We start from the raw sequence: 112,865 nt of genomic DNA, 5'->3' as shown, positions 1-112,865 counted from the left end.
GTCTGATCATGGGCGAGCCACAGCAGGCCGACCATGATCCGGCAGGCTTGCCGCAGCGGTCCGGCAGCCGTCAGCGCGTCCCAGCATCGGCGGTATTCCGTGCGAGGGAAGAGCGCGTCGCGATAGGTCAGGTTGGCGAAGGCCTGAGGCTTGGCCCGCAAGCTGTGGATGACGTGATGGTAGCTAACGACATAGCCATGGCCGCCACGCCCACCGGCAGGCGGGCGCCCGCGCGGTAGGGTTTCGAGGGGTGTGCCGCCGAGGAACAGCTCCAGGCGATCATCGAAGATGCGTAGCTTCAGCTCGTAGCCGATCAGGCGAGAGTGAACGGTGTAGAACACCTTTCGGAACACGAAGCCGCCCGACGAGGTCACCCGCACGCGTGCCTCATCGTAATCACAGCTACGGCGCGCCGGAAGCGGCTGCAGATGTGGCCGTTCGACCCTCAGGCGGTCCCGATGCCGTGCATTGTGGCGCGCGACGACCTGGGCAACGAAGTGTCGCCAGTCGTTCAACTCACCGAAGTCATGACTGCCACGCAGCAGCAGGGCCTGCTCCAAGCGGGTCTTGAGATGTCCGTGCCGGCTCTCGATAGACCCGTTTTCGTGTGCAATGCCGCGATTGTTCCGGGTCGCTTCCATGCCGTAGTCGGCACACAGCGCGTCATAGCGTGTGCGCAGGTCCTCTCGGGCATCCCGATCGAGATTGGCGAAGGCGGCCGACAAGCTGTCCGTCCGATGTTCGCGCGGGGCGCCGCCGAGAAGCCATAGGGCGTTCTGCAATCCGCCAGCCAAGGCGGTGTAGCTCTCGCCGCCGAGCACCACCTCGGCATGCTCCCAGCCCGAGTGAACCAGGGTGAAGTGATAGATCCGATGCGCCAAGGGCACTCCGGCAATCGTGACGCCGAGCGCGCGCGCGTCGAAGAAGTCGGACATGCCCTCCCGTCCCGGCGGGTGTGACTGGCGGAAGATCACTTCCCTGTCCGGCCCGTGTTCGGCGCGCCAAAGCCGCATCCGGCGCTCCAAGGTGCGGCGCGCAGAGCTCAGGTCCCGGTCCGGATGACGGTACTGCATCTCTTCGAGCACCGCGATCGGCCGAAGGCCCGGTGTCGCTTCGATCAGCGGAACGATCTCTTCGTTCCACAGGCCGGCCAAAGGGTCGGGTTTGCCGCCTCCGTGTCGGCGCTCACGTCGTTTCTGAGATGGAGGGCGGGGGTCACGTTCGATCCGGGCTCCGGTGCTGACGCTGAAGCCGGCTTTGGCAGCCGCAATCTTTTGCGTGTGATGCTGTCGAAGGGTCATGTAATCCTCGTGTTGTCGGTCGGTGATGAAACGGCCGGGCATCCGATCCTCTTCTTGGTCGTCGAAGATCGGACCACCCTGACCGCCGTCACCGCCAACCGCACGGGGTAAACCCGCGCGAGATTTTGGGGGAAGCTACATCCGGGCTACGCCCGGCTTCCGCTTCCCCCAAAATCACCACCTGCAATGTCGCGCTGTTTCACCAGCGGTGTCGCTGCACAGGCGCGCGAGAAGCAAAGGCCCCATGACAGCCGCATCTCACAATTAAGGGCAAAAATTTTCGCCAAACGCGCCCCGTCTCAGATTAAAGGGCAACGTGACAGGATTGGTGTCGCTTTGGGGTCAGTCCAAGGAAGGCACCTATATCGGATGTCCGGCTGAACCGGCCCGGATCATCGACCAGGGCAATGAAACTGAGCGCATTCACCGGCCCGACGCCCGGAATGGTCATCAAACGGCGCGCGACGGGGTGCGCCTTGGCTTTTCTCTTCACGGCTTTGTCGAGATCATCAGCCGCCTGACACAGGGTCGAATGGGCCGCGATGAAGCCATCGGCGATCGCACGCAAAACCGGATCGGTCTCACCTGCCTCGGCTAGTTGGTCCCGGAAGGCCTGCCTTTGCCGTCCCTGGCCCATGCCAGTCATGCGGATGCCGAAGGTCTTCAGGACACCTCGGATGTGACCTTCGAGGTCTTTGCGTAGGCGGATCAGCCGCTCGCGCGCCCCGACCAAGGAGCGCAACCGGTCGGCCTCTTCGCTCCGGATATGCACCGGAGTGAACCAGCCGGTGCGGGCGAGCTGCGCCAGTCCTTCCGCGTCCGCCGCATCGGATTTGTTCAGCCGCGCCGACAGGCTCTTGTGCGCTTTGCGAGCATCGATGCATGTGGTGGGAAGGCCAAGCCTCGTCATCCCGCGCTGCAGCCAGATAGAAAGCATCCCGCTCTCATGCACGATCCGGTGTGGCGTGAACGATCGGTTGCGAAACCAACCTGCAACGCCTTCCGGGTCCGCAGGACACGTCCCGCGCGCGATGGTCTTGCCATCATGATCGACAACGCAGATCGAAATTTCTTTCAGTGACACATCCAAACCAGCATAATGTTCCATAGGTCGTTCTCCTCACGGCTTATATCCATGAGGCCAACATACCGGACCTCGTTCGCCACTAGAGAGCGACCGCCGCAATCACACCATGTCGTTTTTGGCCGACCGCCCGACTCCACCCTGGATCAGTCACTTAACCAGGACAAAAACCCCCGGCAAAACCTTTGCGGTTTTGGCAGGTTTTTGTCACCTGGCCGTCACCGCCTGCCTAACCTCCCCAACCTTGAAAGCTGTGCCAGCATTCGGGCTCCCGTGCCGGTCCCGTCGCCGGGGGGAGCAGCGGTTGGCCCTCCCGCAGTATTGGGTCGGCTTGGCAACGCTTGGACACCTAAGAATTGGCGCGCGCGCAGGGCTGCGTATTCCGCCCCCGTCGCGCCCCCAATAGCGTAGCGGTTGTAGACCTGCTGGCTACCTGCAAGCCCTCTGGCAAAGGCATAGCTGCCGCCGAAGCCGGCCGAGAGCGCTGGCATCATGATGTTTCCAGAAATCGCCCGAACGAGAAAGGGCGTTACAATGATGAACCCCTTCGCCATCAGCACCATCATAAAGAACGGAATAAGCGCGCCGATGTTGGAGGCTCCTTCCGGATCGCCCAGCTCAGCAAGTAGCGCGCGAGAGACACCTGTGATCGTCGCGAACACGCCGGCAACGACAATCGGGTACATCGCAAAGGAGATCAGCGCCGAAAGCCAGCGCGCGAAATAGTCCTTGGTGACCTCGAACAGGGTCAAGAAGATCATCACTGGCGCTATGCCAATTAGCAGAGCGATCATGAGCCGGGACGCCACAACAATGAACGCCGCCAACCCGCCAAGAATCGAGAGCAGCAGAACCCCAAGAGTGTCAAGCAAGGCACCGGCCATCCAGTTCAGCTCGGACCCCGCAGCATTCAGATAGTCGCCGAGCGCTGCAATCAGTTCGTCAAATTCCTCTGCAAAGGTACCGGACGGGCCAGGTGATCCGCCGCCGACAGAAGCCACAAGGGCCCCGGCAATGCTGTCGATTCCGTTCAGTATTGCTGAGGCAAGCGCATTGAACTGGACCCAGTTGGCCGCGAAGACCCCTATCAGTCCGACCTTCACGGCCAGCCAAAAGGCAGTTCGGCCGTCCATGGCGCGATACTGGTAGATCATGTTGATGAAAACCAGAATGACAACCAGAGTTGTGCCCAGAACCAGCAACGTGCCGACCGTTGCTGCGACCGCACCAAACTGAGTTTCGGCGGCGGTATCTAGATACCCTTCGGCCGTTTCCACGAAGTAGGTGACGACACTCATGGATTGCTACCAGTTGCCAACTGCTTCGCAGATTGGCATGGCGGCGCGCCGCAGTTCATTTGCCTGCCGTCGGTATTCGGACGTCGCTTCGACAACGTCCCAGTATTTAGATGAAGCATAGCGCTTGGTGTAGAAGCGTACAGCGTCCTCCCAAGTTGGATACCGTGTGGGACAGTCGCAGTTTTGCGAGTCTACGACGCGCTCCATGCTTTGAGCCCGATATATCTGTTGGATCAAAAGGCGCTTATAGGATTCGCGCACATTGATGTTCTGCATCCATTCCGGCTCGGGTGGTTGGTCTGGGCAAACATTTGGGTGGTTGTCGAGCGTCGGGATCAGGTTCCGCTCCGCTACGCCAGCAGTTGTGCCAAAGATCAAGAGCAGGCCAGCGACTGCAATAGTCTGTGTCATTCCGATGCCGCCTTCATTGTACCAGTCTCACGCTTCAAGAAAGTGGTGTAGCCGTAGGCTCAGGACTTCGGTAACGGGGGCGTCCCAGTCAAGCGGTTTTGCGCACAACAATTGACCCGCCGTAGAGGTTACTTTGATATACTTGGTGCCGGTCCTGGCTTCCTTCGCGGCCTATAGCTGAGATCCTTGGGGAACATGCTTCGGTTCGTGGTCAGCGCGATGGCTGCCAACATGATGCTGGTTCGATGTAATTCCGATGTGCCCATCTCATAGGCGTGCTTGGCAAAAACCAGCGACAGTCCTGACCACGGCATCATCGGAACCACGTCCCTGCGGGACCTCAAAGGCCTGCGATCAGGCAGGCAACGGGTGGGGTGTCATCCTGTTAGGCAGGGTTTGGCGCCGCATCTGATTGGAAGGTTGTGCCATCGACCCAAATCCGATGCAGTATGACAGCGATGCGGCGTGCGAGGGCGACCATCGCAACTTTGCGTCCGCGCCGCTGCACGAGTTGGGCTCCCCACGTTCTCAGCCAAGTCGATCGGCCACGGTTCATCATGACAGTTGCAGCCTGGCACAACGCCCTTCTCAGATTGACATCGCCAGCTTTGGTTATACCACCCGACACGTCCCGTTCACCGGACTGGTTGCGTGAAGGCGTCAAACCAACCCAGGGTCCGACCCTTTTCGAAGACCGAAAGCGGGCCGGATCATCGACCGCAGCACGAAATGTCAGTGCTACGACGACACCGATTCCTGGCATCGACATAAGGCGTTGGCAAACCGGATCATCCCAGGCCAACCGCCGCACGCACTTTTCGAGATCGGCCAGTTCCTGTCGTAGGGACGCTCGGGCCCGCAGCATCGGTTCAGTCGCGGCTTCCAGCATCGGATTGCCATCTGCCAATTCCCGAATGCGTGTCTCGAACTTGCCGCGGGAGATCGCACCGACCTTGAGGCCAAAGTTCCGCAGCAATCCGCGCACCGACATTTCCAGAGCGATCATGTTCTGCTGGATAGCCTTTCGAGCGCCGAGAACTGCCCGGGTTTCCTGAGCAGAGACGGATTTACAGTGAACCGGGCGGAACCAGCCGAGATGAAGAAGGCGTGCAATCCCTTCTGCATCGCGGCGATCCGTCTTGATCGGCATCGCCTTCAACGCTCCTTTCACCTGGCGCGTTTCCATGAGCACCGCTTCCAGTCCAGCTTCGGTCAGCCCTCTGTGCAGCCATTGCGACAGTGGCCCGGCCTCCAGGCCAATCGCTGCGATACTGCCGTCAAGTTCGTCCAACCAATGCGCCAAAGCTTCCGGTTCACTTTCAGTCTCCGCCTCTTTGACGATCTGGCCATGCTCGCTGACCACACAAACTGCGGTCTTCGCCAACGACACATCCAATCCAATAAATAGCTTCATCCCGTCATCCTCCATCTGGGTTCAATACGGGAATGGCGACAGCGCGGTGCTGATCTGACAAGTGGCAACGGTCGTGCGTGACGCAGGCCCCGTTACAGCATCTCATAGCCAGAAGATGACGATAGCGGCGAGAGCGATGGCAGAGAGGAAGACCTTCGGGCATCGGTCGTAGCGCGTGGCAACGCGCCGCCAGTCCTTGAGCCTGCCGAACATGATCTCGATGCGGTTTCGGCGTTTGTAGCGGCGCTTGTCGTATTTGACGGTTGTGTTTCGCTGTTTCCGACCGGGGAAGCAGGCACGTATCCCCTTGTCCTTCAAAGCTTCCCGGAACCAGTCGGCATCGTAGCCGCGATCTCCGAGTTGCCAGTCGACGTCCGGCAGACTGTCACAAAGCGCTCGCGCACCGATGTAGTCGCTGACCTGTCCAGCCGTGACGAAAAGGTTGAGCGGACGTCCCTGGCTGTCGCAGATGGCATGAAGTTTCGTATTCATGCCGCCTTTAGTCCGCCCGATCAGGCGACCGCGCCCCCCTTTTTGACGCCCAGACTGGACGCCGTTCGGTGGGCCTTCAGATATGTGGCGTCGATCATCACGGTCTTCTTCTCGCCGTGCTCGGCAGCCAGCCCCGCCATCATCTTCGCGAAGATCCCCCTGTCGCTCCAGCGTTTCCACCGGTTGTAGAGCGTCTTATGGGGGCCATAGTCTTTCGGCGCATCTCGCCAACGCAACCCATTGCGATTGATGAAGATAATCCCGCTCAAGACGCGCCGGTCATCGACACGGGGTTTGCCATGGGACTTCGGGAAATAGGGTTCCAGACGCGCCATCTGCGCATCGCTCAGCCAGAAGAGATCAGACATATCACCGCTCAGTTTTCTCGCGGTGAATCATGCCCTTCCGCTGAGATCAATGGGTCCTGAGCCTAAAACGTGACAAGCCCAAGCTCCGATTGGATGTCTGGCGGAAAAACAGGCAAATCGGACAGTCTCACGCATACCGCAAGATGATACGCAGCCTTCCAAATCTTGTAAGCTCTCCGCAGAGGGAATTCCTGAATTGGTAAGGATGAATGGCCCCGAAACGAGATCACGCGTTTCCAGTCATCATTCACCAAATCACGATACTCGACATTCAAATGAACGGATGTGTGTTCATAGAGGTGGCGAATTGCGCGCGGGGGAAGTGTGGCAGCAAGGCGCAGGTCGGGCTTCCACGCTTCTTCCTCGTCCGTCAGGGGCTCGCGCAAGCTCTTCAACGCGATCGCCTGCATCCGTGCAGAATGGCACACATCGACGATCACATGTCTCCGTGACCATCCCTTTCGCAAGCTGGGTGCGTCTAGATCCACGTCGGATAACTCATTTAGTTTTCGGGCAAAGAACGCTGAACCACGCCTTGCGAGTAAAAGGTATTCGCCCGGAGCATCAGGGGCGTCGTATCGGGCACCTGCACCTTGGCGTGCTTTCAGGGCCTCAAGGCCGCTCTTATCTGATGCTCCAGGCGTCATTGCATCAATCCTCACCCATGGTCCGCATGAAGTGCAGCCGCTCCATTATCGGCGCATCCGAGAAGCGGAAGAGATCGAACTGGGTTTCGGCCTGCAGCGACCATTTGGCCCAGCTTGGTGCGACGAACATATCGCCTTTTTCAAGCTTATGCGTCTCGCCGTTCAACACAACTGCGCCAGCGCCTTCGAACACCTGAAGCACGGTTGAGCCGACATCCTGTCGCGGTGCCGTTTCTACACCGGCGCGCAACCGGTGGAATTCACAGCGGATCGTCGGCATCACGTCGCCTCCGGTCGTGGGGTTCACATAGCGGATCGCCGCGTGGCCCTGAGCAACAGTTGCGGGTTGTCCTTCATCTTCCAGAAGAAGCTGTTCGGTCAGGGCCCGATCCGTGAATTCCCACCGATATGCGCCAATCGGTGAGGACACGGTGTTCTGAAGCTGCGACAACGGGCGCAGGCCCGAATGGCACCAGAGCCGCTCTCCACGCGAATAATTCGGCGTTGCATTATCGGTGACACGCTCGGAGCCGAATTCGAAGAAACCCACATCCATTTGCTGACTGAACGGGATGTCCAGCCCGTCAATCCAAGCCATCGGTTCGGTCGCGACATTGTGGTGGCCGTGAAAGTTCCAGCCCGGCGTGAGCAGTAGGTCGCCGCGCGACATGCGCACCGGATCGCCGTTCACCACGGTCCAGACGCCCTCGCCCTCGACTACGAAACGGAAGGCGTTCTGCGAGTGCCGGTGTTCCGGAGCATTTTCACCGGGGCACAGGTACTGAATGGCGCACCACAGGGTCGGGCTAATATAGGCATTGCCACCTAGTCCGGGGTTGGCGAGCCCGATGGCCCGACGTTCGCCACCACGACCGACCGGGACAAGTTCGCCGGATGTCTTGGCAAGCGGCAGCAGTTTGGCCCATTTCCAGACATGAGGCACCGCTTTTGGTTTGGGATGCATCGGCATCAGGTCGCCAAGCTGGGTCCAGAGGGGGATCAGGTTTTCATCCTCAAACCCCTTATAAAGAGCACGCAATTCCGGGGTGTCCTCGGGTTGCATACCGTGTTCGACATTGCTGTGGTCGAGTTGTTCGTTCATCATGATTGCCTCCTCTAGCAATGGAAATCGGATATTCAGGCCGCATCCGGTTGTCTTGGGGGCGCGGCCTGCGCAACATCGGGTAGTTGTTCCAGTTCGGACTGGATGCGGGCAATCGTCGGCCATTGCTTGGTGCCGATATCGAACCTCTTGTTATTCCAAACCTGCGCATACAAGCAAACGTCCGCCAGTGTTGGCGTATCGCCGTGACAATATTTGCCCGTTTGATCGCTTGCGTTGAGAGCGGCTTCCAACGAGTCAAAGGTCGTGATCACCCAATGTGTGAACCACTCTTTCTGCGCGGGCTCGTCTGCCCGGAACTGGTCGCGAAGCCGAAACAACACGCGCAGATTGTTCAACGGGTGGATCTCGCGCGCGATCATGTAGGACAGGGCTCGAACACGCGCACGCCCATTTGCGTCGCGTGGAAGAAGCGACGGTTCGGGGTGGTTTTCCTCGAGCCACTCAATGATTGCCAGCGATTGAATCAGGAATTGCCCATCAGCAGTCTCAAGGGTAGGCACAAGCCCTTGCGGGTTCATCGCCAGATACTCGGCTGTGCGGGTTTCACCATCGCGCAAGACATATTGAACATAGTCGTAGTCCAGCCCTTTGAGGTTCAGGGCTGCACGCAGACGCGTCGAGGTGGACGAGCGAAAGAAGTTATGAAGTTTCAGTGTCATAACTCGTACCTCTTCAGCTCTCACGCGGCCCGATCTTGGTCTCAATCGCGCCCAGCCCGTCAACGGAAACTACACAGACGTCGCCGACCTGAAGCTGACCAACACCAGCAGGCGTACCCGTCATGATCAAATCACCCGGCGCCAGCGTCATCGAGTGGGACAGGATCGAAATGATTTCTGGAACCGACCAGATAAGATCAGCAAGATCGGCGCTCTGTTTGACGTCGCCATTGACCGTCAACTGAATCGTGCCGGTATCCGGATGTCCGATTTTTGCAGCCGGATATATTGGGCCGATCACGGCTGAACGATCGAAAGCCTTGCCAAAATCCCATGGACGGCCCTGTTCGCGCGCCTTCAGCTGCAAGTCACGCCTTGTCAGGTCGTTGCCGACGGCGTAGCCCCAGACATGGTCCAGACTGCGATCTTCCGTGATGTTCGTTCCGCCAGTTCCAATCACCACGACAAGTTCAGCTTCGTAGTGGAAGTTCTCGGTCTCGGGCGGATAAGCCACAGTTTCTCCGCTTTCTACCACGGCATCGGCCGGTTTGGTGAAGAAGAACGGGGGATCGCGGTCCGGATCCTTGCCCATTTCACGCGCGTGTTCGGCATAGTTGCGCCCAACACAGAAAATGCGGCGCACAGGCACCCGTTCGTCGGAACCCTGGATCGCGACGGAGGCTTGTGGCGCGGGGGGGAATACGTAGTTCATGATCTTTCCTAGGTGTTAGTGGATTTCAGTGAAACCTTTGCCCTGTCCGGGATTGCGCTCCAGACCAGAATGGCGACGGAACAAGCCAACGTGATGGTCTGTCCTGTTGTTGGCAGGACGGAAAATGCAGAGCATTGATGATCGCGAGAAGCCCTGCGAATACACGCAAAGGCATGGCTATTGGGCGCGAGACGTGGCCGATAGAAGATATTCACGATACCAAAGTCGAGCTCGCCCGAATTGACCAACGGTATCAAGGCCGTTTCGCCGGAGTTCGGCTGCGAAACTGCCCCGACATCCATTTTCTCATTCAAATCGCTGGCGATAGACGACCCGGTTGAGTATCCAAGCGTACCTTGAGGCATGATGGCTAGTCCAATGGTATCTGCCTGGGCAGACGCGGACAGCCCAACAGCCAATGTAGCAGCCCCCAACATTTGCAACATTTTCATGATATTTTCCTACCGCGTCTTCAGTATCGTTATGGAACGCGGTGTAGTTCCACGCTTTGGACAGGCAGCATGGACGCAAATCCCCAGTCGGCAGCCATCATCGAGGTTTCCTTCCACCCACATGTTCAACTGCTGCACTTAACTGATTGGATTACACGCCATCCAATATCATCTCGCTTAGCTAGGGTGAAGAAAATGTTATAACCATCGGATAACCAGAAACTACGGAAGCCTTAGGCTCAGGACTTCGGTAACGGGGGCGTCCCAGTCAAGCGGTTTTGCGCACAACAATTGACCCGCCGTAGAGGTTACTTTGATATACTTGGTGCCGGTCCTGGCTTCCTTCGCGGCCTATAGCTGAGATCCTTGGGGAACATGCTTCGGTTCGTGGTCAGCGCGATGGCTGCCAACATGATGCTGGTTCGATGTAATTCCGATGTGCCCATCTCATAGGCGTGCTTGGCAAAAACCAGCGACAGTCCTGACCACGGCATCATCGGAACCACGTCCCTGCGGGACCTCAAAGGCCTGCGATCAGGCAGGCAACGGGTGGGGTGTCATCCTGTTAGGCAGGGTTTGGCGCCGCATCTGATTGGAAGGTTGTGCCATCGACCCAAATCCGATGCAGTATGACAGCGATGCGGCGTGCGAGGGCGACCATCGCAACTTTGCGTCCGCGCCGCTGCACGAGTTGGGCTCCCCACGTTCTCAGCCAAGTCGATCGGCCACGGTTCATCATGACAGTTGCAGCCTGGCACAACGCCCTTCTCAGATTGACATCGCCAGCTTTGGTTATACCACCCGACACGTCCCGTTCACCGGACTGGTTGCGTGAAGGCGTCAAACCAACCCAGGGTCCGACCCTTTTCGAAGACCGAAAGCGGGCCGGATCATCGACCGCAGCACGAAATGTCAGTGCTACGACGACACCGATTCCTGGCATCGACATAAGGCGTTGGCAAACCGGATCATCCCAGGCCAACCGCCGCACGCACTTTTCGAGATCGGCCAGTTCCTGTCGTAGGGACGCTCGGGCCCGCAGCATCGGTTCAGTCGCGGCTTCCAGCATCGGATTGCCATCTGCCAATTCCCGAATGCGTGTCTCGAACTTGCCGCGGGAGATCGCACCGACCTTGAGGCCAAAGTTCCGCAGCAATCCGCGCACCGACATTTCCAGAGCGATCATGTTCTGCTGGATAGCCTTTCGAGCGCCGAGAACTGCCCGGGTTTCCTGAGCAGAGACGGATTTACAGTGAACCGGGCGGAACCAGCCGAGATGAAGAAGGCGTGCAATCCCTTCTGCATCGCGGCGATCCGTCTTGATCGGCATCGCCTTCAACGCTCCTTTCACCTGGCGCGTTTCCATGAGCACCGCTTCCAGTCCAGCTTCGGTCAGCCCTCTGTGCAGCCATTGCGACAGTGGCCCGGCCTCCAGGCCAATCGCTGCGATACTGCCGTCAAGTTCGTCCAACCAATGCGCCAAAGCTTCCGGTTCACTTTCAGTCTCCGCCTCTTTGACGATCTGGCCATGCTCGCTGACCACACAAACTGCGGTCTTCGCCAACGACACATCCAATCCAATAAATAGCTTCATCCCGTCATCCTCCATCTGGGTTCAATACGGGAATGGCGACAGCGCGGTGCTGATCTGACAAGTGGCAACGGTCGTGCGTGACGCAGGCCCCGTTACAGCATCTCATAGCCAGAAGATGACGATAGCGGCGAGAGCGATGGCAGAGAGGAAGACCTTCGGGCATCGGTCGTAGCGCGTGGCAACGCGCCGCCAGTCCTTGAGCCTGCCGAACATGATCTCGATGCGGTTTCGGCGTTTGTAGCGGCGCTTGTCGTATTTGACGGTTGTGTTTCGCTGTTTCCGACCGGGGATGCAGGCATGTATCCCCTTGTCCTTCAAAGCTTCCCGGAACCAGTCGGCATCGTAGCCGCGATCTCCGAGTAGCCAGTCGACGTCCGGCAGACTGTCACAAAGCGCTCGCGCACCGATGTAGTCGCTGACCTGTCCAGCCGTGACGAAAAGGTTGAGCGGACGTCCCTGGCTGTCGCAGATGGCATGAAGTTTCGTATTCATGCCGCCTTTAGTCCGCCCGATCAGGCGACCGCGCCCCCCTTTTTGACGCCCAGACTGGACGCCGTTCGGTGGGCCTTCAGATATGTGGCGTCGATCATCACGGTCTTCTTCTCGCCGTGCTCGGCAGCCAGCCCCGCCATCATCTTCGCGAAGATCCCCCTGTCGCTCCAGCGTTTCCACCGGTTGTAGAGCGTCTTATGGGGGCCATAGTCTTTCGGCGCATCTCGCCAACGCAACCCATTGCGATTGATGAAGATAATCCCGCTCAAGACGCGCCGGTCGTCGACACGGGGCTTGCCATGGGACTTCGGGAAATAGGGTTCCAGACGCGCCATCTGCGCATCGCTCAGCCAGAAGAGATCAGACATATCACCGCTCAGTTTTCGCGCGGTGAATCATGCCCTTCCGCTGAGATCAATGGGTCCTGAGCCTAATCACGTACCTAAAATATTCTCTTTAGGTAGGATGAAGAAAAAAGAATTTCTTTCAGGGGGGCGATTACGCCATAAGCGCTGGAAAATAGGGGATGGGAAGCGACAAGATGATCTATGCGGACGGGAATCATTTTATCGGTGGCGAATGGGTAAGAGATGCCCCCAACGGCCATGAAGAAAGCCGATGCCCAGCTTCGGGGCAGGTGCTAGGACGCGCGCCGCGTGGCTCAACCACGCTTGCGAACCGCGCAATCGAGGCTGCCCGCGATGTGTTTGAAACCAGTGCTTGGACCAGCTCGCCCCGGGAGCGAGCAACGGCGCTGCTGGAATTTGCTGACCGGATGGAGGCGCGCAAAGACGATATGGCAGAACTTCTCTGCCGTGAAAGCGGCAAGATCCTGCCGCAAGCACAGGGCGAGATTGCGGCCAGCATCGGGGAGGCCCGATATTACGCGGGCGTGGCCCGCAACCTGTTCGGTCGCACATTCGAGAGCGGCACTGGAAAGCTTTCGCTCATGACCCGCGAGCCGTCGGGGGTCGTGTCCGTGATCGTGCCGTGGAACGCGCCTGTAACGTTGCTGGTCCGGTCGGTGGCGCCAGCGCTGGCCGCCGGATGCACGATCGTTATCAAGCCAGCCCCGCAAACCCCGCTGATTAATGCTATGGTCATGCAGTGTTTTGCCGAAACACAAACCCTGCCCGGCGGGGTCGTGAACTCAGTCAACGAAAACGGGATCGAAGTTGGCAGCATCTTTTCGACGCATGACGAGATCGACGTGATTTCCTTCACCGGCTCGTCCCAGACTGGATCGGTCATCATGGCCAATGCCGCCCGCTCGATCAAACACGTGTCGCTGGAGCTAGGCGGCAAGGCACCCGCGATCATCTTTGCTGATGCCGATTTGGACAGTGCCATCGCCGAAATCACCCGATCGTCGCTTGTTCTGAATGGCCAGATGTGCACCGCGGTAAGCCGTATTCTGGTGGACGACGGCATCTATGACGACGTCAAGACGCGGCTGGCGAACGCCTTTGAGCAGGCCCGGATCGGCGACCCCATGGAACCCGGCGTCGTACTGGGGCCGCTGATCGACGCAGCATCTCATCAGCGCGTGCTCGCGGTGATCGAGCGTGCGACGCAGGATGCCGACAACGTCGTCCTCAAGGGGGAGGCCCCGAAAGGCGCGCTTGAAGACGGGTTTTTCGTCACCCCGTCGATCTTCGAGGTGCAGGATACAAAGAACTGGCTCATCCAAGATGAACTGTTTGCCCCGATTGTGACGCTTGAACGGTTTTCGGACGAGACGGACGCGATCAAGCGGGCAAACGCAACGCGGTTCGGGCTGGCGTCAAGCGTCTACACCCACGATCTGAACCGCTCGATACGGGTAAGTCGAAAGCTGAAATTCGGCACCGTCTGGCTAAACTGCCACAACCGCCTGATGGCCGAGGTTGAAACCGGCGGCTACCGCACCAGCGGCATCGGTCGTCTGCATGGCGTCGAGGCCATGAACGATTTCATGGAGACCAAGCACATCTACCTTGAGGTCGGCGCATAATGGCCCTGATCCAGTATATTTCGAGGATTCAGTTTGATTTTGGCGCGGTTTCGTTGCTGGCGGAGGAAATCGCTCGGCTGGGGCTGAAGCGCCCGCTGTTGGTGACCGACAAAGGGGTTGCGGCAGCCGGTATCCTGGACCGGGTGCTGGACGCCGCCAAGCCGAGCCAGCCGGTTGTCTACAAAGGTACGACCGAGAATCCCACGGAACAGAGCCTTCTTGCCTGTCTAGACCTTTGGGCTGAACAGGGCTGTGACGGTTTGATCGCCCTTGGCGGCGGGTCACCTATTGATTTGTCCAAAGCGGTGGCCTTGCTGGCCAGCCATGGCGGTAATCTGGCGGACTACAACGTTAAGACTGGCGGGTCCGAGAAGATCGGCAAGGTGGCCCCGCAGATTGCCATCCCTACGGCGGCAGGCACCGGGGCCGAGATCGGCCGCGCCTGCGTGATGTCCTTATTGGATGGGTCCAAGATGGTGGCCGTCAATTTGAACATGGTGGCCGATACGATCATTTGCGACCCGGAACTGACACTGACCTTGCCCGCCTCGCTGACTGCCGCGACGGGAATCGACGCCTTCAGTCACGGGGTTGAGGCGGCGATGAGCACCATGGTCAATCCCCCGGCCGAGGCGATTGCGTTGGATTGCGTGGCACGCGCGGCCAAATGGTTGCCGGTTGCAGTTCAGGACGGCCAGAACCGGCAGGCCCGGTGGGAGATGATGATGGCCGCGCTGGAAGGGGGCATGTGCCTTCAGAAAGGGCTGGGCGGTGCCCATGCTATGGGTACGCCACTAGGCGAGCTGCACCTGCATCACGGTCGCCTGATCGGCGTATTGCTGCCGCATATCGTGCGCTTCAACGCCGAGGTGGCACAGGCCGCGCAGGCACGGATCCGTACCGCCGCCGCAGTGCCAGACGAGATGGCGCTTGAGGACTGGATAACCGATTTCACCCGGTCGCTTGGTCTGCCAACGACGCTGGGCGAGATGGGGGTACCGACCGACATCCTGCCCCAGATCGCGACAAGAGCCGAGGCTGATCACCTGACGCTGACCAATCCGCGAAAACCAATCATGGCCGACTATCTGAAAATGCTGCAATCCGCTATGTGAACCGAGCGATTTGATCCATGATCTCGGAGCGTCGAGGTTGGCAGCGCTTTGTGCTGAAACCCCGAGACACCTTTACCAACATCCTAGGGAGGATACGATGAACTTTGCCAAGAAAACTGGTCTTTATGCGTCTGCCGTGGCGTTCGCCATGGGTCTGAGCATGCCGCTTGCTGCCGCAGAACTGACGCTGGCGCATTACCTGCCACCGAACCACGAATTGCAGGTAGGCGCGGCCGAGCCACTTGCGCAAGAGCTGGCCAAGGCCACTAACGGGGCCGTCACGATCAAAATTTACCCCTCGGGCGAGCTGGGCGCAGGCCCGACGCAGCAATACACCCGCGCGCTTGAAGGCATCGCCGACATCACCATCGGCCTGACCGGCAGTGATGCCGTTCCTATGCCGCGTTCGCTTATGCTGGAAATGCCCGGCTTGTTCGACACGCCGCGAGAGGCGGTCGATGTCATCTGGGACAACATGGATGCCTTTGCCGAGGACTTCAAACGCACCCAGCTTCTGGCGCTGTTCCCCAACAGCCCGGCAGCGCTTGTCATGACGCGCCCAGTACGTAGCCCCGAAGATCTGGCTGGTTTGAATATCCGGACCTCTTCGGCGATTGGCGCCGCGATGGTCGGCGCCTGGGGCGCAAACGCGGTCACGATGCCAGCGAACGATCTTTATAACGCGATGCAAACCGGGGTGGTTGACGGCGCGTTGATCGGCATCGACGGCGTCAACGCCTTCCGGCTGCACGAAGTGGCGACCAATGTTGTCACCAACCTGCCCTCGAACGTGACGATGTTCTTTGTCACGATGAACCGCGAAAGCTATGCTGCTCTTTCGGAAGACGAACGTGCAAAGCTCATGGCGGTGGCGGGCCGGGAGCTGAGCATGAAGGGTGCGGACGCCTTTGTTGCTTCCGGAGACGAGGCCAAGGCGAACATCCTCGCTACCGAGGGCTCTTCGCTCGACGTTTTGACCGATGACGAACGCGCGGCGTTTTCGGCCCGGTTGGACGGGTTGGCCGACAAGATCATCGCTGACCTGAGCGCAAGCAGCAAAGTCGACCTGATGGACGTGTACCAGCAGATTAACAAGTAAACCTGTCAGACCCCACGCCCCCCTTTGCCAGAGAGGGGATTTATATACTTCTTTGCTAGGAACAAGAGATGCCAAATTCCGTTCCGCAGTCCGTCTTGTCGTTCATCGACAGGCTTGGCCAACTATTCGCCTGGCTTTCAGGCGCACTGATCCTTGTTCTTGTCTTAGTGTCGGCAGCAAATGTCATAACCCGTTACTTCTTTGGGATCACGGTTTTCGGCCTGTTCGATATTCTTCAGATCGGTGTAGGTATCGTCATCTTCCTGGCCCTTCCGTTGTGCACCTGGAAGGACGAGCACGTATCGGTGGATGTCGTCTATGAATTCGCGCCACGCTGGCTGCGCTATCTGATGCTGGCCGTATCGGACATCGTGGCGATCTGTGTGCTGGCCGCTATCGGCTGGCGCGCGACGACAATGGCCGGAACTGCGCTTGAATTCGGAGACAGCACGGCGCTGTTGTCGATTTCCTATGTGCCCATCTGGGTGGTCATCACGATCACAAGCTATTTCAGCGCCGCACTGTGCGTGGTGCGTTTGGCCATGTTGCCGTTTCGGCAAAGAATCTGAACCTGGAGAATACTATGCCTTTTGACCCTCTCACTATCGGTTTCATGGGGATCGGCCTCCTGTTCTTTCTTCTAGCGCTGCGCGTTCCGGTCGGGTTCGCGATGATCGGTATCGGATTGCTGGGCATCACCATCCTGCAGAATGAACGGGCCGCCCTGGCCACGTTGTCATCCGAGACGTTCGAGCTGGCGACAAAAATGGAACTGATCATCATTCCCTTCTTCGTGCTGATGGGAAATCTGGCAGGCATCAGTGGCCTAAGCCGAAACCTGTACGATGCCGCACATGCCTGGACCGGACATCGCAAGGGTGGTCTGGCGTCGGCCACCATCATCGGCTGCGCGGGCTTTGCGTCGCTTTCCGGGTCTTCGGTGGCATCGGCCATCACCATGGGGCAAGTTGCCCTGCCCGAGATGAAACGTTTCAAATACGATGACCGCCTGTCCTCGGGTGCTGTTGCCGCCGGGGGGACGCTGGGTATCCTGATCCCTCCGTCTACGGGGCTGGTGCTGTATTCCCTCATGACAGAACAATCCATCGGCCAGCTTTTCGTCGCGGGTTTCCTGCCCGGGCTGTTGTTGGCGGCGTTTTTTGTTCTGACCATCATGTTGCTCACCCATCTGAAACCCGAACTCGGGCCCGCCGGGGAGCGCCTGTCGTACTCTGAGCGGGTTCACCAGACACGCGGGGCGCTACCCTTCATCCTGATCATCGCGGCGACGATCGGCGGAATCTACAGCGGGGTCTTTACCCCGATGGAAGCCTCGGCCGTCGGCGCAACGGGGACGCTGATCATCGCGCTGTTGCGCCGATCGCTGAACTGGAGGAGATTTGCCGGCATCATGCGCAACACGGGCACAACCACGGTCATGTGCTATTTCATCATCATCGGCGCAAATGTGCTGAACCCGTTCCTGGCGCGGGCCGGGGTGACGCATTGGGTATCGGAAAGCATTCTAGGGTTGGGCTTGGGGCCGACCATGACCGTGGTTGTGATCATGGCGGCCTTCGCAGTCATGGGCACCTTCCTGGAAGGGTTCGCCATGCTCGTACTGATGGTGCCGGTTTTCTTTCCGGTCGTGACCGCGCTTGGCATCGACCCAATCCTGTTCGGTATCCTCGTCGTGATTACCCTGGAAATGGGCCTGATCACACCGCCTGTCGGCATCAATGTATTCCTGGTGAAAGCGCTGTTGCCCAACGTGCCGTCGGCGCGGATCTTTGTTGGGGTGGCGCCCTTCCTGCTGGCCATGCTGGTGTCGCTGACGCTGTTGCTGATCTTTCCCCAGATTACACTATTGTTGCCCTCGACAATGTACAGGTGATCCGCATGACGACAGAAGACCAGCGACCTTCGTTCCCCGAGTTTGATTTATACGGAAATCAACACGGCAACGTGGGTGCCGGCTTTCTGCATATCGAGGACATCGCGCATCGCAGTGCGGCCCATGATTTCGTCATTCGGCCGCATGTTCACCGCGATCTATATCAGTTCATCCTTGTCGAGAGGGGTTTGAAGAAATCCACCCAGGACGAAGCGTGCTATCAAGAGCTTGAACATGCACTGATCTTTACGCCGCCGGGGGTCGTCCATTCGTTCGAGGTCGACCGGAACCCAAGCGGGTACGTAGTGACCTGTTCCGAAAATATTGTTGCCAGATTCATGGCCGAAGGTAGAGAGACACGACCCTTTGATGCCCTTGGCGGCGGGCATGTGACGTTCCTTGCATCGGGGTCGATCGACTGGGCAACCGTCTGGAACCTGATGAAACTGGCCTATCGGGAACAACAGGGAAATGCCTGCTTGAAATACGAACTGATGCACGCGGCCACGACCATCGTCCTGATCGCCGCAATGCGCCGCGCCCTTGAACGGTCGCTGACATCCCCTGGCCTCGCCCCGAACCCGGTAATCTTCAACAAACTGCTTGTAGAAATCGAACGCCGCTTTCGCACCGAACATCGCGTGGACGCCTATGCCGAGATGCTGGGGGTTTCGACAGTCAAGCTCAACCGGGTCTGCAAAGCGTACAAGGCACGAAGCGTCAAGCAACTGATCTTGGAAAGGGTCATTCGCGAGGCCAAGCGCCTGTTGATCTATACGCAAAAGCCTGTTTCGGAACTGGCATACGAGCTTGGGTTTCAGGATCACGCCTATTTTTCAAGGGCCTTCAAGGCCCATACAGGGCTTGCGCCGAAAGAATTCCGTGAGACCAGCCAGAACACTGCAAGAAGTTAAAAAAGTACCAGAATGATAGTGGATTTCCCCATTCTGCGGAGGTCTCGAACTTGGATATACATGCCTAAATCTTAAAGAAAGAGGACATCTACGTGCCATTGTTCGACATCTACAGCCCGGAATTCGACTCCAACCCGTATCCGGTTTATGCAACTCTCAGGAACGAGCATCCGTGCTATTGGCACAGCGGCGTGAAGAAATGGTTCCTCACCCGCCACGCCGATGTTTCGGCCGCTGCGGCCAACTGGAAAGTATTCTCGTCCTCGCAGGGCAATCTGGTTGACGAGTTCGCCAGTCGCGCCGGAAATACCCTGGGTACGATGGACCCCCCGCGCCACGACCGACTGCGCGCATTGGTTCAGATGGCGTTCACGCGCAAGCACCTGTCGGCACTGGAACCATTCGTGCGTGAACAGGTGCGTGAGATCATTGGCCGTCAGGCCGAAGCCCGCAGTTTTGAATTTGTTTCTCAGGTATCGACCCAGATCACCGTCAGCGCCCTGTCCAGGCTTCTGGGCATTGATCACGACGACCCCAATGAGCTTCGGGAAAAGGCGCTGCTGATGGTGCAGACCGACCCCGTTCTCCGCACCAAAGCGCCGATTCATCTGGAGGCAATGGACTGGATGAAGGCGCTGGCCGTACGTCACATCGCGGCCCGGCGCGCCCAACCCCAAGAGGATGTCATCACATCGCTCATTCAGGCCGAGATCGACGGCGAAGGCCTGACCGAGGATGAGCTGATTCTGACGATTTCCACGGTCATCATGGCAGGTGTGGAATCGTTGTCAGGGTTTCTGACGATGGTGGCGCTCAATCTTGCCGACCATTCCCAGGTCCGGCGCTCAGTTGCGGCTGACCCAAGTCTGATACCGGCCTTCATCGACGAGGTTCTGCGATATAATACCAATGCGCAGCGGTTCAAACGAGTGGCGATGCAGGACATCGAACTGCATGGGCAAACAATCAAGAAGGGCGATGAAGTCGTGCTTTGCTTTGGAGCGGCAAATCGGGATGAACGCAAGTTCGAAAACCCGGATTCCTTTGACCTTGACCGACCAGAGCGGGGCCACTTGGGATTCGGCGGAGGCGTTCACATGTGCCTAGGGGTGGTTCTTGCCAGAATGGTGACCAAACTGTTCCTTGAGGAACTTTTAAAAATCATGCCCGAATTCAGCCGCAACGACGACACGCTCGATTGGCTACCCTCAACAAACTTCCGCGCCCCACTTAAACTTGTGTTGACGCGTGAAGGAACGGCTTGGCAAGGAATTGAAAAAGTCGGGAGCGACGCCTGATGGTCAACATCGTCTTCATTGCTCTTGATGGTGAGAAACACGAGGTATCCGCAACGCCGGGGGCTTCGGTCATGCAGGCCGCGATGGGTGCCTCTGTCGATGGCATCCTGGCGGAATGTGGCGGAGCGGGGGCCTGCGCGACCTGTCGGTGCGGCGTCGTATCTGCGCCAGACGGATCCATCGAGGCGCCAACGGATATGGAGCTTGAAATGCTTGAATTTGTTGCCGAAGACCTGTCCAATAACGATCGCCTGACTTGCCAGCTGACGGTGACCCCTTCACTGGAAGGCGCTGTGTTTCAGGTCCGGGATAACGACGTCTGACGGCTTTGTCAGGTTGTTGACGCGCGACCATACCTATGGGTGACTTCCTGTAATCAGGCGGTCAGTTCTGCGGCATAGCCTGCCCAGAGGCCGAGCGCATCGGACCTCGCATGGCGATAGGATCTGGCGGACAGGCGGTGGCGTTCGGGGCGGAACAAGTTGGCGGGGATTGCCAACTTGACGGCAGCAGCATGTGACGGCCGCCAAGGGTGTTTGTGTCAGGCGGTCATTTCGAGCACATAGTCGTGCCACAGGTCGAAGGCATCGGATCTTGAGTGGCGGTACGAGGCGGTGAAGAGGCGATAGCGGCGGGGTCTGAAAATTGTGTTGATCTGATCGTGAGAAGCGAGGAACCTCTGCGCTTGCCGGACCGACTTGAACCGGCCCATGACCTTCTCTCGCTTTCGGGTTGGTCGGTGTGACCCCTCGATGCGGTTATTGAGGCCTTTGTGCGCCCCGATGATCAGCTTCAGGCGTAAGGGTCGGGAGTGTCCTGATGGTGTCGGCATGTCGCTCTACACGAAGCGGCTCGAGGCGGGGAAGTTCATCTGGCCGTCCAGCGGGAGCGGCGAAGCGGTGCAGATCTCGGCGGCCCAGCTCGGCTATCTTCTGGAGGGAATAGACTGGCGCAATCCGCGCTGGACGCAACGCCCGACAAAAGCCGGATAGGCCGCCGCTAAGCCCTTATTTTGTTGGGTGTATGCGTGCCCGCGTGGTAAGCTCTGGTCATGCCAGATACCGCCTGCGAGATCGCCAGACTGCGCGCCGCGCTTGCCGCTTCGGAGGCCCGCGCCGAGGCTGCCGAGAGCGAGCTGGCGAAGACCCGGGCGGTGGTCTCGACCTCGGAAGCGATGATCAAGCATCTGAAGCTGGAGATCGCCAAACTCAGGCGCGAGCACTATGGCCACAGCTCGGAACGCCGAGCCCGGCTGATCGACCAGATGGAGCTGCAGCTCGAAGAGCTCGAGGCGGCCGCCACCGAAGACGAGATTGAAGCGCTGAACGTGGCGAAGACCTCGGCCGTCGCCGGCTTCGAACGCCGCCGCCCGACGCGCAAGCCTTTCCCTGACCATCTACCGCGCGAGCGCATGGTCATCGAAGCGCCCACCACCTGCTCCTGCTGCGGGTCTGACCGCATCGTGAAGAGGGGCGAAGACATCACCGAGACGCTCGAGGTCATCCCCCGGCAGTGGAAGGTCATCCAGACCGTCCGCGAGAAGTTCACCTGCAGGATCTGCGAGAAGATCAGTCAGTCCCCCGCCCCATTCCATCCGACGCCGCGGGGATGGGCTGGGCCGAACCTGCTGGCGATGGTTCTGTTCGAGAAGTTCGGGCAGCACCAACCGCTCAACCGCCAAGCCGAGCGCTACGCCAAGGAGGGCGTCGATCTCAGCCTCTCGACGCTGGCTGATCAGGTCGGGGCCTGTGCTGCCGCGCTTGAGCCGATCCATGGCCTGATCCGGACCCATGTTCTGGCGGCCGAGCGCCTGCACGGCGACGACACCACGGTCCCCCTCTTGGAGAAGGGAGGGACGCAGACAGCGCGGCTCTGGACCTATGTCAGAGATAACCGACCCTTTGCTGGCGGGGCGCCGCCAGCCGCGCTGTTCTACTTCTCGCGCGACAGGGAAATGGCCCATCCGAACCGGCATCTTGCAGGGTGGCAGGGCGTTCTCCAGGCCGACGCCTATGGCGGCTACAACGACCTCTACCGTGGTGGGCGTGAACCGGGTCCCGTGCTGAGCGCTCTCTGCTGGAGCCATGCTCGACGGAAGTTCTTCGAGCTTGCGGACATCAAGGAGAATGCCCGCCAGAAGAAGCCCGCGCACGACATATCGCCTGTCGCGCTGGAAGCCTTGAAGAAGATCGATGCCATCTTTGACATCGAGCGCCAGATCAACGGCCTGGACGTCGCCAGCCGGCTCGAGGCCCGGCACCGGCTGGTCCGCCCACTGGTCGAGGGCCTGCACGACTGGATGCAGACCGAGCAGGGCACCATGTCGAAGCACAACCCCGTCGCCAAGGCGATCGCCTACATGTTCAAGAGGACCGTTGGGACGCCTTCACGCTCTTCCTGAACGACGGGCGGATCTGCCTGACCAACAATGCAGCCGAGCGCGCACTTCGCGGGATTGCACTGGGAAGAAGGTCCTGGCTCTTCGCGGGCTCCGAGCGCGGCGGCGACAGAGCAGCCTTCATGTACTCCTTGATCGTCACGGCAAAGATGAACGACATCGACCCGCAAGCATGGCTTGCTGACGTCCTCGCCCGGCTCCCCGGCACAACGGCATCACGCGTGCCGGACCTTCTGCCCTGGAATTGGCAGCCACAGAGCGCCGGCGCGCGGCATGACCACGGTCTATGCCGGATGCTTACGCTGACGGTTACACCGCGTTCGGCAAGAAGATCCTCGACGTCCGCAGTGCTGAGCGCGAAGCGATGATAGGCCCACACCGCGTAGGCCACGACTTCACGAGGAAAACGATAGCCTTTCAGGCGCGGCATCTCAGCTGGTATCATCATGCCAAAACGCTAGACGCCCCCAGGGGCTTCAGCAAGTTGGCAATGCCCCTTCAGCAGGCGGCGCAGATCGTACCCAACTGCCTTGAGGTCGAGCCTGTCGATCGGCGCAGGGCCCGACAGCAATTTCCGGGCCGCTATGTGATCTCCGGGCGCGTTGATCGTTTCAACGGCAACAAGCCTGCCCCCGACAAAACAGGACACCACCCTGCCCCCGCCGTCGCGTTCAAGCACCTCAGTACTGTCCGTCCCGGTGGAAAGCCCCGCGATCTGGAGTTTTAGATCCCCCTGATCGCTCCAAAACCACGGCAGAGCGACATAGGATTGTGGGCGCCCACATAGGCGTCGTGCGATGGCGCGCCCCTGGTCGTTCGCGGCCTGCACCGATTCCAGCCGGGTCCGTGCACCCCGGGTCGGTTCGGGGAAGCAGCAGCAATCGCCAAGCGCCGAGATGTCAGGATCGGAGGTCAGGAATTGCCCGTCAACGTCTATCCCGTTCGACACGCTCAGGCCCGCATCCGATGCCAGTTCGGTATTGGGTTTCACCCCTGCCGCGACGAGTACCAGATCGGCTCGGAGCGTCGTGCCTTCGGACAACCCAAGCCCCGTCGCGTGATCCGGCCCCAGAACCGCAGAGGCGCGGCTGTCGCACAGGATGCGCGTGCCGTTGCCTTCGTGGCTGGCTGCCACAAGATCCGAGGTTTCCTGCGTGACCGCACGCGCCATAATCCGGGGCATTGCTTCGACGATCGTCACTGCGATCCCGCGCTTCGTGGCCATCGCAGCGAATTCCAGCCCGATAAAGCCACCGCCAATCACCGCCACGTTGTGCGCGGCGTCAAGCCGTTCGCGGATGTCGGTTGCATCGCGCAGGCTGCGCAGGGACACAACGCCCTCAGAATCAAGATTTTCGATCGGCGGCGGGGCGTTGCGTGCCCCGGTGGCCAAAACGAGGTGATCGTAAGCGAACTGGCGGCCATCCACGGCCTGCACATGGCGCCCGGCCCGGTCAATCGACGCGACACGCACGTTCCGCACTAGCTTGATGTTGGATTTCAGGTAGAAACCTTCGGGCTTGATTGCGATGCGCGCCGTGTCGCCGTCAGCGATGAACCCCTTGGACAGCGGGGGGCGCATATAGGGCAGATCGGGTTCATCTCCGAGAATCGTGATGCTCCCGTCAAACCCCTCTTGCCGCAGGGAATGCGCCACGTTCACCCCAGCCTGCCCGGCCCCAACGATGAGAACCTTCATGATCAGATCTGACTCCGGGCAGGTGCACGACCATGCGGCTCTTCCGAACGCAGCGGCACGGAAAGCGCATCGTAGTTGTAAAGCCATTTTGCCCGATCTGCAGCCGGCTGCTTGTCTGCAAAGGCGTCGCGGAACGCCTGGTGCGTTTGGTGCTGATAAAGCTGCGCGTGTTCGGTGCTTTCCCGTACAATGCGGGCGGTGCGGTCGATGCGCGCCTGTTCATACAGCTTCAGGGCTTCGGCAATATCGCGGTCTTCGTCAAGGGCGCGCACCAGAACGGCGCCGTCCTCGATTGCCATCACGGCCCCTTGCGCCATGTAGGGAATGGTCGGGTGGCAGGAATCGCCCAGCAGGGTGACGCGGCTGGTGCTCCAGAACGGGAGACGCGGGCGAATATTCAGCGCCCAGCAATAGCAAGCATCCCGGTCCATCGCATCCAGCATGGTTTGCACCTGGGGATGGAAGCCTTCGTAGTCGGCCTTGAGGTCTTCCCACGGTGCCTTGATCGCCCAACCCACCTCGGTCCAGTCGGGTTTGCTCACGCAGCCGACGAAGTTGAGGTATTTGCCGCCATGCACCCAGTAGACCACCATATGACGGTGCGGTCCCATCCAGTTGACAAAGACTGGCGGCATGAAGTCCTTGGGAAGTTTTTCGACGGGGATCAGGCCCCGCCATGCCACCTGGCCAGTAAACTGCGGTTGCTGCGGCCCGTGCATCTGCTGGCGGACCGCTGACTTGATCCCGTCGGCCCCGATCAGCATGTCGCCTTCGACGGTCGCCCCGTCTTCCAGCTTTAGGAGCAACCGGCCGGCTTGTTCGTCATACCCCGTGACACCTGCGTTCAGGTGGATGCAGCCGGGTTTGAGCGCCTCGACCCGTTCTCTGAGCATGTCCAGGATGTCGGGGCGATAGACATGATAATAGGGCATCCCGAACTTTTCTTCGTGATCGCCCCCAAGCGGGATTTCGCTGACGATTTCGCCGGTATCGTGAAGGCGGAACTCGATCCGTTGCGGACGCACCGAAACCTCGTCCAATGCCCGTTTCAGACCCAGATGGTACAGAATGCGGGTGGCGTTGGCGCTGATCTGGATACCCGCACCGACTTCAGTCAGTTCGGGGGCCTGTTCATATACATCGACGTCATGCCCGGCCTGCAATAGCCCGGCCGCGGCTGCCAATCCGCCGATTCCCCCACCGGCAATCAGAATCTTCTTTTTCATGGGTGTCCTCATTTTCATATCGTTGGGATCAGCCTGACATTTCGCACCGAAGCATGCGGCTGACGCGCATCACCTGTTCGGCGAACGTCCGATTTCCATAGAACGCCGCTCCAATCATATCTGCGCATCGGTGTTTCTTGGCTCTGCCATCGCTACACCACCACAATAGCCTGCGAGGGCGTGAGATTTCCAAGAGAATAGACTTCAGTCAGGGTATCGAAAAACTTATCGCTGCTTGAACTACCTAAAGCTTTCTCTCAAAATGCCCCGACGCATTCACTAGGAGGAAGACATGGATCTTCGCCAACTCAAGTATTTCTTAAAAGTGGTCGAGTTTTCCAGTTTCCGCGCGGCGGCGGAATCGCTGAACATCTCTCAGCCTGCCCTTGGGGCGCAGGTCAGAAAGCTGGAAGAAGAGCTCGAGGTTCAGCTGCTTACCCGGCATTCTCGTGGGGCCGAGGCCACCGATGCGGGGCGGCGGCTTGAAGAACATGCCCGCGCGCTACTTGAGCGCTCAGAATTGGCGCTCCGGGATGTGCGGCGGTTCTCTGGGACGCCCGGTGGCATCGTTAAGATCGGCGTCACGCCCTCGATTGGGCGCGCCCTGGCGCCGGAGTTACTTGAGTTCTGCGCGGATCGGCACCCCGATATCGAAGTCAACCTTACGCAGGGTTTCAGCCACGAGCTTGATCGAGCACTGCTGAGTTCGCGTCTGGATATGTCGTTTTCAACGAGTGAAATCAATGACGAAAAGTACGAATCCTTGCCTCTTCTGTTGCAAAAAACCTATTTGGTCGGAACGCCTGACGCCCTCTCGGGGCTGGAAACGCCTCTGCCGCTTCATGCGCTGCAAGACCTGCCCCTTGCAATGGATGCGCGGGACGAGCAGCGGACGCATTTCCTTCAGGATCTGGCGGTGCGCCAGGGGGTCCGCCTGCGCAACGTCCGCTCGCCGATCCACTCTATGAGCATTCGGCGCGAGACCGTATTGTCCGGGAGTTGCAGCACAATTGTGCCCTACGCGTTGTTCGCGCAAGAAATTTCGCAGGGGCTGTTCAGGGCCCTTGAGATCGACGAGCCCAGCCTCCACAAGGTACTGAACCTCAATACACGTACTGTCGAGACTATGATGCCGGCGGAAAATGTCATTCGACAGCTTGTTGTTGAACTTGTCGACAAGCACATTGCCCAGGGCGACTATGGCTGGACCATACCCTGAGCAGCCCCCCGCCGCCCCTGTAGGCTGGCGAGGTGTGACGGCCGATATTTTATGATAACTTTTTCCTAACTCTAACGGTTCTGCCTCAATCTGTGTGGCGCAGTGGCAGCATTCGGGCTCTGAGGAGTTCTGGTCCGGCGCGACCGTACATGGCGCGCTTGAGGGTCTTCAGGCGATTGACTTGGCCCTCAGCCTGACCGTTGCTCCACGGAAGTTCGATGGCATTGCGCACGGCCTCGATGTCGCGGTGCAGCGTGCGGGCAAAGCGCATGATTGGTGGGATGCCAGTCTCAATGGCCAGGTCGATCCATGCGTCCAGCGGGGCGGACTGGTCGCCGCGCAAAATGCCCTGAAACCGCATGGCAAGGCTCCGCATCGTGGCAAAGCTTGGCGATCCGGCCTTCAATGCATCTACCTTTTGGGCCTGGTCTGCGGTCAATTTGCGTCGCGGCTTGATACAGAGCGCCGCTGCGACAACCGGCGAAATGGCGTGACCGGTTTGCGGGTCCCGCACAGGCGCCAGGGGCAGCGGCGTGTCGGTCGGGCCTGCTAGAACGGTTTGTTCATCCCTTCGCCATCCGGCCAGCAGACGTTGCAAATGAGACAAGCTGCCCTCATAGCCATGGCGTTGAATTTCGACCAATAATTCCTGGCCGGACCGGATACCCTGTTTCCAGAGATCGGCCAGTATGCTCTCAAAATACCACGGCGACGTGGGCTTCAATGCAGCTCGGCGGCGGTCTGGTGGCGAGTCGGAGCTCAACCACTTCGCCACACTACGACGCGGGAAGCCGGTCCGACGTCCAATTTCGCTACAAGACAGCCCTTGATCACGAAGCGCATGGATGTTTCGGAAAATTTCCTCACGTGATTTCCGATGAGCAAGACGCGATCGCAGTAGATGATTGGCCGTGCTGATGTTTTCGGCATCTGACAATAGCGCCCGCCCGGTGGCGCGGCCATGCATATTCATCTGCTCTTCAATGGCCTGGCGCAGGTTCTGGACGAGATGGAAACGGTCTGCGACCTGCAGGGCTTGCGGTGCACCCTGACGTGCGGCCTTCGCATATCCGCCACAACGATCCCGACTGATGACTTCAATCTCAGGGTGCTGCCGCAGCCAGCTCGCACAGCTTTCAACGCTCCGATCCGGAAGAATATCAATTACGGTCTGCCGCTCGAGATCGACGATGATGGTTCCGTAAGTCTGCGACTTGCGCCAGCTCCAATCGTCGATGCCAATGACCGTTGGCGGCGGGGCGACGCTTTCCGCACACTTCTTGAGGTGTCGCAGCACCGTGTCATTGCTGACACCGACGCCTAAACGGCGCAAGAGCCGCTCGGCAGGCCGTCCACCCGTGGCGTGCCCCAGATGAACTACAATCTCATCAGCACGCGAAGTTCGACGTGCAAATGGACGCGCAATTGACGAGGTGTAGTCCGAAAAAGTCCGCCGCGGGCACGTGGAAGCGCGACATCGCCACCTGCAGACCCAGAGTGCGATTGTTACCTTGTCGCCAAGTGCAGGTAAATCCTGTAGCCGCCTTTGCCGCCACCCGTGACGACGCCGAGAATGCAAACCACAATCTGGGCAGATGCCTCTCGGTGCCAAAACACCGGATACAAGCCACCCGCCGGAATCACGTCGCTTAACGCCTTGAACCGAAACGTCGCTCCCGGGCGACCAGTGCTTTTTTGAAATCACGACTATCCCTCCCGAATGTTCCAAGCTCAGGATAGTTGCGCCACACAAATTGAGGCAGAACCCAATTAAGGGCTACGCGACATCTGCTTTTTGGGGTCCTTCAGCCCTTCGCGTCGCCAGATGCGCTCGACCCGCTTGTGGTTCACCAGCCAGCCCGCGTTGTTCAGCAGACCCGTCACCATCCGATATTCATAGCGCCCGTACTAATCGGCCAGCTCGATGATGTCGCCTGTCAAACGTGTCTCATCAACACAGCCCAGCGGAATTTTACACTGCGTGAATCGGTGCTGGGCCAAAGTACGGCAGGCGCGGCGCTCAGACACGCCCAGTTCCTGCCGAACTTGGTCAATGCACTTGCGGCGACGCGAAGGTTAAGAAGTTTCCCCTGGCTGCCTCGGTTGGAATGAGCTCGTCCAAGCTCAGATTAGACACCGCCCGTCTCAGCCTCTGGTTCTCTTTCTCAATCTCTCTCAGCCGAGCAAGTTGTGACCGCTGCATCCCGCCATAAAGTTTACGCCATCGATAAAACGTTTGCTGCGTCACGCCGATCTGACGCACCGCCTCGACAAGTGTCACACCTTGTCCCTGCAGCACTTCAACCTGTCGAAGCTTAGATACAATATCTTTCGGCTTCTCTCGTTTTGCAGCCATCGCTGATCCTCCAATCTATGGGACAAAGCTATCCCAGTTGGTGGACCACTTTCAGGGGGCTGCTCCAGAGTCACAGGTTCAATCCCTGTCATACCCGCCATTTTCTCAACTGGACGAGCGCTGAGCAGAGCCCGTATCCTGTGTTTGCGTTGGGCTGATTCTCTACGACTCGTTGATAAGAACTAGGATAAGATCAAGGATCTGATCGCTGTTGCGTTCGAGCATCATCATGTGTCCGTTTCCGGTGATGTCATGGTCGGGTAAGTATACAAAGCGGCTGATCATCCCCTGTTCCGTCAGGAAATCGCCGATAGCGGAGTCCGTAGCGGGGGGATGATCGGGGTCGCTGTCGCCGGTGACAATCAGAACCTGGGTCCCGGCCAGTGCATTTGGGGTCAACATTCGCAATTGCTGACCTTCGAAATTGACACGCTCCAGAAAAAGTTGTCGAGGGACTGCCTGCAGTCCGGCAAGGTAGCTGTCAGTGTGTTGACGGGGAAACTGCGTGCTTGAGCCTATGAGTTTGGCGCGGGCTGCCTCATGGCTGAGCACAACCGGCCCGTTCGGATGTACATCGAGTGGAACGCCGGCAAATTCCATGGTCAATCGATCCGGGCCTTGAGACATCAGTTTGGCGACTGGCTGGATGTTGCCAGGCGGGCCAGGCGCGATCGCGACCAAACGGCTGAGCCGGCCGGCCAGCAATTCGGCAATCCGCCAGCCAATGGCGCCGCCCATAGAATGGGTCCAGAGGATGATTTCGCCCTTGAGAGTTTTTACCGCCGCAGCTATCTGGTCGGCAACGAGCTGTCCCGTCAACTTTTCGGGCGGGACATAACCGCTGCGGCCGCACCCCGGCCAATCGACGCATATGACGCGATCACCGGTGCGAGCGAGCCGTAAAGCCCAACCTTCCCGGTTATCCGGCGTCCGCATCCAGCAGGCGCCAGTGTGCATGCCGCCGTGTACCATGACGTGGGTTCTTGCGAAATCGGTGTCAGCCGGGGCAATGATGTCGGCGTAAACGCAATCCAGCCCAAGGGGGCCGGATGTTTTGGACAGGCATGCGTCCTCAATCAATGCATTGGGACGCATCAGAGGACGCTGTCGATGGTGTCGGCCAATTCGCGTGGGCGTGTCATCATCGCCTGATGGCTGCCGGGACTTTCGGCGGTTTTGGGATTTTCCAGGCGGGACGCCATGTTGCGATAGACCTCAGCAGGCATGGCCATATCTTCTTTGAGGAAGATGTAGGCAGATGGGTGTTTCTTCGCCCAGAAGCTGTTGAGGCGGATCGGTTGATCGAGCCATCCCATCGGGGAGGGTATCAACCGCTGCGCAAGCCGGTCCAAGCTTTCCGCATTGGCGTCCTGCATGAAAGCTCTGCCCAACAACTCCCGGGTCATGGGGACCGTGTCGTCAGGAGATGCGCTGGCCATCGCGGTCAGACCTCCCACGAGTTCTGCGGGCAGTACATCATTTATGCATTCGCCATCGTGCAGGACCCAGGCGTCCACAAAGGTAATGTTTTTTACTGCATCCGGCATAGCGTCAGCCACCAATTGCGCCAGCGGGCCGCCGCCGCTATGTCCGACTATTGCGAACTCTGTCCAGCCTTGGTCCTTGATCCTGGCAATGAGGTCGTCGGCAATTTTGGAAATTGTCACCCCGGCCCTGTCGTCGTCCTTTTCGTGGCCCAACAATGTGGGGTGGAAGGTCTCATGGCCCTTCTCTTCAAGCGCTGCGGCGACGTCGTCCCACGCCCAGCCGCCCTGCCAGCCTCCATGCACCAATATGATTTTCATGATTACCTCCCATGGCGTTAAGATGTTATTCAGTGTATATATGATAGGATGAATTCGTTCCATATGCAACTATGAAATCCGATGAAAGCAAAAATGAGAAGGATGTGGGTTTACAGGACCGCGATGCGATCCTGAACGGTACTGAAATACCGTTCGCCTACAAAGCCTCCTATATTCTCAACTTCTATCGAGAGCCCTTATTCAGGGTTATTGAAAATGAGCTTGGCCTGAAGCGATCCGAGGCGATCTTGCTGCTTTTTTTGTCGTTTCGCGATGGCGTGGCGGCCCAGGAAATGTGCGATCTGACCGGTCATTCCAAGACCAATGTAAGCCGTGCAGTTAACGCGCTGAACAAAAATGGCATGATTACACGAGATGTCGATCCGGGTGATAATCGCCGTCAATTGCTCTACCTGACCGATCTGGGACGGCGTGCGTATAGTGCATTCATTCCCGAACTCATGGCCAGGGAGGCGTCCATGCTGGCGCCCCTTTCAAAGGCGGAGCGGCGGCAATATATGTCGCTACTGACGAAGATCGCTGGCGGCGTTCCAGGTTGGACTGGCAAGAGCGACGATCTGGATGCGAGCGCACGGCGCATGCGCCGTAAATTCGTCGATTAACCCCAAGCGTCAAAGGGGCACTTCTTATTGCATGTGCAGTGGGCGGCTATTTCCTTTGGAAACCTAGGACCTCACCCGTCAGCGATAAAAAAGCCGACATTCCAATCGGCGGTGACCAGTCAAGTGGGCAGAAAATTGCTGAAGAGTGGAACCGCAAGAGCATGCTCACCTAAAATCAGAGGCCATTTCGAATGACCGCTGTCGCGTTGCCCTTAAATCTGAGACACGACGCGTTCGGGGATATTTTTTGCCCTTAATTATGAGATTCCACTGCCATCGCGCCTATGCTTTTCGCGCGCTGCCGGGCGATGTAAACAACCGCGGCAAGCAGACGTGGCTCCTTATCGAAGGCGCGCAATAGAGCAACCCTTGCATAGTCGTCGATGCCGGAGCTTGAGATGGCCGCTTTGACCAGTGGACGGGATTGGGCTGCATCAATTGCAGCAAGGCCAAACAGCCTTACTTCCAGCCTGTGGCCCTGAAGAGCGTATAACGGATCTCCGCGGAAGGCCTTTAATGATATGGCAAAGGTGACCGCGCGCATTGCGCGCCGAAATTGCTTGGAGCTGCGTAATCGCGCGGCGTATTCAAGCCGCGCGGCGCCGTTGCGCGCACGATTTATCAGCTTTTCGGGCATCTGTTCGCCACTGGCCTTGCCGAGCGTCGGCACAAGTCTCGTCCCACAAACCTGGCAGTCGAATGCCCAGGCTCGCCTCCAATGCTTGAGCGAAAGGCCCTCTCTGGAACATTGCAGGCAATGCTGGAATGGTATCTGGGCCGTCAGCGAGGCTTCTCGTGTCGTCATTGCTGGGAAGGTCAAAGATCGCACAACATCTGGGTCAATCCGTGCGGCGTTGGCAATCTTCGCCGCCGCAGCCGCGTCGACGTTGAAGTTCAAGGCGGTGCCATGCGCGGTATCGATTCTGAGATGAGCCAGTAGTTCCGCATCATCACAGTAGTTGGCCGCCGCCAGCCTAGACAACCAACCTGACAACAACTCGTCGGGCAGCGGCGCGACAGTCTTGGGCAGCGGGTGCGGCTTCACACCCCGGACTTCTCGAGCCGCCGATGGGGGTTCGCATGGCGCGACCAAACCGGCGTCCATTTTGCGATTGCGTCATCGGTGATGCATTCATCACCTGTGACAATGGCGTCGATGGAAAGATCCTTGATCAGGGCGAAGATGCGCGAGGTCACCCCGCCGGTCAGCGCAAGTATCTGCTTTAGTGACTTGACCTTCAGATTGGATTTCTTCTCGAGGGGCATTGCCGCGATGAGTGTCTGGATCATGTCCGAGAACTCGGCGTCGTCGCGCCAGTTTGGAAGGTGATGTTCGTCCAGCCGCCTGGCAAGCTGGATATCACCACGGATGGCATCGACGGCCTCGCTGACCCCCAGGCAGACCAGCGACACTTCGAGTTCATTGCTGAGATACCGCAGAACATTGAGAAAGCGGCGCTGTTCGCGGTGGGTCCCGGCCAAGAGGTTGTGGACTTCGTCGATCATGATCATCCGCAGGCCAAGGTCGCGCAAGAGCGCGACGACACGGACTTCGAGGGAGGCCACATTTTGAGCGCGCGCGCTCAGTGCCGTGGCCGGTGCCCCGACGGTCGCCAGGATGTGCAGATAGAACCGTCGTTCGTCGGGAGCTGGTGGTGCTTGTAACAGTAACAGCGGCGTTCGCGTAATTCCCGATGCTGGGTCATATTCCGGTGCATATCTGCGCGAAAGATTGCGGGCGATCATCGTCTTTCCGATCCCGGACGCGCCATGCACAAGAAGGCCAGGCATACGGGTTTGCCTTGGCGCTTCGATCATACACTGCAAACGGTCCAGAACTTGTTCGGCCCGCGGAAAGCCAATCCAGATATCCGATTGAATGAGGGTGATCCGACCGTCTTCCTCTGTTTTTCCTGCCCTCAATTCACCATCTCTCCACCTTGAACAATGGGCGCGATGTATCACCCGTATCGATCGCGCGCAGCCCTTCGGTTGTCGAGACGGCCGAGTTGGCGCCCTCCAATGTCCCTTTTCTTTCACGGGATCGGCGTTCGGCCCTCGTCAGGCTCCGGCTTTCAGACTCGATTTGGCGTTGCTGTCGGATCAGCTCAGCCAGGACCAGCTCATTGGACCCGGACTTGCCAAGGGCACGGGCATTCCTCATGGCTTCGCGATATTCCCAGAGCGACACAGGCGGAATTTCCAGGTTTCGGTACCGAGCTTCGACGTATCGGTCATTATCCAGTTCGACCCAGATCACCGAGAGGTCGCGAGGGTCGTAGCGGACGACCACCTTTCCATCCCCGCGCCCGATGTGGCCTGCAAGCGCATCGGACCAGTACCGTATCTGGAACAGATGGATGCCGTCACGCCTGACCTTGCGCAGTTCACTTGGCAGAAAGCTCACCCGAAAGGCTTCAATCTCGAAGGGGATATCGCCCATCATTTGCTCTGAGAGCGCCTCCCATTTGGCAACGGGCGTGCAGCCAAGACTTGAATGAATGCTGTTGTTGTAGCGGCAGATTTCCAGAGCAAACCAGCGATCGAAGTCGCTTAAGGTCATCGTGGCCATGCCCTCGGCGTCATAGTCGCCCTTGGCCACGACCGAGGATTGCGTTGTTCCAGGCAACAGGTGCACGGCCCCCATCATCGTGCCGATCAATCGTTCGATGTGCCCTCCGAAATGAGGACTGCCTGGCGGCCGATAGACCAGATCGATCCCCCATTCCGCACATGCCGACCGAAAGGCATGCGACCGGAAATCGCGCCCGTTATCGACGTGGATGCTATGCGGTTTACCCTGCGCGGGCCAAGGAACATTGCGCACCAATTCCGCCAGAAGTTCCGCCTTGGGGGCCACAGCCTGTGTCAGGCAAAGCGCCACCGACAGACGCGAAGGTGCCTCGAGAGAGGTGTAATATCCGGTCACCATCCGCGTTGCGACGTCGATCGCCAGCGTGACCCAAGGCCGCCCAATTGGTTTGCGTTCAAAACTGTCGACGAGAATGATGTCCGCAGGCGTATGGTCGATTTGCACGACCTCCAGTGGCCGGTTTGCCTTGTTGTCGCCTACGACCGGCGCAAATTTCTGGCGGGCCGCCTTTGCGCCTTCGCGTGCCTTGGCAATTTCACGGGCATCCATTGCATCCAGCCTGCGCTGAACCGTCCGACGTGTCGGCGGTTGCAAGCCCTGCTGCCAGCACGCGCTTCGGATTTCTGTCACGATGCGCGACAGGCTTGGGCGTTCCCGCCGTAAGAAATAACGGCGAAGATGTTCTTCGATCACCGCTTCCACCTTGCCGGATATCAAGGTTGTACCAGTCGGGCGGCCCCGTTTCCGAGAAGCCAGCGCGCTGGTGCGCCCACCCTCTTCGGCCAGACGCTTTATCCAGCGCCAGACAGTCGCCCTGCTGACACCAAGCTCCCAAACGGCGTCATTGATGCCACTTTCCAGACTGCCAGTTCCTTTGAGATATGCCTGAACAAGCGGACGCAGAACGGCCGCCCTGCGCGCCTCCTCAGCACCAGCGGCAACGAAGTCTTCGCGATCATCATCCATCAATATTTGCCACACGAAGCTGCGAACCCTGTCTCAGGTTTAAGGGCAAAAATATCGGATTTAAAGGCAAAATATCATATTTAAGGGCAAAGCAAGGCCGTTGATTTCGTTGGATTTCTCATCTCACAATTAAGGGCTACGCGACAATCGCCGCGGTCAAATGTGACCCAGGCAATTTTTCCTGCTTGGGCATCGGGTGCGGCGGGTGTTGCCAAGAATGGCGCGGCCGCGACCGCGAGTGCCGCCAGCGCCAGCCCAAAGGGCCAGCGAAGAGATCTTGGCACCCAGGGCGATGCCGCTATGAAGAGCATAACCGCACCGAGAGATGCAACTGTTAGGGCCGCGCGCGATCCAGCAACGCCGAGCAGGACATAGAACAGCCATGCCGCGGTACCCATCAGGAGGATGCCAAGGCCGGCTTTCAAGGCGATCATCCAGCGGCCGGGCTTGGGCACGAACCGAACAACGTTCGGCACGATGGCCACCAACAGATATGGGCTGGCCAGACCTAACCCGAGAAAGGTGAAAACGACAGCGATGTCTATCACCCGCCCCGCAAGTGCGAATGCGATAGCTGTTCCAAGAAACGGCGCGGAGCAGGGAGTAGCCATGACCGCCCCGAAAAATCCGGTGGCAAAATCCGCTCCATACCCGGCCGTACCTCCTGCTTTCATCAACCGCGTTGTCAGGGCGGCAGGCAAAGAGAATTCGAACAGTCCAAACAGGTTTGCGGTGAACAGACCAAGGATCAGGAGCATCAGAACCAGGAACGTTGGGCTCTGGAACTGGAGCCCCCAACCGACGGCAACGCCAATCTTTTGCAATGCGAAGAGAACAGCCGCGAGTGCCCACATAAAGACCATGACTCCGGCGGCGGCGGCCAAGAAGCCTGCCCTGACTTGGGCATTGCCGCGTCCTTCGGATTTCAGGGCAGAAGATAACTTGATCGACAGAACAGGAAGCACGCAAGGCATGGCGTTCAGGATCAAGCCCCCAAGAAAAGCGATGATGGCGATCCAGATCACTTGATCAATGCCGGGGACCACCCGATCAATACTGAAAGGGGGAGTTGGGGCGGTTGTTGCCCGATCTGGCGTGACGGTGAGGGCGTGATCCGGCCCGTCCGTCACGGTTACCCGTGGCGGCGCGTCTGTATCTGCCATGTAGGCAAGAATTGGGAATTCAGCCCAAAGCGTTCGCCCGCTTGCCCCAAGGCGAATGTCGGGCTTCCCCAACGTGTTGCCATCACCAATTTCAGGAAAGACGTCCGGGGTTTTGAAGGCAGTCGTGGCAGCTATTTCTATCGTTAGGCGGGTGAAATCATCGTTTATATGGGATGTGGCGGCGGTCACGCCTGCCGCTCCTCCTTCCGCCGGAACGCGTGCGAGAAATGCCCCGATACGATTAGCCGAGACTTGATCGATTGAGTTCCCCTGAGGCAACGAAAGTGCCAAGTCAAAATCCTGGGGGACACAAACTGCTGAGCAGGTCAAGAGCTTGACGTTTGCTCTGAGTTCGACAGGTTCCCCAGGATCCTTCAGGGTGATCTGAAGTGGAAAGACAACCTCATCATGATAGCCGAAGTTTTCGATGCCAAAGGCAGTGAACCGCTCGGGCGCAGGCCATAGGAAATCAACGCCCGCGACATTCGTCGACCCGCTCCAGTCGATCTGTGGCGGAATGCCAACCTCGCCAGGCGAACGCCAATAGGTTTTCCATCCGTCAGCAAGGTTCAGATCCAGACCGGCGGAGAGCGTTTGAGCTTCGGCGGAAACGGCATCCTCGGCGGAGATCAGCCGCGCTTCCACCGCAGTGACCTTGTGGGCGACTGATACCTCGGCCGTTGCAGCAAAGGGGATCAAGAGCCAGAACATTGCGGCAGCGAGGGTACCGCAGAAAGCAAGACGGATTGGCGAGCGCCAGATGGTCATCGCACTATCTCCAGGCTTTGAACTTGAGTGGCAACAAAGCCTGATCGGCCGTTTACACAATCCAACTGGCCCACACCGTTGGAGATAGGCCCTGCCAGACGACATCCATTGGGCAGCTCCAGCTCTGGTGACTTTGTCGACAAAGTTGGCGGCGGGTTTGTCGGGCACAGGACTGGTCCGCCGGAACAAGCGCTCACGAAAATCGCTCCCAAGAAGACAGTCGCCAGCCGCGCTCTTGTTCTCATTTCGACTTACCGCCGGACGGCGCTGTCGGTCATATCTTCAATCAGCACTGGCTGGGGGGCGGTCTTCTTGTGCTTGTCGCTTCCATGGCATGAACGCCCCATCATCTTGTGCATCACAAAATGGGCGCCAACGCAGAGCACCAGAGGCGCAAAGACGGTAGCGTTTGCCCAAAGGCCTGCGACGGTGCCTCCGCCAATCAGGAAAGCTGCGATGGGTAGAAGCATGACAGCACAGCAAGCCATCATGCCCCAGTGCATCAACTTTCCGTGGCGATTGCCACCTGACTCGCTATCCTCTTGCATGGAATCCACCTCTGATTTTGGTCAACGTATCCTGTTTAGCTTGATCTCCCGCTGGAAGGTCAAGGATACACTTCGATACAAATCTTGCGGCCTGTTGCGGTTGAGATTCAGCCCCATCTGAGCAATGCCTGTCTCGTCCAATTGAGTAACCAAGGACGAACAAATGGCAGAGAGACCGAGTTTGAACAGGCGGAGCCTGATTGCAATTTCAGGCGCATTCTTGATGACCCCCCACACTCTCCGGGCGGAAGAGGCTGGTGTGGTAAGACGCAATATCTCGTCGTTCGTTCTCCACAATTGGCGTGATCACTTTGACCGTCTCGGGAAGGGCATCATCATTTCGGATACTGTCACAAAGGTGCTCCAACACTGGACAGAAGATGAAGAGATGTGAACCGCTCCGGGTTTGCCGGAGGCTCCAACTCTTGAGTAGGATGGAGCATCATGAGCAAGACAACGAACAAATATTCCCCTGAAGTGCGCGAGCGAGCGGTTCGTATGGTTTTGGACAACGCCGGTCAGCATGAGAGCCGCTGGCAAGCGATCGTATCGATCTCGGCGAAGATAGGCTGTTCGACGAACACGCTGAATGACTGGGTCAAAAAGGCAGAGATTGATCGTGGCGACCGTGCTGGGGTCAGTACCGAGATGGCCGAGAAGATGAAGGCGCTGGAGCGCGAGAACCGCGAACTCAAGCAGGCGAATGAGATCCTGCGGAAGGCGTCGGCGTATTTTGCGATGGCGGAGCTCGACCGCCGACCGAAGTCATGATCGCCTTTATCGACGATTATCGTGGAGAGCTCGGGGTCGAGCCGATCTGCAAGCACCTGCCGATTGCCCCGTCCACATACTACGATCATCTGGCCAAACGGGCCGACCCTGATCTGCGCTCGGATCGGTTCAAGCGCGACGACGAGCTTCGCCCCGAGATCGAGCGCGTGTTCGATGAGAATTACAAGGTCTATGGCGTGCGCAAAGTCTGGCGCCAGATGCGGCGGGAAGGATTTGATGTGGCCCGATGCACGATAGCCCGGTTGATGAAGGATTTGGGCCTGCAGGGCGTCATCCGGGGCAAGCCGCATAAAACGACGATCCCTGACAAGAAGCAGCCGTGCCCGATGGACAAGGTAAACCGGCAATTCCGGGTGCCGGCACCGAACATGCTCTGGGTCAGCGATTTCACCTATGTCGCCACCTGGCAAGGGTTCGTTTATGTGGCATTCGTGATCGACACGTTCGCGCGCCGGATCGTTGGGTGGCGCGTCAGCCGCACGGCTCACACAGGCTTCGTTCTCGACGCTTTGGAACAGGCTGTTCATCAGCGGCAGCCTGGTGTGGGACTGATCCATCACTCAGACCGCGGATCGCAATACCTGGCGATAAAATACACCGAACGCTTGGCCGAGGCAGGAATCGAACCCTCGGTCGGCAGCGTCGGTGACAGCTATGACAACGCTTTGGCCGAGACAATCAATGGTCTCTTCAAGGCGGAGGTCATCCACCGCCGTGGCCCGTGGCGCAGTCTGGACGCCGTGGAATACGCCACTCTGGAATGGGTCGACTGGTTCAACAATCGCCGCCTCCTCGAGCCCATCGGGAACATCCCACCAGCGGAAGCAGAGGCAAACTTCTACGCAGCTCTGGTAACTAAGACCATAGCCGCATAACTTAAACCAAACAGCCTCCGGCAAACCCGGAGCGGTTCAATGCGGATTTACCCGACCTCTGTTCCCTTGACTGATGAATTGACGAAGCGCGGGTATACAGAAGTTGTCGAGAAACGGGAAAATCCAGGTTGGGCGCCGACCCCTTCAATGCGTGAACGCAACCCGGAATGGCCAGCCTATGTGCCTGGAGGAGATCCCTCCAATCCTTTGGGAACGCGTGCGCTCTATCTGTCGTGGCAATACTACAGGATCCACGGAACTCAAGACACGCGGAAAATCGGGCGTAGATCATCAAACGGCTGCATCGGCCTTTACAACGAACATATAGAAGAGGTCTTCGACCGCACGCCGGTCGGGACGCAGGTTAAGTTGATCTGAACGGATCACATGCAGGAGAGTAAAACACTATGAATTTCTGGGGATGGTTCGTTGGCGGGTTCTTCGTGCTCGGCCTTGGAGCGGTCGGTTGGCAGGCGTTGCAGCCGGCCCCGGCGCAGACTGCTCAAGGACACTCAATGGTTCCGCCGGACACGAGCGGCATACCTCAGGGCGCGCCCATTGCCAATGTACTCCTTCCAGCTGAATTCTCTCCGCAAGCCCAAATGGGGCAACGCGCGTTCGAGGCAAAATGCGCCAGCTGTCATGGTGAAAATGCCGCAGGCCAGAATGGGGTCGCTCCTCCGCTTGTTCACAAAATCTACGAGCCGAACCACCATTCGGATGCCGCGTTCCTGAATGCGGCGCAAAACGGCGTCCAATCTCATCACTGGAATTTTGGCAATATGCCTCCCGTTGAAGGCCTCACCCAAGGTGATGTGAAGATGATTGCGGGATACGTGCGCGAACTGCAGCGCGCGAACGGGATCAACTGACTTTGGTCGCCAGGCTGAACATATTCCGTAGCGCGATCCAGATTCTCCTGTTGGTCTCGATCGCGTTATTTGTCGTCCTCCCGGCGGGATCTCTCGATGCAATTGGCCATGAAACGGTCGCTGCCAAAGTTTCCGAACGAAGTGCGCAAAAACATCAGACCTCTCATGAGGAAGATGCAGATAATCTTCTCCCCGGGCATTGCGATCCGGGGCCGGACTGCTCGAAAAATATGGTAATTGTCATTTTATCAGCTCCGAGAGCTTCGACCAACTTGTCGCAATTGCCTCGCGAACATCCAGATCAGAGCTTTTCTAACCGGAATGTCCTAAGGGACACCCCGCCTCCCAAACACCTATCCTGACCTAGGGGCAACCACGCCTCATCAAATTAAATCTATCAAGCATGGAAATACAGGATACGGAACGATGAAAAGCAAACTGATGATCGGCCTCTTGGCTGGAACGACAATGGCCGCAGCTGCATTTGCACATGGTGGCGCGGAAGGTGTCGTCAAAGAACGCATGGACGGCATGATGGCCATGGGGCAATCGGTCAAAGAACTGGCTCCGATGATGCGTGGTGAAATCACCTATGATGCTGAAGCTGTTCGTACGGGAGCACGCGTCTTTGTCGAACATAGCGAAGGCATGACCGAATTGTTTCCCGAAGGGTCTGCTGGGAAACCGTCCGAAGCAAAGTCCGAGATCTGGTCGGATTGGGAAGAATTCAGTGCGCTCGCAGAGCAGCTCAAGGTGGTTAGCGAAGGTCTTGCCGAGGCCGCCGACAACGGGCTTATGGCGTCAGGTGCGGGAATGGATGCAGGCTCCATGATGGGCACGCAATCCCCCGGAAGCATGATGGGAGCTTCGTCCATGATGGGAACTTCGTCAGGAAGCCCGATGATGGACTATGCCTCGATGCCCGCAGATGGGGCATTCAACATGGTGACCCAGACATGTTCGGCATGTCACGCGAAATTCCGCTACGAGGCGAAGTAAAGATGTGCCGGATGAAAAAACTGGTCTTTGCTGCAGGGGCGCTTTGCGCCCTTGTGGTCGGCGGCCTTGTGATCTGGCCGATTGGCAAGGTGCCCGCGTCGATCACGCAAACGGGTGATGTCCAGCGCGGCGCCTATTTGGCTCGCGTATCCGGGTGCATTTCATGCCACACCAATTCAGAGGCTGGCGGCGCCGCACTCGCAGGCGGCGCGGGGCTGGCGACAGATTTTGGCACGTTTTTTCCGCCCAATCTGACGACAGACAAAGAGAACGGCATCGGGGGGTGGACGGTTGAGCAGTTCGCCAAGGCGGTTCGCCAGGGCATTAGTCCTAGCGGAGAGCCGTATTATCCCGCTTTTTCCTATCCGTTCTATGCGGATTTCACGGATCAGGACATTGCCGACCTTTGGGCAGCTTTCCAGACCGTGCCACCAGTCGCCGAGGCAGCGCTTGAGCATGATGTCAAGTTTCCTTTCGATCAGAGATGGGGCCTGAAGCTATGGCGGGCGGCCTATCTCTACGATCCACCCACGGAACCCATTGACGAGAAAAACGCACAATGGAACCGCGGTCGCGAGCTGGTTCGAGGTGCAGCACATTGCGGTGCTTGCCACACGCCACGCAATATCGGAGGCGGGCGCCTGCTTGACGCGGTTTTTGCTGGAAATGAGGCATTGCCAGGGGGGAGCAAGGCGCCTTCGATCACGCCGAACTCTCTGGCGGAACGCGGCTGGACCGTTTCCAACCTCGCCTATGCGTTGCGTACTGGCGTGACGCCGTCAGGCGACGCTTTCGGCGGCAGCATGGTGGAGGTCGTGCAGGGCAATACGCGCTTTTTGTCCCCCGATGATCTGGAAGCGATGGCCGTGTACTTGCTTGATGGTGACGAACCTCGAGCCGACCGGGTCGCTCAGGGCGAGGGCGCCGCTGCTAATAAAGACATGTGACTGCAATAGAGACAATGTGTGAGCCAAAACTGGCTCGCACAACAAACGAGAACGAAATGACACACACCAGAAGAGCATTCATTCAATCGGGGTTGGCAATGAGTGCGTTGAGCTTCTTCCCCAAGGCCGGATCTGCAGCCACCCCTGAATTTCAGGTGATGACAGCGCAAAGTGGCGCCGTACAACTCGCCCCTCCGGACTACCCCAAGACGGAGATTTGGGGCTATGACGGAAAGTTTCCTGGCCCCGTGATCCGTGTTCGGCAGGGCGCGCGTCTTCAACGTCGGCTCGTCAACAAGTTGCCGCAGGCGACGTCCCTGCACTGGCATGGCGTGCGGATATCAAATGCGATGGACGGCGTGGCCGGGCTCACCCAAGATGCCATCCCCACAGGCGAAACCTTCGACTACGATTTTGCCGTTCCAGATGCAGGAACTTTTTGGTTTCACGCGCATAATCGCTCCGTCGAACAGGTCGCTCGTGGGCTCTACGGAGCGTTGATCGTCGAAGAACCGATAGCCCCGGATGTTGATCGCGATGAAGTCCTTATTCTTGACGATTGGCTCCTCAACCCGGAGACCGCACAACTCGACCCAGATTTTGAAGCCGTTCATGATCGTAGCCATGCAGGCCGACGTGGCAACTTTGTCGCCACCAACGGAAGCTTCAATTCTACGCTCAACGTGAGCCAGGGTGAGCGGATGCGGCTTCGGTTGATCAACGCGGCAAATGCCAGGATCTTTGTTTTGGGCCTGTCAGGTCTAAAGGGGTGGGTGATGGCGTTCGACGGAATGCCACTGGTGACGCCGAGTGAGATCAGCGAACCGATCATCCTTGGGCCGGGCCAACGAGCGGATTTGTTTGTCGACGTCATTGCGGATGAAGGGGAAAGTGCTCATCTGGTGCGGCTTGAAGACGGCCAGGGATTTGCCCAAACCGAGTTTCGCGTGACCGGCACTTTGGCCTCCGCTGTGCGGGATGTCCCCCAAGTTCTGCCACCGAACCCTAATATGGATGTGCCGGGACTGGAGCAGGCGAGACGCATCAGGCTCAACATGGAAGGCGGGGCAATGGGCAACCTTGACGCAGCCATACTTGAGGGTGAGCGAAAAACGTTCCGCCAACTGGTCGACGCGAACCAGTTCTGGGCTTTCAATGGTACCGTGGGCATGACCGAGAAGCCACTGGCTAGCCTGTCACGCGGTGAAACAGCGCGAGTGGAGATCTACAACGATACATCCTTCCCCCACGCCATGCATTTGCACGGGATGCATTTCCGGGAGGTGCTGGAGGGCGGTGAAGTTGGTCCCCTGCGGGATACCTTGCTGATGTTCGGTGGCGAGACTCGCGAGATCGCCTTCGTTGCCGACAATCCGGGAAAGTGGCTGTTTCACTGTCACATGCTCTCGCACGCGGCATCCGGCATGATGACGTGGCTGGAGGTCGCATGAGATCAGCTTACCTGGCGGTAATTTCATCCATTGGCCTGATTGGGCTAGGTGCAACCTGGTGGTTCAGCGGCAATGCCTCCCAGGGTTCTTCCCCGTTTGACGACGTCAATATCGAACTGGGGCAAGCTCTCTATTCTGAAAACTGTGCGTCCTGCCATGGCGCCAATCTCGAAGGGCAACCAGACTGGCGAAGCCCTGGTTCAGATGGCCGCCTGCCCGCGCCGCCGCATGATCGCAACGGTCATACCTGGCACCATAGTGACCAGATTTTGTTCTCCTACACCAAGCTCGGGGGGGCGGAACTGATGCGACAACAGGGCTCAGATTTCGACAGTGGCATGCCGGGCTTCGCCGGCAAACTCACAGATCAGGAAATTTGGAACATTCTCGGCTTCATTAAGTCGACCTGGCCAGAGCGAGAGCGCAATGCTCAGGCCGCACGCACAGCAGCAGAACAAGAGGGATAATGGACATGATTTTCAGAAATTTGATGCTCGTATCGTCATTTGCCTTACTTCCAATGGCAGTGCAGGCCGCAGACCTGGACGAAGCGCGGGTCAAGGAACTTGTATATGAGGCTATCCGCGAGAATCCGCAAATCATCATGGAAGCAGTCGAAATACTTCAACGTCAGGACGCCGAAGCCCAGGCACAAGCGCAGGCAACCGTCTTGCGCGATCAGCGACAATTGCTCGAGCAAGACCCGAATGCACCGGTTCTCGGCAATCCCGATGGGGATGTGACCGTTATCGAATTTTTCGATTACAACTGCCCATATTGTCGCCGCGCTATGCCGGAAGTTCTGGCACTGCTGGAGGCTGACCCCAATGTGCGTCTGGTCTATCGCGAATGGCCAATTCTCGGGGACGGATCCGTGTTTGCAACCAAAGCTGCACTCGCATCGCGGCTGCAAGGCAAGTATGAGGCATTCCACTGGGCCCTAATGGGTATGAACGGCCGGGCGGAAGAAGCAAGCGTTCTCAGGATAGCACAAGAGGTCGGTCTCGACATCGAACGCCTTCAAACTGACATGGAGCGCCCCGAAATTGAAGAGCATATCGCGACCTCGATGCGGTTGACGCAGTCGCTCGGCTTCAGTGGCACGCCTTCATTTGTGATCGGCGACAATCTGGTTCCAGGCTTCGTGGAAAGCGATAAGCTCACGGAACTGGTCGACAACGTGCGGGCGTCGGCAAACTAGCACTCTGCGGTGGGTTCTGACATCACGCCCGATGAGCAATGATGCAGGCGAATGAGTCGGAGCCCCTACAGACCAAAAGACCTAGGCACGGCCTACCACTGAAAGAGGCGGCGAGAAGATGACTTACCTTTGGTATCTTATTGCTGCCTTTGCCGAGATCGCTGGATGTTTTGCTTTCTGGGCATGGTTGCGGCTCGATCGTTCGCCGCTTTTGGTCGGGCCAGGTCTGGTAAGTTTGGCACTCTTCGCATGGCTTTTGACGCGCGCAGAAAGCGAAATGGCCGGTCGGGCATATGCAGCTTACGGGGGCGTCTACATAGCGGCGTCCATGATCTGGATGTGGCTAGTGGAGGGGAGCCGACCGGACCGCTGGGACATTGCAGGCATTCTTCTTTGCCTCCTAGGCAGTGCTCTCATCCTGTTGCCTTCGCGCTCATGATCTGCGGAACCTCAGAAAACCAGGCAAATCCGTCGCTAGAAATCGCTAGGTCATCGCACCCGTCACGACGGGTGCGATGACCCATAGATTAGGCAGTCACGGTATTTTCGTACCCAGCTTCACGAAGCAGGGCCGTCAGCCGTTCTGTTGACAGTGCACCTTCAACAGAAACCGTGCGGGCCGGAATGTCGCAAGATACGCTCGCATTTGCGTCAGCTGCCTTGATCGCCTTTTCGATCGTACTGGTGCAATGACCACAACTCATGTCGGGAACGTTGAATTTCATGTCGATGTCTCCTCTGTGACAGCTTGTTCAGTGCAGATGGGGCTTCCAGTGGGGGGAAGGTCAAGGGTCTCCGTAGATTTTTAAAGCGAAGCCAGGAAAGTTCAAATTGGGTATTGACCTTCCAGTCACTGGAACTCCTATTTGGGGTGTCAAATGGGATTCCAGGAGACTGAAATGACAGATCAATCCAAAGTGACACTCTCGATTGAAGGAATGTCTTGCGCCTCATGCGTAGGGCGCGTGGATCGGGGCCTAGCCGCGTTGAGGGGAATATCCGATGTCTCGGTGAACCTCGCGAACGAGACTGCGCGTTTCAGCGTGGATGGTTCGTCCCACCTGCAAGATGCGGTCCAAGCCCTGAAAGATCTCGGGTATCCAGCGCGAACGGCATCCGTGACGCTGAACATCGCGTCCATGTCATGTGCTTCTTGTGTCGGGCGCGTCGATAAGGCACTTGCCTCGGTTCCCGGCGTGTTGGAGGTCAACGTTAATCTTGCGGCGGAAAATGCGCGCATCACATATCTTGAGGGCATGACCGACCCTGTGGCCCTCATCCGTGCATCCGAGCAAGCCGGATATCCAGCCAGCGTGGCCGAGGCCACGGCAACACAGGATCGCACTTCGCGAAAAGAAGAGGAAGCGCGCGGGTTGGCACGCCGGGTGGCACTGGCCGCAGCACTCGCTTTGCCGGTTTTCCTGATGGAAATGGGCGGGCACCTGATCCCGGCCGTGCATATGGCGATCAACAATACCATAGGACAGCAGGCCAGCTGGTTGATCCAGTTCATCCTCACAACGGCTGTGCTCATTGGGCCCGGCCGACAGTTCTATCTGAAAGGGTTTCCGGCCTTGCTGAAAGGTGCTCCAGACATGAACAGTCTGGTCGCCGTCGGCACAGGCGCAGCTTATCTTTATTCAGTTGTCGCAACGTTCTTCCCGTCGCTGATGCCCGAGGCCGTCCGCGCTGTCTACTTCGAGGCCGCCGCGGTCATCGTGGTCCTGATCCTGATCGGGCGCTGGCTCGAAGCGCGAGCGAAAGGGCGAACAGGGGCTGCAATCGAGAAGCTGCTCGGCCTACAGGCTCGTACGGCGCGTATTTTGCGTGACGGCGATGCGGTCGAGGTCGAGATCGATGCCTTGCGCACCGGAGATCTGATTGTTGTGCGCCCCGGAGAACGACTCGCCGTGGACGGTGAGGTTGTGGACGGCGAAAGCCATGTCGATGAAAGCATGATCACCGGGGAACCCGTGCCGGTCGGCAAGTCGGCTGGTGATCCTGTCACGGGCGGTACGGTCAATGGCGCGGGCAGTCTGACCTATAAAGCAACGCGTGTTGGTGCGGATACCACGTTGTCCCAAATCATCCGCATGGTCGAAGATGCGCAGGGCGCCAAGCTCCCCATTCAAGGGTTGGTGGATCGGATCACGCTTTGGTTCGTCCCCGCTGTGATGACCCTCGCCGCCTTGACGATCCTTGTCTGGCTAATATTCGGCCCTGATCCCGCCCTCACCTATGCGCTGGTCGCGGGTGTCTCAGTTCTCATCATTGCTTGTCCCTGCGCGATGGGACTGGCGACGCCGACGTCGATCATGGTCGGGACCGGTCGCGCTGCTGAAATGGGCGTGTTGTTCCGCAAGGGGGATGCTCTGCAAGCATTGGGGGACGTCAAGGTTGTCGCTCTGGACAAGACCGGCACCGTCACCGCCGGACGTCCCGCGCTGACCGACCTTGTGCTGGCGGAAGGAGCCGAGCGCTGCACCGTTCTTGCGGCAGTCGCATCGGTCGAAGCCAGATCAGAACACCCGATCGCCGAAGCTATCGTGCGCGGCGCGCAGGCGGAAAACATCAGACTGTCGGAACCGAGCGCGTTTACTTCGATTACAGGGTATGGCGTGCGCGCCATCGTTGACGGGGCCGAGGTTGTTGTCGGAGCTGACCGAATGATGCAGCGCGAAGGGATCGATCTTGGTGAACTCGCAGAGGCTGAAACTATGCTCGCACGGCAAGGTCGCACCGCACTCTTCGCCGCAATCAATGGCAAGGCGGTGGCTGCGATTGGCGTCGCCGATCCGGTCAAACCCTCGAGCCGAGCCGCGATTGCCGCACTGCACAGTCTGGGTTTGAAGGTGGCAATGATTACCGGCGACAAACGCGAAACGGCAGAAGCAATTGCCGAAGAGACTGGTATCGACCACGTGATCGCGGGGGTCTTGCCCGACGGCAAGGTGGCGGCACTGGAAAATCTGCGCCAGCAGGGCACATTGGCCTTTGTTGGCGATGGCATCAACGATGCACCCGCGCTCGCCCACGCGGATGTTGGCATCGCCATCGGCACTGGCACGGATGTGGCGATCGAAAGCGCAGATGTCGTATTGATGTCCGGTGATCTTCGCGGCGTTGTGAACGCTTTCGAGATCTCGCGACACACCATGCGAAACATCAAACAGAACCTTGGTTGGGCCTTTGGTTACAATGTGGCTTTGATACCCTTGGCCGCCGGAGCGCTTTATCCGAGTTTCGCCGTGCTGCTGTCACCGGTCGTCGCTGCCGGTGCGATGGCACTTAGCTCGGTCTTTGTCTTGACGAACGCCTTGCGGCTGCGGCGCGTAAGACCGGCGATGGACGAGCGCCAAGAGTCTGGGCGGGTGGAGGACTTCGCCCCCGTCCCGGCCGAGTGAGAGGAGGCAGAAATGAACATTGGTGATGTTGCCGAGCGGTCAGGAGTGCCGGCCAAGACCATTCGCTACTATGAGGATATCGGTCTAGTAACACCTTTGCGCGCTGCAAACGGGTATCGAAGCTTCAGAGAGATCGATTTTCATAAGCTGGCATTCATCGGACGAGCGCGAGCCTTGGGATTTACAATCGAAGACTGCCGTACGCTTTTGGCGCTCTATAACGATGACAATCGAGAAAGTGCGCAGGTAAAGGCCGTCGCAGAGGAGCACCTGCGCCAGATTGATGAAAAGATCTCTAAACTCATGTCGATGAAAGAAACTCTTTCGTCTCTCGTGCACCAGTGTGCTGGCGATCACCGACCGGATTGTCCAATTCTTGCGGATCTTTCTGTCGTAGACGACGCAACTTTCTCATGATCTCCGACGACGAATGAAATCGCGCGCCCTGCGAGACAGGGCGCGCGACCTGTAGTTACTGCACCAGCTCTGTAATAGTCAGCTTGCCATTCACACGGTCGGCAACGAAGTTGATCTGTGCGCCTTCACTCAGCCCTTCCAGCATCGCGGGATCGGCGAGAACGAAGACCATTTTCATTGCTGGCATGTCGAGGTTTTCCAGCGGGCCATGGTCGACAGTAATCTTGTTCCACTTGGCATCGATCTTGGTCACCGTGCCCGAGGACATGGCACTATCGCTAGCAGCAATTGCAGTTCCAGCGGTCATCAGAAGGGCAGCGGCGAGCGTCAAAAATTTGGTCATGATTGGTTTCCTTTGATTTGAGATCAGTTGACAGTAAGGGCGCCGTGCATGCCGCCTTCATAGTGGCCGGGCAGCAGGCAGGCGAATTCGAAGTTGCCGGCCTTGTTGAAAGTCCAAAGGATCTCCGCCTCTTCACCTGGTTCAAGGCGCACAGCGTTAGGGTCGTCATGTTCCATCTCAGGGAACTTGGCCATCAGCTCTTTGTGTTCAGCGTTTTGTGCCATCGAATCCATCACGAACTCGTGGGTTTCCTCACCCATGTTCGTGATGCGCAGGCGCACGGTTTCACCCTCAGAAAAAGTCATTTCCGAGGAGGGTTCGAAGACGAACGGTGCGTCCTTGTCGTAGTCCTCACGCATTATCACATCGATGGTTCGCGTGGGTTCATGGCCATGCATCGCAGGCATGCCGATGGCCATTTGACCGTTGCCGTGCCCGGCGTCCGCAATTGCGAGGGCGGGAATCAGGGCCAGCCCCAATGTCAAAAGTGCAGTTTTCATGAGCGTGTTTCTCCTGTGCTCTGGCATCAGCCCTGCCGCACGCCGCCGCGCGGCGTGATCACGGTTTTCGGACTGGTGTTGTATGCATGTTCGGGCAGCTCGCCCGTCCATTCGTAGGCCTGTGTTCCGGGCGGGTTGTCGTACCAGCCAGGATCGCTGTAATCGTCGCGGTCGATGCCCTCGCGAACCTTCACCACGCTAAACATGCCACCCATTTCCAATGGGCCATGCGGCCCCCATCCGGTCATCATCGGCACGGTGTTCTCGGGGATCTCCATCGACATCTCGCCCATATCCGCCATACCCGCCGTGCCCATCGGCATGTAGCCAGGCTGCTGGCGGCGGATCATTTGGGTCAGGCGGGACTTGTCGGCGCCAATAAATGTAGGGATGTCGTGGCCCATAGCATTCATGGTGTGGTGCGACTTGTGGCAGTGGATCGCCCAGTCACCTTCGTGAATCGCGTCGAACTCGTAGGCGCGCATGGCGCCTACAGGAATGTCGATCGAGACCTCGGGCCAACGGGCACTTTCCGGCACCCAGCCTCCGTCAGTACAGGTGACCTGAAAGTCATAGCCATGCATGTGAATTGGGTGGTTGGTCATCGTCAGGTTGCCACAACGCACACGGACACGGTCTCCCTTGTTGACCACCAGAGGATCGATGTCCGGGAAGATCCGGCTGTTCCAGGTCCACATGTTGAAATTGGTCATCTCGGCCACGCGCGGGATGTAGGTCCCCGGGTCGATGTCATAGGCCGCAAGGAGGAACGCGAAATCCCGGTCCACCGGCATGAACGCCGGGTCGCGCGGATGCACGATGAAGAGCCCCATCATGCCCATGGCCATCTGTACCATCTCGTCCGCATGCGGGTGGTACATGAAGGTGCCGGACTTGATGAGGTCGAACTCGTAGACGAAGGTCTTACCCGGCGGGATGCCGGGATGCGACAAACCACCAACTCCATCCATTCCCGATGGCAGGATCAGTCCGTGCCAATGCACGCTGGTATGTTCCGGAAGACGGTTGGTTACGTAAATACGCACCCGCTCGCCTTCGACCGCTTCGATTGTGGGTCCGGTGGATTGGCCATTGTAGCCCCAGAGCCGCGCAATCATCCCGTCCGCCATAATCCTTTCAACAGGCTCTGCAACGAGGTGGAACTCCTTTACATCTCCGTTCATGCGATACGGCAAAGACCATCCGTTCAGTGTTACAACGGGGTTGTAGTCGAACCGATCCGAAGGCCTTGGGGGAACTTGTGTATAGGGGCTGTCGGTAAAGGCGGCCTCGGGCAGATCGCGAAAGCGTGTTTGCGCGGCCCCGGCGTTCGCCAGCACAGCTCCAGCGCTCGCGGTCAATCCCGCGCCCAGTAATTGACGACGGTTCATCATTCTTCGCTACCTCCGGTCAGAGTAATTGCCCCGCCCCAAATCGCCGCGGTCGCGTCTGTTTCGGCAAGCCAGTAGTCACGTTTCGCTTCTGCGGCAGAGAGGCGCGAAGCGAGCCCCTCCTGGGCATCAGCGATCAATTCAAAGGTCGAGGTCAGCATGCCGTTGTAGGACAGCAGCGCTTCGTCATCGATCTGGCGTCGCAGAGGCAAAACAGAGTCGCGCCAATGCCGCGCGATGCTATGGCGACCGGTGATGGCCCTATAGGCCATGCGTGCGTCCGAACGCGCATCGACGGCCTGCTGGGCCAGCCTGTTCGCTGCCTGCAGATAGGCCATGCGGCCACGCTTCGACACCAGCGGACCGGTGTCGTAGAGCGGGATCTCGAAATCTAGAGCAAGCGCTGGATTGGCCTCGGTTTCTCCGGCTGCACGTTCCAGGTCGAAACCAGCCACCAACTGGACGTCCGAGACCATACGGGTTTGCCCGGTCAGACGGTAGTCCAGCGCGAGCGCCTCGAGTTCCAGCTTTCCAGATGCCAGGTCTACGCGGTTTGCCAGTGCCAGCTGTTCGATATTTCCTGCAACGCGCGGGCCACCAGGCAAGGCGGGCAGCGAGTCCGGCACGAATACAGTGGTGTCGCTACCCCAAAGCCCCATCAGCCGAAGCAGTTTTTCTTTGGCCAATTGCGCCTCCAATTGGGCGGCTGCACGTTCGGCGGCAAGCTCAGCAGTAAAGGCATGCTCTCTTGCTTGATCGGCCTTGCTCATCGCGCCGGTACGGCCCAGTTGCACAGCAAGTTCGGACGCTGCCTCGGCAGTGCCCTGAGTTTGAGCGATCAGTGCAGCGGCTTCGAAAGCGCCAACCGCCTCAATCCAGGCCCGGCGGGTTTCAACGGCCAAGTCTATCGTGTCGGCGAGCGCAGCAAGTTCGGATTGTCTGAAGCGAATCTCCGCAAGTTGGGTCCGCGGTGCGGATGTTGCCACGTCGAGCAGGGAGTTGATTAATGTTGCCTCAAGTGTGCGAGTGACATCGCCAGCCAACCCGGAGATTGACACACCGATCGAGGGCACCGGCCCCATAGCCACTTCCCATAAGTCAGTTGAGGACAGACCTAGCTCAGCGAAGCTGGCTTGAAGTGCGGGACTGTTTATCAGGGCAACCTGCACTGCGGTGTCGGCGCTGACGGTCTTACCATGCACCATGGCGTGAACCCTCTTGCGCGTTTCCTCAAGGTCCGCGGCAGACAGGTTCCAGATCGGTGTGGCCCCTAGAGCCTGGCGTGCACCCGTCTCGACACTGCCAAAGCCCGCGCGATCTGGTTTTGCGCGCTCAAGAACGGCAGGACTGGCGCAGGCGGACACCAGCAACATGGACCCCATGAGAAGAGGCAGTTTCATTCGCCACCCTCCCGTTGTTCATCATTCAGCGTCCGCCATTCGGCCGGTTCTCCGACCGAGTAGCCCGCGTAAGCAACAACAGGCCCGGGTTGCGCAGACGCGACCACAGGCGATGTAACCGCCGCCGTAAGCGCTGGCACGGTTTCAAGTTCAGGAAGCGCCGAGCAGGCGGCCCCGAACAGCGGCAAGGATGCCGCAAGCAGAATTTTCACTTAGATTTCCTCGAAATGTCAGATGCAGATGGTCGCAGTCAAACTGCGGCTACAGGTGCATCAGGCGCGAGGAGGGCGCCGCAAACCTTCGGGTGTGGCCGAACGGACTAGGGACGCAATATCCCAGGACCGGAGGGAAACATTAGCGGACTGCTTTGTGCAACTTTCGGCACCTACGAAGTCTCCGACCACGCAGATATGTGACGCACAGTGGTCTGCTCCATGGTCGATATCTGCAGCCGGAATGTCCGTTTCATGATGGTGGCGCTCGTTTGAAGACTCCTGGGCGAGTTGTTCAACAGAGCACGAAACCATGGCTGATGCATTGGACGGCATCAGGGTCACTGCCACCAATATGGAGGCAATCTGGAGTATCCCAAAAAAGGCCCGAATCCTGTACATCATTTTTGAAGCTGTATTGCTGAAACAAAATGTCGGCAAGTCACCAAAACGTGTGGGCCAATTTTTCATACATTCTTCGTAGAAGTCTGAACAAACTGCTGAAATCCTAATCGATCAATGAATGTGCGAGCGCGGATGTCGCAAGCGGTGACGACATGATCGCCCGCTTGAAAAACATCATTGCGTTAGAGACTGACGGAGCGTTGGTCTAACGGTTGATTTCTACTGGCGGCACAAACCCGTAGTCGCTTACTCGAGAGCATTCAGGAACCTGGCGTAGTCATCACTGACCTCCCTCGCCTCAACAAAGGCGCGAGCGCGCTCGGCGTCGAGACAACGAAAGTAGTCCTGCACATCGGCAATGTAGGTCTCGAAATCGCTTCTGATCAGATCGGCGTAGGCACGCATGTCGTCTTGCGACTGAGGCAAGAACGGTCGTTCGGGAGGTACGCAATCTGCTGCCGCGGCTATCGGCATGCTTCCAAGCAGGAACGCGAACAGCAACGGTGCGTTGCGCGCAATAAACAGCCGCAGGGCAAAACTCCTTTGCCGCCTTTAAGATTATCATTCTGTCGGCTATCACCGTTATCGGAGCAAGGCGAACTTCGTCAACACGTTATTATTGTCTTGCTATCATTAATGTTGTTTTGTATCGCTCACGGTGTTGCGACCCCGTGGGCCTGATACTGCACCCAGGCAGAACAAGGACCCAAGGGAAGGCCATGATTGAAGAAGCCCCGAATGTGGTTACAGAAGACGGACTGCGCGGCTTGCTCGCCGAGGGCTACCTCATTGAGGTGGTCTGCAAGGAGAGAGCAGAGAAGCGCCATAACAGCTGGTACGGCTCGTGGGTCATCCGCGCCGTCGCCACTGATGAGCGTGACGATAAGATGCTCGTCACCAGCCGAAGCGTCCTCAAGCTCCGCGACTTCAAAACCATCGTTGGCCTTGTCAGTTTCCTGGCCGACATGGGCTGTACGACCGCTAGCATCCCACTTGAAGAAGGTGGCCGCGAGCGCCACGCCGCGCCTCCGGTCAAAGGCAGCTGACCGCGCGACTGCGCTCGTCGTTGCTTTGGGTACAGGCGTTTGTTCCGCGCCCCCGGCCCTGGCCGACGGTTTCATCTTTTCGGTTGGCCCAGACGGCCAATTGATTTCCTCTTCTCAAGAGGCAAACGGGCGCCTTTTTCTCTTCGCAGAACCTCGCGTTCCTGACGCAACGAGCGAGACAGCGATCCCGGCTCGATCCGCCGCCCGCGCCACCCCAGAAATCCTCCATGCGATCGAGACCACGGCTCTGCGGTATGCCGGGCATGGTGCGCTGCGTCGCGCAGGGCTTTCAGTCACTGATTGGGCGCTCCTTTACCGGGCCAATATCGAAGTCGAGAGCGCATACAATCCGGCTGCACGTAGCCCTGTCGGTGCCATAGGCCTTGGCCAGCTTATGCCGGATACCGCCCGCGACCTCGGCGTGGACCCACATGACATTGCGCAGAACCTCGACGGATCAGCCCGCTACTTGCTGATGATGCTCGACCAGTTCGGTGAGGGTTCTCTGGCCCTTGCCGCGTACAACGCTGGCCCTGAGGCGGTCACACGCCACGGCGGCATCCCCCCTTTTCGAGAAACCCAAGGGCATGTGGCCCGTGTGACTGCCGTGTTTGAGCGGCTCAGAGGAGATCTTTCATGACATCGAGGAAACGTCAAAGCGTGCTCCGCACGCGGGCGATCGTCGCGCTCGGCGCGACGGCCCTTATCGTGCTGGCGGGTCCAGCGCTTGCGCAAAGCATCGACCTCTCGCCGGTACAGACCCTGCTTCAAGGCATTGTCGATGCGATCACCGGTCCCTTGGGCATCGTGATTGGCACGCTCGCACTGATCGGTGTGTTTCTTTCCTGGCTCTTTGGCATCCTCGACTTTCGTCAGGCGCTTTGGGTCGTGGTTGCAATCGCGGGCATCGCCGCAGCACCCACCATCGTCGCCGCCATCTGGACCACCTGAGCAATCCCGGAGTTCTTGGCCATGGCTGACCAGTCCCGCGTGTTCATCGGCCTTCTCAGGCCACCCAAGCTGATGGGCTTGCCGATCATGTACGCCATGGTCTGGCTCTTCGGCTCGACGCTTCTGTTCCTCTGGGTGCAGAGCTGGGTGGTGGCTGTTTTCGCGGGGCTGGCCTGGCCGGCGCTCTGGAAGGCCGCGGACTGGGATCCGAACTTCCTCGATGTCCTGGTGATCACCCTGCAGGAAACCCCGCCCACGACGAACCGCAAGCTGCATGGAGGCGACAGCTATGCCCCGTGATGGAATTGCCGATGAGATTGAGAACGCCATCGATCCGCTGACCGCGCTACCCGCATGGGTCAAGGGCGAGAAGCGGCTCTCAATGATGCTGCCTTATGTGAGCCTCGTGAACGACCGAACGATCCGGACACGCGGCAACGAGCTGATGCAATGCATCCGGCTCGAGGGGGTGAACAGCACCACGAGCGAGGACGGGCATCTCGACCGGATCGGAGGGTTGCTGGCTGGCATCGTGGCGCAGGTCGGGACCGAGTTCTCATTCTACTTGCACAAGGTCTCGAAAGCGGTCGACGTGACCCTGCCGCCCGTTCCGGGCGAAGGGTTTGCGGCCGCCGTCGACAAACGATGGCACGCGCATCTCGGCCGCGCGAGTTTGCGCGACAAGACGCTGACTCTGACCGTGCTGAAGCGCCCCGAGGCGAGCAGCCGTCTGCCCTTCGGTCTGGGGGCGTCTCGCTCGCGACATGCGGCCGACACCACCCGCCGCTTGCGCAAGCTCGACGAGGTTGTGGGGTTTCTGCTGTCCTCCTTCGATGAGCTGAAGCCCCGCCCGCTGGCCGCAAGCACCGGCGAGCTTCTGGGCTTCCTCGGTTCACTCAACACGGGCGAGGAGTCCCCGCTTTTCCCCCGGTCGCGCCTCGGTGTGATCGCCGAGGACGTAGCCAATACGCGCGTCACCTTCCGCGGCACGACCATCGCACTCTCGGACGGTGCCGTCGGCGACAAGCTCGGGGCGATCTTTGCGGTGAAGAACTACCCGGCCAAGACCGATAGCCTGATGCTCGACGAGTTGAATCTGCCCGTCGACATGGTGGTCACGCACTCTTTTGTGCCGATCAACGCCAACATCATGGCGGGCCGGATCAAGCGGCAGCTGCGGCTAATGCAGGCCGCCAATGACGGAGCCGTCAGTCTCGCCCAGGAACTGGAACTCGCGCAGGACGATCTGGAATCCAAACGCCTGATCTTCGGCGAGCACCACATGACCGTGGCCGTCTATGCCCGCACCCAGACGGCGCTTGACGACATCGCGGCCGAAATCCGCAACATCTCCGCCACTTCCGGGATCAACCTGATCTCGGAAGCTTTCGGGGCGCGGGCGCATTTCATGGCGCAGCATCCCGGGAACACAGGGGCGCGCAGCCGCAAGGCCGCAATCACGAACCACAACTTCACCGATCTCGCCACCTTTCACCGCACCCCGCTCGGAAAGACAGGTCGGGAAGTCCCCTGGGGCGTGCCGATCACGCTCTTTCCGACACCCGAGCGCAGTGGTTTTCGCTTCAACTTCCACGAACAGGGCGCGCCGGATCGCGAGCCCACGGGAGGCCACACGCTGATCCTCGGCCGTCCCGGCTCCGGCAAATCCGTCCTGGCGGCTTTCCTGATGACCATGGCACGGCGGGCAGGTGCGCGGGTCTTCGTATTCGACTATCGCGCGGGCATGGAGATGGCCGTCCGCGCGCTCGGCGGCAGCTATTCGACCGTGCGGGCGGGGCGCCCCACGGGCCTCAATCCGCTCCAGACCGAGATCGACATGCGGGGCCAGGCATGGCTTGCTGATTGGCTCGCGAGCCTCTTGGAGCGGCGCGATCGACCGCTAACCCCGGTTCAGACCAACCGATTGCAGGAAGTCGTGCGCCAGAACGCGAGCGCAGGACATGCGGGCCTACGAAACTGGTCGGATTTCGCCTCGCTGCTGGTCTCGACCGATGACGAGGGCGATCTCTTCGAGCGTATGCAGGAATGGACGGCCGAGGGTCGCTACGGCTGGATCTTCGGGGCCAATGCCGAGGACAGTTTCAGCATCGATGGAGACGTCGCGGGCTTTGACCTCACCGGCATCCTCGATTCCGAGAGCGAGCGGGAACGCATGGCGGTCCTGTCCTACCTCTTCCGCCGGGTCGAGCGGGTGATCGAGGACCGCAAGCCCACCATCATCGTCATCGACGAGGCATGGAAAGCCCTCGACAACGCCTACTTTGCGGAGCGCCTCAGCAACTGGCTGGTGACCGCCCGCAAGCAGAACGCCGTCGTCGTGATGATGACGCAATATGCCAGCCAGCTCGAGCGCACGCGCACCGGCAAGACCATCGTGGAAGCGGTGCCGACGCAGGTGCTCTTGCCCAACATTCGTGCTTCCGCCGCTGACTACGCGATGCTCGGCCTGACCGAGAAAGAGCTCGACGTGCTTCTGGGCGTCGGCTCGGCCTCGCGGCTCGCGCTTGTACGCGACGACCGTGGTTCCGTCGTGATCGATGCCGATCTCAGCGCGCTCGGCCCGCTCGTGACCATCCTTGGCGGAATGGAGAAGGGCGAAGCGCTTGTCGGCGCCGATTATCGCGAACGTCCTGATTTCTGGAGAGTGACATGACCCGTACCATCATTCGCAGCGTAGTGCTGCTCGGGCTCGGCCTGACCCTGACAGCCTGTGCGCAGCATAACCCCCCGCAAGCCAACTGCTTCAATTTTCGCGAGGCTCCTGCGCAGGCAGGAACCGCCACCGCCACGATCTCGACCATGGGGGCGGAGGTCACGCGCCGCGACAGTCCTTGCGATTTCGTCCTCTTGGGGGCGGGCGGCTGAGCCAATGCGGACCTGGCTACCTCTCTCGATGATCGGCTTTGCACTGGCAGGTCCCACGGCAGGGCCAGCGGTCGCCCAAGGCGTGCCGACCTTCGATCTGCGCCTCTTCGCAGAGCGGCAGGCCATCCTTGAGCAGACCGATCGGGACCTGGCACTGCAGCAGGTCCGGCTAAGCCGCGAGGAGGAACTGGCCGAAATCGAGCGCCAGCAACTCGCCTCCCTCGAAGGGCTGATGGATGCCATGTCGCTTGGCGCTGGAGACGTGGCCGGAACCGTGGCGGGGCTCGAGGCGGGGCAGGGGGCGGTAGACGACGTCGAAAGCGCGGCCGCCAGTCTTTATGCGCCCGAGGACACCAATCCAGCGGCAGCGCGGATGTTCGGCGATGCCAGGGAGGGGATCGAGGAGCTGATCATCCGCGCAGCACGCGACACCCATAGTCTGTCCGGGGTCGGCCGCGCAGGTCTTTCGCTCGTGCAATGGCGCTGTCTCTTGCAGGCGCTGATTTGGCAGGAGAGCCGCTTCCAGATCGGGGCACGCTCACCCGTAGGGGCCTTCGGACTTACCCAGATCATGCCCGGTACCGCGGGCGATCTCGGGATCTACCCGGCCTATTACGACGATCCCTATCTGCAGGTCACCGGCGGTGCGCGATACCTCGCACAAATGCTGAACATGTTCGATGGCAACATTATCCATGCGCTCGCCGCCTATAACGCCGGTCCTGGCAATGTGCAGGATTATGGCGGTGTGCCGCCTTTCGCGGAAACCCAGCACTATGTCGTGGTGATCCCGCAGCAGTACAACAGCTACCTCGCGGCCGTGGGCGGCATCGATGCGCTCGGCACCATCGATCCTGTGCTCCTCGCCAACGCGAGTTTCAGCCTCTCGGCCCACGGCGCAGGGGTCTATGGCGACTATTCGCTGGTCTCGGTCCGTGCCGCCGCCCTGCGGGTTCAGGACATCATCACCCGCATTGGTGAGACCGAGGATCTCCACGAGGCCATCGCGCTCAACACCTATGCCCGGGCCGAACTGGCCCGGCTGGTCGCAATCCGGACCCGGATCAAGGCCGCCCGAACCGAGCCACTCAGCGCCGAGCAGATCGCCTTGGCGGCAGCGCAAGCTGCCGAGCGGCAATACATGGATTTTAGTCAGGAGGATTTGCGTTGAACCTGCGCCTGCCCCGTTCCCTTTTCGCCGGTAGCATCGCTCTCGCGCTTGCCCTCAATGTTACCGGACCTGTCGCGGCACAGGGTGTGCCCACGGTGGACACTCAGAACATTGCCCAGGAAATCCGCCAGCTTCAGCAGATGCTGCAGGATTTCGGGATCCAGACCGATCTTCTGGACAATGCGTTGGAGCAACTGGACATGCTGCAAAGCCAACTCGATCAGCTGAACGAGATGTATGCCTCGCTCACCGGGCCGCGCAGCATCCTCGGACTTGCCATGGGCGGGGACCTCGATACCTTGCTTGAGGCCAACTTCGAAGACATCCCCGGCCTGATCCGAGGCATCCAGGCGGGCGATTGGAGCGCGCTCATCGGGCCCAATGCCGGGCCCATGCGCACGCAGATGGAACAGGCGCTGGCAAGCGCCGGGTTCGACGAGGATTCACTCCGCGAGATCGCCACCAGCGGCAATCCGGGCGCCGAAGGCGTGGCCACGCGGGCCACCACAGGTGCTGTGATGTCGGCGGCGGCGCAGAACAGCCACGCAGAGGCGGAACAGTCTCTCGAACGGGTGGAACGTCTGGTCGAGATGATCCCCGACATGGAGGATCTCAAAGCCTCGATGGATCATAACACACGCGTCACGGCGGAACTCGCCATCGCCATGACCCGGATGTGGGAGCTGGAAGCGATCCAAACCCTAGGCGCAGGCAATGCAGGCGTGGTCGACGCCGCCACGGTTGCCGAAGAACGCCGCTACATGGACTTCACCTTGCCGGATCTTGAGCCATGAGTGGGGCAGGGGTGATGACTGCGCGCGAGCTCGTGGAAGAGGAACTTGTCTACGGTGCCCTGCGCCGGGAACAGCTTTGGCGGATGATCGGCATTTCCGGGGCAGGCTTTGGCGTATTCGGCTGTTTGACGGCTGCGGCTGTCGCGCTGATGGTCGAGACGCCGCCTCCCGTGGTTGTGCCCTACGATCCCGCGACCGGGATGGCGCTCCCCAATGCCACGGTTGAAACCGTGTCGCTCGCCGAACGGCCTGCCGTGATCGAAGCGCAAATCTACCGCTACATTTTCGACCGCGAAACCTACAACCAGCTCGACAACGATCTTCGTGTCCGCCGTGTCCTGGCACAGTCTTCCGGATCGGCCGAGGCCAGCATGCGCGCGATGTGGACATCGGGGCAGGACAGCTATCCGCCGACGCGTTACGGGGCTGCGGCCGAGATGGCCGTTGAGATCGCATCGATCACCCTTATTGGCGATAACCGCGCCCAGGTGCGGCTCAGAAAGCGCCTGACCAGCCCTCAGGGGGTACAGGATGGATCGTTCACTGCCACGTTGATGTTCGAATTCCGGCCCGAGCGGACCCGAGCGATCGACGATGTTTGGCAAAACCCTTTCGGTTTCACCGTTACCCAATATGCCATCCGATCGGACCGTTCCGAATGACTCGCACTCCAATCTCTGCGCTGCTGGCCGCCAGTATTCTCGCGTTCGCGGGAACGACTGCTTTGGCCGAAACTACGCCCCGTCCAGGTTCTCATGACAATCGCGTGCGCGTCGCGACCTGGACTGAAGGCCAGGTTTACCGTGTCGTCACGACTCTGACCCGCGTCACCACAGTCGAATTCGGTGAGGGTGAAACCATCCGCTCGATCATCGCCGGCGATACGGTCGGGTTTCAATTCGACGGTGTCCCGGGTGGCCGTGCCTTCGCCATCAAGCCGACAGCATCTGGCGTCGCCACCAACATCACCGTCTACACCAACCGCCGCTCCTACTACTTCCATGTCGTCGAAGCCCGGGAGACGCCGCATTATGTCGTGCAGTTCCGCTATCCTGAAAACCGCGTGCAACCCACCAGGGCGGTTGCGGCCGATGCGCCGAACGCGAACTATGCGGTCAGCGCCCGAGAAGAGTTCACGCCGACGGCCATCTGGGATGATGGTACCTTCACGTATTTCCGGTTTGCACGGAACGCGCCGGTGCCCGCCATCTTCCGATATTCGAACGGCAGGGAACGCGCGGTGAACAGCCAAGCCTTGAGTGACGGCGTCATCCGCGTGTCCGGCGTCAACCGGCAATGGGTCCTTCGCCTTGGCGAAGAGGTGATTTGCGTCCAGGACGCAGGACAGGCCACATCATGACCGAAGGTACGGAAGACCTCGCCGCGCGCCTCGCGGCTCTCGAAGGTTCGACAGGCAAAGCGAAGGCAAACAAGCGGCCTGCACCGCTTGCCGCGATCCTTGGAGTCGTCGGCATCGCCGCAGCAGGTGGTCTGGCGTGGGCTGCCCTACAGCCGTCGGCAGAAGCACCAATGGCGACCGCCGCGCCGGAGGAGTTCCAGAGCAGCGGCCCCGGATTCGGAGATCTGGCGCCGATTTCTACCCCGGAGCCCAGCCAAGCCCCGCCTGCGGACACAGGTCCGAGCGAGTCTGAACTCGCGCTGATGGAAAGTCTTGCGACATTGAGAGCGGAACTCGAGGACCTGCGCGCAAGACCGGCCGAGGCCGCGGATAGCGGGGCGGAGCAGGCTATTGCGGACCTGACGGCGCAAATTGCCACCTTACAGGAAGCATCCGCCGAGGCTCAGCGTGCCCTCGAGCGGCAGCTGACCGAGCGGGACCGCGAATTGGATCAGCTCCGCATGGACTTGGAACTTGCACGGCTTGCACCACCAGAGCCGACCTCATTGGGACCAAGTGAAGAAGAATTGCGGCTGGCCGAACTCGAAAGGCGGCGCGCTGCTGAAGCTGAGGCCCGCGCAGAGCGTATCGCGTCTCCTATGATCGCATTCTCCGGGATGGGCGCGGGTGCGGATAGGGAGAACACGCTGGAAGCCGCACGTTTGAATGCAGATGAAGCCTTTGTTCGTTCGGGCGCACAACCTGCGCAGGTGACACGTGCCGAAGTGATCGCGAACCCATCGAACACGGTTGTTCAGGGCACCATGATTCAGGCTGTCACAGAGACGGCTCTCGACAGCACACTGCCCGGCGCGATCCGCGCCATCGTCTCGGAAGACGTCCATTCGTTCGATGGAACCCGTATCCTGATCCCGCGCGGCGCGCGGCTGATCGGGCGCTACCGCTCCGATGTCGCACTCGCCCAATCGCGCGTCATGGTGGCATGGGACCGGATCATCTTGCCCGACAATCAGACTGTGCAGATCAGCGCCTTCGGTGGAGACGAACTCGGCCGTACTGGCACCACCGGGTTTGTCGACACCCGTTTCGCGCAACGCTTCGGCTCCGCCGCGCTGATCTCCTTGATCGGCGCTCTGCCTGCGGCTGCAGCGGGTCAAATCGACAGCGAGGCGGCGGCCGATGTTGCGAGTGATGTCGGCACCGACCTGCGCGATAGCACGCAAAGCGTGATGCAGGACTATCTGGCGATCCGGCCAGTGATACATGTCGACCAGGGTACACGGATCACGGTCATGGTTGATCGTGACCTCGAGATTTTCTGACATGGCTGCAAGTTATCTGGAAGCGTCGCTCGACCGTTTCGGCCCCGAGGTCCTGCGCGACGACACGATCGAGATCTGTATCAATCCCGACGGACAAGTCTGGGGCGAATTCCAGGGCGACCACTTCATGCGAGGTCTCGGCAGCCCGCTGAGCCAGACCGAGATCAAGGACCTCGGCAACCAGATCGCCTCCGCCGCCTCGACCACGCTCAGCACCAAGAAGCCTATCGTCTCGGTCTCGATCCTATATCGTGATCGCCCGATCCGCGCGCAGGTGATCCAGCCGCCGGCAGTCGAGGGCGGTTTCTCGATTTCTCTTAGGTTCTTCTCCTCCCTGCCGCTTGAGAAGGTCAAACTCGGATTCCTTTTCGGCAAGGAACGCAGCCTTGAGGGTCTGCGCCGGGAACGGAACGCCGCGCTTCGTGATGTGGTGAGGTCCGGCGACATCGACGCTGCGCTGCGGTTTTGCGTCGAGAACAAGCTCAACATGATCGTCTCGGGCGGTACATCTACCGGCAAGACGGTGGCGGCGCGCAAGATCCTTTCGCTGATCCCGCCCGAAGAGCGGATCATCACCATCGAGGAGGCGGCCGAGCTGCGCCCCGAGCAGCCCAATGCCGTGACGTTGATCGCGGACCGGGACACGGATGCCCGCAGTGCCGATGTGCTCTTGGCCTCAACGCTTCGCATGCGACCCGACCGGATTGTCCTAGGCGAAGTCCGCGGTCGCGAGGCGATGACGTTTCTCGAGGCAATCAACACCGGCCACGGTGGATCGCTGACCACGCTGCATGCCGAGACCCCACAACTTGCTGTTCGCCGCCTCGCCATCGCCGCCCTGAAAACCGATGTGCCGATGACCTATGCCGACATGCTCGATTATATCGAGGGCTCAATCGACGTGATCATTCAGGCAGGCCGCCATGAAGGCGCGCGCGGAATCACCGAGTTCTTTCTCCCGGGCCAAACCACTGATTTGAACCTCGACACGGTCGACGGCAGAGGCAACAAGAGCCCCTCCGTTGCCGCTGAGTAAAAAAGGAACCCCCCAGATGCGAAAACCAATCCTCGCAGTCATGCTTGCCGCCCTTGCGGGCCCACTTGTGGCACAGACTTCGCCTCCGATCTCAAACGATCTCACGGTCGATATGTCGCCTCAACAATACCGGATCTGCAACGATCGTCCGGCGCGCCCGACCTGGATGGACGAAATCAATCCGCGGGAAGCCTACAAGGCAGCAGCTTTGATGGAATTGTACGAAATTCGGGCCTGGGAGGAGATCGCTGAATCTGGCGACTGCGGCTGTGAAACCCGCTTTCCCGCTTGGGGTAGCTCCGATGGCGAGTATCATGAAAGGTATGCAGGCCTTAGCCAAGCCGAGCATTCAGCGTTTCGCCGCGACTGGATTGAAGTAAGGAAGCAACTCGAGCCGAGCGTGCGTACAATCTGCGAAGCTCAAGGCAACTGGTAATGGGCGTCGTCAGCTGGATGGTCGGAACGGCAGACGCGTTCCTTGTCGATGCGGCTGAGTCCCAGTTCGGGGCCGTGGCAAGCAATACCGGCACGATCGTCCTGCTGATGGTCACGCTTTCGCTAATCGGCGTCTGCATCAACATGGCATTCCAGTTCCGCAGCATGGATGGGGCCAGCTTCTTCTGGTACCTGATCAAGCTGATGCTGATAGGGCTCTTCGCCTTCAACTGGGCAAACTTCAATGCAGTAGCGAACGCCGTCATTGGAGGCTTGGACTACGTCGCTGGCGCACTAGTGTCTTCGGTTGGCGGCGGAGGAGCCGGAGCCACACACTTTGCCGGCGAATTCGACATCCTGATCGAAAAATTCAGCCAGTACCTGAATGCCATCGGCAGCAATTTGAACTGGATGACGGGCGCGATCCTAGGCGGCATCGGGCTTATTCTTTTGAGCCTCCTTGGCTTCATGACCGGCATCGTCCTCATATTCGCCAAGATGATGCTGACCCTCATGCTCGGCCTTGCTCCGATCATGATCGCTCTGTCGCTCTTCGACGCGACCAAGGATTTCTTCCATAGGTGGGTCTCGACGACGGTCAGCTATGCCTTCTACCCCATCGTCATCGCAGCAATGTTTTCGACCGTCGTCGGCATGGCGAATTCGCTTCTCGCGCAGCTCGGTGATCCAAACTCGGCAACCAACATCGGATCGCTCGTGCCGTTCTTCGTCATGGTGTTCCTAGCCAAGGGCTTCGTCGCTGCAACGCCCCTGATTGTGCGGGGGATCTCTGGGAACCTGATGGTAGCCGCAGCGCCCGCTGTGGTCGCTGGATCGACCGGGATCATGCGGGGGATCTTCAATACCGACGGCGTGAAGGGCCGGGCGCGGATCGGTGCGCTCACGACAAGCGAAGTAATCGGACGAGGCGCGGTGCAGACGCCTGCCGCTGTGCGGAGCGCCGCGGCAACGACAAGCGCGCAGGTGGTCAGAATGGCGGAACGGGCAAAACGTTTGCGAGAGTAGAAAGGAGAAAGCAGCCTTTCGCCGCACTGTGCATGAACTCACACAATGCGGGACTTTCCGCACCTTCTGCTGTTCGACCGAATCAAGCGTGCAGGCCGTGAGGCGTTGACGAGTACGCTTTCAGCCTCCGAAGATATTAAGCGCTGTTCCGTTCTCAACGATGATGGTTGCGCCGATCCATAGCGCTGCTATCCCGATTGCTCCAGAGGTCCCAATTCGAAGCCAATTCGCCCCGCGCTGAGCTAGCAGCAACGGAAAGCTGACCACCGTGGACAACGCCGCCATTCCGGCCATCGAACCCAGTCCAAACACGGCGAAATACGCCAAAGCTTGGCTAATGTTCTGTGTCGCGCTGATTGCTAGCACCAAGAGCGCTCCTGAGCCTGCGGCGCCGTGAACCAGCCCGATACCAAGGGCCTTGGCGTTGGTCCTGTGGTGGCTGTGGTTGTGCCACACCTCGCCGTGAGGCAGCGTCTCTCCCTTGTGCGAATGGGCGTGCATGTGCTGGGAGCCGTCATGTTCGTGCATGTGGATGTGTACGCGGTCTCGGTGCAACCGCCAAAGTGTCTGCGTGCCGAGCGCCACGATCATCACGCCAACCGCAAATTCAAGTCCTGCTTGCATTTGGCCCGAAATTGTAAGGCCCAGCAGCACTACAGCAGCGCAGAAACCGAATAACGCGAGTGTATGTCCCAGCCCCCAGAATGCCCCACGGGCAATCAGCGCTCGGCGGCTGCCCTTCTGAGCCAGCATGTTGGATACGGCGGTCAAGTGATCGGTCTCAAGCGCGTGCCCCATGCCGATGACGAAGGCGAGCAATAGGATCGCGGAGTAACTCATGCCTTAGACCTCATGTATTGAGCCCGGGACGCATCACCGGAATAGGCGCCGTCCCACCATTCCTGCAGGACCAACAGCGCCCTTCTAAACCACCGCTTCGAACTTCCCATGCGGCCCCCTTCCCGATCGCAGTTGTCGACGATGCGCGCAACCCGTCACGCCAGACCGCATCCCGTGTCTGGCATGACGGCCATACGTGCCTTCTGCTACCAATGGCCGGAACGCGGTCAAGACCGCATGTGCAGCTGTCGTCCGCAAAGGGCTCTTCAGTTACATTCGCCGCGAGGAGAATGAACGTCAACTCCTGCGAAACTCATCCGTGCTCCGCGATGATAGCTCTCGTTGTCTGAACTGCCGAAGCAAGCGTTGTCCGGTCTGTGTTCGTGATACCTAGGCCCTCAACATCAAGCGACAGCTGGCCCTGGCCACCGCCGCTTGCAGCGACACGAGCCGCGCGGCCGCGGGCCTTCGCTGCGCTGACAGGGTCGGTTTTCGATACGTTGGGCGCATTCGGGCCGACGTCCCGCGGTCCCGCAGCCGCCCGCACCTCCTGCAGTTCTTGCTTCAGCCTAGCCACCGTCTCGCGGGTCTCGGACATCTGCCGATCCCGCCTCAGTTTGTCCTCGTCTGGATATGGGAAGCTTCCCGATTGACCGGCGTGCAGAATCTGCAATGCCGGATCCTCAAAATACTTCACCCTTCTCCCGCGGATGGGCATCTGCGCGTCGATCACGAGAATGACCTCGTCGAGGTCCATGCGTCGGGCCTCATCCTCGGTCAGGAGCGGGGTATCTTCTGTCCTCTCCGAGACGCTGCGCCCTTCGAATGGATTGCGTCCAACAGCACGGGAGCGGGTCACCACACGCTTGGTGGTCTTGCCGACAGCCTGGCTCAATTCCTCGATGGTCTTCTGCTCGGATGGGGTGAGGTAGAGCTTTACCCCGGCGCCGCCCTGCAGCGACCTGCGGGTGTTTTCACCATAGATCTCGTCCAGCGCCGGGATCGTCTGGGTCACGATGGCGAGGTTGCCGCCGAAGGAGCGCAGCGTCTTTATGCTTTCGGCGACGATTGGCATTTTCCCGAGCCGGTCAAACTCGTCGAGCATGATCATCACCGGCCAGGGCTCGTCATCGCCGGGTTCCTGTGCTTGCAGCGAGGCGATCAGGTCCGAGAAGAAGAGGCGGATCAGCGGGGCAAGCGGGCGGATCATCTCGGATTCGACCGCAAGATAGATCGCATGTGGGCGGCGGCGGATATCCCGGAAGGAAAAGTCAGAGGTCGCGGTGGCCGCGTCGATCGCGCGGTTGTCCCAGGTGTCGAGACCCGATGTCATGAGAAGCGAGAGGTAGGAGGTGAGGGTGTCGTTGTTGGTCGAGGCCATACGCTCGAAGATCAGTTTGGCCGAGGTGTTCTTCACCTCCTGCGAACGCTTCAGATATTCCTTCTGCTTGTCGCCCCCCGAGGCGGTGATGCGGTAGATCTCGCCGATGGTCGGCACGCCGCGCTCGAAAGCCAGAAGACCGGCCGCCACGAACAAGTCGATACCGCCTGCGAGAAGGCCGCTCAGCTTTTCGTTGTCGGTCTGCAGGAAGAGCTTCGCGGTGAGTTTAAGCTCCATCTGCTGCCGGTCGGGGTTGGTCATGGCAGCAATGCGCGCCAGCGGATTATAGCGATGTGTTGGTCGGTCCCAGTCGGTCGGCGCGAAGCGGAAAACCTTGTCCCCCATGCTGGCGCGGAAGCGCGAGGTCTCGCGGAAGTTCTCGCCTTTCACGTCGAGCACCACGGCGGAGCCCTTGTAGGTCAGCAGGTTCGGGATCACGAACCCCACGCCCTTGCCCCGGCCCGTGGGCGCCACGATCAGCGCGTGGGGGAAGGTTTTTGAGACTAGGAACGGGCGCTTGGATTTCGGGGAGCCGAGCTTGCCCAGAAGGAAGCCGCCGCCGGGCTTGGCAAAGAAACCGTTCCTCTTCATCTCGCTGCGAGTCTGCCAATGCGTCGTCCCGAAGCGGGTCAATGCATCCCCCAGAAGCGTGACGCTCAGCATCAGCGATGCCAGACCGAAGCCGCCAAGTATGAGGTTCACCCAGAGGAAGTCTTTTGGTGCGGACTGAGACAGACCCCGATATTCGCGGGCAAGCAGGGTGACGTCGAAACGCGTGGGAGAAAGCCCATAGCGGAACATGACAAAGCCGGTCGCCACGACATAGCCCATGGCGAGACCGACCAGCACGAGGCTCAACACTCCTAGGGCAATCTTGCCTTTATCCATGGGTGATCCCCTTCTCACCATGTGCCGCGGCGTGGCGTGCGCGCTGCGCCTCTATCTGTTCTTCCGCCAATGCATCGAGAACGCGCTCCATGGCCGGGCCATGCGCAGTGACCTCGCTGCTCTGGAGATAGGTTCTAGCGAGTTCCAGCTGGCGGAGCGGATCCTCAGTGAACTTATCGAGGACTTCTGCGTTTCCGGCCCGCAGCGCGTCGATTGCGTCGGGGCTTAGCCGTTCGTTGACCTGCCGGACGATGTCATGTCGCTCTGCCTCGGAGAGCGGGCCCTCGACGTCTGCGTTTCGCACAAAGGCCATGACGGTTGGCGCTGTCTCTTCCAGATACCGGCGCTCGGCGTAGTCTTGTCGCGCCTGGTCCTCGATCTCGAAACTGCGCTCGCTGATATAGGCACGCGACGCGCCGAGCGAACGAAGGTGGTTGATTTCGTCCTGGACGGCCTGCCCGAACTCGTCATCCGGCATCTCCGTGCGATAGCGGGCGAGGGTGCGGAGCTCTTCGGTAATCGGACCGAAATGATCCGAAGGATCCCGCAAGGCGAGGTCCATGTCGCCAGCATGCAGCGTGCGGTCCTGCTCCGATACCGCATATTGCGGCGGCATTCGACTGTCAGTCATCTGTTCCCAAGCCATCGAGGCCAATTCGGCATGCTGCGGAGATCTCTGCGCATAGGCGCCGAACGCGACGCGGGCCTCTTCAACCTCCACGGCGCCGGCCCGCCTTACAGACGGGTCGTCGGAGAACGGATGATCGAAATCCGTCCGGCGGAACTGCGCCACCAGCGCCCTGAACGCCTGCCGCTCCGATGGGGCAAAAATGTCGGGCCCGTCCTTCACGAGATCACCCCCTGGTGCCGCCAACCGCTCACCGAGCACTTCCTCAGCGTCATCCACCTCGTCGACGTCGGTTGGCGCACGCAGGACGCGTACATCGGTCAGAACATCGCCCAACCGAACATGCGTGGCTTCCAGCCGGTCGAGCGCTTCTTCCCGGTCCGCAGATTTCTCCAGATCGAGGTCGCTTGCTTTGGCAATCGCCTGAAGATCCTGTGCCAGCCACTGGCGTTCCAATGCGGCATTGCCTGCCCCCTCCCGCAGGCGCGCGGCCACAGCCTCGGCATCGATGCCTGTGCCTTGCAACGCCTCGGCCAGTTTTGGTGCCACCTCGCCATCGTCAAGACGCGCGAGATGATCTTCACTTAAGTTCGGCCTTGCATAGATGCCGTCCCGGGACGGGGCATCGACCAGGGCGGCGGAGCGATCCCCGAGCGGGTTCAAATGCGCGACCGAGGCGAGAACATCGGTCAGCTTGCGCTCGATCACCGGCCTCTCGGCCGCCGGCGCCCTGTCGATCGCCGCCTCGATCTGGCGAATGTTCTGAGAAAACTCGGTGATCAGCGTGTCGAACGCTGCTTCGTCTTGGGACATGTAGATGGCTCCGTCAGATTGAATCTGACCGCCACTGGCAAGGATGGTGCTGGCCCGCTCGAGCGCTTCGGCCACGTCTTCGAAATTCGAGCGTGACGCCTCCGCCGCGAGCCCGCGGTAGATCAACGCGTTGTGCCTGACGGTTTCCAGAGCGGCCGCCAGGTCAGCACCGGTTCTCTGGCGCTCGACTGGGGGACGACCTTCGTCGCGAGCCTTGTAGATTTCATCGATCTCGGCGCGATAGGTCGTGACGCCGCGATCCAGACGGCGCGTCGCCTCAAGGCGGATCCCATGAACTTGGGCCGCCTCGACCATCGCCTCGCGAAAGGCGTCGTAGTTGAAGTGATGATCCTTCCCGAGAAAGAACATTTCGCCATCCTTGCTGCGGCGGTTCAGAACGATATGCGCATGTGGATGCGCGCGATCTTGGTGTATTGCAGCAATATAGTCGAATTGCGACCCCTCACCTTGAAAGAACTTCTCGCAGACCGCCTGGGTGATATCGCGCACCTCTTCACCCCTGGTCCCAACCGGGAATGCCATCAGCAGATGCGACGTATGGCCAAGCTTGGGGCTGTAGCGCTCGTTCCACTGGTTCTCGAACCGCCGCGCCACGCGGTTGATCTCAGCTTCCGAGAGCTGCTTCTTCCCGTCATGGGTGCCGCGGCTGTCGAGGATATGGGTCGACTTCGTCGTGAGATATGTGAGCTGCGCCCGTAACTGCACCCCGGTGTGGCAGCCCCCTTTCGAGATAGCCTTGAAGATCGCTGGCGAATAGCCGCGCGCGGCCCGAACCATCTGCGCGCCCTTGGAAAGCCCCTGCCAGGATCCCGAAACCCGGCTCCAGCCGCGGTCAAATAGCGCCGGGTCGATGCCACGGACCCGGTCACTCCGCGCCATTCTCATTCCTCTCGGCGAGGCCCGCCAGGGCAGAGCTGATCTCAAGGTCCAGCACGCTGCGCCGCGCACGCGACATCTCCTGGACCTGGTCGGCCAGATCGAAGACCAGACCTGCAAGGGCGCGGACGTCACGGTGACTTGAGGCCGGGTAGGACAGTCTCTCGCCCCGCACCTTGGCCTCGTTCAGACGCCGCGCGATCTGGTTCACATTGTTGCCGACCCGGTTGAGCGCGGCGCCGAGGTTGCGCAACTCGTCACACATCTCGTCGTCGGGCAGGAAGACACCTTCGGCCGCCAGCATCAGTCGGCGCATGGCATCCGAGCGGTGCGTAATCCCGCGCCGCGACAGCGCCGCGTCGAACCGGCGCAGGTCGTCGTCCGAGACCCGGATCCCCACAACCCGCGATCGGCTGCCGTTCGCTGTCTGACGCTCATCCCGGTGGTTCACCACGTTGTAGATCGTCTTCAGGCTGACATCGTAGCGCGCGGCCAATGACGCCGCGGAGACGCCGTTCCGGCGCTCCTGGGCGATGGTCGATCGTTCGATCTCTGACAGTCTGCGACGGCGGGGCATTTTGAAGTTAACATTCCTATTTCTTGCCAACTTCGTACAAGCCCGCCGACTCCCAACGCAAGTGGAGTCGGCCATAAGGGCTTGTACTCAATGTAGAAAATCGCCCTGCAGGGGCGATTTCCCGTCCTTAGTCAAGTGGATCGCGCTTCGCGCTCATTGCACCCCGTCTCTTGCACCCCGCAAGACGGGTTTTGCTGCGTGCTGACCGTCTCGCGTCACCTGCAGAACGCCATACGCGAGGCTGCCTCCCGTTGTCTGGAGCGCGCTATCCGTCACCTGCATTCCGTCCGCAGTACATCGCCGAGCGCATCCCGACATTTGGAGGGTGTGTGGTGCCCCGCGACGAATGCTGAAGGCGCCACGGCAGACGTCGCACGGTCATCGCACAATGCCGCCCGCTGCATGCCAAACGCGGGTCGCATCCCGACTTCTGCTTGACCCCTCCGCCTCATGCGTTTAGCGACATTTTCGCATTATCGTTGCGATTCACTATTTTTGCGGAGGATCAGAATGCCGAACGAAAATCTTGTGGTGATCGCAGCGATGGCCCGGAAAGGGGGCAGTGGAAAAACGACGCTTTCGCGCGCCTTGATCAGCGCCGCGATCGCCGCCGGACGCAGAGTGATGTTGATCGACACGGACAGCACGAGAGTACTCGGTGCCTGGCATGCTCGGGCGGAAGCCGGTGGGCTGAGTTCGCCGCTTCTCTGCTCGGCCACCGTCGAAAGCGTGGCGGGTGTCGAGGATCAGATCGATCAGGTCTACATGGCAGGCACGGCAGACTTCATCTTCATCGATACCGCAGGGGTCGGTGCCGAATGGTCAGACGGCATCGCGGTGCTTGCGGACCACATTGTGACGCCCGTCATGCTGTCAACGTCTGATTTCGATGTCGGAGCGCAGACAGCTGATTGGTTTGAGAAACTGAAATCCCGTGTTGATGACCCCTCCAGCCTTCCGCGCCACCACGTCGTCCTGAACATGGTCGACCCGAAAACGACCCGTGCTGACGCCGCCCTGATTGAAGAAGCGCTCACCCGTTTTCCGGTGATTGAGACCGTCATGATGCGACGGAACACTTACAAGGAGATGGACCAGAAGGGGCTTCTCCACGCCTTGGCACTGGAAAAGCAAGCCGATCCGAATCCCCTGATGCGTCCACATGTACGTCATGTCGTCGAGGCGCTCGAGGAGGCGACGGACATCCTCAACAACATTCTTGCTGCGTGAGGACAGTCGATTGCGCAAGAAGATCCCGACCATCACCAGGCCCGACCCAGCCTACGCCGCCACCCTGCAACAGGGTGACCGCAAGGTTCCAGGGAAGGAAGACGAGGCACAGGTCACAGCAACAAAGACGAGCACCCCATCCGCTGAGGTTGACGCTGATCGGCACGAGGCAGAGCGTGCGCCGGACGTTACCGTGGCGCCGCACCAAGTCACCGCGGAAAGCTTTGACCCGCATACCAGCCGGAGAGCTTCCGTATCGGCGCGCGCTTTGAGCCCGACCCGGAAGATCGACATCAGGGTCAACGCACTCGAACGACAGGAAGCAGCGCTCCAGACTTGTGGTGTTGAGCCAGCACATGTGGTGCGTGCCGCCCTGCGCCGTGCAGTCAAAGGCTGGCAACTGTCGCCGGTCTTCGCCCCAGTCGCGGAGGAGCGACGCACTCGAAACACGCAGTGGCAGGCCCGGACATCTCTGGCAGTCGATGCGGCCAGCCTGAGTGTCCTCCTTCGGGACCACGACCCCCTCGACGTCTTGAGTAAATGGGCCCTGATCCGCGGCCAGGTGGAACCACGCATATGGGGCGAGATCGACAAAATCTTGGAAGAAATTGCTGTTCGTGCTGCATCGCCGCATGAACCGTAAGATGCCTATCTGAAAAGATAACTTGCATTTCGCCGGTGGATTTTCGCCCACCCAGAACGGTTCATCTTGCAGTTGCAGAAACCTAGTCCTAACACCAGCTAACAGGAATTTCAGACCTCAGTAGTGACGAGTTGCGAGGTCCATTTAGGAGGAACGCATTATGAATACGAAGCCCCGCCTGACTGGCGAACCGATCATGCGCATCCTCTGCAAGACATCTGAAAATCTGGTTGGCTACCTTTACCAATGGAACAATGGTGACGTGCAGCCTGCCTGGTTCGACCGCGCCATGGCGAACGTTCGCTATGAACCATTCATTCAAGCGCCGGAACAGAACCCTGTCGATCCGAATACCCCCAGAACGCGTCAGCAAGATCTGACGCACCTTGAAAAGGCCTAGCTCAAGGTCTCGCGTCGGTTTGAGGGTCATCCCATCCCGCAGGTCCTTTGAGCGATAGAGTTGACTTCTATGCCTCAGAAGTGATTTAGATATGAGTTATAGAAAGGATGTCTATAACTCATGGCTTGGAACTGGACGCTGCCCGATTGGCCGGATTTCCGGTATGATGCCTCCGCTCTGGAGCCGTTTGAGCAGACGTTTCTGCTGTCGTCCGGAGAAATCCTCGGCGCGGTTCATCATGTCAGCCAGCCGGAGCGCGAGCAACTCCGCATCGAACTGCTCAGCGAGGAAGCGATGCAGACGAGTGCCATCGAGGGTGAAATCCTCGATCGGCTCAGTGTCCAGTCTTCGCTGCGCCGCCATCTGGGCCTCGATCCGGACAGCTACCCTGCCAAACCGCGCGAACAGGGCGTCGCGGAAATGATGGTCGATGTCTATTCCAGTTTTGCAGAGCCGCTGACCCATGAGACACTGTACCGCTGGCATCGGATGCTACTGTCCCATGACCGTCGGTTGGAAATCATCGGGGCCTACCGACAACATGCCGAGGCGATGCAAATCGTTTCCGGCCGCCTTGACCGGCCGACGATCCATTTCGAAGCGCCGCCCTCGGAGCGGGTCATGCCTGAGATGGAGCGATACGCGGATTGGTTCAACAAGACCGGGCCGGGGGGAGCAGAGCCGCTTCCAGCGCTGACGCGCGCAGGGCTAAGCCACCTCTATTTCGAGAGCATCCACCCATTCGAAGACGGCAACGGCCGCCTGGGTCGCGCCCTCGCTGAAAAGTCTCTGGCGCAGAACATTGGCCAGCCGACCCTCATCTCGCTCGCCTTCACCATCGAGAAGGAGCGCAAGGCTTACTACGACCAGCTCGAGCAGCATCAAAAAACGCTCGACGTGACCGATTGGCTCGTCTGGTTCGCAGAAGTTGTCTTGAAGGCCCAACAGGCAACACTCGACCGCGTCGGCTTCTTCATCAGCAAGGCACACTTCTACGATCGTCACAGGGACCAGTTGAACGAACGCCAGGCCAAGGCCATCGCTCGAATGTTTCGGGAAGGCCCTGGCGGTTTCAAAGGCGGCCTCAGCGCCGACAACTATCTCAAGATCACCGGAACTTCACGCGCAACCGCAACCCGCGACCTGCAGGATCTGGTCGAGAAAGGTGCGCTCAGCCGAACCGGTGAGCGACGCCATACGAGGTACTGGTTGAACCTGAATGAGCGGAGGCGATCGCATTGACAGAAGTGCGTCCGATCAAACGACACCCTTCCCTTGGCGGGCCGCCCGTCTGTGATTTTTCCAAGTGCACGGATCTGGGGCACCTGCTAAATCTACAAAAAGCAATAAGGAAGTTACGATTTGAGCAGTGAGATCGCAAGCCAGGGAAGCCTATTCACATCTGACTTTCTGACCGAAACCATTCAAGGCGTTTCGGAGTGGAACACCCTCGGGAATGCTGATCTCGACCGTTTCGAAACATCTCTTCGATCGATCTTTGAAAACTTCCCGATTTCCCAGACACCCAACGAAAGTCAGACCGAAGACGATCTGATCTGGCCAATCCTAGAAGCGCTTGGCTGGACACAATCCCTTCGCCAACAAAATCTATCGCCGCGCGGGCGCGAAGACGTGCCCGATGGTTTGCTTTTTGAGAGCGCCGAGACAAAGGCCAAGGCGAACGGCTTTCCCGAAGAGTGGAAGCGATACGAGTTCGGCCGCGCCGTGGTCGAATCCAAGAGATGGGCACGCCCCCTTGATCGCCGCTCCGGCCGGCGCGGGGAAGAAACCGCCCCATCAACCCAGATGCTCCGCTACTTGCGCCGCATCGACGATATCACCAATGGCGCACTACGTTGGGGCATTCTGACCAACGGCTCGAAGTGGCGGCTGTATTTCTCGGGTGCGCGATCGGTATCCGAGCAATTCTTCGAGCTCGACATCGCCGCGATCCTGGACTTGCCAGGGCACAATGAGGGGCTTTTTGCGCTCAATGAGGCCGATCGCCGCCACTGGCTGAAGGTCTTCTACCTTGTGTTCTGCCGCGAGGCATTCGAGCCTGCGGGGGCTGATCCGCGCACCTTCCATGAAAAAGCCCTCGAAGAAGGCAAGTTCTACGAAGAGCGCGTTGCCGAAGACCTCTCAAACAAGGTTTTCGGGGAGGTGTTCCCCGATCTGGTCCGCGCCATCGTCAAGGCCGCGCCCGAGGCTGATCTTCAAGAGGTGCGCGAAGCCGCACTGATTTTGCTCTATCGCCTCTTGTTCATCCTCTATGCCGAAGACCGCGACCTCTTGCCGGTCAAGGATACGCGCTATGACGATTATGGGCTGCGCAACAAGGTGCGCCTTGATGTCAAAGAACGCAAAGACAATAACGACGTCTTCTCGGATACGGCCGCGCGCTATTGGGGAGCGATGGCCGACCTTTTCCTGGCGATCGATCAAGGCGACGCGTCGATAGGCTTGCCGCCCTACAATGGCGGTCTGTTTGACCAGGGGCGCCATGCGATCCTAACCAATATCCGCATCCCCGATGCAGTCATGGCGCGTGTGATCGACGCACTTTCCTTTGAGCTGACGCCGGAGGGGCGCAAATATATCAACTACCGCAACCTCTCGGTGCAGCAGCTTGGTTCGATCTATGAGCGGCTCCTCGAATACGAGGTGACGCGCGACGGCGAAGATATCACCGTTCAGCCCAACATCTTCGCGCGCAAGGGGTCGGGCAGCTATTATACGCCCGATGACTTGGTGCAGCTCATTCTTACAGAGACCCTTGAGCCGCTTGTGGAAGAGCGAAAACGTGCGTTCAAAGACAAGATCGAAGAGCTAGGGCAAGGGGATCTGCCAGATCATCGCAAGATCGGGCAGCTTAAGCGCCTCGATCCCGCGACCGCGCTTCTTGACCTCAAAATTTGTGACCCGGCTATGGGCTCCGGCCATTTTCTCGTAAGTCTGGTGGACTTCATGGCCGATCAGGTGATTGCAGCCATGGCAGAGGCCGAGCTCGATGCGCCCGAGGAGTGGGGGGACTATATTTCTCCGCTTGGCGAGAGGATCGATACGATCCGCAACACCATCCTTGCTAACGCTGACGAACGGAGCTGGACGATCGACGAGGAGCAACTCGACGATCGGCACATCATTCGCCGGATGGTCCTAAAGCGCTGCATCTACGGCGTCGATAAGAACCCGATGGCAGTCGAACTCGCGAAGGTAGCTCTGTGGCTCCACACCTTCACCGTGGGTGCACCACTGTCTTTCCTGGATCACCACTTGCGGTGCGGGGACAGCCTTTTTGGATCATGGGTCAAGAGCGGTATCGACAAGGCCGCGACATACGGCACACCGCTCCTTCTGCACGAGCCCATGAGACGAGCGCTCCGGGCAGCCTCAAAGATGCAGATTGTCGAAGGTCTGACAGACGCTGAGATCGCCGAGGCGCATCGTTCGGCCGACGTGTTTGCCGAGGTGCAGGAGATGACCGCGCCCCTCGACGCTCTATTGAAATTTATCCACGCGCTGGAATGGATCGGCGTCAAAGACAAGGCAGGAAAAGCCGCGTTGAAAGTCTTTTTCGACGGTCAGTTTGGTGATCCTTTGGCCATTGCCATGGGTAAACGCGATCCCCGGATCAAACGTGACGCCGACAAACGGTTTGCTGAAATACTCGAAGAAGCACGAACTTTGATTGCCGAAGAAAACTTCCTCAATTGGCAGGTCGCTTTCCCTGGTATCTGGTCCGATTGGGAAGATGACCTGCTGAATGGTGGGTTCGACGCAATTGTCGGCAACCCGCCTTGGGACAGGATCAAGCTTCAGCAAGTCGAGTGGTTCGCCGCGCGCCGTCCGGAGATAGCAAGGGTTCAACGTGCCTCGGACCGGAAAGATCTGATCGCCGATCTGCAGAAGGCTGGCGACCCGCTCGCAGCGGAGTTCGAAAAAGCGAATGCCCGCGCAGAAACGACCAGCCGGATGGCGAGAAGGGGAGGAGATTACCCTCTACTTTCTGGTGGCGACACGAATTTCAACTCACTGTTTGTTGAAAGGGCGCGAAAGATAGTCGCCCCTGGCGGCATCGTCGGGCTGCTGATCCCATCTGGTATCGCCACTGAAACCAGCTCGCAGGAGTTCTTTTCGCAGCTGATCGAAGGTCATGCCGCGTCTTGCTATTTCGACTTCTTCAACAAGCGGGCCGCCGGACCCCTCTTCTTCCCAGACGTCTACTACCGTTTCAAGTTCAGCGTCCTTGTCTTCTCAGGAGGGGACAAGACTTTCGACCAATGCCGCTTTGCCACTTTTGTTCGGGATATTGCCGAACTGAAGGACTCCCGCAAAGTGTTCAGCATGGGTGTCGATCACTTCAAACACGTCAATCCGAACTCGAAGACCGCACCGGTTTATCGAGCTACCCGAGACCGGGAAATCTCGACTGAGATCTATGACAGGTTTCCCGTGCTCGTAGATCGCTCGTCGGGCGATGAAGTCAAAGCCTGGCCAGTCCAGTACGCCACTCTCTATCACATGGCCAACTCTTCGGACCAGTTTCGGACTGCCAAGGAGTTGCACGAAAAGGAAGGCGCTTGGCCAGAAAGCGGCGGGGTCTGGGGCAGCTCGCAGGGAACGTGGGTGCCGCTCTATGAAGGCAAGATGGTCCAAGCGTTCGATCATCGCGCGTCCGGTATTACGACCGTTGATGCAAATCTCCACCGCAGCGGTCAGGGAGCCGCAACCACAGACGAGCAAAGGCATGATCCGAACCATGTTATTGCACCGCGCTACTTTGTACTCGATCCCGGCGATCTGCGCGTTGAGTTGGCGATCAAGGATGTCACATCCACGACGAATGCCCGGTCCCTGATTTCCTGCATCATCCCGCCGTTCGGTGCCGGACACACCCTTCCAATCTTGCGGATCGAAATCGAAGACGCAAAAAAACGTGCAGAAGCCCAAGCCATACTGGCCGCATCGCTCAACAGCACCATGGTCGACTTCGTTGCCAGGACCAAGATCCTGAGCAACCACGCAAGCTGGTACATTCTGGAACAGCTTCCGATGATCCCACCCGCAGAGTTTCAATCGACACGATTTGGCAGCAAGTCCGCGTCGCAGATCGTGTGCGAAACCGTATTGGAGCTGACCTACACCTCCCACGACATGGCACCGTTTGCGCGCGATCTGGGTTACATCGATGACGCAGGGGCAGTCCGCCCCCCGTTTGTTTGGGATGAAAACAGACGTGCAATGCTGCGCGCCAAGCTCGACGCGCTGTTCTTCATTCTATACGGCCTCACCGATCGTGACGATGTCCGCTATGTCTTCTCGACCTTCCCAATCGTTGAACGACAAGAGGAAGACGCCTTCGGTGAGTTTCGAAGCCGCGAGCTTTGCCTTGCCTGGATGAACGCGCTCGCCGCCGGAAACCCCGACGCGGAGATCAGGCTATGAGCAACGTCAACGTCAAACGCGCCGTCGAGAACATCCGATCCGGAACAAACGTCTACACCCCGCTAGTCGAAACCATCGTGAACGCGATCCAGGCCATCGAAGCCGCATCCATCGAGAAAGGCCGCATCGATATCCTCGTGAGACGGTCGAACCAACAGGAACTTGAAGGCGGCCAGCCGCCCGTTGAGAGTTTCACAGTCATCGACAACGGTATCGGCTTCAATGACGAGAACAGGGATTCATTCGACACCCTGTACTCCGACCACAAGATTGCCCAGGGCGGGAAGGGATTTGGGCGCTTCACCTGTTTGAAATACTTCGACGACTTGCTTATCGAGAGTGTTTTCCAATACGAAGAGGGACGGAAAAAGCGCGCCTTCAAAATGGGCAAGCAAACCGACATCATCGTCAATGAAAGCATTGAAGAATGTCCTTACGGCGACATCGGGTCGCGTGTCACCATGCGCAAGGTCAAGCGAGCGTTTCCGGACAAGAAGGTCAAGACGATAGCTCGCACACTGGTGGAGCGGCTTCTGCCGTACTTCATCGACGCCGACTATCAGTGTCCAGAGATCGGGATTTCCGAGGAAGACGGAACAGGTCGGATCATCCTTAACGATTTTGTCAGCAACCAGCTGGCTGCGATGATCAAGGAGATCCCGCTTCAAGATGGTAGAATCGTTCTGGGATCTGGGGACAAAGAGCAGACATTCCAAGTTCGAGTATTCAAGCTCTACTCACCGCGAAATCAGAAGAGCAAGATCAGCTTGGTTGCAGACCGCCGAGAGGTCACAGACACGGCAATCCATAGCTTCGTGCCAGAATTCGTTGACGAATTTTTTGAAGAGGGGTCATCCGAAGGCGAAGAACGGGATCGCAACTACATCGTCAAGGCGTATGTCTTCGGCCCATATCTCGATGCCAACGTATCGCTCGAGCGTGGTGGTTTCGATTTCCCAAAGGGCGAAGACCTGCTTCATCCTATCTCACAAGCCGAAATCGAGCAGGCAGCAGCGTACATCGCACGCGACGCCCTTGGTGATACAATCACCGCGAGACAGGAGAAGAAACGCACACAGGTGCGCAGCTACGTCGAAGATTCTGCGCCTTGGCACCGGACAATCGCGGAAGACATCGACCTGTCGTCCATGCCCTACAATCCCACGCCTGAACAGATTGAGACAGTATTCCAGAGGGAGAAGTTCTCTCAGGAAGTCGCCATCAGGCAGCAAGTTGATAAGATGCTCAGTGAAACGGACGCAGCTGGACTTAAAGATGGCCTGCCCAAGATACTGGATCAGATATCAAGGACCAGCCGAAGCGACCTGATCCACTATATTGCACTACGAAAGCATGTGCTCACTCTCTTCGGAAAAAGCTTTGAGCTCACGGATGACCTAAAGTACCCGTCCGAAGGCACCGTCCATGACATCATCTTCCCTCGAAAAGGCGATTCCGCGGCCACGGCCTACGATGATCACAACCTCTGGATCATAGATGAGCGCCTTAATTTCACGTTTTTTGTGCACTCAGACAAACCCTTGGACGGAGGAACGTCTGAGCGTCCTGACATCCTCGTATTCGACAAGCCGGTATTGTTCCGGGGCGATAATGAGGCGAGCAATCCGATCACCGTTTTCGAGTTCAAAAAGCCTGGGCGCGATGATTTCGCGAACCCGTCGTCGAAAGAAGACCCGGTCCAGCAGATCGTTCGATACGTGAACAGCATTAAGAAAGGGAAGTTCAAGACTCCGAAAGGACGCCCAATTCAAGTCGCTGAAAACACCCCATTTTATGGCTACGTTATGTGTGAAATCACAGAGAAGGTCAAAGAATGGCTAAAAATGGAGAAAGACTTCACTCCCATGCCGGACGGCGGGGGATGGTTCAAATGGTTCGGCAACAACAATCTCTACATGGAGGTTTTGAGTTGGGACAAAGTCCTGCGGGATGCCGAGATGCGGAACCGCGTGTTTTTCCACAAACTGGGTATCGATTGAATGGCAAATCTAGCCGTTTGACCGCGCCTCGTATCCGCGGCGCTTCTTCGTCGCCGTTAGCTTCATGAGCGCCGTGACCGCTCTACCCTCGTCCGGGTGCTGTTCGACTAGCATCTGCCCTCGAAACCCGATACGGCCCCATTCCCGCACGAGGCATGCGCCGCCAAACAGGTCCGGCTGAACGCTCATTCGATAGAAGCGCCGCATGTTGAGAGACGGGTCGATCCGCTTGAGATCGACCGTCGTCGGGAACACTTCCATTTGCTGCGATGTGTCGAACATGTTGTTGATGCCTCTCTCCAAACCACAATATCAAGCGCTCTTCGACGTTTCCACAATGTTCTGTCCCGGATTGAAGTCGGGGGCTCACGCCCCCTTCTCGAACTTCATGACCGGGATGCCGAGCTTCTTGGCCTTGTCGGCGAGGTTTTCCTGGATACCGGTTCCGGGGAAGACAAGGACCCCGACCGGGAGCACATCCAGCATCGCGTCGTTGCGCTTGAAGGGCGCGGCCTTGGCGTGCTTGGTCCAGTCGGGCTTGAAGGCCACCTGCGTCACGCCCCGGGCTTCGGCCCATTTGGCGGCGATGAGCTCTGCGCCCTTCGGGCTGCCACCGTGCAGGAGGACCATGTCGGGATACTTGGTCCGGACCTGGTCGAGCTTGCCCCAGATCAGGCGGTGATCGTTGAAATCGGTCCCGCCGGTGAGGGCGACCTTGGGGCCTGCGGGAAGCATTACCTCGGTCTCGGCGCGGCGCTTGGCGGCCAGGAAGTCGCGGCTGTCGATGAGCGCTGCGGTCATGTGCTGGCGGTTCACCATCGATCCGGTGCGGGGTCGCCAGGTTGATCCCGTGTGATGGACGAACTCGGTGGCGGCGTGATCGCGCATCATGTCCATGCAGTTGCGCCGTTCGACGAGTGTCAGGCCTTCAGCCGTCAGGCGCTCGAGTTCGACGGATTTCACCTCGGAGCCGTCCTGCTCGCGCTGGAGGCGGCGCTGCGCCTGCTCGTTCTCATCGAGTGACCGCTCGATCCGTGCCGTGGCGCGGTGGAAGAGGTTGACCTGGCCCCAGAGCACCTCTTCGAGGTCGGGTTCCATACGGGTGTCTTCCAGGGTCGCGACGAGGGCGTCGAAGATGTCGGCGACGGCGACGGCGAGCCGCTGCCCATCGGGCATTGGGCGCGGATCGGGCTCGTCAAAGGGGCGATAGCCATAGAGCTGAAGCTCGTCGAGCGCATGGGCGGTCTGGGATGCGCTATGGGCGGGTTCATACGCGTCGTCGTGGGTCTGGATCGTCATCGGTTTCTTGCCTCCGGGCCTGTCTCGTCCGCGCGTCATCCCGCGCGGCCTTCATGGGCAGACCCGAGCCGTCGGGCGGTTGCCCCTTCACCCCGGCTTCACCGGGGCCGGAACAGCGTGGAGGAGGTCGGCAGGGAAGCTATTTGTCTCGCGATGCAAAGGCGGCTTTGCCGCCGGCGGAAATAGGTTCCCTGCCGACCTTGCAGGGGCAACCGCATTGACGGCCTGCCCATCTCTTGAAGGCCGCGCAGGGCTGACGGGTGGATGCGCAAGGCCCGGGATGGGGTGAGGACGACGATCCAGAGCCACGACTGGGATACAGCCCCCTGCCCCGCACTCCCAGCCCCCCCTGCGCGATGTAGCTCAGCTGGGCAGGCGATGCCGATCCTCTGGCCCGATCTGACCTGCCAGATGCTGGCGCAGCGCGTCCTTGCCGTTCGCCCGAAGATCATCGTTGAAATCCCCGAGCCGCGGTTCCAGCACCCGCACACGCACCCCGACCTCGGAGGCTCTGGCGCTCAACCTCCCTGCCGCACGTTGCCCGGCCGGATCGCGGTCGATGGCGATGTAGAGGCGCTGGAGCCCCTCCGGCAGCAGGACCGCCCCGAGGTGTCCCGACGAGAGCGCCGCCCAGACGGGAAGGCTCGGGGCCGCCTCGGACAGGGACAGCATGGTCTCGATGCCCTCGCCGACGACGAGGATGTCATCCTGCGGGGTGAGCCTGACAGCATTGCCGAGGAGGTGACCCATAGCCCGACGCTCTGGATTCACTGCCGCCTTCCCCTGTCCGTCAGGCGCCAGCCAGGTGCGATGCACGCCCTGCACGGCCCCTGCCCCATCGGTAACCGCGGCGATCATCGCCGGTCTGGGGATGCTCCGGGTCTGCCCCTCTTCCCGATGCCAGCACTTCGGGTGGAAGCGTAAGGCGCCGTTCGCCCCGAATTGGGTGATGCCTCGGGAACGGAGGTAGGTCTCAGCAAGCGTGCCTGTGATCGGGTTCGATGCAGCAAACAAGCGCGCCGCCGCAGCAGGAGTGCCACCTGGCGCCTTGGCCTTCCTCGGCTCTTGCCTATCCGGGACGACCGGCTGCGGACGGCCAAGATGCGCTCGGGCCTCGGCGAGAAGGTCGGGGAAGCGCGTGATCCCCGTCCGGGCGCGGATGATGTCCAGGAGATCGCCATGCTCGCCTGTGGCCCCATCCGTAAACTTGCCCGCTGCTCCTGGTCCCGACGCAGGGCCCGTCAACCGCACGAAGAGAGACCGGCCGGGGTTGTTCTGCAGATCGCCGACGATCCAGTAGGATCCTTCCCGCCGTCCGGCGGGAAGGTAGGCACGACAGACGCCTTCGGCATTTTCTGCCAGATCGCGCACGAGGTCTTCGGTCTTGGAATACATGGGTCAACAACCTCCGCGATCATGTAGCCTTGCGACAGGACAACGTGCAAGCAGACGATCCAGTATCGCGACGCCATCGGCGTCGGTCGGGCAAAACAGCCGAAGCTTCCAACTAATAATCTCCGAGAAGAAGCCATCGGCCTTGAGCCGGTCCTTGGCGGCCTCGGTGAACCCGGAGAGCTCGATCCGGTTCACGCCCATAACGCGGGACCGATGGAGCTCCATCCCCTCGGCCAGCCGCACCACGGTCTTGCCCTCCAGAACGAGGGCATGGACCTGCGCCGCCGACAGAGTCGGCGCGTCACTCGCAAGCGTGATCGCGACCCAGGCGGGCGAGACACGGCGGCCGATGATGCGCTGACCGTCATCGGTCTGCAGCCGGTAGACGCGGGTTTCGTCCTGGGGGAGCTGCTTCCAGATCGGCAGCAGCAGGCCCGCCACGATGTGCAGCGTGGATTCCGAGAACTCGGGCACTTCAGCCAGTTCGGAATTCCATGCGGCGGTGAAGGCCGCGCGGTCGGCCTCGAGCCAATGGGTGTCCTCCATCAGCTTGGCCGGGACAGTGCTGGCCTCGGTCGGCCGGATCAGCCTGAGGCGTGGCTCGATGGTGCCATCATCCAGCATTAGGCTGGTGGCGGGCACCTGCACCGCGGCCCGGCCCGAGCGGCTGTTGACCAGAAGCCGCGCCTTCGGGTCATCGAGCCAGTCGAGCGCATCTGCGAGGGACGTCGGAGCATTGCGCCGCTTTTCCGCGATGGTCAAAAGCTGGGTTTCTGCGCCAGAACCGGGATGGGTGTAGATGACCCTTGCATCGGTTACGCGGAAGCTCTCGGCGCGCAGCGTCTCGAGGCCGAGGTCATAGACCCCGGCGGCGATGGCCCCCTCGATCCGTTGATCGAGCAATTCCTCGAAAGCCGAGAAGAGCACGGCCTGCATGTTGATCGTCAACGCGAGCAGACGATTGAGGAAGGTCGTGATCGGCGGCAACTCGTCCTTCAGACCATTGTCATCGGTAAGGCTGAGACCGGTGGCATCCTCGAAAGCGCCGAGCGAGCAGCCCGCGACATCGCCGCGATAGATACGACGGTAGAGTTGGCGCAAAGCATCACGGGCGTATGGGCTTTCGAGGTTGTCCTCGGGTCGGAACAGCCCCTGCCCGCCGGTCTGGCGCTGGCCGCGCGTGATGGCCCCCAGCGTGTCGAGACGACGGGCGATGGTGGAGAGGAACCGCTTCTCTGCTTTCACATCGGTGGCCACAGGCCGGAACAGCGGCGGCTGCGCCTGATTGGTGCGGTTCGTCCGCCCGAGGCCCTGGATGGCAGCATCCGCCTTCCAGCCCGGTTCCAGAAGGTAATGGACCCGCAGGCGCTGGTTCTTGGCCCCGAGATCGGCGTGATAGCTGCGCCCCGTGCCGCCCGCGTCGGAGAAGATCAGGATGCGCTTCTGGTCATCCATGAAAGCGGCGGTTTCCGCGAGGTTGGCCGATCCGGCTCGGCTTTCCACGACAAGCCGCGCGGCAGGACCCTCGCCCTTGCGAACGATGCGGCGCGAGCGGCCCGTGACCTCGGCCACGAGATCGGTGCCGAAGCGCTGCACGATCTGGTCGAGCGCGCCCGGGACGGGCGGCAGTGACGCCAGCTTCTCGATCAGCGCATCGCGCCTGCGTGCTGCCTCGCGGCATTCGACCGGCTGACCATCGCGGACGACCGGTCGGGAAGACAGATTGCCCTCACTGTCGGTGAACGGCTCGTAGAGCTGCACCGGGAAGGAATGGGCGAGGTAGTCCAGCACATATTCCCTGGGAGTGATGTCGACGCGGATGTCGTTCCATTCCTCGGTCGGAATCTCCGAGAGACGGCGTTCCATCAGCGCCTCGCCGGTCGAGACGATCTGGATGACGGCCGCATGGCCTGCCGCGAGATCAGCCTCGATGCTGGAAATGAGGGTGGGGGTTTTCATGCTGGTCAACAGATGGCCGAAGAAGCGCTGCTTGGCGCTCTCGAAGGCCGAGCGAGCGGCGGATTTGGCCTGGCGGTTCAGAGTGCCGCTGTCACCCGTGATGTTGGCCGCCTCCATTGCGGCGGCAAGGTTGTTGTGGATAATGGCGAAGGCCCCGGCGTAGGCATCGTAGATGCCGCACTGCTCGGGGGTCAGCGCATGCTCGAGCATCTCGTACTCGACACCGTCATAGGAAAGCGACCGGGCGGTGTAGAGGCCAAGCGACCGCAGGTCGCGGGCGAGGACCTCCATCGCGGCGACGCCGCCTGCCTCGATGGCCTCGACGAATTCCGCGCGGGTGGCGAACGGAAAGTCTTCCCCACCCCAAAGACCGAGCCGCTGCGCATAGGCGAGGTTGTGAACCGTCGTCGCCCCCGTCGCCGAGACATAGACCACGCGGGCATTCGGAAGTTTGTATTGAAGGCGCAGGCCCGCCCTGCCCTGCTGCGAGGCCATGGTATCGCCGCGCTCGCCTTTGCCGCCGGCGGCATTGGCCATGGCATGGCTTTCGTCGAAGAGGATCACCCCGTCGAAATCTGCCCCGAGCCAGTCGACGATCTGGTCGACGCGGGATTTCTTCCCACCTCGTTCTTCCGAACGCAGCGTCGCATAGGTGGTGAAGAGAATGCCCTCGGTAAGCGGGATGTCGCGGCCTTGGGCAAAGCGCGAGAGCGGCGTGACCAGCAGGCGCTCCTGCCCGAGCGCCGACCAGTCGCGCTGCGCATCTTCCAGCAGCTTGTCGCTCTTTGAGATCCACAGCGCCTTGCGTCTTCCTCGGGCCCAGTTGTCGAGCAGGATCCCGGCCGACTGGCGGCCCTTGCCCGCCCCGGTGCCATCGCCGAGGAAGAAACCCCGGCGGAAGTGGACGGCGTCAGCGGCATCGTCCGCTGCAGCGGAGACCACGTCTCCGGTCTCATCCGCGGTCCAAGACCCCGTGAGATGCGCGCCATGCGCCTCCCCCGCATAGATGACGGTCTCGAGCTGCGCGTCTGACAGCAGGCCGTCGCGCAGGATGGTCGCCGGAAGCTTGGGGCGATAGCTCGGTTTCGGAGGTGCGACAGAGGCCATGGCCGCCGATTGCACAAGCTTGGTCGGGTGCGATGCGGCGTCTGGGATGTCGATAGCCTGCAGACGGAAGGTCTCGTAGATCGCGTCGGACAGCCGTGCGGCATCTTCGTCCTCGGCGGCGTCGCGGAGAGCGTAGTACAGTTCTTCGGCCTCAATCGGCGTTTCGGGTTTCGCCATTTTAGCCGCAGAGGTCGCGCGCGATCGGCTGGTGGTTGTGTGTGTGGCGCGGGCAGGACTTCCCGGGAAGAGGGAAGAATGGAACAGACCTGCATTTGCGGCCTGTTCCAGTTCGAGGCGCGGCGGAATCTCTGCAGTGACCCGGGACATCAGATGCGCCACGTCCCTAGACATGGGTTGGCGCAGGTCTGCGGTGGTGCCGCCCGGCTCGCCGCCGCGGCATTTGTCGAAGACAGAAATCCGCGTCTCGAAGCTGGTGCCGTGCTTGGCGAAAGCGGCGCCCGACACCGCGCTGGTGAAGACGAGATGGGCCGTCTCGGTCATACGGCCGAAGGTCTCGGCCGAGGCCGGCGCATCCGGCGCGAAACCGGCCCCTGTGATGGCGACGAGCCGCCCGCCGGGGGCCAGGCGCGCGAGCGACGAGCGCAGATGCCGGGCCGTCGCCTCGGTCGACCGACCATCGACATTGGCTTGGGCCGAGAAGGGCGGGTTCATCAGGATGACGCTCGGGCTTGAGGAGGCGTCGAGATGATCATCGATCTGCGCGGCATCGAACCGGGTGACCGGTCGGCCCGGGAAAAGCAGCCGAAGGAGATCGACGCGGGTTTCGGCCAGCTCGTTCAGCGAAAGATTGCCGCCCGCGATCTCGGCAAGGATCGCCAGGAGCCCGGTCCCGGCAGACGGCTCGAGGACCAGGTCGCGGGGCGTGATCTGTGCTGCCGCCAGTGCCGCCAGTCCCATGGGCAAGGGCGTGCTGAATTGCTGAAACCGCTCCATCTCTTCCGACCGCCGGGTGTGCGTGGGCAAGAGACCTGCCACCTTGGCGAGGATCGGCAACAGCGCCGCAGGCGAGCCGGCACGCGCAAGCAGCGCCCGACCGAACTTTCGCAGAAAGAGGACCAGCGCCACCTCGCCCGCCTCATAGGCGAGCTTCCAGTCCCAAGCACCGGTCGCATCGGAACCGCCAAAGGCATGTTCCATCTCGCGGCGCAGGCGCAGCGCGTCGATCTGAAGCCCTTGCGCCAGATCGGGCTGCAGCGCTTCGGCAACAGCAACGATCGCAGAGGCAGGATTTGCTGCCAACGGGACAATGGGCGCAGGCAAGGACGCCTGCGCACCAGGGGCAAGATGGGTCATCGGGAAACTCCGGAATGAAGGACAGGATCAGGCCCGGACTCCCTCTCTCGGGCAGCCTCGGACCTGATCTTTCCCGGCCCCTCTCTCCCTCTCGCACCAAGGTGTTCCCGACGCTTGGCTTGATTTTGTTCTTGTTATGTTCTATTTTCAGAGCCAAGCCAGAAAGGGGGTTCCACCATGGAAAGCAGCACCCGCGCCCTGCCCGTAACACCCAAGCAGATTGCCTATGCGCGGTCGCTCGCCCTGCGCAACCGGACGCTCCTGCTCTGGGAGGTTCAGCAAGACCGGCGATCTTTGAGCGCTTGGATCGAGGTTCAGGCCCGGCTGAAGCCTGTATCGGACATGGACCGGCTGCCCACGTCCAAGCAAGTAGCCTTCGCGGAGAAACTCGCCCGGATCAAACGGCGCGCCGTTCCGGACGAATGCTTCCGCGACAAGGGGCTCATGTCGAAGTGGATCGACGGGAATAAGTGATGGGTGTCAGTTGGTGGATGGCGAGTCGGCGCACGAATCCACCAAGGCTTCCTTCCGCCTACGAAACGCTGCTCGTAGTGCGTCGGTCGGTGGGGGCGGACAGTCCAACGCCTCAAAGAACGGCTGATGGTCACATGGCTTCAAGTTCGTGACGTCCGCGCTGTTGTCGTTTGCCTGTTTCATTTTTTCGGACCCCCAAAGGCGCATGCGCTGTAACTTGTCAGCCGACAGCCGCAATCGAGTAGTGCGGTGTCCCATCCCACACAAGATCCCAAGACGCGCCCGGACGAACGTTCTGAATTGCGTGGGGCTCGAAGCAGACCAGGCAATTCCCGCCCGGTGCAGGAGCCCGGACCGAAGGGTAAATCAGGCCCTTGGATCCGCCCCGACGTAGATGCTGTGCCAGGCTTTGGCCCTCGGGATACCCGACAGCCGGATCCGGATGCAGCGCCGGATGATCTGCCTCACCGGTCATGTCATCGAAGACGCCGATGAAGTCGGCCAGCAATTCCACATAGCGGGCGCTGTCCTGGAAGCTGCCGGTAAAGCCGAGTTCGCGTGTGCGGTGCCAGGCCACTTCGCTGACAGAAACCCTCACATCCCATGCGCAGTACCACGCGCCGCGCTCCTCGGCGTTGAAGCGGTTTCCGCCGACGCGGGTGTAAGTGAAGGCTGCGTTGACGTGACTGTCCCCATAGATGCGCAGATCGCGGCTGCGGCGTTGCCAAGCGAGTTCGCGCGGGTCCAGATGCGGGTTGCGCCCGCGTTCGGCCTGTAGACGCCCACTGGTCAGGCCCTCGATCTCTGCCAAGATCTCCATCTCGTCATCGGTATCGACGAGACCGCGCAGCGATGGTGGCTTGTGGTAGGTGGCGGGCAGGAGACGAACGAGACCGCGATCGGAAATCTCGGTCTGCTTCATGCCCCACCACGCAACGCATCAAGATAGGTCCGAACCGCGAGGATCTGCGGCAAACCCCCGTCGATGGCGGTGTCGACTGGTCGGCTTCCACCAAAGAGCGGCCCCTTGTTCGGTCGGGTGAACCAGCTTTTTGCCAGCGGCTCCGAGAAGTAGAGTTCGAGCGACTTGAAGATGCCAATTACAGCGCTGAGCCGCAGCAGTTGGTCCTTGGTGAGCTCTCCGGCGAAATCCGGCTTCTTGGCGCGCTTCCATGTGCTCTCTGACATGTCGGCAAGGCCAGCCGCTTCCTTGAGACTGAGACCCCAAGCATCGGCCACGCGTGCATAAGCTTTCAACGCGACGGTGTTGATCTGTGCGGGTTCCCGGATTTTCTCTGCAACGTACATGGCGTCCTCCATTGGCTTCAATATAGTCCATATGGACTTACTGTAAAGATCAAATGAACCTTGCACTTTGATCACTGTTACCCGAACCGCCGCCCTCCTTCCGTGAACGTATACTCGTTGACGATGATCCCCTCCTCGATGGCCTCGTCCGAGGTGAGGTGGTCGTATTCGGCTTCGAGCTGGCGGTAGAGCCAGCGGGCCAGATCGCGCAGCGCCTCGGTCACGAGCTCCTCGGCGTCCTCGGTCGGCGGCTGCCACCTCGGACTGTCCCGCGTGACGTCGATCGACATGGTGTATTCATGGTAGTAGCGGCCACGGTGGCTGGCCTCGGCGGCGAGTTGGTAGAAGTTTCGCCGCTGGATGGCCTGCAGACGGTCGGCGATGCCATGCAGCGTCGCGTCGGTCGGGGCGTAGTCCCGGATGCGCGTGGCCGCGCCCTTGGCGTGGGACCAGTAGCCCTCGAAGCAGGCGCCGTCGCCCTGGCTCCAGAAACCGGAAAACCAGATGCAAGGCTTGGCCCGCGCCCCGCCACCCATCAGGCGGACGGCGGTGGTCTTCAGGCAGATGCCGAGGATTTCGCAGACCCGCTCGAAATCCTCATAGACCGCATCCCACCAGTCGTCGTGGGGTCCAAGGTCGCGATACCAGTTGCGGGCCTTCTCCTTGGCGGCATCCGAGAGTTCGGGGAACTGGTAGACGGTGGTGCAGATCACCTCAGGCATCGATGTCCTCCCCGTTCAATGCGGCGGCCAGCCATTCTTGCGTGCTGGACCAGCCGATGGATTTGCGCGCACCGAGATCGATGGCATGCGCGCCGCCACCAAAGGCGTCGAGTCGTGGCCGAGAGCAGGTCAGAGAATACTGGAACCCCCAAGGGCCGGTGAGGTCGAGCTCTTCAGCAAGACGCAGGACGAAGCGGATGACGGCTTCGACATCGCCGTTCCCGTCATCATGGATCCAGAGGCTGCTGCCCTCGGGCGCGTCCTGGCGCATGAGATCGAAGCCAGCGATATCCGGGTCGTCGGCGTCCTGATCCGCAGCGCGCAGTTCCTGGAACAGCGCGAGTGCACGGGCAGCCTTGTCGGGGCTGCCGACGTCGAGCAGGCACGAGAAATGGGTGAAGTATTCTGCCATGGGAACCTCCTTAATGGGGAAGACCCGGCCAAGAGGCCGGGTACTGAATCGGGATGAAGGGTCGGCCGGGAGCGATCAGCCGATCGACGTGTCGTCTGCCGCCTTTCGTGCGGCATGCGCGCAGAGCATTTGCCGGTAGAAATGCTTGCGCGCGGTTCGGAGGCCGCAAACGGCGCGTGTGTTGGGGTGCAGCGCCCGGATCGCCGCGCGAACCACTGCCAGTGGCGAAGCGGTCAGCGGCAAGCCAAGACTTAGATAAGTGGGATCGGTCATGTCACGTTACCTCGACCACGGGCGAGACGAGATGCGGATCGACCTGTGCCTCGATCCGTTCGGTCCGACCCATCCAAGGCTCGGGCCGAATGGCCTTCACCCAATCGGCGAAGCTCGGAATGAAGCCGAGGTCTTCCTTCACATGTTGCTCTCCCACCCAGCGGGTCGGGATGATGCGCCCGGTCGAGAGCGAGAGGGTCTGGCCGAAAATCGTCTCGGCCATGAAGATGCCCTCCGCATGGTGGCGCAGCGCCCGGTGCCGAAAATCGGCCGTGATCTCCTTGCTCTGGTCAAACCAGGAATGCACTGCCATGAAGTCGTCGACCGTGCCGCCCCATTTCTTCACCGAGGACAGGGCGTGGTGGTAGGGATGTGCCATCGCCGCCCCCTCAGAAATCGTGGGTGGTGAGTTCGGACGAGGTGAAGCGCTCGTTGAACTCGAGGTGGATGGAGCGCGCGCGCGCGTCGAAGCAGAATTCGCCGTAAGCCCCGTCGTTGTTTTCCCAACCTCCATGGGTGTCAGACAGCAAGTCGTAGGCCAGTTGCTCGACGACATCTTCCAGCGAAAGCGCCCGCGTCTCGACCTCCGGGTCGTCCCAGGTCAATGCGGCATAGGCGATCTCGGTCTTGGGGAAAACAACCTCGGTCTCGCCAGCGTAGGCAGCGATACTCTCAACCTGACCGCTGTCGCCATAGCCGTCGAAACACACAGTCACATGTGTGATGCCCGCGGCAGTCAGGCCATCGAAGAGGCGCTCCTTGTTGGCCGGTCGCAAAGCTGCGATCCGCGCGTCACGCTCGGACTGCCGAGCCAGCACGGCGGCGAAATCAATCCTGGACGGCGCCATCGGCGCGGCCAGGGTGGGTTCGATCTTGGACATTGGAAACTCCGGAATGAGGAAAGGGATCTGAACCCCGAGGCTCTCTCTCGTCCTCGCAGGCTCACATCCTCCCCTGCCCTTCTCTGACTCTCGGGCGTCACGCCGCGATCTGCAGGGCGCGAGACGCGAAGACACGCCAGAGCGGATCGACAAGACGGGCATCGAGAAGGTTGGCGTGGTGCCGCAGCCGTCGCGCGAGGCCATGTTCATGCCACTCGGCCGCCCGCATGGCCTGCGCGCGGGTCTGGCTGGCCTCGGACACGACGGCGCGGGCTTCGGCGGCATCCGAGACCGGGTGGCACCATGCGACCCCGCCATCACAGGTAGCTCCGGCCAGAACGAGACGGCCCTCCCGATCGAGGATTGCCAGGATGCGCGGAGCGTCTTCAGGTGTGATATCTTCGGCGTGAATGATTGCCCCCTGCATGGCCTCGGCCAGCGTGGCAAACCGCTCCAGTACCTTGGGGTGTGCCTGCCCGGACATGAGAGCTGCGGGCGCATGGCAAGCCGTCGTGAGTGCGAACGGCAAGTCTTGATCTGCAAAATCGGTCAGGAGGCTCGGCGGCAAACCTGTTTTCTGCGTTTCCGGCTGAGTTTGGAGAGGAAGGTCGAACATGGGCATATCTCCGACGGAGCTATGCTTGAATTTGGGTGACGCGCATCATCAGGCGGCGCGGTTTTCGGTATCGTTTGTGTGTTCGATACCGTCTGTGAACTTGATTCCTTCGATAACCTTTGGCAACTGATTTCTGCCCTTGAGGCGCAGCCATTTTTTCGATGCTGCCTGAATGAGGGTGAAGACCATCAGTTTTGCGGTCTTTTGTGACAGCGCCCCTTTGGTCCTCACCGTTCGGTGCCGAACAGTGGCGAACACGCTTTCAATCGGGTTCGAGGTGCGCAGATGGCCCCAATGCTCAGCTGGGAAGTCGAAGAATGCAAGCATCGCCTCTTCGTCCTTTGTCAGGCAGGCAACACCTTTTGGGTATTTGACGCCATACTTTTCGGAGAAAACTGCCAACGCAGCATCGGCTTCTGCGCGCGTTCCGGCGTGCTGGATGTCGTCCAGATCTGACTTGACCGCCAGGGCCATCTGCTTGGGAAAACAGTTCTGGACGTTCTTTACCTTATGCACCCAACACCGTTGGTGCTTTGTGCCTGGAAACGTTTTGTCCAGTGCGTTCCAGAACCCCATGGCTCCATCCCCAACCGCAATTTCCGGTGCGACGGACAGCCCGCGGCCTTTGATGTCGGTCAGCAACTCATGCCAGCTCTGCGCGCTCTCCCGCAGGCCGACCTGAAAGCCGATCAGCTCTTTCTTGCCCTCCGGTGTCGCGCCGATGATCACCAGCATGCATTCGGCATTTTCCTCCATCCGCGCCTGAAGATAGACGCCGTCCGCCCAGATGTAGACATAGTGGCGGGCAGACAGATCCCGCCGTGCCCAGGCATCATATTGAACCTGCCATCCGGCAGTCAGACGCGAGATGACGCTTGGCGAGAGGTTGGGTGCATCCGGCCCCATGATGGCCGACAGCGCGTCCTGGAAATCGCCCGTCGATATGCCCTTCAGATAAAGAACAGGCAGCAGCGCGTCCAAGCTGATCGAGCGGCGCGCCCATTTCGGCAGAATGTTCGAGGTAAAGCGGATTTTTTCTGCCCCATCACAGGACGCCATCCGGTCGCGCACCTTGGGCCGCTGGACATCCAGAGCACCGATCCCCGTCTGAATCTTCCGTTCAGGGCCAAATCCATGCCGCACAATCCGCTGGCGGCCATCCTCCAAGTGCTCAGCGGCAAAACTGGCGACAAACGCATCAGCTTCGGCTTTCAGCGCCTCCGCCAGCATCCGGCGCGCACCTTCCCGTGCAATTTCTGTCAATGGATCCGCTATCGATTCCGATTGGCGAAAGGGCAGGATCGTTGTATCGTTCTTCATAGGCGTATTGCTCCTCGTGAGGTTCTGGCCGGCTTCAACACCCGCCACAATACGCCGCACTTCAAATCACACCATCACCCAAATTCCCGCATAGCTCTCTCCGACGGTGCGGAGAGCCTCTCTCCCCGCTTCAAACCGTCAAAGACCAAACCCCCGCCCTCTTCCTCGGAAGGGTGACGGCGGCAGGCTCGCAAGGCGCGTCACAGCTTGCCCAGGGCCCGCAGGCTCAGTTCCGTCCCGGCGCCGACGATGACGTGGTCATGCAGCGTCAGGCCGAAAAACTTACACCCCTTCTGGATCTCCCCGGTAATGCTGAGATCGGCCTCCGACGGTGTCGGATCGCCCGACGGGTGGTTGTGGATCAGGATCAGCGCGCTGGCGTTCAGCATCAGCGCCCGCTTGATCACCTCGCGTGGATAGACCGGGACATGGTCGACCGTGCCGGTAGACAAAAGCTCATCAGCGATGATGCGGTTCTTGCGGTCGAGATAGAGGACATGGAAGCGCTCGATGGGACCTCGGACAGTCAGCGCACAATAGTCCATCAGCGCTTGCCAGCTGCCGATGACCGGGTTCTGGCTGAGGTAGCGGCCGAGGATGTCGCGTGCCTCGAGGATGACAGTTTGTTCCTGGGGGGTCATGGGGGTCTCGCTGAACTGTGCACACCGAAGTCCCCTGCCCTCTCGGGGCGGGGCCAGTGGCGTGCATGCGGAAGAGGAGAACGCGACCGCCGCGGATGCAGGCGGTCGCTGTGCCGGGCTTCGCGTCAGCCGACCCGGTCGAGGAGCTTCTTGGCGCGCCCTTCCATGTCGAGGCGTGCATCCTGCTGAGTCTTGTCGCGGGCGAGCCGCGTGATGCCCTGCACGAAATCGAAGATGCTCTCGGGCGGGCGGCCTTCCTCCATCAGCACCTTCTCGATGATCTTGCCGGATTCGGCTTTCGAGAAACCGCGCTTACGCAGGAAATCCGCGCGGTCCTCATCGCTGCGCACCACGATCTGCTGCCGCGCCGCCTTGATCCCGTTCACGAACCCCTGCGGCGAGGAATTGGCAAACCGCGTCAACGCGGGCGCGGCCTCATGTGCGAAGCGCGAAGCGGCGTATTTCGAGTGACGGATCTTGATCTCTTGGAAGTCCTCGACACCCCAGAGATTGCGGTTCTGGCACACCGCCCGCAGATAGAAGCTCGCCATACCAAGGGTCTTCGCGCCCACCTCGGAATTCCAGCAATAGAAGCCCCGGAAATAGAGATCGGGGGAGCCGTCGGGTAACTTACCCGCCTCGATCGGGTTGCGATCATCGACGAGGAACAGGAAGACGTCGCGGTCAGACGCATAGAGCGTGGTCGTGTCGCGGCTGATTTCGACATCGGGGTTGTAGACCCCGGTCGACCAATCCAGCACACCCGGCACCTTCCAGCGCGTATCGCCGGTGCCATTGCCCGCGATGCGCTGCACCGCCTCTACAAGTTCGAAGTCATGGATGCGGCCGTAGTCGGGACCGGTCACGGCGCGCAGTTCCGTTCGGCCATCCTCGGTCTCGAAGGTCTTCACCTGCTCGGCGCGGTGGTTGGTCAAACCGTATTGCAGGTTGATCCCCGCCAAAGGCGCGGGAAGCTGCCGCAGGTAGGATGCCGGCGCACCGACGATGCTGGCAAGCTGGCCGAAGGCCCAGTGCGTGGGCGCGACCGGCTCATGCGCTTTCGGCAGGACCAAGTGCAGCCGCTCTGCACTGTCGCGCGCAGCCTCGACACGGATGTCGGCGGTTTGCACCACCCGGCTGCGGCTGCGCTCAGAGCGACCCTTCACATTGGCCCAGAGATCGTCGAGCGACAGGTACCGCTCGTCATCCGGCCGGTTGAACCATTCGGACGACACCCGGCCGTTCCGCTCGCCCCGGCTCACATCCACTTTCCAGCCACCGGCCCGCGCCGGCTGAACCGGATCCAGAACTTCCACAACGCCCATCGACATTCCTCCGTGACAGGCGCCGGGAGCCACTCTCCCAGCCTTCAACCTGTCGCGAAAGCAGCCAGCCTTTCTTTCACTCTTCAAAAGAGGCACGAGCGGCAGCAATGCGGGACGAAGCGGGCTCTCGCTGCGCCTGCGCCATCTCCGAATTTCTTACCCAGATTCGGTTGTGCCAGCGCAGTATGTGTCCATATCTAGATGTGCGCGGGGAATCTCAGACTTAGCGGGTGAATGGTGAGCAAGATGCAGGATGAAGAGGGCAAGACCGACGAACTGCCACAAGGCGTTACGATTCCGAGCGATCTTCAGTTTTCCGCCAGAATGTTTGCAGATGAGGATTACGCCAAGGAGGCGATTTACAAGTTGCATTCCGTTCTCAGCGTTATCAGTCAATCCATTGACCTAGCCAACCTGGATGGCGTCACCGTCGCCTTCGACTACGACGAGGCACTAGCTGATCTTGATCGTGGATATGAGACAACCTACACGCTCACCGCCACCAAAGGTGTCGCCATCGGTGTTGCAATGGCACCCACGGTAATTCGCGACGGTGTGATCAAAACGCATCTAGTACTTAACGCGAACTACGCGCTCAGCATCCTAGAAGAACCCGGGGAGGAAACCGAATACTTCTGGCAATCGCTTCATCTAGTTGCGCACGAATGCGCGCATGTGGAGGTGACAGCAGCATTTGACAGGTCTTTCCCCGGGTTTCTTCTTCAGAAAACACATAGCAATATCCTAGACAACATGCGCTGGCAGGTAATTCTGGCAACGTGGGATGAGTATGCAGTATGCCGCATCGCCGGCTCTATCGGATATGACCCCGCGGAGGGTTACCTCGAAACCTTGGTCAAGGTGTTGGGCGATACCAGGGGCCAATGCTATGAGCTGATCAAGGCATATCGGACCCACGGGGATGTTGGGCAGATTGTGGGGGAAGTGTATGGCAAGCTCGGCGATCTGCTAAAGTATTCATCTTACTTTGTGGGTGCCGCAGCGGCGCAGGAAACCCCAGAAACGCATCCGCCTGCTCTCACCGATGCGTCTGAGTTTGGGTGGTTTGCTCCGTTCTACGAACGCTTAATTGAAGTGCACGAGGCGCTTTGGAGCGAATTTGGGAAATGGAAGAATCTGGATGCCTTCGAGGCAATTGGCGATGTCTTAGAGGACATGGCTGAGAGTATTGGTGTCGAAGCTTCGCGCGAGTCCGACGACTTGATTAATTTCAGTATTCCATACCGACCGGAAAGCATGCCCGACATTGCCATGACAAACCCGTTAATGCGTGCACTGCTCGACAGATAGCTGCCGTTCAAAAAAATTGCATCATCGGCCAAAGTCGGCTCGAAGCTACATTGTAGCAGCGCAGCGAGCCCGGCGGGTTTCCCCGCCGGGCCCGAGGGGGAGACCCCGTTCTCAGAACGGGATCTCATCGTCGCGGTCGACCAGCTCGGGGTTTTCATTCTCGGCCGACTTCGGGCGGCTCAGGAAGTCGACCTTCTCGGCGATGATCTCGCAGCCGTAGCGGTCGTTCCCCATACTGTCGATCCACTTGGTGTAGTGGATGCGGCCGTGGACGAGGACCTTCATGCCCTTTTCGCAATGCTCGGCGACCGTCTTGCCGAGACCGTTGAAGCAGGTGATGCGGTGCCATTCGGTGTCCATGACCCGGTAGCCGTTCTCGTCGCGCATTACTCGGCCTTCCGAGAGGCGGGGACGCGAGGTGGCGAGGCTGAAGTTGGTGATCTTGGTGCCGCTCTGGGTGCTGCGGACTTCGGGGGTCTGACCGATATTGCCGGCGAGGATGACGATGTTCTGCATGATAAGCTCCTGTGTTTCCTGTCTTCGGGACCGTCCCTTCGACAAGACCCTGAAAAAGCCCGTCGGGTGACGCGTGCACGGTGGACAGCATGGACACCGGACACCCCCAGAGGACCGGGGTGGAGCGGGCAGGACGCCACAGGCGGCCAACACGGCCCGGACTGACGCGGGGTTGCGCGCGAGAGCCCGAACGGGATTAGGGGATTGTCAGTCGAAGGGATGGCCCAGGAGACAGAGAGATACGGGGAGCCCATGCCAGACTATGACCCCTTGCGAGAGTGTCCGACCTTTTGTGTATGGCTGATCCGGTTCATGCTGCACCGAAAGGAAGCATGAATGACTATTTCGAAAGACATCTTGGACGAATTGCTTAAGGGTGTGGAGCGCCCTGAGGATCTGCTCGGCGATGCCGGGCTGATGAAAGAGCTGAAGATCAAGCTCATGGAACGAATGCTGGGCGCGGAGCTGACGGCGCATCTTGGCTACGAGGAAGGCAAAGACGCTCCACCCGGCCAGACCAACCGCCGCAATGGCGCCTCGAGCAAGGTGCTGAAGAGCCAAGACGGCGAACTGCCGCTGGCGGTGCCTCGCGACCGCGACAGCAGCTTCGAGCCCGAGCTGGTGAAGAAGGGCCAGACCCGGATCGACGGGATCGATGACAAGATCATCGGGCTTTATGCGGCCGGGCTGACGGTCCGGGACATCCAGGCTCACCTGCTTGATCTCTACGGCCTGAAGGTCTCGCCCGACCTGATCAGCCGCGTCACCGATGCGGTGCTGGACGAGGTCAGGGAATGGCAGACCCGCGCGCTGGATCGGATGTATCCCATCGTGATCTTCGACGCTCTACGGGTGAAGATCCGTGACGCCGACAGCCGGACAGTGAAGAATAAGGCCGTCTACGTCGCCCTGGGCGTCACCCGTGATGGGAGCCGTGAGGTTCTGGGCCTGTGGACCGCCGAGAACGAGGGCGCCAAATTCTGGCTCTCGGTGATGAACGAGTTGAAGAACCGGGGCGTGCAGGACATCCTGATCGCGGTCGTGGACGGGCTGAAGGGCTTTCCTGAGGCCATCACCGCCGCGTTCCCGGACGCCATGGTCCAGACCTGCATCGTGCATCTGGTGCGCCATTCCCTGAATTTCTGCTCTTGGAAGGACCGCAAGGCCGTGGCTGCGGACCTACGCCGGATTTACAGTGCCCCGACCGCCGATATGGCCGAGGCCGAGCTCGATGCCTTCGAGGAGAAATGGGCCGGGAAATACGCCTCCATCGCCCCGGCCTGGCGCCGGGCATGGCAGGAGGTGATCCCGTTCTTTGGTTTCGATCCCGCGATCCGGAAAATCATCTACACCACGAATGCCATAGAAAGCTTGAACCGCGTGATCCGGAAAACGATCAAGACGCGGGGCTCCTTCCCGACCGACGAGGCCGCAACCAAGTTGATCTATCTGGCAATCCGCAAATTCGAAAAGGATGGCCGAAATGTCCGGGAATGGTTTGCAGCCCGCAACCAGTTCGCCATAATGTTCGGCGAGCGCTTCGACGCTTGAGTATCTGAAACCGCATGGGCCGGGCCAGATACACATAGTTCATGACACTCCCCCCCTTGCCAATCGGACTGTTTGACCCAAAGCCCAGCACCCCCCCAGCGGCCAAAGTGGCTATCACCAGCTCTCGTCGCACTGCCCTTGCCTGCTAGGAAATGCAGGGCCCCACCGCGATGGGATATCGATACCGGGAAATCCAAGACACGGACCGCATCAACGGCTGCTTTCGATCTCGAGGTACGGTCGCTCAGCGAGCTGAAGAAAATGCAGAAGGACGTCGCCAAGGCGACTGCCACATTCGAGGATCGGCACAAGGTGGAAGCCCGCGCCAAGGTGGACGCTTTCGCCCGAGACCTCGGCCACTCCCTAGCCGAACTTGTCGGCACCGAGGCGAAATTCACCTCAGCACCTGTTGTGGCGAAATACCGGCACACCGAGAATCCGGCGATCACATGGTCTGGCCGGGGGCGCAAGCCGAACCTAATCTGCGAGCATGCGCTCATCCTGCACGACCAGCAGCGTCAGAATCTCATCATCATAGATGCGGACGGTCTGTTCCTTGATCGGTATCTCATCTGCCCAAGGTTTGTCGAACCAGGCATCCGCCCCACTCGCGCGCAGCATCCTGTCGTCGGGCCCTCCTCCAAACAGGACATCGAACGCGAGGCTGTCCTTGTCCAAGTGATCCATTGGAAACCATCGCTGGTCTACCGTGGGAGATCGCGTGAACCACTTCCGTCCCCTAGAACTATGACAGACTAGGAAACTCGGCAGCGTGTTTCGCTCGACCAGTCTAATCGCAGCGGCCGTCAGGCTCATGTCGAAATCCTCCGCCATAGCCCTAATGGTCCCCATGTCGAAACGATTATTGTAGCCACGAAGGCTCTCTCGGATCAGGAACTCGGGCATCAGGAGCTGCGCGGCGAAGCGGTCGGCCGCGCGCTCAGGAAGTTTTCCGATCGTGCTGCCCGTCTCGATATCTTCAGACTGGCACATCAAGGTCTGACCCCGATGACACTGCCAATGACCGATCTCGTGTGCCAGGGAAAAGCGCCTCCGACGAGGGTTCCCATCCGGCTTCAGGGAGATCTTCGCACGGTTCCCCGCACCAATGATCCGAGCCTCGCACCCGTGCAGATGACGGTATTGGACACGCGCGTTCTGCGTCCAGGCGATGGCCTCCAAGTCGATCTGGTCGGGGCGCGAGACGCCGAATTCCCTTAGCAATTCCTCTGGATCACGGATGGTGCGCATCACTCATCGTCATCCCAATCGTCACCCATGAGCTCCTGCAGATCCTCAAGGACCCCCTCCAGATCGCCATCATGCTCCTTCTCAAAGTTGCGGGCGGCCATCGTAAGGTCAGTGTTGCCGGCGACGATCGCGGCGATCTGCGCGCGAAGTTCGTCCTGGGACTTTTGCTGTTCTTTCCGCTTCTGGCGTTCATGATGCAGGTCGACCGCCTTGCGAGCGTTCTGCAGACGCCGCTGCCCACCCTCTGCAAGCGCGAATGCGAAGAGGTCGTCCATTTCCTTGTCGAACGCGTCGATATCGACGCCCTCTTCCCGAAGCTCCGCCTCGATCTCGGCGTCGCTCATGGCAAAGACATCTTCCACCATCTCGTCTTCAAGACGGGTCACTCCGGGGGCCTTCTTTTTTGTCATCGGTTATCACCCTGGGCCCGGTAGTTCTCGATTTTTCGATTCATTCTTCTCCGGACCGTTTCATATGAGGTCTTGCTTCCGAAGAGCTCAACCAGTTCTTCCGGCGTGCTGTTGTTGAGCAGACCTTCTACGAGAAGTTGCACTTCCCAATCGTCACCGCACAGTTCGATGGCCTTCGCGTGTTGCTCCTCACGGAACTCGCGGGCCTCAAGGGCGGCTTCGGTTGATGGTTCTTCATCCCGCCATTCCTCTCGTGTCGAGAGCTCTTCGCGTTTGTCGGCGGCGACCTTTCTGCGCTTCGCGGCATTGGACGTGATGCTCTGCATCACCTTGTCCAGATGGCGCACGATATCGACGGAACGGTTCCATCGTCTCTTCCCCTCTGCTGTGCTTGCGATGGCTTCATGCAGCAACCCCTCAGGGTCTCCCGCAAACCAGGCGCGCCTTTTGGCTACTGCCGCGAGCCTTCGCTTCTGTTCGGCTGACAGGTTTCGAATTGCCTCGGTGGCGTCTTCGGGAGGATAGAACTTCTCTATGTCTTTGTCGTCTTTCATGAGCCGCTCGATTGCCTGTCACTCTTGTATGCTCCCGAAAAGACGCCCATCGGACATCTTCTTTGGATTTTTTTCCGAGGGATTCGTTTTATGGGAGTGCCGACGGAGATCACACCATACCAAGTTGTGCGCAAAAACTCATTACCAATATCTGGTAGAAGCGACGGCCTCGTCGCGCCGTATAGGACCGGCATCAGGCGGCGCGAAACTTTCTTACGAATTTTCTGGCGGCAGCGTCCGATGGGCCGCCTCTCGGGAGCATAGGGGGCACAAGGCGCCTGCTGCGGGCGTCGAGCAGACAAGAAAAGGATTTGCTGCCATGTCTACCGAACCGATCGAGATCGAAGATCTCCAGGCCGCCCTGATGGCCGGCCGCAAGCCCCGCGACCACGGACCCTACAAGGTCAAAGTCGGCGACCACGACCTGAAGTTCACCGACGCCGTCATCGACGATCCGACGCCCACCGGCCGCCAGATCATCGAGGGGGCCGGCTTCCGTAAGGCCGAGGAACACCTCGTGTTCCAGGTGCTGCGCAACGGTGAACTTGAAGAACTGCGCCTCGAGGAAACCACGGATCTGCGCCCTGGCCAGGTCGAGCGCTTCCTGGTCTTCCCGAGCGCGGAATCTTTCCGCTTCGACATCGATGGCAAACGCCTCGAGTGGGGCCACAAGGTCATCAGCGGTCGCGTGCTCAAGAAGCTGGCCGGGGTCGATCCCGCCAAGTTCGCCGTCTGGCAGGTGATCCCCGGCAAGGATGACATCCTGGTCGGCGACACCGATCTGATCTGCCTCGCGGATGCTGGCCTGGAGCACTTCTTCACCGGCGTGCCCCAGACCACGGAAGGGGGTGCGGAATGAGCCTCCTCCCCCGTCAGGATCGCCGCTACCTCGATGGGCGCGGCATCACCGTTCGCGAGGTCATCGAAGGCGGAAAGAAGGGCGTGATCCTCACCGGGATCACGCTGCCGAAAGGCAAGTATCAGGTCGCCCAGGCGGATATCCTGATCCTGCTGCCGCCCTCGTATCCCGAGGTCGCGCCCGACATGTTCTACGCCGTGCCGCATCTGAAGCTCCTTGCCGGCCAGCGTGAGCCCCGCTGCACGCAGGCACGCCAGGCCTTCGATGGCCAGAACTGGCAGCGCTGGTCTCGCCATAACAACCAGTGGCGTCCCGGCACCGACGGCATCTGGACCATGCTGAAGCGGGTCGAAGAGGCCCTGGAGGTGGCGGCATGGAGCTATGCGGGAATTTGGGTGATGGTGTGATTTGAAGTGCGGCGTATTGTGGCGGGTGTTGAAGCCGGCCAGAACCTCACGAGGAGCAATACGCCTATGAAGAACGATACAACGATCCTGCCCTTTCGCCAATCGGAATCGATAGCGGATCCATTGACAGAAATTGCACGGGAAGGTGCGCGCCGGATGCTGGCGGAGGCGCTGAAAGCCGAAGCTGATGCGTTTGTCGCCAGTTTTGCCGCTGAGCACTTGGAGGATGGCCGCCAGCGGATTGTGCGGCATGGATTTGGCCCTGAACGGAAGATTCAGACGGGGATCGGTGCTCTGGATGTCCAGCGGCCCAAGGTGCGCGACCGGATGGCGTCCTGTGATGGGGCAGAAAAAATCCGCTTTACCTCGAACATTCTGCCGAAATGGGCGCGCCGCTCGATCAGCTTGGACGCGCTGCTGCCTGTTCTTTATCTGAAGGGCATATCGACGGGCGATTTCCAGGACGCGCTGTCGGCCATCATGGGGCCGGATGCACCCAACCTCTCGCCAAGCGTCATCTCGCGTCTGACTGCCGGATGGCAGGTTCAATATGATGCCTGGGCACGGCGGGATCTGTCTGCCCGCCACTATGTCTACATCTGGGCGGACGGCGTCTATCTTCAGGCGCGGATGGAGGAAAATGCCGAATGCATGCTGGTGATCATCGGCGCGACACCGGAGGGCAAGAAAGAGCTGATCGGCTTTCAGGTCGGCCTGCGGGAGAGCGCGCAGAGCTGGCATGAGTTGCTGACCGACATCAAAGGCCGCGGGCTGTCCGTCGCACCGGAAATTGCGGTTGGGGATGGAGCCATGGGGTTCTGGAACGCACTGGACAAAACGTTTCCAGGCACAAAGCACCAACGGTGTTGGGTGCATAAGGTAAAGAACGTCCAGAACTGTTTTCCCAAGCAGATGGCCCTGGCGGTCAAGTCAGATCTGGACGACATCCAGCACGCCGGAACGCGCGCAGAAGCCGATGCTGCGTTGGCAGTTTTCTCCGAAAAGTATGGCGTCAAATACCCAAAAGGTGTTGCCTGCCTGACAAAGGACGAAGAGGCGATGCTTGCATTCTTCGACTTCCCAGCTGAGCATTGGGGCCATCTGCGCACCTCGAACCCGATTGAAAGCGTGTTCGCCACTGTTCGGCACCGAACGGTGAGGACCAAAGGGGCGCTGTCACAAAAGACCGCAAAACTGATGGTCTTCACCCTCATTCAGGCAGCATCGAAAAAATGGCTGCGCCTCAAGGGCAGAAATCAGTTGCCAAAGGTTATCGAAGGAATCAAGTTCACAGACGGTATCGAACACACAAACGATACCGAAAACCGCGCCGCCTGATGATGCGCGTCACCCAAATTCAAGCATAGCTCGGCGGCATGAAGCGCAGGGACATCACCCTCCACGCCCGTCACCGCGACAAGCTGCAGGCGCTGCTCGCGCACCCCCGTGGGCACGAGGGCGCCGCCTACATGCTGCTCGGCAAAAGCGAGATCGCGCAGGACCCCTGGGACCTCGAGCCGCGGACCCGCTACACCTCCTACGAGGTCATCGCGATCCCGCAGGAGGACCGCGTCGATGCAAGCGACAAGCACGTCACCTGGAATACCAACTCCTTCGCCCAGCTCTGTCGCCGGGCCAAGGAGGAAGGCTTGGTGCCGGCGATCGTTCATAGTCACCCGGGAGGCTTCGACGGTTTCTCGGACCAGGACGATCGCAACGAGCGGGACCTGTTCACCATGGCCCGGAACCGTAACGGCGAGGGGACACGCCTGGTGAGCGTCGTGCAGGTCGGTGACGGCCTCTACCGGGCACGGGTCTGGGAAGACGACATGATACCCCTGCCCTGTCACCGCGTGACCGTCATCGGCACTCGGCTCGAGATCCAGTCGACCGACGTGCCGACCCCGTCGGAAGCCTTGGCCCGGCAGGCACTGGCCTTCGGGCCGGAGGTCAACGGACTCCTCAAACAGCTCTCCGTTGCCGTGGTCGGCTGCGGCGGCACGGGAAGCCCGGTGGTCCATCTCCTCGCTCGCCTCGGCGTGGGGCGCATCGTGGTCATCGACGATGACGTGGTCGAGCATTCCAACCTGAACCGCCTGTATGGCGCGACCCGAAAGGATGCCGAAAACGCGGTGCCCAAGGTCGACGTCATGGTGCGCGAGGTGACGATGATGGGCCTCGACGTCGAGATCCGGTCGATGAACGGCTGGGTGGATGCGCCGCATATCCGTGACGCGCTGAAATCCTGCGACGTCATCTTCGGATGCACGGACGATCACGCCGGGCGCCTCTACCTGAACCGCGTGGCGCACTTCTACCTGATCCCGGTCATCGATGTGGGGCTGGTCCTCATGCCCCGTGACGATGGTGTGCCCGGCCTCCTCGAGATGGCCGCGCGGGTCAGCGTGCTGTTTCCCACGTCGGCGTGCCACGGCTGCCGCGGCACAGTCGATCGCGTCAGGGCTCGCGAGGAGGACCTCCAGCGATCGGACCCCGCCGAATATGAACGGCAGAAGACCGAAGCCTACGTCCGCGGCGGAGGTAATCCCGCGCCGGCCGTCGTGACCTTCACCTCCGAGGCCGCCACCATGGCAGTGAACGAACTTCTTGCCGGTCTCGTCGACTTCCGCGGTGGCGGCGGATGGACATGGCAACGCTATCGCAAGCTCGACAAGGGCTTCGAGCGTTCGCAGGCGGCGCAGCCCCGGTCCGACTGCCCGGTCTGCGGCAGCGAGGAATACTGGGGCCTCGGCGACATCGATCCGTTCCTGGATCGCATCGGGTGAGCGGGATGATAATTGACGTTCTGCGGAAGAGCCTCGAGCTCTTCCGCCTCATTCCGCAAAGTGACCTGGTCGCCAGGGTAACACCCACACATCCGGCGCCGGACCAGATTGTGCCTGGGGAGATGACCATCGTGCGCGATGGCGTCGACAAATGGGCCTGCTTCCACTGCCCCGGCGGGTGCGGCGAGACCATCAAGCTGTCCCTCAGCAAGAACCGGAGCCCCAGGTGGACGGCTACATCAGACTGGCTGAAGCGACCGACGATCTCACCGTCGGTTCGCCAGACGAACGAGTGCCGGTGTCACTTCTGGATCCGGCAGGGGCGGATTGACTGGTGCCGCGACAGCGGTTCCCGATCAAGATGACTGCGCAGCTTTCGGGCCAGATGGCCAAATGACTTCATAGCCAACGGCGATCTCGTTGCGGACATTCGTTCGTGCCGCAGCAAAAGACCACTCTCCGCCCAACTTGGGCGCATCACGGTCCACGCGGGGTCGCATACCGGCGTTCCTCGGATCGGCATCGCCGATCTCTTCGTCGGTGATAGGCCCAGGGGCACACCTGTGCCACGCCTGGGCCCTCGGGAAGTGAGGCCGAAGCCTCACCCGAAGGGATCGTATTCCGAGACGATCACGACCTCGTCTCCGTCGATTTCATCGGCGGGGACGGCGCCGAAGGTTCCATCGCCTGCCTGGAAGACGACGATCGAGACCATGAGCGTGGCGGCGAGGGAGGCTGCGAAGGCGTGAGCATCTTTGTGGGACATCTGTTTGGCTCCTGTCTTGGAGGCGGAGGACCATCCCCCGCGCGACAGGACCCCGCAGGCCCGAAGACTGGCTGACATCACCGGGTGCGTTCGGCTCGTCCGAATCCACCCGGCGGCACGGGCTCGCCCGTAGTCCGACCCCTCGCGGGTTGATCTCGAAGACGGGATTCGGGGCAAGGAAGGGAATGGCGAGCGGGGGATGGTGCGACCGCTGACTGGAGCCTGGTGTTCCGCTGATGCTATCGCTGCCAGCCTCCCGGGCAGACATTTGGTAGAAGACCTCCTTCCGTGTTGGATTGGATCCTATGGTGCCCCGCGATCTCGCGGGACAGGGCCGTGATGGGTGAGAGGCCCGCGCTTTGGCGGGCCCCTTGAGTTCTACGTAGGCTCAGGCGGCAAGTTCCGCGTCCCCTGCCCTATCCCCGTTCTTGCTGCCGACGATCTCGAGTCGCGCGTTGCGATAGCCTTCCCTGGCGATCCAGAGTTCGGCAGCCGTGACAGACTCGGCCAGGTGGAGCAACTCCGTGGACCCGCCGAAATCCAATAGGACACGCACCTGCCCGGGCTGTGGTTCCTCAGCGACCTCGAAGGTCAAGGCGCTATCCGCCGAATGTGTCCGCATGATGGTGACGAGGATGACCCCGTCCGAGGAGAAGTTCCCCTCGTGCAGCGTGAACGACGCCGGCGCCGTCCAGGTCGGATAGGGTCGCGGCGGCTCCTTCTTGACGAGACGGCCGACGCCGTTCGAGCGCTCCCAGGCCGCGAGCTTCTTTGTGAACCGTGCGGGCGGTTTCGGACTGTTGTCGGTGTAGCGAATGAGCGCGCCCAGGGGCGCGGTGTCGAGAATGGTGGTTGCAGACATGATTCCTCATCCTGAATGCGTCATTTTGCATTCATCATATTGATATTGTTTGGTTTTATGTGTTTGAGGGCGGGGAAACCCGCCCTCGGATGACGCGGATCACTCAGCAGCCATCATCGACGCATCATCACCCGGCAGGTCAGCGGTGAGGAAGGCGGGAAGGTCGACATCTTCGGCCTGCTCGGCGTCGGAAACGGGCTCAGGTGCCCCCTGCCCTTCCGCACCGTCGAGTGTTACCAGGTCGTGACGGCGAAGAACCTCCGGCAACCAGCCGCTACCTTTCAGCAGACGCTCGGCTTCGGTCGCCATCTCGCCCTTCTTCAGGTGATCGAGGAGTTGCGCCGTCCCCTCCCCTTTCGCCTCGCGCACGGCCTCGAGGATCCGTGCCTTGGGCACGCGGTTCAGGTAGGTATCGGCCGTCGGCTCCCAACCCGCCTCGACCATGTCGAGACCTGTCGCCTGTGCAACCAAGTCGGACTGGGTCATCCGCTTGGTCAAACCGCTGGCGGAGATACCGGCACCATAGGGGTTCACCTTCTCATGCAGCGCGTTGATCCCAAAGCTGAGGCAATGCGCGAGCAGGGACAGCCGGCTCGCCTGATCGAGGGAAGCCAGGTAGTCCCAGAGAGCGGCATCGTCGCCGAGCGGCAGGTCGGCCTCCCACCCCGCGTGACGATCGTCTACCAGCTTGGCCACCACGCTGTCCTTCAGATCGCTCGCCTGCGCGGACATGTAGACGTGCCGGACCGAGGCCTCGAGGCAGCTGCCCGCCGAACTGGACGTCCGGAAGGTGTCACCCACGAGCTTCAGGAGCAGCAGCGTCAGTGCGACGTCGGGGGAGCGCCCGACAGCTTCGCGCAGTGCCAATGTCCGGTGCGCCGTCAGCTCCATGACCAGCCGCTCGGGCAAGGGTTTCAACGCGCAATCGTCCTCGTCTTCGGTCACGTTCGCGCCAAGCGCCTGACCAGCAGAAGTAATTACCGTGCCGTGGCCGATACCATCCACATGGCTCCCCGTTGAAAGCTCAGCGCCCTGCCCGTCTTCCGCCTGTTCACCGCTGTGGACATCGGCGTCTTCCCGAGGCTCATCCTCGGGCCGGACAAAGCCCCGGTAGACGGCAAGCTCGCCATAGCGATCAAGCGTCACGAAAGCCCCTGCCCGCGCGATCTCCTCCGCGTCGAAGATCAGCGGCCGCGCCTCGAGGTTCTCCATCGCGACTTCCAGCTCGCCAAGCCGCGCGTCGATCTCATCGGGGAATTCATCCTGGCCCTCGCATTCCTCCTCGAGCGCCCGGTACTCGGCAAGCAGCCTGGCATGGGCCGCGCCTTCGTCATCCGTCATCGGCGCCGGGTCTCCGTTGAGTCGCCGCAAGCCGTGGCTGTAGCCATAGGGCAGATCGAGCGAGACCTCGATCCACTTCCAGCCCTCAGTTGCGATGGCTTCGGCTTCAGTCTGAAGCTTCTCGCTGACCAGACGATCCAGCAGGGCAGGGTCTTCCAGCCAGCCGCCGTCATCACCTTGGAAGAGGTCGTGCAGCATGGTGCCGCCGGCAGCCTCATAGGCCTCGACGCCGACAAAGACGGCACGACGATCGGAGGCCCGCACCGAAGTTTCCGTCAGCATGCGTCGGATCTGATAAGGCTCCTTGTTCCAGGACGACTTGATCGCATCCCAGACCTGGATCTGGCGCTCATGATCCGGATTGACCGTGAAGGCCATCAGCTGCTCCAGCGTCATCTCGTCTTCGGCATAAAGCTCGAGCAGGGCAGGGGCCACGGCGGCGAGTTTCAGGCGCTGTTTGACCACCTGCGGCGTGACGAAGAAAGCGGCCGCGATCTCTTCATCGCCCTGACTCTTCTCCCGAAGCGCCACAAAGGCGCGGAACTGGTCGAGCGGATGCAAGGCAGCGCGCTGCATGTTCTCAGCGAGCGAGTCGTCTTCGGCGAGGATGGTGGAATTGGCATCCCGAACGATGCAGGGAATGGGCGTGGTCTTGGCCAGGCGTTTCTGTTTCACCAGCAGAGACAGGGCCTGGAAGCGTCGGCCGCCAGCGGGGATTTCGAACTTGCCGGTCTCGGAACCATCATCCGCCAGAACTGGCCGGACGCTCAGGCTCTGCAGCAACCCGCGACGGGCGATGTCTTCGGCCAGTTCCTCGATGGAGATGCCGGCCTTGATGCGCCGAACGTTGGACTGGCTCAGCACGAGCTTGTCGAAGGGAATGTCCCGGGACGGGGACAGGGTGACTTTCTGGGCAGATTTCGCCATCAGATCTTCTCCACGACGGGCGCCGGAAGCCACTCTCCCGATCTCACTTCCCGTCACCCCTTTCACAGCCCATCTCTACCTCTCAACATGTCCACCGCGGTGGACGTCACGCAGTAGCTGCCCCAGGACGAGAAAGCCTCTCCAGCAACCGTGATGGATTGAAGTCAGTTTCTCTGCGACCGAGCGTGATGCTGTGGAAATACGCTCCAAAGTCTCGGATGCGGTTGCTCATCTGGAGAATTATGAAGATGGCGCATGATGCTTTTTGAGAGCCTATCTTCCTAGCAGCCTTTTCGAAGGTGCTTTCGTGGATTCCCATCATTGGAGCGAGTGTTCTGGCGTGGCTTTCGACATCGTGCCAGTTTCTAAGCGAATTCGTCGCGAACGATGTAGCTTGGTCACAAACGGTTGTGAGCGTTTGCAGGGGAAGTGTTTCGCTGTCGGTCCCGCTTTCTAAATCTTTTTGTTCTTTTTTAGACTTAGAATGGTGCCGGACAGTTCGCCCGTCATTGGCGGGCAGTTTCATTGGTTCTGGTGCGTCCACCGCGGTGGACATCTGTTTGCATTGGGCTTCCAGTTCGTCGAGCAAAGCACGATACTCCGCGATCGAGAGCTTCCTCCGAAGAACTCGGCGTACCTGATGAGTGAGTTCGTTCTCCGGGTCAGCTTCGTCGATCTGCGCAAGTTTGGTTAGGATTTGCTTTCGCAAAAACACGCGATCCCGACGAGCGTTTTCCATCGCTTGGGCTGCCGCAAGTAGTTCGCCGGCCCGCGCGAGCAACGGAGCCAGTGACAAGCCATAGCTAATGGATAGACCTTCGGACGACTTCACTCGGTATCTTTTGCGATTTGGGCTGTCGTGGCGCTTCATGAAACCGAGTTCAACAAAGCGATCGATGTGCCTACGGAGGGTTCGTTCATCGATCCCGCCAACTCTACGGCAGATCTCGTCGTTGGAAGCGAACACTGTGTCTCCGTGCCCAGGCTTGAGAAAGCTCAGCATCGCCTGGAGCGTTTGAACATGTCCTGGACGGAGACCGAACAGGCTGCGAGTATCTCTGAGCGCGCGGAAGACTGCCCAGATGTCGGTTTCAGGTGTTGACGTGGCGGGGGTGCCCTTGCCGACGCCAAAGGTCTGAACGGAAAGCTTTGTGAATGCCATGTTTGTTGGACGACGACCGTTGCGGCCCGCAACTTCCCCGGCTCTTCCCGCTGTTTTTGGCGAGAAAAGGCAACAAAAAGACGTCCACCGAATCGGTGACTCTTGACCGGTATGTCGGAGATTGCTACATCACAGGTGCTAATCAGATGATGAGGGCTCTCCGGGGGAAACCTTGGGGGGCTCTTTTCTTTTTGGTCTTCGCCTTTCTCCTCTGCTCGTGTTTTTGGTTATGACCGGGGATCAGCTCCCCGAGCCTCTCTCATTCTGCCATTGCTCAAAAAGCTGTCGCAGCGTGGTTTCCGCGCGCTCTTCGAGCCATTGGCCGAATTCCGGGTTGTCCTTGCGGGTGATCTTGATAGCGATCGACTTGCCATCGACTGAAAGTGTGCCGACAGGGCTACCACTATTGTCCTTTACCACGGTCGTTTTGCCACGGGCGCTTTGGTTGGCTGCGCCACGCGCCTTGCTGGAGCAAGCAACATAGACGGCTTGAAACTTGTCCGAGCTTGGAGTGGTGTCAGGCAGAGAGGCAAGTGTCTCACGCGCAATGTCGACAAGCGGAACCTTCTCTGAAAGTGCAGCAAGATCACCCCATTGCCGTCGACCTACGCCATGAGCCGGGCCGATAAGTCGGACAAGTTCGTCAGGCAGCTGCTCGATGACTACACGATGGTTCGACACACCTTGCCGGGTGAGGCCTAGGGCATCCTGAATGACGCCAGGCTTGTAACCGGCCTCCTGCATCTCTTTGATAAAAAGAGATTTTTCAATGAAGGACGGATCCAGCCGCAGGTTGTTTTCCTGACCTTGCGCGATCAGAGAAGCATCATCATCGAGCGTTCGAACGATCGCTTTGACGGTTCCACCAACTCTTCGAATGGCTGCAAGTCTGCGACGCCCGTAGATGATGCGGTATCGATCCGGTTGGTCAGAGGGGCGAACCATGATCGGCACTTGCTGACCATGCTTGCGAATGCTTTCGGCGAGATCTTCAATGCTACTATCTTCCAGGATCAGGCGATCCCGGAGACCATCCATATCGATCCGCTCGGGTTCGATATCTCGGATTGAGTTGGCAGTGATTTCCCGGAGAGAATCCCGCAATCCGCCAACCGAGCCAGGTAGCTTCGAGGATTTGACCGGGGCAGGGGAGGGGGCTGCCGACTCTTTCTCGTCTTTCGGTGGCTGGTTGAAGATATTTCGAGCCATCAGCGACGCCCCCATGCCATTTGGATTGTCTGCTCCAGCTCATCGGCAACGCTGTTCACGCTGGTCAAAGCCCGATCAATGGTCTTCCGAATGAGCTGGCTCGGGTCTACCTCATAGATGGTTTGCTGAGTCATGCCGGCGTCAGAAATGGCTGTCGACTTCAGCATCGGTTCAGTCATGACTTGGCCCGCAAGGATTGAGCGCAGGTACCCGGCCATTTGCGTTTGTGGTCCGTCCGACGGCTCGTAGCGTGTGATAAGGAACTTTACGAAGTCCCAAGTGACATGTCGTCCAATCGCCTCTTCGACGGCTTTGACCGTTTCCGAAGCGAGTTTGAGGAACTGGCTCATCGAAGCGATGTCGAGCATGCCGGGGACGACCGTCACGAGTAAGCCCGTGGACGCTGCCAATGCTGTCAATGTCAGGAAGCCCAACTGCGGAGGGCAATCAATCAGCACGATGTCATAGTCTGAGTCGACTTCCTCTAGCGCCAGAGCAAGACGCTCTGCGAAAATCGGCTGAACCCTGCGCGCAAGGGCATTCGCTGTCTCGGTTTCGTACTCGGACAACATCAAGCCGGCCGGGACCATGTCGAGCTTGTGGAAGTATGTTTTCTGGATGACCTCCGAGAGCGGAACTTGATCATCGTATCTCAATGCGTCGTAGATTGTGCCGCCTTCGGCAAATTCGAGCTCAGGCCGGAAGCCGAAAAATGTCGTCAAACTGGCTTGTGGGTCGAGGTCCAGCACAAGCACGCGGTAGCCACGCAGGGCATACCTGTGTGCCAAATGGATCGTCGCTGTTGTCTTCGAGCTACCGCCTTTGAAATTCACGACCGAAATGACCTGAAGACGGTCGCCGTCTCGGCGGCCAGGTCTGTACGCGTCAGCATTTTTGCCTGTCCGCGCCAAAATGTTGCGGAGGTCGTCAACTTCTTCGGCTGTGTAGAACCTATGACCGCGACCGTCAGTGTGAACTTCTGGGAAGCTGCCATCTTTGTGGCGGTTGCGCAGGTTCGACGTACTAACGCGCAGCAACTCGGCGACCTCGGTCGAGCTGAAGCGGCGCAAGGACTTGCGTTCTTCTGGCTCGAACGCAACTTTCATCTGCCGGTCAAGCGACTCAGCAAGACTGTCTGCGAATGCTCCGATGTCAGAAGAGCCTATGCCTTGCGCGTAGCCCGTATTTCGATCATCCAT

At 59.8% G+C, this 112,865-nt stretch carries 108 protein-coding genes, 6 pseudogenes and 1 other annotated feature (1 of these 115 running past the window's edge); of the genes and pseudogenes, 52 read left to right on the top strand and 62 right to left on the bottom strand.

The genetic code is table 11. The annotated features are described in order from the left end of the window. The 13 genes from istA to P73_RS25405 all read right to left on the bottom strand — a co-directional run. Positions 1-1,343, bottom strand: partial view of an IS21 family transposase gene (gene istA / locus P73_RS24000; protein WP_043872354.1) — the 5' portion only. Its footprint begins 184 nt before the window's first position; only the first 1,343 of its 1,527 coding nucleotides appear in the window; it begins with the start codon at positions 1,341-1,343; its stop codon lies off the left edge, out of view. A 262-nt stretch (positions 1,344-1,605) separates the two neighbouring features. Beyond that, entirely contained in the window at positions 1,606-2,409 is an 804-nt protein-coding gene (locus tag P73_RS23995; RefSeq protein ID WP_245629306.1) for an IS110 family RNA-guided transposase, read from the bottom strand. Positions 2,410-2,603: 194 nt separating this feature from the next. After that, entirely contained in the window at positions 2,604-3,683 is a 1,080-nt protein-coding gene (locus P73_RS23990) for a TrbL/VirB6 family protein (RefSeq protein ID WP_043872353.1), read from the bottom strand. Between the two features lie 6 nt (positions 3,684-3,689). Next, positions 3,690-4,094 carry a hypothetical protein gene (locus P73_RS25420; protein WP_074743445.1) on the bottom strand — a complete coding sequence of 135 codons (405 nt, stop codon included), beginning with the start codon at positions 4,092-4,094 and terminating at the stop codon, positions 3,690-3,692. Between the two features lie 385 nt (positions 4,095-4,479). Then, a complete protein-coding gene (locus P73_RS23985; RefSeq protein WP_043867978.1) occupies positions 4,480-5,508 on the bottom strand; it encodes an IS110 family RNA-guided transposase in 1,029 nt (342 codons plus the stop codon). Positions 5,509-5,610: 102 nt separating this feature from the next. After that, a protein-coding gene (locus tag P73_RS25415) for an IS5 family transposase (RefSeq protein WP_144401212.1) occupies positions 5,611-6,368 on the bottom strand; the annotation gives its coding sequence in 2 pieces (ribosomal slippage) (positions 5,611-6,047 and positions 6,047-6,368; 759 coding nt in all). Positions 6,369-6,430: 62 nt separating this feature from the next. Then, positions 6,431-7,015: a maleylpyruvate isomerase N-terminal domain-containing protein gene (locus tag P73_RS25410; protein ID WP_074743514.1), complete on the bottom strand. Its 585-nt coding sequence runs from the start codon at positions 7,013-7,015 to the stop codon at positions 6,431-6,433. Positions 7,016-7,019: 4 nt separating this feature from the next. Further along, a complete protein-coding gene (locus tag P73_RS23965) occupies positions 7,020-8,117 on the bottom strand; it encodes a cupin domain-containing protein (protein ID WP_043872376.1) in 1,098 nt (365 codons plus the stop codon). Between the two features lie 35 nt (positions 8,118-8,152). Beyond that, entirely contained in the window at positions 8,153-8,800 is a 648-nt protein-coding gene (maiA, locus tag P73_RS23960; RefSeq protein ID WP_043872350.1) for a maleylacetoacetate isomerase, read from the bottom strand. 13 nt (positions 8,801-8,813) lie between these two features. Continuing rightward, the gene (locus tag P73_RS23955; protein WP_043872349.1) at positions 8,814-9,512 is read right to left on the bottom strand and encodes a fumarylacetoacetate hydrolase family protein; all 699 of its coding nucleotides are present in this window, start codon (positions 9,510-9,512) and stop codon (positions 8,814-8,816) included. An 8-nt stretch (positions 9,513-9,520) separates the two neighbouring features. Further along, positions 9,521-9,964, bottom strand: coding sequence for a TAXI family TRAP transporter solute-binding subunit (locus P73_RS25850; RefSeq protein ID WP_139267239.1), 444 nt, complete (start codon positions 9,962-9,964; stop codon positions 9,521-9,523). A gap of 565 nt (positions 9,965-10,529) precedes the next feature. After that, positions 10,530-11,558, bottom strand: a complete 1,029-nt coding sequence (locus tag P73_RS23950) for an IS110 family RNA-guided transposase (protein ID WP_043867978.1) — start codon at positions 11,556-11,558, stop codon at positions 10,530-10,532. A 102-nt stretch (positions 11,559-11,660) separates the two neighbouring features. Next, positions 11,661-12,418, bottom strand: a protein-coding gene (locus P73_RS25405; protein ID WP_144401211.1) for an IS5 family transposase whose coding sequence is annotated in 2 segments (ribosomal slippage) — positions 11,661-12,097 and positions 12,097-12,418 — 759 coding nt in all. Because the reading frame shifts where the segments join, the coding sequence is not laid out codon by codon here. Between the two features lie 173 nt (positions 12,419-12,591). Here P73_RS25405 and P73_RS23935 point away from each other — a divergent pair. From P73_RS23935 to P73_RS23895, 8 genes are all read left to right on the top strand, one after another. Then, the gene (locus tag P73_RS23935) at positions 12,592-14,043 is read left to right on the top strand and encodes an aldehyde dehydrogenase family protein (protein ID WP_043872375.1); all 1,452 of its coding nucleotides are present in this window, start codon (positions 12,592-12,594) and stop codon (positions 14,041-14,043) included. Then, positions 14,043-15,158, top strand: coding sequence for an iron-containing alcohol dehydrogenase (locus P73_RS23930; protein WP_043872346.1), 1,116 nt, complete (start codon positions 14,043-14,045; stop codon positions 15,156-15,158). The genes P73_RS23935 and P73_RS23930 overlap by 1 nt, the downstream gene beginning before the upstream one ends. Positions 15,159-15,255: 97 nt before the next feature. Continuing rightward, positions 15,256-16,257 (top strand): TRAP transporter substrate-binding protein, encoded by a 1,002-nt coding sequence (locus P73_RS23925; protein WP_052453662.1) that lies wholly within the window; start codon positions 15,256-15,258, stop codon positions 16,255-16,257. A gap of 68 nt (positions 16,258-16,325) precedes the next feature. Next, entirely contained in the window at positions 16,326-16,826 is a 501-nt protein-coding gene (locus tag P73_RS23920) for a TRAP transporter small permease (RefSeq protein ID WP_043872345.1), read from the top strand. Positions 16,827-16,840: 14 nt separating this feature from the next. Continuing rightward, positions 16,841-18,151 carry a TRAP transporter large permease gene (locus P73_RS23915; protein ID WP_043872344.1) on the top strand — a complete coding sequence of 437 codons (1,311 nt, stop codon included), beginning with the start codon at positions 16,841-16,843 and terminating at the stop codon, positions 18,149-18,151. A 5-nt stretch (positions 18,152-18,156) separates the two neighbouring features. After that, positions 18,157-19,065, top strand: a complete 909-nt coding sequence (locus tag P73_RS25400; protein ID WP_074743471.1) for a helix-turn-helix domain-containing protein — start codon at positions 18,157-18,159, stop codon at positions 19,063-19,065. Positions 19,066-19,157: 92 nt separating this feature from the next. Further along, complete coding sequence (locus tag P73_RS23900) at positions 19,158-20,363, top strand: cytochrome P450 (RefSeq protein WP_052453660.1); 1,206 nt, start codon at positions 19,158-19,160, stop codon at positions 20,361-20,363. Continuing rightward, a complete protein-coding gene (locus P73_RS23895) occupies positions 20,363-20,686 on the top strand; it encodes a 2Fe-2S iron-sulfur cluster-binding protein (RefSeq protein ID WP_043872342.1) in 324 nt (107 codons plus the stop codon). The genes P73_RS23900 and P73_RS23895 overlap by 1 nt, the downstream gene beginning before the upstream one ends. 218 nt (positions 20,687-20,904) lie before the next feature. Here P73_RS23895 and P73_RS25395 read toward each other — a convergent pair. Beyond that, positions 20,905-21,166 (bottom strand): annotated as a pseudogene (locus P73_RS25395) (DDE-type integrase/transposase/recombinase); the annotation flags it as partial. A 27-nt stretch (positions 21,167-21,193) separates the two neighbouring features. Here P73_RS25395 and tnpB point away from each other — a divergent pair. Both tnpB and tnpC read left to right on the top strand, forming a co-directional pair. Further along, positions 21,194-21,355 carry an IS66 family insertion sequence element accessory protein TnpB gene (tnpB, locus tag P73_RS25390; protein ID WP_158401975.1) on the top strand — a complete coding sequence of 54 codons (162 nt, stop codon included), beginning with the start codon at positions 21,194-21,196 and terminating at the stop codon, positions 21,353-21,355. A 59-nt stretch (positions 21,356-21,414) separates the two neighbouring features. Beyond that, positions 21,415-23,024 (top strand): annotated as a pseudogene (tnpC, locus tag P73_RS23885) (IS66 family transposase); the annotation flags it as partial. A gap of 38 nt (positions 23,025-23,062) precedes the next feature. Here tnpC and P73_RS25840 read toward each other — a convergent pair. The 3 genes and pseudogenes from P73_RS25840 to P73_RS23875 form a co-directional block, all read right to left on the bottom strand. Beyond that, positions 23,063-23,209, bottom strand: a pseudogene (locus P73_RS25840) (IS6 family transposase); the annotation flags it as partial. Positions 23,210-23,218: 9 nt separating this feature from the next. Next, positions 23,219-24,460 carry an NAD(P)/FAD-dependent oxidoreductase gene (locus tag P73_RS23880; RefSeq protein ID WP_052453659.1) on the bottom strand — a complete coding sequence of 414 codons (1,242 nt, stop codon included), beginning with the start codon at positions 24,458-24,460 and terminating at the stop codon, positions 23,219-23,221. Positions 24,461-24,462: 2 nt separating this feature from the next. Beyond that, positions 24,463-25,686 carry an FAD-dependent monooxygenase gene (locus tag P73_RS23875; RefSeq protein WP_043872341.1) on the bottom strand — a complete coding sequence of 408 codons (1,224 nt, stop codon included), beginning with the start codon at positions 25,684-25,686 and terminating at the stop codon, positions 24,463-24,465. A gap of 292 nt (positions 25,687-25,978) precedes the next feature. Between P73_RS23875 and P73_RS24660 the strand changes: the two genes are divergently transcribed. Continuing rightward, positions 25,979-26,905 carry a LysR family transcriptional regulator gene (locus tag P73_RS24660; RefSeq protein WP_052453658.1) on the top strand — a complete coding sequence of 309 codons (927 nt, stop codon included), beginning with the start codon at positions 25,979-25,981 and terminating at the stop codon, positions 26,903-26,905. 85 nt (positions 26,906-26,990) lie between these two features. Here P73_RS24660 and P73_RS23865 read toward each other — a convergent pair whose 3' ends face one another. The 4 genes and pseudogenes from P73_RS23865 to P73_RS23845 all read right to left on the bottom strand — a co-directional run bounded on the left by P73_RS23865 (position 26,991) and on the right by P73_RS23845 (position 31,066). Continuing rightward, entirely contained in the window at positions 26,991-28,610 is a 1,620-nt protein-coding gene (locus tag P73_RS23865; RefSeq protein ID WP_074743530.1) for an ISL3 family transposase, read from the bottom strand. Positions 28,611-28,693: 83 nt separating this feature from the next. Beyond that, positions 28,694-29,261: pseudogene (locus tag P73_RS26615) on the bottom strand (transposase); the annotation flags it as partial. A gap of 162 nt (positions 29,262-29,423) precedes the next feature. After that, the gene (locus P73_RS23850) at positions 29,424-30,356 is read right to left on the bottom strand and encodes an alpha/beta fold hydrolase (RefSeq protein ID WP_052453657.1); all 933 of its coding nucleotides are present in this window, start codon (positions 30,354-30,356) and stop codon (positions 29,424-29,426) included. Then, complete coding sequence (locus tag P73_RS23845) at positions 30,356-31,066, bottom strand: alpha/beta fold hydrolase (RefSeq protein ID WP_043872339.1); 711 nt, start codon at positions 31,064-31,066, stop codon at positions 30,356-30,358. The genes P73_RS23850 and P73_RS23845 overlap by 1 nt, the downstream gene beginning before the upstream one ends. Before the next feature lie 71 nt (positions 31,067-31,137). On the opposite strand from P73_RS23845, the gene P73_RS23840 reads away from it, so the two are divergent. After that, a complete protein-coding gene (locus tag P73_RS23840; protein ID WP_074743516.1) occupies positions 31,138-31,689 on the top strand; it encodes a MarR family winged helix-turn-helix transcriptional regulator in 552 nt (183 codons plus the stop codon). A 253-nt stretch (positions 31,690-31,942) separates the two neighbouring features. Here the strand turns inward: P73_RS23840 and P73_RS23835 are convergent, their stop codons facing one another. From P73_RS23835 to P73_RS23815, 5 genes are all read right to left on the bottom strand, one after another. Beyond that, complete coding sequence (locus P73_RS23835; protein ID WP_008335465.1) at positions 31,943-32,734, bottom strand: TniQ family protein; 792 nt, start codon at positions 32,732-32,734, stop codon at positions 31,943-31,945. Continuing rightward, on the bottom strand, positions 32,731-33,654 hold the full coding sequence (locus tag P73_RS23830) for a TniB family NTP-binding protein (protein WP_235872058.1): 924 nt from the start codon (positions 33,652-33,654) through the stop codon (positions 32,731-32,733). Before P73_RS23830 ends, P73_RS23835 begins: the two co-directional genes overlap by 4 nt. Then, a complete protein-coding gene (locus tag P73_RS23825; RefSeq protein WP_024099411.1) occupies positions 33,614-35,248 on the bottom strand; it encodes a Mu transposase C-terminal domain-containing protein in 1,635 nt (544 codons plus the stop codon). Before P73_RS23825 ends, P73_RS23830 begins: the two co-directional genes overlap by 41 nt. An 80-nt stretch (positions 35,249-35,328) precedes the next feature. Further along, complete coding sequence (locus P73_RS23820) at positions 35,329-37,179, bottom strand: protein-disulfide reductase DsbD domain-containing protein (protein ID WP_082033407.1); 1,851 nt, start codon at positions 37,177-37,179, stop codon at positions 35,329-35,331. A 251-nt stretch (positions 37,180-37,430) separates the two neighbouring features. Next, positions 37,431-37,727: a DUF2933 domain-containing protein gene (locus P73_RS23815; protein ID WP_009573635.1), complete on the bottom strand. Its 297-nt coding sequence runs from the start codon at positions 37,725-37,727 to the stop codon at positions 37,431-37,433. A 444-nt stretch (positions 37,728-38,171) separates the two neighbouring features. On the opposite strand from P73_RS23815, the gene P73_RS23800 reads away from it, so the two are divergent. The 9 genes and pseudogenes from P73_RS23800 (at position 38,172) to P73_RS23770 (ending at position 45,303) form a co-directional block, all read left to right on the top strand. Next, positions 38,172-39,394 (top strand): IS3 family transposase gene (locus tag P73_RS23800; RefSeq protein WP_420836116.1). Its coding sequence is split into 2 segments (ribosomal slippage): positions 38,172-38,460 and positions 38,460-39,394, totalling 1,224 coding nucleotides; the frame shifts between segments, so codons are not numbered across the junction. Next, positions 38,453-38,569: a sequence feature (AL1L pseudoknot), on the top strand. (Overlaps the previous gene by 117 nt.) Before the next feature lie 24 nt (positions 39,395-39,418). Continuing rightward, a pseudogene (locus P73_RS25375) lies at positions 39,419-39,772 on the top strand (L,D-transpeptidase); the annotation flags it as partial. Between the two features lie 29 nt (positions 39,773-39,801). Then, positions 39,802-40,266, top strand: coding sequence for a c-type cytochrome (locus P73_RS25370; RefSeq protein ID WP_009573637.1), 465 nt, complete (start codon positions 39,802-39,804; stop codon positions 40,264-40,266). A 426-nt stretch (positions 40,267-40,692) separates the two neighbouring features. Beyond that, positions 40,693-41,265, top strand: coding sequence for a c-type cytochrome (locus P73_RS23790; protein ID WP_009573638.1), 573 nt, complete (start codon positions 40,693-40,695; stop codon positions 41,263-41,265). Between the two features lie 2 nt (positions 41,266-41,267). Continuing rightward, positions 41,268-42,212 (top strand): c-type cytochrome, encoded by a 945-nt coding sequence (locus P73_RS23785; protein ID WP_051130659.1) that lies wholly within the window; start codon positions 41,268-41,270, stop codon positions 42,210-42,212. A 56-nt stretch (positions 42,213-42,268) separates the two neighbouring features. Next, a complete protein-coding gene (locus tag P73_RS23780) occupies positions 42,269-43,663 on the top strand; it encodes a multicopper oxidase family protein (RefSeq protein WP_028095398.1) in 1,395 nt (464 codons plus the stop codon). Next, entirely contained in the window at positions 43,660-44,130 is a 471-nt protein-coding gene (locus P73_RS25365; RefSeq protein WP_009573641.1) for a c-type cytochrome, read from the top strand. Before P73_RS23780 ends, P73_RS25365 begins: the two co-directional genes overlap by 4 nt. Beyond that, the gene (locus P73_RS23775) at positions 44,130-44,864 is read left to right on the top strand and encodes a DsbA family protein (RefSeq protein WP_090062994.1); all 735 of its coding nucleotides are present in this window, start codon (positions 44,130-44,132) and stop codon (positions 44,862-44,864) included. Before P73_RS25365 ends, P73_RS23775 begins: the two co-directional genes overlap by 1 nt. A 118-nt stretch (positions 44,865-44,982) precedes the next feature. After that, positions 44,983-45,303 carry a YnfA family protein gene (locus tag P73_RS23770; RefSeq protein WP_009573643.1) on the top strand — a complete coding sequence of 107 codons (321 nt, stop codon included), beginning with the start codon at positions 44,983-44,985 and terminating at the stop codon, positions 45,301-45,303. An 88-nt stretch (positions 45,304-45,391) separates the two neighbouring features. On the opposite strand, the gene P73_RS25360 is transcribed toward P73_RS23770, so the two are convergent. Further along, positions 45,392-45,589: a heavy-metal-associated domain-containing protein gene (locus P73_RS25360; protein WP_009573644.1), complete on the bottom strand. Its 198-nt coding sequence runs from the start codon at positions 45,587-45,589 to the stop codon at positions 45,392-45,394. A gap of 174 nt (positions 45,590-45,763) precedes the next feature. On the opposite strand from P73_RS25360, the gene P73_RS23765 reads away from it, so the two are divergent. Together P73_RS23765 and cueR are read left to right on the top strand one after the other, a co-directional pair. Then, positions 45,764-48,268: a heavy metal translocating P-type ATPase gene (locus tag P73_RS23765; RefSeq protein WP_038068303.1), complete on the top strand. Its 2,505-nt coding sequence runs from the start codon at positions 45,764-45,766 to the stop codon at positions 48,266-48,268. Positions 48,269-48,280: 12 nt separating this feature from the next. Then, positions 48,281-48,685: a Cu(I)-responsive transcriptional regulator gene (gene cueR / locus P73_RS25355; RefSeq protein WP_038068304.1), complete on the top strand. Its 405-nt coding sequence runs from the start codon at positions 48,281-48,283 to the stop codon at positions 48,683-48,685. Positions 48,686-48,740: 55 nt separating this feature from the next. Here cueR and P73_RS23760 read toward each other — a convergent pair whose 3' ends face one another. From P73_RS23760 to P73_RS26230, 6 genes are all read right to left on the bottom strand, one after another. Continuing rightward, positions 48,741-49,028, bottom strand: coding sequence for a copper-binding protein (locus tag P73_RS23760; protein ID WP_009574142.1), 288 nt, complete (start codon positions 49,026-49,028; stop codon positions 48,741-48,743). Positions 49,029-49,051: 23 nt separating this feature from the next. Continuing rightward, complete coding sequence (locus tag P73_RS23755; protein WP_009574143.1) at positions 49,052-49,528, bottom strand: cupredoxin domain-containing protein; 477 nt, start codon at positions 49,526-49,528, stop codon at positions 49,052-49,054. Positions 49,529-49,554: 26 nt separating this feature from the next. Then, positions 49,555-50,922, bottom strand: coding sequence for a multicopper oxidase family protein (locus P73_RS23750; protein WP_038147513.1), 1,368 nt, complete (start codon positions 50,920-50,922; stop codon positions 49,555-49,557). Next, positions 50,919-52,319, bottom strand: coding sequence for a TolC family protein (locus tag P73_RS23745; RefSeq protein WP_043872337.1), 1,401 nt, complete (start codon positions 52,317-52,319; stop codon positions 50,919-50,921). Before P73_RS23745 ends, P73_RS23750 begins: the two co-directional genes overlap by 4 nt. Next, positions 52,316-52,531 carry a hypothetical protein gene (locus P73_RS25835; protein ID WP_066707477.1) on the bottom strand — a complete coding sequence of 72 codons (216 nt, stop codon included), beginning with the start codon at positions 52,529-52,531 and terminating at the stop codon, positions 52,316-52,318. Before P73_RS25835 ends, P73_RS23745 begins: the two co-directional genes overlap by 4 nt. Positions 52,532-53,182: 651 nt before the next feature. Next, on the bottom strand, positions 53,183-53,341 hold the full coding sequence (locus tag P73_RS26230) for a hypothetical protein (protein ID WP_169747690.1): 159 nt from the start codon (positions 53,339-53,341) through the stop codon (positions 53,183-53,185). A gap of 314 nt (positions 53,342-53,655) precedes the next feature. On the opposite strand from P73_RS26230, the gene P73_RS23735 reads away from it, so the two are divergent. From P73_RS23735 to P73_RS23670, 14 genes are read left to right on the top strand one after another with little or no spacing between them, the layout of a single operon-like run. After that, positions 53,656-53,982: a hypothetical protein gene (locus P73_RS23735; RefSeq protein ID WP_009574148.1), complete on the top strand. Its 327-nt coding sequence runs from the start codon at positions 53,656-53,658 to the stop codon at positions 53,980-53,982. After that, a complete protein-coding gene (locus tag P73_RS23730) occupies positions 53,939-54,622 on the top strand; it encodes a lytic transglycosylase domain-containing protein (protein WP_043872336.1) in 684 nt (227 codons plus the stop codon). Before P73_RS23735 ends, P73_RS23730 begins: the two co-directional genes overlap by 44 nt. Continuing rightward, positions 54,619-54,933 (top strand): TrbC/VirB2 family protein, encoded by a 315-nt coding sequence (locus P73_RS23725; RefSeq protein ID WP_043872335.1) that lies wholly within the window; start codon positions 54,619-54,621, stop codon positions 54,931-54,933. Before P73_RS23730 ends, P73_RS23725 begins: the two co-directional genes overlap by 4 nt. Before the next feature lie 21 nt (positions 54,934-54,954). Continuing rightward, positions 54,955-55,233 (top strand): VirB3 family type IV secretion system protein, encoded by a 279-nt coding sequence (locus P73_RS23720; protein ID WP_009574151.1) that lies wholly within the window; start codon positions 54,955-54,957, stop codon positions 55,231-55,233. Next, complete coding sequence (locus P73_RS23715) at positions 55,223-57,607, top strand: VirB4 family type IV secretion/conjugal transfer ATPase (RefSeq protein ID WP_043872334.1); 2,385 nt, start codon at positions 55,223-55,225, stop codon at positions 57,605-57,607. The genes P73_RS23720 and P73_RS23715 overlap by 11 nt, the downstream gene beginning before the upstream one ends. Next, positions 57,604-57,819: a hypothetical protein gene (locus P73_RS23710; RefSeq protein WP_043872333.1), complete on the top strand. Its 216-nt coding sequence runs from the start codon at positions 57,604-57,606 to the stop codon at positions 57,817-57,819. The genes P73_RS23715 and P73_RS23710 overlap by 4 nt, the downstream gene beginning before the upstream one ends. Positions 57,820-57,823: 4 nt before the next feature. After that, a complete protein-coding gene (locus tag P73_RS23705) occupies positions 57,824-58,990 on the top strand; it encodes a lytic transglycosylase domain-containing protein (RefSeq protein ID WP_043872332.1) in 1,167 nt (388 codons plus the stop codon). Continuing rightward, entirely contained in the window at positions 58,987-59,784 is a 798-nt protein-coding gene (locus P73_RS23700; RefSeq protein ID WP_028095516.1) for a type IV secretion system protein, read from the top strand. Before P73_RS23705 ends, P73_RS23700 begins: the two co-directional genes overlap by 4 nt. 14 nt (positions 59,785-59,798) lie before the next feature. Continuing rightward, positions 59,799-60,446: a VirB8 family type IV secretion system protein gene (locus P73_RS23695; protein ID WP_043872331.1), complete on the top strand. Its 648-nt coding sequence runs from the start codon at positions 59,799-59,801 to the stop codon at positions 60,444-60,446. Then, on the top strand, positions 60,443-61,144 hold the full coding sequence (locus tag P73_RS23690; protein WP_009574160.1) for a TrbG/VirB9 family P-type conjugative transfer protein: 702 nt from the start codon (positions 60,443-60,445) through the stop codon (positions 61,142-61,144). Before P73_RS23695 ends, P73_RS23690 begins: the two co-directional genes overlap by 4 nt. Further along, positions 61,141-62,466: a TraB/TrbI/VirB10 family type IV secretion system protein gene (locus P73_RS23685; RefSeq protein ID WP_043872330.1), complete on the top strand. Its 1,326-nt coding sequence runs from the start codon at positions 61,141-61,143 to the stop codon at positions 62,464-62,466. The genes P73_RS23690 and P73_RS23685 overlap by 4 nt, the downstream gene beginning before the upstream one ends. 1 nt (position 62,467) lies before the next feature. After that, complete coding sequence (locus P73_RS23680; RefSeq protein ID WP_043872329.1) at positions 62,468-63,502, top strand: ATPase, T2SS/T4P/T4SS family; 1,035 nt, start codon at positions 62,468-62,470, stop codon at positions 63,500-63,502. Positions 63,503-63,518: 16 nt separating this feature from the next. Next, on the top strand, positions 63,519-63,938 hold the full coding sequence (locus tag P73_RS23675) for a hypothetical protein (RefSeq protein WP_009574168.1): 420 nt from the start codon (positions 63,519-63,521) through the stop codon (positions 63,936-63,938). Next, complete coding sequence (locus tag P73_RS23670; protein ID WP_009574169.1) at positions 63,938-64,963, top strand: TrbL/VirB6 family protein; 1,026 nt, start codon at positions 63,938-63,940, stop codon at positions 64,961-64,963. The genes P73_RS23675 and P73_RS23670 overlap by 1 nt, the downstream gene beginning before the upstream one ends. Positions 64,964-65,083: 120 nt before the next feature. Here the strand turns inward: P73_RS23670 and P73_RS23665 are convergent, their stop codons facing one another. The 4 genes from P73_RS23665 to mobC all read right to left on the bottom strand — a co-directional run bounded on the left by P73_RS23665 (position 65,084) and on the right by mobC (position 70,987). Further along, on the bottom strand, positions 65,084-65,803 hold the full coding sequence (locus tag P73_RS23665; RefSeq protein ID WP_009574170.1) for a HoxN/HupN/NixA family nickel/cobalt transporter: 720 nt from the start codon (positions 65,801-65,803) through the stop codon (positions 65,084-65,086). Positions 65,804-66,116: 313 nt separating this feature from the next. Beyond that, on the bottom strand, positions 66,117-68,072 hold the full coding sequence (locus tag P73_RS23660; RefSeq protein ID WP_009574171.1) for a type IV secretory system conjugative DNA transfer family protein: 1,956 nt from the start codon (positions 68,070-68,072) through the stop codon (positions 66,117-66,119). Beyond that, positions 68,065-70,413 carry a relaxase/mobilization nuclease domain-containing protein gene (locus P73_RS23655; protein ID WP_043872328.1) on the bottom strand — a complete coding sequence of 783 codons (2,349 nt, stop codon included), beginning with the start codon at positions 70,411-70,413 and terminating at the stop codon, positions 68,065-68,067. Before P73_RS23655 ends, P73_RS23660 begins: the two co-directional genes overlap by 8 nt. Then, positions 70,400-70,987 (bottom strand): plasmid mobilization relaxosome protein MobC, encoded by a 588-nt coding sequence (mobC, locus tag P73_RS23650; RefSeq protein WP_043872327.1) that lies wholly within the window; start codon positions 70,985-70,987, stop codon positions 70,400-70,402. The genes P73_RS23655 and mobC overlap by 14 nt, the downstream gene beginning before the upstream one ends. A gap of 510 nt (positions 70,988-71,497) precedes the next feature. On the opposite strand from mobC, the gene P73_RS23645 reads away from it, so the two are divergent. The 6 genes from P73_RS23645 to P73_RS23620 all read left to right on the top strand — a co-directional run bounded on the left by P73_RS23645 (position 71,498) and on the right by P73_RS23620 (position 80,708). After that, positions 71,498-72,217 (top strand): ParA family protein, encoded by a 720-nt coding sequence (locus P73_RS23645; protein ID WP_043872326.1) that lies wholly within the window; start codon positions 71,498-71,500, stop codon positions 72,215-72,217. Positions 72,218-72,227: 10 nt separating this feature from the next. Beyond that, positions 72,228-72,860: a hypothetical protein gene (locus tag P73_RS23640; RefSeq protein ID WP_043872325.1), complete on the top strand. Its 633-nt coding sequence runs from the start codon at positions 72,228-72,230 to the stop codon at positions 72,858-72,860. Between the two features lie 160 nt (positions 72,861-73,020). Further along, the gene (locus P73_RS23635; RefSeq protein WP_043872324.1) at positions 73,021-73,260 is read left to right on the top strand and encodes a hypothetical protein; all 240 of its coding nucleotides are present in this window, start codon (positions 73,021-73,023) and stop codon (positions 73,258-73,260) included. Between the two features lie 120 nt (positions 73,261-73,380). After that, positions 73,381-74,502 (top strand): Fic family protein, encoded by a 1,122-nt coding sequence (locus tag P73_RS23630; RefSeq protein ID WP_043872323.1) that lies wholly within the window; start codon positions 73,381-73,383, stop codon positions 74,500-74,502. Between the two features lie 120 nt (positions 74,503-74,622). Next, a complete protein-coding gene (locus tag P73_RS23625) occupies positions 74,623-78,708 on the top strand; it encodes an Eco57I restriction-modification methylase domain-containing protein (RefSeq protein WP_043872322.1) in 4,086 nt (1,361 codons plus the stop codon). Further along, positions 78,705-80,708 (top strand): ATP-binding protein, encoded by a 2,004-nt coding sequence (locus P73_RS23620; protein WP_043872321.1) that lies wholly within the window; start codon positions 78,705-78,707, stop codon positions 80,706-80,708. The genes P73_RS23625 and P73_RS23620 overlap by 4 nt, the downstream gene beginning before the upstream one ends. 9 nt (positions 80,709-80,717) lie before the next feature. Here the strand turns inward: P73_RS23620 and P73_RS23615 are convergent, their stop codons facing one another. From P73_RS23615 to P73_RS23600, 4 genes are all read right to left on the bottom strand, one after another. Continuing rightward, on the bottom strand, positions 80,718-80,990 hold the full coding sequence (locus P73_RS23615; protein WP_043872320.1) for a WGR domain-containing protein: 273 nt from the start codon (positions 80,988-80,990) through the stop codon (positions 80,718-80,720). Between the two features lie 84 nt (positions 80,991-81,074). Further along, entirely contained in the window at positions 81,075-82,007 is a 933-nt protein-coding gene (locus tag P73_RS23610) for a DUF2493 domain-containing protein (RefSeq protein WP_043872319.1), read from the bottom strand. A gap of 363 nt (positions 82,008-82,370) precedes the next feature. After that, complete coding sequence (locus tag P73_RS23605; RefSeq protein WP_043872318.1) at positions 82,371-83,402, bottom strand: DUF7146 domain-containing protein; 1,032 nt, start codon at positions 83,400-83,402, stop codon at positions 82,371-82,373. Positions 83,403-83,405: 3 nt separating this feature from the next. Continuing rightward, entirely contained in the window at positions 83,406-87,782 is a 4,377-nt protein-coding gene (locus tag P73_RS23600; protein ID WP_043872317.1) for a strawberry notch family protein, read from the bottom strand. Positions 87,783-87,959: 177 nt separating this feature from the next. Here P73_RS23600 and P73_RS23595 point away from each other — a divergent pair, with 177 nt between their 5' ends. Then, on the top strand, positions 87,960-88,256 hold the full coding sequence (locus P73_RS23595; RefSeq protein ID WP_038070134.1) for a hypothetical protein: 297 nt from the start codon (positions 87,960-87,962) through the stop codon (positions 88,254-88,256). 220 nt (positions 88,257-88,476) lie between these two features. On the opposite strand, the gene P73_RS23590 is transcribed toward P73_RS23595, so the two are convergent. The 11 genes from P73_RS23590 to P73_RS23545 all read right to left on the bottom strand — a co-directional run bounded on the left by P73_RS23590 (position 88,477) and on the right by P73_RS23545 (position 95,754). Beyond that, the gene (locus tag P73_RS23590; protein WP_043872316.1) at positions 88,477-89,178 is read right to left on the bottom strand and encodes an RES family NAD+ phosphorylase; all 702 of its coding nucleotides are present in this window, start codon (positions 89,176-89,178) and stop codon (positions 88,477-88,479) included. Further along, a complete protein-coding gene (locus P73_RS23585) occupies positions 89,175-89,576 on the bottom strand; it encodes an MbcA/ParS/Xre antitoxin family protein (protein WP_043872363.1) in 402 nt (133 codons plus the stop codon). The genes P73_RS23590 and P73_RS23585 overlap by 4 nt, the downstream gene beginning before the upstream one ends. Positions 89,577-89,641: 65 nt before the next feature. Then, positions 89,642-90,286 (bottom strand): hypothetical protein, encoded by a 645-nt coding sequence (locus P73_RS23580; RefSeq protein WP_043872315.1) that lies wholly within the window; start codon positions 90,284-90,286, stop codon positions 89,642-89,644. Beyond that, positions 90,279-90,698 (bottom strand): hypothetical protein, encoded by a 420-nt coding sequence (locus P73_RS23575; protein ID WP_043872314.1) that lies wholly within the window; start codon positions 90,696-90,698, stop codon positions 90,279-90,281. The genes P73_RS23580 and P73_RS23575 overlap by 8 nt, the downstream gene beginning before the upstream one ends. A 75-nt stretch (positions 90,699-90,773) precedes the next feature. Beyond that, positions 90,774-90,971 (bottom strand): hypothetical protein, encoded by a 198-nt coding sequence (locus P73_RS25350; RefSeq protein WP_074743401.1) that lies wholly within the window; start codon positions 90,969-90,971, stop codon positions 90,774-90,776. Between the two features lies 1 nt (position 90,972). Then, positions 90,973-91,350, bottom strand: coding sequence for a DUF6915 family protein (locus tag P73_RS23570; RefSeq protein ID WP_043872313.1), 378 nt, complete (start codon positions 91,348-91,350; stop codon positions 90,973-90,975). 10 nt (positions 91,351-91,360) lie between these two features. Beyond that, positions 91,361-91,852 (bottom strand): DUF6878 family protein, encoded by a 492-nt coding sequence (locus P73_RS23565; RefSeq protein ID WP_043872312.1) that lies wholly within the window; start codon positions 91,850-91,852, stop codon positions 91,361-91,363. Positions 91,853-91,949: 97 nt separating this feature from the next. Then, positions 91,950-92,468 carry a hypothetical protein gene (locus P73_RS23560; protein ID WP_043872311.1) on the bottom strand — a complete coding sequence of 173 codons (519 nt, stop codon included), beginning with the start codon at positions 92,466-92,468 and terminating at the stop codon, positions 91,950-91,952. A gap of 48 nt (positions 92,469-92,516) precedes the next feature. Beyond that, on the bottom strand, positions 92,517-93,788 hold the full coding sequence (locus tag P73_RS23555; RefSeq protein WP_043868181.1) for an IS256 family transposase: 1,272 nt from the start codon (positions 93,786-93,788) through the stop codon (positions 92,517-92,519). A gap of 200 nt (positions 93,789-93,988) precedes the next feature. After that, the gene (locus P73_RS23550) at positions 93,989-94,429 is read right to left on the bottom strand and encodes a JAB domain-containing protein (RefSeq protein ID WP_043872310.1); all 441 of its coding nucleotides are present in this window, start codon (positions 94,427-94,429) and stop codon (positions 93,989-93,991) included. Positions 94,430-94,554: 125 nt separating this feature from the next. After that, positions 94,555-95,754 (bottom strand): hypothetical protein, encoded by a 1,200-nt coding sequence (locus P73_RS23545; protein ID WP_043872309.1) that lies wholly within the window; start codon positions 95,752-95,754, stop codon positions 94,555-94,557. 246 nt (positions 95,755-96,000) lie between these two features. On the opposite strand from P73_RS23545, the gene P73_RS23540 reads away from it, so the two are divergent. Then, positions 96,001-97,065: a hypothetical protein gene (locus P73_RS23540; protein WP_139267238.1), complete on the top strand. Its 1,065-nt coding sequence runs from the start codon at positions 96,001-96,003 to the stop codon at positions 97,063-97,065. 111 nt (positions 97,066-97,176) lie between these two features. Here the strand turns inward: P73_RS23540 and P73_RS23535 are convergent, their stop codons facing one another. Next, positions 97,177-97,581: a single-stranded DNA-binding protein gene (locus P73_RS23535; RefSeq protein ID WP_043872307.1), complete on the bottom strand. Its 405-nt coding sequence runs from the start codon at positions 97,579-97,581 to the stop codon at positions 97,177-97,179. A gap of 336 nt (positions 97,582-97,917) precedes the next feature. On the opposite strand from P73_RS23535, the gene P73_RS23530 reads away from it, so the two are divergent. Together P73_RS23530 and P73_RS26605 are read left to right on the top strand one after the other, a co-directional pair. Further along, entirely contained in the window at positions 97,918-99,132 is a 1,215-nt protein-coding gene (locus P73_RS23530) for an IS256 family transposase (protein ID WP_043867921.1), read from the top strand. A gap of 261 nt (positions 99,133-99,393) precedes the next feature. Further along, positions 99,394-99,621, top strand: a pseudogene (locus P73_RS26605) (H-NS histone family protein); the annotation flags it as partial. Here the strand turns inward: P73_RS26605 and P73_RS26600 are convergent. From P73_RS26600 to P73_RS23515, 3 genes are read right to left on the bottom strand one after another with little or no spacing between them, the layout of a single operon-like run. Further along, entirely contained in the window at positions 99,610-100,383 is a 774-nt protein-coding gene (locus tag P73_RS26600; protein ID WP_043872306.1) for an ImmA/IrrE family metallo-endopeptidase, read from the bottom strand. The pseudogene P73_RS26605 and the gene P73_RS26600 overlap by 12 nt on opposite strands. Next, entirely contained in the window at positions 100,383-100,793 is a 411-nt protein-coding gene (locus P73_RS23520) for a hypothetical protein (RefSeq protein WP_139267241.1), read from the bottom strand. Before P73_RS23520 ends, P73_RS26600 begins: the two co-directional genes overlap by 1 nt. After that, positions 100,790-101,347, bottom strand: a complete 558-nt coding sequence (locus P73_RS23515; RefSeq protein WP_043872304.1) for a hypothetical protein — start codon at positions 101,345-101,347, stop codon at positions 100,790-100,792. The genes P73_RS23520 and P73_RS23515 overlap by 4 nt, the downstream gene beginning before the upstream one ends. 319 nt (positions 101,348-101,666) lie before the next feature. Here P73_RS23515 and P73_RS25825 point away from each other — a divergent pair, with 319 nt between their 5' ends. The 5 genes from P73_RS25825 to P73_RS26595 all read left to right on the top strand — a co-directional run bounded on the left by P73_RS25825 (position 101,667) and on the right by P73_RS26595 (position 105,764). Continuing rightward, entirely contained in the window at positions 101,667-102,206 is a 540-nt protein-coding gene (locus P73_RS25825) for a multiubiquitin domain-containing protein (protein ID WP_052453656.1), read from the top strand. Further along, a complete protein-coding gene (locus P73_RS23505) occupies positions 102,203-102,613 on the top strand; it encodes an E2/UBC family protein (RefSeq protein ID WP_043872303.1) in 411 nt (136 codons plus the stop codon). The genes P73_RS25825 and P73_RS23505 overlap by 4 nt, the downstream gene beginning before the upstream one ends. Before the next feature lie 66 nt (positions 102,614-102,679). Beyond that, the gene (locus tag P73_RS23500; protein ID WP_043868181.1) at positions 102,680-103,951 is read left to right on the top strand and encodes an IS256 family transposase; all 1,272 of its coding nucleotides are present in this window, start codon (positions 102,680-102,682) and stop codon (positions 103,949-103,951) included. A 38-nt stretch (positions 103,952-103,989) separates the two neighbouring features. Next, positions 103,990-105,399, top strand: coding sequence for a ThiF family adenylyltransferase (locus P73_RS23495; RefSeq protein ID WP_043872302.1), 1,410 nt, complete (start codon positions 103,990-103,992; stop codon positions 105,397-105,399). Between the two features lie 5 nt (positions 105,400-105,404). Continuing rightward, positions 105,405-105,764, top strand: coding sequence for a ubiquitination-like system serine protease family protein (locus P73_RS26595; RefSeq protein ID WP_043872301.1), 360 nt, complete (start codon positions 105,405-105,407; stop codon positions 105,762-105,764). Positions 105,765-106,000: 236 nt separating this feature from the next. On the opposite strand, the gene P73_RS26225 is transcribed toward P73_RS26595, so the two are convergent. The 6 genes from P73_RS26225 to repA all read right to left on the bottom strand — a co-directional run bounded on the left by P73_RS26225 (position 106,001) and on the right by repA (position 112,865). Continuing rightward, complete coding sequence (locus tag P73_RS26225; RefSeq protein WP_169747689.1) at positions 106,001-106,165, bottom strand: hypothetical protein; 165 nt, start codon at positions 106,163-106,165, stop codon at positions 106,001-106,003. Between the two features lie 388 nt (positions 106,166-106,553). Continuing rightward, entirely contained in the window at positions 106,554-107,027 is a 474-nt protein-coding gene (locus tag P73_RS23485; protein ID WP_043872300.1) for a hypothetical protein, read from the bottom strand. Positions 107,028-107,126: 99 nt separating this feature from the next. Further along, complete coding sequence (locus P73_RS23480; protein ID WP_043872299.1) at positions 107,127-109,295, bottom strand: ParB/RepB/Spo0J family partition protein; 2,169 nt, start codon at positions 109,293-109,295, stop codon at positions 107,127-107,129. Positions 109,296-109,401: 106 nt separating this feature from the next. Next, a complete protein-coding gene (gene repC / locus P73_RS25335; protein ID WP_074743451.1) occupies positions 109,402-110,457 on the bottom strand; it encodes a plasmid replication protein RepC in 1,056 nt (351 codons plus the stop codon). A gap of 240 nt (positions 110,458-110,697) precedes the next feature. Beyond that, positions 110,698-111,666: a plasmid partitioning protein RepB gene (gene repB / locus P73_RS25330; RefSeq protein WP_245629307.1), complete on the bottom strand. Its 969-nt coding sequence runs from the start codon at positions 111,664-111,666 to the stop codon at positions 110,698-110,700. Continuing rightward, positions 111,666-112,865 (bottom strand): plasmid partitioning protein RepA, encoded by a 1,200-nt coding sequence (gene repA, locus P73_RS23470; RefSeq protein ID WP_028288490.1) that lies wholly within the window; start codon positions 112,863-112,865, stop codon positions 111,666-111,668. Before repA ends, repB begins: the two co-directional genes overlap by 1 nt.

It is taken from the genome of Celeribacter indicus (assembly GCF_000819565.1).
Taxonomy (GTDB): domain Bacteria; phylum Pseudomonadota; class Alphaproteobacteria; order Rhodobacterales; family Rhodobacteraceae; genus Celeribacter; species Celeribacter indicus.
Note: the sequence above shows the minus strand (reverse complement) of the source record. Positions and strands in the feature narration are given on the sequence as shown.

What these genes read in the sequence shown, in the direction of transcription:
- P73_RS23995 (WP_245629306.1), bottom strand. Translation starts at nt 2,409, where the DNA reads ATGGAACATTATGCTGGTTTGGATGTGTCACTGAAAGAAATTTCGATC.
- P73_RS23990 (WP_043872353.1), bottom strand. Translation starts at nt 3,683, where the DNA reads ATGAGTGTCGTCACCTACTTCGTGGAAACGGCCGAAGGGTATCTAGAT.
- P73_RS25420 (WP_074743445.1), bottom strand. Translation starts at nt 4,094, where the DNA reads ATGACACAGACTATTGCAGTCGCTGGCCTGCTCTTGATCTTTGGCACA.
- P73_RS23985 (WP_043867978.1), bottom strand. Translation starts at nt 5,508, where the DNA reads ATGAAGCTATTTATTGGATTGGATGTGTCGTTGGCGAAGACCGCAGTT.
- P73_RS25410 (WP_074743514.1), bottom strand. Translation starts at nt 7,015, where the DNA reads ATGACGCCTGGAGCATCAGATAAGAGCGGCCTTGAGGCCCTGAAAGCA.
- P73_RS23965 (WP_043872376.1), bottom strand. Translation starts at nt 8,117, where the DNA reads ATGAACGAACAACTCGACCACAGCAATGTCGAACACGGTATGCAACCC.
- maiA (WP_043872350.1), bottom strand. Translation starts at nt 8,800, where the DNA reads ATGACACTGAAACTTCATAACTTCTTTCGCTCGTCCACCTCGACGCGT.
- P73_RS23955 (WP_043872349.1), bottom strand. Translation starts at nt 9,512, where the DNA reads ATGAACTACGTATTCCCCCCCGCGCCACAAGCCTCCGTCGCGATCCAG.
- P73_RS25850 (WP_139267239.1), bottom strand. Translation starts at nt 9,964, where the DNA reads ATGAAAATGTTGCAAATGTTGGGGGCTGCTACATTGGCTGTTGGGCTG.
- P73_RS23950 (WP_043867978.1), bottom strand. Translation starts at nt 11,558, where the DNA reads ATGAAGCTATTTATTGGATTGGATGTGTCGTTGGCGAAGACCGCAGTT.
- P73_RS23935 (WP_043872375.1), top strand. Translation starts at nt 12,592, where the DNA reads ATGATCTATGCGGACGGGAATCATTTTATCGGTGGCGAATGGGTAAGA.
- P73_RS23930 (WP_043872346.1), top strand. Translation starts at nt 14,043, where the DNA reads ATGGCCCTGATCCAGTATATTTCGAGGATTCAGTTTGATTTTGGCGCG.
- P73_RS23925 (WP_052453662.1), top strand. Translation starts at nt 15,256, where the DNA reads ATGAACTTTGCCAAGAAAACTGGTCTTTATGCGTCTGCCGTGGCGTTC.
- P73_RS23920 (WP_043872345.1), top strand. Translation starts at nt 16,326, where the DNA reads ATGCCAAATTCCGTTCCGCAGTCCGTCTTGTCGTTCATCGACAGGCTT.
- P73_RS23915 (WP_043872344.1), top strand. Translation starts at nt 16,841, where the DNA reads ATGCCTTTTGACCCTCTCACTATCGGTTTCATGGGGATCGGCCTCCTG.
- P73_RS25400 (WP_074743471.1), top strand. Translation starts at nt 18,157, where the DNA reads ATGACGACAGAAGACCAGCGACCTTCGTTCCCCGAGTTTGATTTATAC.
- P73_RS23895 (WP_043872342.1), top strand. Translation starts at nt 20,363, where the DNA reads ATGGTCAACATCGTCTTCATTGCTCTTGATGGTGAGAAACACGAGGTA.
- tnpB (WP_158401975.1), top strand. Translation starts at nt 21,194, where the DNA reads ATGTCGCTCTACACGAAGCGGCTCGAGGCGGGGAAGTTCATCTGGCCG.
- P73_RS23880 (WP_052453659.1), bottom strand. Translation starts at nt 24,460, where the DNA reads ATGAAGGTTCTCATCGTTGGGGCCGGGCAGGCTGGGGTGAACGTGGCG.
- P73_RS23875 (WP_043872341.1), bottom strand. Translation starts at nt 25,686, where the DNA reads ATGAAAAAGAAGATTCTGATTGCCGGTGGGGGAATCGGCGGATTGGCA.
- P73_RS24660 (WP_052453658.1), top strand. Translation starts at nt 25,979, where the DNA reads ATGGATCTTCGCCAACTCAAGTATTTCTTAAAAGTGGTCGAGTTTTCC.
- P73_RS23850 (WP_052453657.1), bottom strand. Translation starts at nt 30,356, where the DNA reads ATGCGTCCCAATGCATTGATTGAGGACGCATGCCTGTCCAAAACATCC.
- P73_RS23845 (WP_043872339.1), bottom strand. Translation starts at nt 31,066, where the DNA reads ATGAAAATCATATTGGTGCATGGAGGCTGGCAGGGCGGCTGGGCGTGG.
- P73_RS23840 (WP_074743516.1), top strand. Translation starts at nt 31,138, where the DNA reads ATGAAATCCGATGAAAGCAAAAATGAGAAGGATGTGGGTTTACAGGAC.
- P73_RS23825 (WP_024099411.1), bottom strand. Translation starts at nt 35,248, where the DNA reads ATGGATGATGATCGCGAAGACTTCGTTGCCGCTGGTGCTGAGGAGGCG.
- P73_RS23820 (WP_082033407.1), bottom strand. Translation starts at nt 37,179, where the DNA reads ATGACCATCTGGCGCTCGCCAATCCGTCTTGCTTTCTGCGGTACCCTC.
- P73_RS23815 (WP_009573635.1), bottom strand. Translation starts at nt 37,727, where the DNA reads ATGCAAGAGGATAGCGAGTCAGGTGGCAATCGCCACGGAAAGTTGATG.
- P73_RS25370 (WP_009573637.1), top strand. Translation starts at nt 39,802, where the DNA reads ATGAATTTCTGGGGATGGTTCGTTGGCGGGTTCTTCGTGCTCGGCCTT.
- P73_RS23790 (WP_009573638.1), top strand. Translation starts at nt 40,693, where the DNA reads ATGAAAAGCAAACTGATGATCGGCCTCTTGGCTGGAACGACAATGGCC.
- P73_RS23785 (WP_051130659.1), top strand. Translation starts at nt 41,268, where the DNA reads ATGTGCCGGATGAAAAAACTGGTCTTTGCTGCAGGGGCGCTTTGCGCC.
- P73_RS23780 (WP_028095398.1), top strand. Translation starts at nt 42,269, where the DNA reads ATGACACACACCAGAAGAGCATTCATTCAATCGGGGTTGGCAATGAGT.
- P73_RS25365 (WP_009573641.1), top strand. Translation starts at nt 43,660, where the DNA reads ATGAGATCAGCTTACCTGGCGGTAATTTCATCCATTGGCCTGATTGGG.
- P73_RS23775 (WP_090062994.1), top strand. Translation starts at nt 44,130, where the DNA reads ATGGACATGATTTTCAGAAATTTGATGCTCGTATCGTCATTTGCCTTA.
- P73_RS23770 (WP_009573643.1), top strand. Translation starts at nt 44,983, where the DNA reads ATGACTTACCTTTGGTATCTTATTGCTGCCTTTGCCGAGATCGCTGGA.
- P73_RS25360 (WP_009573644.1), bottom strand. Translation starts at nt 45,589, where the DNA reads ATGAAATTCAACGTTCCCGACATGAGTTGTGGTCATTGCACCAGTACG.
- P73_RS23765 (WP_038068303.1), top strand. Translation starts at nt 45,764, where the DNA reads ATGACAGATCAATCCAAAGTGACACTCTCGATTGAAGGAATGTCTTGC.
- cueR (WP_038068304.1), top strand. Translation starts at nt 48,281, where the DNA reads ATGAACATTGGTGATGTTGCCGAGCGGTCAGGAGTGCCGGCCAAGACC.
- P73_RS23760 (WP_009574142.1), bottom strand. Translation starts at nt 49,028, where the DNA reads ATGACCAAATTTTTGACGCTCGCCGCTGCCCTTCTGATGACCGCTGGA.
- P73_RS23755 (WP_009574143.1), bottom strand. Translation starts at nt 49,528, where the DNA reads ATGAAAACTGCACTTTTGACATTGGGGCTGGCCCTGATTCCCGCCCTC.
- P73_RS23750 (WP_038147513.1), bottom strand. Translation starts at nt 50,922, where the DNA reads ATGATGAACCGTCGTCAATTACTGGGCGCGGGATTGACCGCGAGCGCT.
- P73_RS23745 (WP_043872337.1), bottom strand. Translation starts at nt 52,319, where the DNA reads ATGAAACTGCCTCTTCTCATGGGGTCCATGTTGCTGGTGTCCGCCTGC.
- P73_RS26230 (WP_169747690.1), bottom strand. Translation starts at nt 53,341, where the DNA reads ATGCGTGCCTACGCCGATCTGATCAGAAGCGATTTCGAGACCTACATT.
- P73_RS23735 (WP_009574148.1), top strand. Translation starts at nt 53,656, where the DNA reads ATGATTGAAGAAGCCCCGAATGTGGTTACAGAAGACGGACTGCGCGGC.
- P73_RS23725 (WP_043872335.1), top strand. Translation starts at nt 54,619, where the DNA reads ATGACATCGAGGAAACGTCAAAGCGTGCTCCGCACGCGGGCGATCGTC.
- P73_RS23720 (WP_009574151.1), top strand. Translation starts at nt 54,955, where the DNA reads ATGGCTGACCAGTCCCGCGTGTTCATCGGCCTTCTCAGGCCACCCAAG.
- P73_RS23715 (WP_043872334.1), top strand. Translation starts at nt 55,223, where the DNA reads ATGCCCCGTGATGGAATTGCCGATGAGATTGAGAACGCCATCGATCCG.
- P73_RS23710 (WP_043872333.1), top strand. Translation starts at nt 57,604, where the DNA reads ATGACCCGTACCATCATTCGCAGCGTAGTGCTGCTCGGGCTCGGCCTG.
- P73_RS23705 (WP_043872332.1), top strand. Translation starts at nt 57,824, where the DNA reads ATGCGGACCTGGCTACCTCTCTCGATGATCGGCTTTGCACTGGCAGGT.
- P73_RS23695 (WP_043872331.1), top strand. Translation starts at nt 59,799, where the DNA reads ATGACTGCGCGCGAGCTCGTGGAAGAGGAACTTGTCTACGGTGCCCTG.
- P73_RS23690 (WP_009574160.1), top strand. Translation starts at nt 60,443, where the DNA reads ATGACTCGCACTCCAATCTCTGCGCTGCTGGCCGCCAGTATTCTCGCG.
- P73_RS23685 (WP_043872330.1), top strand. Translation starts at nt 61,141, where the DNA reads ATGACCGAAGGTACGGAAGACCTCGCCGCGCGCCTCGCGGCTCTCGAA.
- P73_RS23680 (WP_043872329.1), top strand. Translation starts at nt 62,468, where the DNA reads ATGGCTGCAAGTTATCTGGAAGCGTCGCTCGACCGTTTCGGCCCCGAG.
- P73_RS23675 (WP_009574168.1), top strand. Translation starts at nt 63,519, where the DNA reads ATGCGAAAACCAATCCTCGCAGTCATGCTTGCCGCCCTTGCGGGCCCA.
- P73_RS23670 (WP_009574169.1), top strand. Translation starts at nt 63,938, where the DNA reads ATGGGCGTCGTCAGCTGGATGGTCGGAACGGCAGACGCGTTCCTTGTC.
- P73_RS23665 (WP_009574170.1), bottom strand. Translation starts at nt 65,803, where the DNA reads ATGAGTTACTCCGCGATCCTATTGCTCGCCTTCGTCATCGGCATGGGG.
- P73_RS23660 (WP_009574171.1), bottom strand. Translation starts at nt 68,072, where the DNA reads ATGGATAAAGGCAAGATTGCCCTAGGAGTGTTGAGCCTCGTGCTGGTC.
- P73_RS23655 (WP_043872328.1), bottom strand. Translation starts at nt 70,413, where the DNA reads ATGGCGCGGAGTGACCGGGTCCGTGGCATCGACCCGGCGCTATTTGAC.
- mobC (WP_043872327.1), bottom strand. Translation starts at nt 70,987, where the DNA reads ATGCCCCGCCGTCGCAGACTGTCAGAGATCGAACGATCGACCATCGCC.
- P73_RS23645 (WP_043872326.1), top strand. Translation starts at nt 71,498, where the DNA reads ATGCCGAACGAAAATCTTGTGGTGATCGCAGCGATGGCCCGGAAAGGG.
- P73_RS23635 (WP_043872324.1), top strand. Translation starts at nt 73,021, where the DNA reads ATGAATACGAAGCCCCGCCTGACTGGCGAACCGATCATGCGCATCCTC.
- P73_RS23630 (WP_043872323.1), top strand. Translation starts at nt 73,381, where the DNA reads ATGGCTTGGAACTGGACGCTGCCCGATTGGCCGGATTTCCGGTATGAT.
- P73_RS23620 (WP_043872321.1), top strand. Translation starts at nt 78,705, where the DNA reads ATGAGCAACGTCAACGTCAAACGCGCCGTCGAGAACATCCGATCCGGA.
- P73_RS23615 (WP_043872320.1), bottom strand. Translation starts at nt 80,990, where the DNA reads ATGTTCGACACATCGCAGCAAATGGAAGTGTTCCCGACGACGGTCGAT.
- P73_RS23610 (WP_043872319.1), bottom strand. Translation starts at nt 82,007, where the DNA reads ATGACGATCCAGACCCACGACGACGCGTATGAACCCGCCCATAGCGCA.
- P73_RS23605 (WP_043872318.1), bottom strand. Translation starts at nt 83,402, where the DNA reads ATGTATTCCAAGACCGAAGACCTCGTGCGCGATCTGGCAGAAAATGCC.
- P73_RS23600 (WP_043872317.1), bottom strand. Translation starts at nt 87,782, where the DNA reads ATGACCCATCTTGCCCCTGGTGCGCAGGCGTCCTTGCCTGCGCCCATT.
- P73_RS23595 (WP_038070134.1), top strand. Translation starts at nt 87,960, where the DNA reads ATGGAAAGCAGCACCCGCGCCCTGCCCGTAACACCCAAGCAGATTGCC.
- P73_RS23590 (WP_043872316.1), bottom strand. Translation starts at nt 89,178, where the DNA reads ATGAAGCAGACCGAGATTTCCGATCGCGGTCTCGTTCGTCTCCTGCCC.
- P73_RS23585 (WP_043872363.1), bottom strand. Translation starts at nt 89,576, where the DNA reads ATGGAGGACGCCATGTACGTTGCAGAGAAAATCCGGGAACCCGCACAG.
- P73_RS23580 (WP_043872315.1), bottom strand. Translation starts at nt 90,286, where the DNA reads ATGCCTGAGGTGATCTGCACCACCGTCTACCAGTTCCCCGAACTCTCG.
- P73_RS23575 (WP_043872314.1), bottom strand. Translation starts at nt 90,698, where the DNA reads ATGGCAGAATACTTCACCCATTTCTCGTGCCTGCTCGACGTCGGCAGC.
- P73_RS25350 (WP_074743401.1), bottom strand. Translation starts at nt 90,971, where the DNA reads ATGACCGATCCCACTTATCTAAGTCTTGGCTTGCCGCTGACCGCTTCG.
- P73_RS23570 (WP_043872313.1), bottom strand. Translation starts at nt 91,350, where the DNA reads ATGGCACATCCCTACCACCACGCCCTGTCCTCGGTGAAGAAATGGGGC.
- P73_RS23565 (WP_043872312.1), bottom strand. Translation starts at nt 91,852, where the DNA reads ATGTCCAAGATCGAACCCACCCTGGCCGCGCCGATGGCGCCGTCCAGG.
- P73_RS23560 (WP_043872311.1), bottom strand. Translation starts at nt 92,468, where the DNA reads ATGTTCGACCTTCCTCTCCAAACTCAGCCGGAAACGCAGAAAACAGGT.
- P73_RS23555 (WP_043868181.1), bottom strand. Translation starts at nt 93,788, where the DNA reads ATGAAGAACGATACAACGATCCTGCCCTTTCGCCAATCGGAATCGATA.
- P73_RS23550 (WP_043872310.1), bottom strand. Translation starts at nt 94,429, where the DNA reads ATGACCCCCCAGGAACAAACTGTCATCCTCGAGGCACGCGACATCCTC.
- P73_RS23545 (WP_043872309.1), bottom strand. Translation starts at nt 95,754, where the DNA reads ATGGGCGTTGTGGAAGTTCTGGATCCGGTTCAGCCGGCGCGGGCCGGT.
- P73_RS23540 (WP_139267238.1), top strand. Translation starts at nt 96,001, where the DNA reads ATGCAGGATGAAGAGGGCAAGACCGACGAACTGCCACAAGGCGTTACG.
- P73_RS23535 (WP_043872307.1), bottom strand. Translation starts at nt 97,581, where the DNA reads ATGCAGAACATCGTCATCCTCGCCGGCAATATCGGTCAGACCCCCGAA.
- P73_RS23530 (WP_043867921.1), top strand. Translation starts at nt 97,918, where the DNA reads ATGACTATTTCGAAAGACATCTTGGACGAATTGCTTAAGGGTGTGGAG.
- P73_RS26600 (WP_043872306.1), bottom strand. Translation starts at nt 100,383, where the DNA reads ATGCGCACCATCCGTGATCCAGAGGAATTGCTAAGGGAATTCGGCGTC.
- P73_RS23520 (WP_139267241.1), bottom strand. Translation starts at nt 100,793, where the DNA reads ATGACAAAAAAGAAGGCCCCCGGAGTGACCCGTCTTGAAGACGAGATG.
- P73_RS23515 (WP_043872304.1), bottom strand. Translation starts at nt 101,347, where the DNA reads ATGAAAGACGACAAAGACATAGAGAAGTTCTATCCTCCCGAAGACGCC.
- P73_RS25825 (WP_052453656.1), top strand. Translation starts at nt 101,667, where the DNA reads ATGTCTACCGAACCGATCGAGATCGAAGATCTCCAGGCCGCCCTGATG.
- P73_RS23505 (WP_043872303.1), top strand. Translation starts at nt 102,203, where the DNA reads ATGAGCCTCCTCCCCCGTCAGGATCGCCGCTACCTCGATGGGCGCGGC.
- P73_RS23500 (WP_043868181.1), top strand. Translation starts at nt 102,680, where the DNA reads ATGAAGAACGATACAACGATCCTGCCCTTTCGCCAATCGGAATCGATA.
- P73_RS23495 (WP_043872302.1), top strand. Translation starts at nt 103,990, where the DNA reads ATGAAGCGCAGGGACATCACCCTCCACGCCCGTCACCGCGACAAGCTG.
- P73_RS26595 (WP_043872301.1), top strand. Translation starts at nt 105,405, where the DNA reads ATGATAATTGACGTTCTGCGGAAGAGCCTCGAGCTCTTCCGCCTCATT.
- P73_RS26225 (WP_169747689.1), bottom strand. Translation starts at nt 106,165, where the DNA reads ATGTCCCACAAAGATGCTCACGCCTTCGCAGCCTCCCTCGCCGCCACG.
- P73_RS23485 (WP_043872300.1), bottom strand. Translation starts at nt 107,027, where the DNA reads ATGTCTGCAACCACCATTCTCGACACCGCGCCCCTGGGCGCGCTCATT.
- P73_RS23480 (WP_043872299.1), bottom strand. Translation starts at nt 109,295, where the DNA reads ATGGCGAAATCTGCCCAGAAAGTCACCCTGTCCCCGTCCCGGGACATT.
- repC (WP_074743451.1), bottom strand. Translation starts at nt 110,457, where the DNA reads ATGGCATTCACAAAGCTTTCCGTTCAGACCTTTGGCGTCGGCAAGGGC.
- repB (WP_245629307.1), bottom strand. Translation starts at nt 111,666, where the DNA reads ATGGCTCGAAATATCTTCAACCAGCCACCGAAAGACGAGAAAGAGTCG.
- repA (WP_028288490.1), bottom strand. Translation starts at nt 112,865, where the DNA reads ATGGATGATCGAAATACGGGCTACGCGCAAGGCATAGGCTCTTCTGAC.